Genomic DNA, 81,087 nt, shown 5'->3' on the forward strand with positions numbered 1-81,087 from the left:
CATCGATCCTCGGGCAGAGCAGATCTTCTAAACGAGGAGAAGTGTAAATCCCCACGTCAAAGTCTGATGAAACCCCTTTGGGGAAGTTCTCACACAGTCTGTCTGCGTGGGAACGCATACCGCGGCGCTCTGCGCCGCAACCCAGTCAGTAGCCTCCCTCTCCTGACGTCGCCTTCCCCCTGAACATCCGGTAGACGAAGACGAAGTACGCTCCGACAAGGCTCATCCCCGCGATCCACCAGGGGAGGCCGGTCGCGAGCGTGGAACCGTGTGCGGCAGCAGATTGGACGGTGAGCGTATCCCGGGGATCGATGGAGGAGGGGAGAAGAGCCGGATAGAGCCCGAATGCGGTGCTCGACAACATCGAGAAGATGAAGAGGGAAGAGCAGAAGAACGCCGCGCGATCCGAACCCCGGCGCAAGCAGATACGGTTCCCGGCGAGGCCAAGCAGCCCTCCGAGGGGGAAAATGATTCCCCATGGATGCAACATGTAATTATCCCAGATCCCCTGCCTGATCGAGGAGACGGCGACCAGAGCCGCGAGAGAGGTCGAGAGCATCAACCACCAGGCGGCGGAGGCGATCGAGCGGGAACGCTCACGGAGACCGCCTTCGCTCTTGATAGCCAGGAACGTCGCGCCGTGGACCGCCAGCGTGGAACAGGTGACCAACCCCATCAGGAGCGTGAACCAGTCGAGAATACCGGCGTCCGGGACGACTGTAAATGTCGTCCAGAGAGGTTCGAAGAAGTAGCCGTCCTTCCCCAGCGGGACCCCGCGCACGACGTTCCCCAGGGCGGCGCCGAGGAACAGCGCCAGAAGAAGGCTTGACACGGAGAAGACTGCGTCCCAGAACGACCTCCAGATGGGGTGATGGACCTGGTGCCGGAACTCGATCCCGAGACCCCGGAGCATCAGTAACCATAACACGATCATCAGGGGGAGATAAAATCCGCTGAAACTGGACGAGTAGAGAAGGGGAAACGCGAAAAACATCGTTCCCCCCGCCGCGATGAGCCAGACTTCGTTGCCGTCCCAGAGGGGTGCGATGGAGTTCAGGATGATCCGCCTCTCCTCCTCGCTCTTCGCGAGGATCAAGTGGAGGGATCCGGCTCCGAGATCGAACCCATCGAGCACGGCGTACATGCAAAGCATGAAGGTCAGGAGCGCAAACCAGAGGGTTTCCATCGGCACGATCCCTGTCAGTCCGCGCCCGTATGCCCGGCATGGCCGTCCGGGCCTTGATTAATGCGCTTGACGACCAGAAAGAGAAACAGGACGCCGATCACGAAATAGATCCCGAGAAATCCGAGGAGCGTGAACATCCCGTTGCCCGCAGAAACTGTCGGCGACGTTCCGTGAGCGGTTCGCAGGAGGCCGTAGACGAGCCAGGGTTGCCTGCCGAGCTCGGCGGTGAGCCATCCGGCTGTGTTCGCGATATACGGAAAGGGGAATCCGAGCATCAGAATCCAGAGGGCCCACCGGGAGGAGAACAATCGCCTTTTCCAGAGGAGCGCCGAGCAGAGGAGGAGGATGCCGATAAAGATCGTCCCAAGCCCCACCATGATATGATAGCTGTAATAGAGGAGGGGGATATTGTCGGGCCACTCCTCGCGCGGGAAGGCGTCGAGCCCCTTCACTTCGGCCGACCACCGGTAGTACGTCAAAAAGCTGAGCAGCTTCGGGATGTGGAGCGGGTTGTCGATCTTCATCTGTTGCATATCCGGCTGCCCGACGATCACAAGCTCCGCCCCCTGTTTCGTTTGAAACAACCCCTCCATCGCCGCAAGAGTCGGAGGTTGATAGAGAACGACATTCTTTCCCTGCCCGTCGCCCGTGGGGAAAAGGACGAGCAGAGCCGCCGTGAGGCCGGTGAGAACTCCCGTCCGCACAAATAGCTTTCCATACCCGGTGTCGCGCCCCGCGAGCAGATAATAGGATCCGACCGCCCCGACGACGAACGCCGCCGTCACCACCGAGCCCGCCATCGTATGCGCATACTGCCATCCGAGCCACGGGTTGGTGAGGAGCTCCGTCAGGCTCTCGAGCCGGAGATGGCCGTTCGGGAGAATGGAGTGCCCGACGGGATGCTGCATCCAGGCGTCTGTGGCGACGATGAAGAAGCCCGAGATCCACGACCCGATGAAAACGAGCAACGCGGTCGCAAAGTGCCCGGCCTGTCCCAGTCTCTTCTCGCCGAAGAGGAAAAGCCCCAGAAAGCTCGACTCCAGAAAAAACGAGAACACCCCCTCCATGGCGAGAGGCTGGCCGATGACTTCACCCGCATAGCTCGAGAATCTCGCCCAGTTCGTGCCGAACTGAAATTCCATCGGGATTCCGGTCACCACCCCCACGGCGAAGTTCACCGCGAAAATCTTCGCCCAGAATTGTGCTGCGCGGTTTGCCCGCTCGTCCTTCCTCCAGAGGGAAAGCCCCTTGAAAAGAACGATGATCAGGCTCAACCCCATCGTCAGCTGGGGAAACAGATAGTGGTAGGAGATTGTAAAGGCGAACTGGAGCCTGTCGACGATCAGAGCATCTTCCATCTTGCGCTCCCTCCTCTTGAGGTCGACAGATTGTCAGGGAATGTAATAACCGGAAACGCAGGTGAGGTCGAATCCGCCTCCGCTCACCTGAATCTGCCGTAGAGTATCGGGGAAGGGACCCCAGAGGGTCCCGGTAAAGGTCCCCTGAAGGCGCCGGGTCGTGCGGTTGTACGAGGAAAGGGTCACCGTTCCCGACCTGGGCACATAAATATCGTGAAAGGTGACGGAGTCTGAGAGCGCGAAATAGAGATAGGCCGCCTGTCCCGCTTGCTCGGCATTCGAAGGGGCGAAGGGGAAGTCGCCCGGATTCACCACGTTTGATGTTCCGTGGAGCGTCATCACGAGCCAGCGCTCGTTGAGTACTCCGCCGGCAAGATGATGGATATAGCCGGCCACCATCGCCCCGATCCTTCTCTGAAACACCATGGTGTCTCTCACGAACCCTCCGGCCCCCTGGCTGGAAGAATCGGTGGCGAATTGATCGCTCGGCTTGTACTTGCCGTTTACCGCGAATTCGCCTCCGCCTCCTTCGGCGCTGAAATTTAATGTGCCGGCACCGTAATGGCCGATGGCGCTCGTCGTGTCGGCCGGAGTCTCCGGCGGGACGTCCTTATCCGCGCATCCGGGATACAGGACTATGAAGAGAGCGAGCAAAGCAAGTATTCTCATCGCAGGAGAACCATTTTTTTCACGGCGGTGTTCGGTCCCGCCACAAGGCGGTACGTGTAGACCCCCGTGGGCAGGCTGACCGCGTCCCACACCACCTCATGGAATCCGGGCTCCATCCTCTCCTGCACAAGAGTGGCGACCTCTCTGCCGAGCAGGTCGTACACCTTGAGCGTCACAAGCCCGCCGGTTCCGCCCGATGCGGGATCCCCGGTCAAAGCCGGTATGGAAAACTCGATTCGAGTCGAAGGATTGAATGGGTTCGGCGAATTCTGAAAGAGCGAGAAGCTCGCCGGAAGCCCGCTCCCCTCCTGCAGAGGGACCGGTCTCAGCAGGACGGACGTCATGTTTGCGTTTTGGATCGTGACCAGTCCGGTATCTCCCGAGACGGTCGCGATGATCCCGCCCGATTCAGTCTCGAGCCTGTATTTCAATCGATCGGAATCGCGGAGAGACCATGTGACGGAGAGCGGAGAGCCGGTGGAATGAAGGAGGATTCTTCCGGGCCGGAATGGGAGCGCGGAGGAAGCGAAGAAATACGCATCGTGGTCGCCCTGAAATCTGGCGTCAAAGCAACCCTCCGGGGGAACCGGGGGGAGGGCGTGGTCGTCCGACACATCGGGGTTCACCCCCACCCTGAAATAGAGAGGTTGATCGTTCCCGTTCGAATCGGAAAAGGTGAGGGTGTTTAACGACTCGAAGCCTTTCGGATGGGGACTCACCCCGGAACCGGCAGTCGCGGCGCCGCTGTGCAAGATGAGATTCCCCGCCTGGGAGAGTTTTACCCAGTACCCCTGGCCGGGGGCAAGGACGCTCACCGTCCCGTAGGCGTGATAATATCCAAAAAAATGGGAGACGATCAGCCCGGGAGGATCCGTCGAAATAGCGGTCGTCACGAGGGAATCGCTTATCGTGCCGAACATATTCCATCCTGCCTGCAGGGCGAGCGTATCGTCGTGGCTCGGCGTTCCGGTCACCCAGAGAGTCTGAGGCGCCCGGAATTTGATCCAGTACGCCATGCCCGGACTCAGCGTGTCGAGCACGATATACGCGCCGGCGAACGCATAGGGCGGCGAGCTTGCCGTCGGATAGACATCCGCCGCCCGCGGGGCATCCGGCCGGAGCGGAAGAGAGAGGGTATTCCAGCCCTTTACGACGCCGCACGGAACTGCACCGGCGGCATAGTTTCCGAAGGAGCCGTCAAAGGAGGAAGAGGCGCCCGAAAGGGTGGCGCTATAGAACAGTGTCGGCGGGGCGGTCTGTGTCCACGACTGCCGGACCGTCTCGCTCAGAGTATAGGAGCCCAGCAGGAGGTTCTCGAACGTGAACGTGCCATCCGGAGACGATACGACAGAATCCGAAACCGGCCCCTGGATTCTTACTTTCCATCCTCCGAGTGTGGAATCGCCCGCGTCGTAACCGCCGTTGTTGTTCCGGTCGAAATAGACAATCCCCGTGATGGATCCGGAATGCAGGTTGAGCGTGTCGTCGATGATCGTTCCAAAGTCGCCGCAGGCCCACGTTCTCCCTGCACCGGGGGTGGAGAGGCCGAACAAGCTGTTCAGCGTCCGGCTATACTGGAGCCCCCAGTGCAAACCCGCATCGGAGGTATGGAGGATGGTCCCCTGGTCCCCGGCGATGAAAATCTCCGATGAAGTCACATGAGCGATCGAGAAGAGGGGGACATCGACCCCGCTCGGCTGCGTCTGCCAGGATGCCCCGGCATTGCTCGTGTGAAGGATGACGCCCGAGTCTCCCACGGCCCAGCCGTTATTTGGATCGGGGAAGGAACACCAGAACAGCGCGTGAATTGTGCCCGACGTCTGCGGAGTCCACGAGGTTCCGCCGTTCGTCGTCCGGAGGATGTACCCCTGCTCACCCACGGCCCAACCGTTCTGCGCGTTCGGAAACGAAACGCCGTAGAGGATATGCGGCACACCGTTAAACTGAACGCTCCATGAAGCCCCCGCATTCGTCGAGTTCAGGATCACGCCGGTCAGGCCGTTTGCCTCACCCCCGACGATCCAGCCCGCGGAGGGCGTGCCGAAGGTGATTCCGAAGAGGGAGTGCGTCACCCCGCTCGGCTCCGTCGTCCAGTTGGTTCCGTCGGACGTCCGGATGATCGTGCCGTTGTCTCCCACCGCCCAGCCATGGTCCGCGTCGATAAACTTCACTCCATAGCAGGAGACCGACGGAGCGGGAGAGACCTGTTGAGTCCAGGTCGAGCCGGCATCGGTGGTCCGAAGGATCAGCCCGGTCTGCCCGACGGCCACGCCCACGGCGGGGGTGGGGACATCGATCCAGTTCGCGCTGAGGCGGGACCCGATATCGACCGAGCTCCAGGCGGTCCCGCCGTTCGTCGATTGAATGATCTTGCCGACCTCTCCCACCGCCCAGAGAGTACCCCCGACGCGGGCGATTCCGCTGTAATCTTCGCCGTCCCCGATGACGACGGTCGACCACGACAGACCGCCGTTGATCGTCCGGAGCACCTTGCTTCCGTCGCCGACCATCCAGCCGACGAACGAGTTCTGCATGAGAATTTGATTCAGATTCTCGGCGTCTCCCGAGCTGACCGCCGGCCACGTCGCCCCCCCGTCGGTGGTCCTGTAGAGCTCGCCTCCGCTCCCCGCGATGAACCCCAGGAGGGAATCGACGAACGCAACCGTGAGATAGGAAGCGGAGATCCCGGAGCCGACCACTCTGGCGAGCCAGGTGAGGCCGCCGTCGGTCGTGTGATAGACCTTCCGGCTCGCGCCCACGGCCCAGCCCTGGGTGGAGTTGACGAAAGCGAGGGCGTTCAAAACGGTGTTTGGATTCGCGACCTGGTGCTGGACGCTCCATGTCGTTCCGCCGTCGCTCGTGTGCAGGATTACTTCGTTGTCTCCGGCGGCCCATCCGTTGAACGAGTCGCGGAAGAGAATGGCGTTAAGACCCCCCTGGATACCGCTCTCTTGTTCGATCCAGTCGTCCCCGCTGTCCGTGGTATGCAGGATGACGCCGTTATCTCCGGCAGCCCATCCTTCCTCGAGGCTGATCATCGAAATGGCAAGGATATTGTCGGTTCTTGCGAACTCCTGTTCGTACCAGCTCGCGCCGCCGTTGGTCGTGTGCACGATTGTTCCGTACTCCCCCACAGCCCAGCCGTTTGAGGCGTCGATGAACTGCACGTCGCGAAGGGAATTGCCCTGGGGAAGGGGGGACTGCCAGTTCCATTCCGCCTCGAGGGGAACTGCAGCGAGTAGGAGTATCCCTCCAAACGTCACACGGACCAGTGCCGCTGCTGTCATACGTTGGACTCTCGTACTTTAAGGCAAACGATATCGTGCGGGGGGATTTGTATTGTGTTTCCGTTAGAAGATACAATTTATTCCCGGATGTTTCAAGTTTAAAAAAGGGATATCGGGAATCATGAAACAATTTTAATGCGGAGATACGGGCCGGCCGCAATCTCAATAACAGAGCGCAAAATCGGAACTTTTTAAGCGCCTGACGGAATGATGATCCAGTCTGATCAGGGGCCCGCAGTTCTTATTTCATCAGGACCATTTTTTTCACGGCGGAGCGCGATCCCGCGGTGAGACGATAGAGGTAGATTCCGCTCGGAACACTTGAGGCGTTCCATACGGCCTCATAGACCCCGGGCTGCTTCTCCTCATCCACCAGTGTTGCGATTTCTCTCCCCAGGACATCATAGACTTTCAGTTGAACTCGTCCTGCGCTTCCCGCCCGGGCGGCCTGCTGAACTGAAGGTTGCCGGTCGTCCTGAGAGGGAACCGAGAATCTTACGCGGGTTGCAGGGTTGAACGGGTTCGGTGAATTCTGGGAAAGTGAAAATCCGATCGGAATACCGCCGTTACCCCGGTCAACGGCGGGCGTCAGCACGACAGCGGGGATTTGCCGGTTTCTCAAAATGAAAAGTCCGGTATCGGAGGAGATTGCCGCGAGGACCTCCCCCGATTCGGTCCGAAGTTCGTAGCGCATCCGGTTCTCATTCCTCCGGGACCAGTTGAAGCGAAGCGGAAGCGCATAGGAGCGAAGGCGGATCGTCCCTCTACCTGCCCGGACCTCGTCCGGGGAGAATAGGACCGCGTCGCTGTTGTCCGGAAATCTGGCGTCGAAGCAGTCGCCCGGGGGCAGGGGAGGGAGCGCGTGCTCGCCCGTCAACTTCAGATTCTCCCGGGTCGCGAAATAGAGCGTCTGGTGATTTCCGCGCGCGTCCGAGACTGTCATCCTGTTAAGGAGATTCGATCCGTCGTCCGGGAGGGCCCGAGATCCTGGGCCGGAGGCGGCGTCCCGCGGACCCGCCCGCAGCACGAGCGAACCCGTTTGCGAGAATTTTACCCAGTACCCCTGGCCGGGGACCAGGACATCGGTCGGCGCATACCCCTGGTTATACCCGAAGAAATGCGAAGCGATCAGGCCGGGCGGTTCGGTGATGACCCCCGCCGCCGAGACGGTATCGCTGACTGTACCGATCATGTTCCACCCCTGTTCGAGGCCGAGCGTGTCGTGGCGGTTGGACGTCCCGGAGAGCCAGAGAGTCTGCGGTCCGGGGAACTTTAGCCAATACGCCATTCCGGGGTTGATCGTATCCAGGAGATAATAGCTCCCCGCATAACCGAACGCGGGAGAGGTTGCAGTCGGATACACGGCCGTTTCCCGAGGGTCTTGAACCAGAAGAGGGAGAGAGAGGACGTTCCAGCCTCCGTTAACCTTGTACGGTGCCGCCCCCGCCGCAAAATTCCCGAACAGTCCGGTGAAGAAGGGCCCGTTTGCCGCGAGCGTGAAGCTGAAAGAGCCGGCAGGGGAGGTTTGCGTCCACGACTCTCTCACCGCTTCGCTCAGCGTGTATGATCCCAATGGAAGGTTTTCAAAAATAAATGTTCCATCCTGCCTCGTCAACGCCGAGTCTGGTACCGGTCCGTCGATTTTCACCTTCCATCCGCCCATCCCGGAATCCCCGGCGTTGTAGTTTCCGTCGTTATTGGCATCGAAGTAGACCATACCGTTGATGGTCCCGAGCGGCGAGTGCAACGAGTCCCGGACGACGGTCCCGTAATCTCCGCAGGCCCACACCGCACCCGTCCCGGGTGTGGCAACCCCGAACAGGCTATGGGCGGTGCGGCTGTACTCAGCCACCCAGTGAGCCCCCGCGTCGTACGTATGCAGGATCGTGCCCTCGTCGGCGGCGATGTACTCCTCGGACGAATTCACGTGCGCCATTGAATAGAGCGTAGTCGTAACTCCGCTCGCCTGGGCATGCCAGGACGATCCACCGTCGCTCGTATGCAGAATGACTCCCGAATCTCCCACCGCCCAGCCGTTTTTCGGGTCGGGGAAGGAACACCAGAAGAGTGCCGCCGCGGTCCCTGACGACTCCGTCGACCAGGTGGTTCCCCCGTTCGTCGTACGAAGTATGTATCCTTCTTCTCCCACGGCCCAACCGTTCTGAGCGTCGGGGAAGGAAACCCCATAGAGGATGCGCGGCACGCCGCTGTACTGTACGTTCCAGGAAGCCCCCGCATCGGTCGAGTGCAGAATCACGCCGGTGAAACCCGCGGCCTCGCCGCCGACGATCCATCCTGCCGAACCGGTTCCAAAGGTAACGCCGAACAGCGAATGGGGGACGCCGCTCTGCTGCGTCGCCCAGTTCACTCCGTCCGTCGTGCGGAAAATTGCTCCATTGTCGCCCACCGCCCAGCCGTGATCGGCGTCTGTGAATTTTACCCCGTAGCATGAAACCGAAGGGGACGGCGAGGTCTGTTCGGCCCAGGTGGAGCCTCCGTCGATTGTACGGAGAATCAGACCCGTTTGCCCGACGGCGACACCCACGGTCGGGGTCGGAGTATCGATCCAGTTCGCGCTCAAGCGGGACCCGGCATCGACCGAACTCCATGCAGTCCCGCCGTTGCTGGATTGGATGATCTTGCCGACCTCTCCCACCGCCCAGAGCATACCGCCCACGCGCGCGAGGCCGTTGTAATCCTCGCCGTCTCCGATCATGACCGTCGACCAGGAGAGGCCCCCGTTGATCGTGCGAAGCACTTTGCTCCCGTCGCCGACCATCCAGCCGACAAAGGAGTTCTGCATCAGGATTTGGTTGAGGTTTGAGGCGTCTCCGGAGCTTGCCGCCGGCCAGGTAAGCCCGCCGTCGGTAGTCCGGTACAATTCTCCGCCTGTCCCGGCGATGAAGCCGAGCGCCGAATCTATGAACGCGACGCTCAGGTACGAGGCGGTGACCCCTGAACCGACAGGTTTGAGAAGCCAGGTTGCCCCGCCGTCACTCGTGTGGTAGACTCTTCGACCCGCCCCAACAACCCATCCCTCGCTCGGGCTCACAAAAGCGAGAGCGTTCAGGACGCTGTTCGGATTAAAGACCTGGTGCCGGATGCTCCATGTCGCGCCTCCATCGGTGGTATGCAGGATTACCTCGTTATCGCCCGCGGCCCACCCGTTCAGGGGATCGCGGAAGAGAATGGAATTGAGCCCGCCCGAAACTCCGCTTGATTGCTCGAGCCAATCGTCGCCTCTATCAGTTGTGTGGAGGATCACACCGTTGTCGCCCGCGGCCCATCCCTCTGAGTCGGAGACCATGGAGATCGAGAGAATGTTGTCGGTCCTCGCGAACTCCTGCTCATACCAGCTCCCGCCGCCGTCCGTCGTGTGCAGGATGGTCCCGTATTCGCCGGCGGCCCATCCATGGGAGGCATCGATAAATTGCACGGACCGAAGCGAGTTACCCTGCGGACGGGGGGTCTGCCAGTTCCATTCGGCGGAAAGAGTCATTGCGGAAAATAGCATGCCTGCCATCACCGCGTTACGGATCAGAACCGTTGTCCTCATGTACGCATATTCAGAAGAATCCCGGGTATGGGTGCAGTCATGGAGGTGGAACCGATCCATACTCCACAATCTTAAAACTAATTTAGCGCTAATTCAAGCCATCCGCCGTGATTTGCGACAATCCGGGGTGCCGGAGCCATCCCTCCCGACGGGTGAGAAACCTTGATTATGTGTGGCAAAAAGAGTACTTTTTAGGCACATGCCGATACGACTCACTCATCCGGGAAACGGCCCAAGCCCGATTCTCGGGCACCTACGCCGCCTCACTCTCGCGCTCCTTTCCGTTCTCTTCCTCGCGGCAGTTTCTCCCGGTCAAACCCCCGCACCCAGGCGGATCCTGATCATCTTCGAAGGAAGCGATCTCCCCGCAAATCTGGGGAGGGGGGATGCGCGCGAGCTCGCGATGCTCCTCGGCCACTTCGACGTGAGCTATCAATTGAAGGGGATGGATTCTTACTCGGCGGGAGAACTCGACGGATTCGACCTCACGTTTTTCATCGGTTACAGCAAACACTACGATCCGCCGGACCGGTTCATGCGCGACGTCTACACGACGCACCGTCAGGTCGTCTGGATGAATACCGGGATGGACCGGTTCAACAAGCAGTTCGACCTGGAGCAGCGATTCGGGCTGAAGTTCGTCACCTTCGATACTTCGTCGAATTTCGACATCGTCCGCGCGGGGAAGCGGACCTTCACGAAGGGGGAGCCGAACCTTAACATCGTCGCCGTCGTCGGAGGGCATTCCACCGAGGTGCTCGCCACCGCCTATTCGCAATCCACGCGGCGGGAGGCGCCGTATATCGTCCGGTGCGGCAACTTTCTCTACATTGCGGACTCGCCCTTTGCCTCGGCGACGGAAACCGACCGCTATATTTATTTTGCCGACATGCTCCACGAGCTTCTCGGGGAAGACCACCCGGAGATACACCGCGCGCTCATCCGGATCGAGGATGTGGACGTCTTCGAAGACCCCGCACGCCTGCGCGACATCGCCGATCTTCTCGCATCCAAGCGTGTCCCCTTCCTTGTCGCGATCATCCCGTTCTTTGTCGATCCCGGAGCCGGAATGCGGGTCAGCCTCTCGGACAAGCCCGAGTTCGTGGACGCGATCCACTACATGGTCTCGCGGGGAGCGACCATCGTCCTGCACGGCGTCACGCACCAGTACGAAGGAGTGACGGCGGTCGATTTCGAATTCTGGGACGGGAGCATGGACCGCAAAATAAAAAATGACTCACGCGAAAACGTCGAGCGAAAGATGAAGATGGGACTCGACGAATGCTGGAAAAACGGAATCTACCCGCTCCTCTGGGAAACGCCCCACTATACCGCGTCCCAGCTCGATTACACCGTGTTCCCGGAGTATTTCAGCACCTGCATGGAACAGCGGATGGTGATCGACAACTCGGAGTACAGCATGTACTTTCCCTACATCATCGAGCACGACCTCTACGGCCAGAGGATCCTCCCTGAAAACCTGGGATACATTCCGCTCAACGACACGCAGGAGGTCGAAGAACAGGCGGTCCGGGACCTTCTGAGGGGCGCCGAGGCGCAGCTCGCGGTCCGGGATGGCTTCGCCTCGGCCTTCATTCACGCGTTCATCGATCCGAAGTACATCGAAGAGTACGTCGACGGGATCCTCGAGATGGGCTACACGTTCATGAATGTGACGAACGAGTCGAATGTTGTCCGGCTGAACGACAGGGTCATCGTCACCGGGGATGAAACGGTCAACCTCACGCTCCAGGACCAGTACGTCCGGGAGACCTGGCTCCGCGCCGACGGGAAGACCGACCACTGGGAAATATCACCGGACAGGGTCCACGGCCTGATTTCGAAAACCGTCCACGTGCCTCCCGGACAGATCTACCTCGCGGAACCGTCGGAATACCGGGAAACGGAGCCTACGTTTTTCGAGAAGCTGCAATCGAACGCGAAGGTGATGTGGAACGGGATGTTCGAACCCGAACAATCGTTCGCGGAGCCGCGCGTCGGGATTCTCTGGGATACGGCCCTGACGGGGAGCGCCCTCAACGACCAGTCGAGTTTTGCGGCCGCGTTTGGCTCGCTCGGGATCGAAGTCGACACGCTGGCGGGCGACAGCGTGGGCGACCTTGGCTCCTATAATCTTCTGATCGTCCCGTATCACGACGTTGACCGGCTTGCGAACCGCGACTACGACCGGATCGTCGATTTCGTCGAGAACGGAGGAAACGTGATCACCGACGGGAGGAACAGCCTCGCGGAGGAGCTCGGGATCAGGTTTGCGACGTCGTCCCTCAAGATCGAAAAAATGCGCGACCGGCTCTACCCGGAGGACGCGTTGATCCTCCCGGCGACCGAGATCATGACGCGTTTCGAAGTCGACCGCAACGACGAAATATTTTGCACGGATGACCGGACCGAAGCGCCCGTGGTGGTGGGGAGGGCCTACGGCAGGGGAAAATTTCTGTTCCTCGGGATGCGCTTCGACCCGAACAGCACCGGAGGGTATAGCCGGTTTCCGTATCTGCTGGAATATGTGCGCAAGTTCTTCCGGCTTCAGCCCATTCTGAGGAGGGACAACCTGGAGGTCTACTTCGACGACGGCTACCGGCATAACACCAGCATCGAAGACCTGGTCAAGCACTGGGTGGAGGCCGGCGTCCGGATCATTCACGTCGTGGGGTGGCATCAGTATCCGACCTGGACGTACAATTATGACCGGCTGATCCGGCTTTGCCACGCGAACGGGATCCTGGTCTATGCCTGGCTCGACCCTCCCCAGGTCTCCGAGAAGTTCTGGACGGAACACCCCGAGTGGCAGGAGCTCAACTATAAAGGCGAGGCGATCCGGCCCTCCTGGCGGTACCCGGTGGCGCTCACGAGCCCCGCGTGCCTGGCCGCCGTGAAAGGGATCTTCAAGGATTTCCTCGAGAAGTACGATTGGGACGGGGTGAATCTGGCCGAGCTTTACTTTGAGTCGGGGAACGGCCCCAGGGACCCGCGGCTCCTCACGCCGATGCACGCCTCAGCCCGGGAAGAATTCCGCCGGCTCGCGGGGTTCGATCCGGCGCTCCTGCTGGAACCCCTCTCCCCCTATTATTGGAAAAAAAATCCGGGCGCCTGGAAACTCTTCGAGAATTACCGGGTCGACGCCCTGGTCCGGTTTCATGAGGAGTTTTTGAAGACGATCCGCGAAGTCCAGGTGGACAAGCCGGATCTCGACGTCGTCGTGACGGCGATGGACAATCTCGGAAACCCGGAGCTTCGCACGAATCACGGCGTCGACGTGAGGCGGGTGGTCGCGTTGCAGCGCGGCTACAGGTTCACCCTCCAGGTGGAGGATCCTCAGACGGAATGGTCCAAAGATCCGAGGCGCTATACGCAAATGGCGGAGAGATACCGGACGGTCCTGGCGCCGGGCGCCGGGCTGATGCTGGACCTCAACATCCTCCAGTACCGCGATGAGAAAAAACCGACACCCCTCTTTCCCACGCTGGTTCAGACCGGCATCGAGAGCTACGAAATGGTCCATTCGGCCGCCCTCGGCGCGGACCGGGTGTCGATTTACTCCGAATCGAGCGTCAGGCCGCAGGACCTGCGCATGATGAGCTTTGCGTCTTCCGCGCGCGCGTCGCTTCGCCGCGATCCGGGCGGCGGGTGGAAGCTCGACACCCCGTTTCCGGTCGTGATGCAGCTTCCTCGCGATTATTCGGCCCTCCGGTCGACCGACGGCGACCGGATCGTTTCGGACAGGGGGATGTTTTTCATACCGGCCGGAAGCTATACGCTTGTCGGCGAAACTCACTCGGGAGATCCCTTTTCCACCGCCCCAACGGGCGGGCGGATGCTTTCCATCTCCGGGGAATTGATCCGCCTCGAGAACTCCAACCGGAGCGTTTCGTTCTCATATAACAGCGATTCCCGCTGCGCGGTCTCCTTCAGCCATAGACCCTTCGCCATGTTCCTCGACGGAAAGGAGATCGAGGCGAACCCCCTCTCCGGCTACAGGCGGTTCAGCGTACTGCTCCCGGGGGGGACGCATACGGTGATCGCCGTGCTTGAGACCACCGTGTCGTACGGGGTCGACATCACAAGCTTCTGGTCTTCCTGGCTGATTGTGGCGTTCGGCATGACGTCCGGAGCCGCTCTTCTCACGTTCTACACCGTCGTCAGGGTCTCCAGGCCGCCGGAACCAAGGGCGTAGATGGCGGAACATTCCCTTCTCGAACTCGACCTGAGCATCCTGTTCCTGCTTTCGGTCATCCTCATCTGGTTCATGATCGCCTACCAGCTTGTGCTCACGCTGGCGGGATTCTTCCATTACCGCCAATCGCTGCGCGAGCAAAGGGCGATCGACGCCCGCCGCTTCGATTTTCCCAGGGTGTCGGTCCTGATTCCGGCGCACAACGAGGAGAAGGTGATCGCCCGGACTCTGGATGCAATGTTACGGCTCGAATACCCTTCGGATCGCCTCGACATCCTCGTGATCAACGACGGATCCTCCGATGCGACCCGGGAAATCGTAAACCGGTACGCGGAGCGCGACGCGCGGGTGAGGTGCTACGACATCCCCCCGGGGGAAGGCGGGAAGGGAAAATCGCGTGCCCTGAATCTCGGACTGAGCCGGACGGACGCGGAGTATATCGCGATTTACGACGCGGACAACACCCCGCACCCCTCCGCGCTCAAGTACCTGATGGCGCAGCTCCTGCTCGACGACCGGCTGGGCGCCGTGCTGGGCAAGTTCAGAACCGTGAACAAGTCGAGAAATCTTCTCACCCGGTTCATCAACATCGAGACGCTGAGTTTCCAGTCGATGCTCCAGGCGGGCCGGTGGAAGCTCTTCAAGGTGGCGACGCTTCCCGGGACGAATTTTGTGATCCGGAGGAGCCTCCTCTCAAAACTCCGGGGGTGGGACGAGGAGGCGATGACGGAGGACTCCGAGATCAGCATCCGCGTCTATAAGGAAGGATTCAGAATCAAATACATCCCTTACTCGATCACCTACGAGCAGGAACCGGAAACATGGTCCGCCTGGATCAAGCAGCGGACCCGCTGGGTGCGGGGGAATAATTACGTCGCTTCAAAATTTCTCAAGGAAGTCCCGGCATTCAAAAACAAGTTTCTGGCGTTCGAGCTGCTCTATCTCCTTTCGCTCTACTACGTGTTCCTGGTCGCGATCGTGAGCTCGGACGTCCTCTTCCTGCTCGGGCTTTCAAACGTCGTGATGATCAGCCTTCCCGGGCCGTACACGGCGGTCTGGGTGGTCGCCATCGTTCTCTTTATTCTGGAAATCCTCCTCGCGCTCTCCTACGATCGCGAGGACACGGCGAAGAACATTCTTCTCACCTTTCTGATGTATTTCACCTACTGCCAGTTCTGGATCTACATCGTCGGGAAGGCCCTCTACCTCGACCTGGTCAAACGGGAGAAACGGACGTGGGCGAAGACCGTTCGCTTCGATCTCGCGCCCGAACCGCCGCCGGCGGCCTCCGCAAAATCCGCTCTCCCGCCGGCTCTCACCGGTTCCCACGAGGAGTGACGGGGCGCCATGAATGATTCCCGCCGGAGGTTGAAATCTCTCCTCGCGCCGGCTCTCATCGGTGCCGGGTATTTCCTGTTCTCCCTCGCAACCCTCTCCCGGCAGTACACCTTCGACGCGATCAGCTACCTGCTCGACGTTGAGCGGACGGATTTGAGCCTGCCCCTCCGGGCGGAACGGATCGCGTACAATTTCTTTCATTCCCAGCATCTCCTCTTCAGTTTCTTCGTCTATCTCTTCTACCACGCATGGACGCTTGCAGGCTATGCGGGTTCCGCGCTCCTTCCGGCGCAGATCCTGAATCTTCTCGAGGGCTCCGTCGGGCTCGCCCTTGTGTTCGCGATCCTTCGCGATATCACGGGCGACGTGACCCTCTCGGTGCTCTTCAGTTGCCTCCTTGGCTGTTCCTTCGCGTTCTGGGACAATACCGCCATGGTCTCCGACCACATGGCAAGCTGCCTGATGGCGCTCCTCTTGTTCCAGGCGCTGAGGAAGACTCCGATCGAAGGGGCCTCCCCGGCGAGAATCGGGTTTCTCGGATTCCTCAACGGCCTCGCGTTTCTCATGCACCAGGTGAACGGCCTTCTCGGAGTCATGTTTCTTGCCGCCCTCTGGAGCGGGGGGTTTCGTTTGAAGTCCCTCGGCATCTATCTCCTTGCCGCCCTGCTCACGGCAGGCGTGCCGTATCTTCTTGTCGGAGCTCTCCTTCTCGGGAACAGCTCGCCGCACGATTTCCTCTTCTGGAGTTTCTATTATGCGATGCCCGGCGTGATCGACGTCGCCGGCCATTACGGGACCGTGGGCGCAGGGAAGATTGTGGAACTCTTTTCCGGATTCGGGGCTTCCGTCGTCGGCGGCTTCTACTGGATGAACAGGGTCTTCGAGGTCCGCCCGCTCCAGAGGTACGGCGTCCCGCTCCTGGGTGGGCTGGGGGCGCTGCTCTTCGTCTTCATCGTGGTGAGATCGCGCCTGGGCAGGGGGGATCGGAAGGCGGGCCCGGATCACCGGAAGTCTCTCCAACTCGCCGCTTCATGGTTCGTTGCCTACGCCTTGCTTCTCTACTGGTGGTGGCCTTCCTACTACCAGCTCTGGGCGGTGCCGCTCTCCGCATTCGTCCTCTTCGCGGGGACCTGGCTCCATGTGAACGTCGGCGCGCCTCTGATCAGGCGGCGGGCGCTCGGAACCGCCCTCGCGGGGGTGGTGCTTCTCGTGGCGTCAGCCAATGCGCTCTCCGCCTTTTACCCGTCGCACCAGATCGGGAACAACGACTACTACATGACGACCCGGGAGATCGGCAGGCGTTCGAGCCCGGGGGACCTTGTCGTCGTGCCGGGAGACGATGAATACGAAATCTACATCCCTTTTTTCGCGCGGCGGAGCGCCGTTTCGTTGCACGCCTCGCTCGTGGAGCATCTCAACGCCCTCGACGAATCGTTCGAAGAGCTTGAGACCGCGATGAACGGAGCATGGGAGGGAGGCCACCGCGTGTTCATCGTCTCCGAGCTGCGGGACTCGGCGGTTGCATATAGAGACCTGTACGATTTACACCACCTTTCGAGCGAGGCGGTCTCGCGGAAGTTCCGGCGGTACGCCGTGCTCGACACCGTGACCGCCGGTACGCTCACGTTGTACAAGCTCCGGAATCCGGAGGAGGGAGAATGAACGCGCGACGCCTCTTCCTGTCCGTTGTCGTACCGATTTTCAACGAGCAGGAAGTGTTGCCCGAGCTGCAACGGCGCCTCTGCGCCGCACTCGAGGGAATGGGGGAGGATTTTGAAATCATCTATGTCGATGACGGAAGCGCCGACAACTCGTTTCCCTACCTTGCCGCCCTGCACGGATCGGATCCGCGCGTGCGCGTGATCAGTTTCTCGAGGAATTTCGGGCACCAGACGGCGATCTCCGCGGGAATCGAGTACGCCCGGGGCGACGGAGTGATCGTCATGGACGGAGACCTCCAGGATCCGCCGGAGGTTCTTCCCTCCCTGGTGGAAAAATGGAAGGAGGGTTTTCAGGTCGTCTACGGCGTGAGGACCCGGCGCAAGGAGAATGTGTTCAAACGGGGAGCCTATTCGCTTTTTTACAAGTTGCTCCACAAAATTTCCTACCTGGATATCCCGATCGATTCAGGCGACTTCGCGATCATGGACCGGTCGGTCGTGCAGATCCTCAAGATGATGCCCGAACGGAACCGGTTCGTCCGGGGCCTGCGCACCTGGATCGGATTCCGCCAGCTCGGCATACCCTACGAGAGGGAAGCGCGGGCGGCGGGAACGCCGAAATACACGTTCGCCAAGCTCCTCAGGCTCGCCTACGACGGGCTGGTCACCTTCTCGTACCATCCCCTGAAACTATCGACGAAGCTCGGGTTCCTCTTTTCGTTTCTCGCCATGGCCGGCGCGGTTTTCATCATTTTTCTGAAGGTGACGCGCGGGTTCATCCCGCAGGGGTGGGCGTCGACCATCGTCGTGCTTCTCTTCGTCAGCGCCCTCCAGTTTTTCATACTCGGAATCTTCGGGGAATATCTTGGAAGGGTGTTCGAGGAGGTGAAAGGGAGGCCGAAGTTTGTGGTGAGGGGAATGTTGGGTTTCGAGGAGCCGCCCCCGCCTCATTGACCGGCCCCGGGAGGTTGTCTGTAGAGTGTGACGATCATCCCCATATGCGCCTCTCCGGGAAAGCGGCGCTCGGCCCCCTTCGAGAAATGTCCGTCCATATACGTCCGGATCCCGTTCGGAACGTCGAGAGAAACATACACGAAGGCGGCGGCGGTATCGACCAGTTCCCCGAGGGGGTTGTCGAGGTAGGCCTCGTCGACCTGCCGGGCCGCTCCGTGATAATAGTAATTCAGAAGAGGGGCGAACGACCGGGGACGGATCAGGATCCCGGCCCCCGATCGGGCCAGGCTGTCGGCATAGACCGCCACGTCACGGACGTTCGATTTGGACCAGGAGTAATACCGGTACGATCCCATCGCGCCCGCCGCGAGCAGGAGAGCGGGAAGAAGGAGGACCCGGCCCCGGAAGATCCGGCTCGTCGAGAGTGCTCCGATCGCGACGCAAAAAAGCGGGAAGGCGATCACGGTATACCGGTACCAAAGGAATACTTCCGGTTTCACGTAGGAGATAAGATAGGGGATGAGCAGCGTGCCTCCCAGGCACGCCAGCATCACCCGCAGGTTGGTGCTTTCCGGGTTGCGAAACCACGAGACGGCCGCCGCGGCGACGAATGCGATCGCGGACGCGACGCCGGCGGTCCTCTCGACCGGCCCTCCGTCGAAGACGGAGGATGCCATCCTGAAATAGGTCCCCGAGTAGGCGCCCGCGAGCCAGAGGGGCTCCCTCCAGCCCGGCGATTCGACCCAAAACCATTCCGACGGTGAGCCGCCGCCGGACTGGTGCATGAGGGTCGGGACTTCGGGTAGATACAGAATCACGATGGCGATCCAGCTCAGGAGGAGCCCCTTGCTGGCCGCATAGAGGGAGCCCCGCTGCAGCCCCGCGTAGACCACATGCGAAGCCAGGACGAAGATCCCCCAGTGATGCGTATAAAGAAGCGCGAGAGAGCTGACCGCGTAGATGAGCCCTGAACCGGTATTGCGGGCGGTCAGGAGCTTCGGAAATGAGCAACAACTGGTCAGGGCGAGGCAGGCTGCCAGCGCGTAGGGCCGTCCTTCCTGCGAGTATGCGAGATGGAAGGGGGCCACCAGGCAAAGCGCTCCGGAGACGAGGCCTGCCGCCATACCGAACATCCCTGAGCACCACCAGAAGACAAGGCCGACTGTCAACGAACCGGCGGCGGCGGAGATCAGCCGCAACGCCCATGCGGACGGTCCGAATGCCGAAAGCGCAAAGTGGAGGAGGTAGAAAAAGAGAGGGGGATGATGATACTGCGCGGCCAGCGACGATTGTATCGCGGAAACGGGGGCCGTCGCGACCTCGAGCGAAAACATCTCGTCATTCCAGAGGGGCTGGTTCTCGAGGTGAAAAAACCGGAGCCCGGCTCCCGCCGCGACGAACGCGCATGCGATCAGGACGCGTCGCGACGCATCTCCCCCCATCAAAACTCGAATGAAATTCCGAGAAGGATCACGCTCTTGTCGAACGCATAGTAGGGCGCGTTGGAATCGTTCCGCACGTGGTGAAACTCTGCTTCGGGAGTCAGAACCTTCCCTGGTCCGAGGGAAATGGGGAGCGCGAGCGTGAGGTCGGTCTCATAGCGGCGGTCGTCCCGGTGGCTCGCGAGCGTGAGAGAATCCGCGAGGTCCATGGCGGGAGCTCCATAGCGCTTGCGCTGGTAGAGCTGCCTGGCGCTTAACCTGAGGCCGAGGGGAAGCCGCTGATTGAGCTGAAGCGAAAAGCCGTCCGCGGTGTACGCGAAGTGGTCGTCGAAGATTTCATCGTCGCCCGCGAAGAGCCCGGTTGCGCCCCGATCGCCCGGGGCTCCGCCCAATTGCGCCGGAAGAATGCGAGCCGCCGCCGAGGGCGCCCCATACCGGATGTAGCCGGCCGTCACCTCGGAGCCGCTGTCGATGGTCTGCTTCCAGGTCGCCGAGAGGGTAAACTGGTCCACCGAGGGAGTGGTGAAGACGAAGGTGCTTTCACGCACGCCGCCGTTTCCAAGCCCGAACCCCTTGCCGTGACCGGAGGAATTCCTGAAGCGGACGGTGTCGGTGAAGGTGGAAGACCCCGTGTAATTCTTGAACGCGTACGCGGGCGTCACGGCGATCCACGATCCCTTGAGGAGATCGGATCCGATCGTCAATCCGGCGATATGCTGCATGTTCGATATTGCGGAGACGTTCGGATAGACGTGAACCGAGAATACGTAGGACGGTCTGAGGCTGAACCGGGGCCCAACCGGCTGCCGGACCGACGCCAGCGCATCGACAGTCCAGTTGTCATGGACGATCGGGTTTCCGAAGGGGGTCGGAATGTCCCTGTCAAATTGGGAGCCCCCCATCACGTTGAAGAAGAGGTACCGGTCGGAGCTATCGGAGTGGACGGTCGGGCCCCCTCCGGGCGCCCTGGCGCCCGAGAGGAGCCGTAGAGAGTCTGTCGGCTCATCCGAGGAATCCGCCTCGGATTCTTCCTCTTCATCAGCGTTCTCGATATGATAGAGGGCGCTGAAGGAAAGGAGGTGGACATGATAGTTCCTTGCGGGGAGATCCCGGAAGAACTGGCCGGCGCCTTCATAGGAGGCGGTCAGCGACGCCTGATCGAAGTCCCAGTCCTGCGTCACCTGGAGCTGGGCCTGCGTGATCTGATCGGAAGTCGGGAGATAGATATCAAAAATGTTCTCGTCGTAGAGGCTCGAGGTCCCGACGGTGAAGGTCTGCCCCTGCGAGGAGAGAGGGAGCAGGACGGCGAAGACAAGAGGGGTGAGCAGGAGCCGGTGGACACGGGCCGCCATCTGTTTCAGAATTTAATGTTGTGGGGAATCAAATCGTTTCTTTTGCCGTTCCGCTCTGAATCGATGATACTCAATTCGGCGGAAAAAGGCAACAGTCTCCCAAGTACGTCTCGTTCCGCCGCTCTGCGGCGGAATGCATATTGGGACGCTCTGCGTCCCCTCATGGTTGCGGCGCAGAGCGCCGCGGTCTGCGTTCCCACGCAGAGCGTGGGAACGAGTCGGGAAGGTTCAACCTGCTCACGATTTGATTTCTATCCTAATTATTCTAAATTCATACTCTCCGTATCGGACGAAAGACCCGGTTTCTCCGGAATTATTCCATTAACCTTGAAGGACGAGAGTTGAACAAAGCAAGGAATGAGAGCGCTGCGCTCATCACGCGGCTCCACGCGCTCTCGCATAATCTCTGGTGGAGTTGGAATCCGCGTGCGCAGCAGATCTTCGAAGAACTCTCACCGCTTATCTGGGAATCGAGCAATCACAATCCTGTCGCTGTCCTGGCGCAGTTCTCCGACTCCGAGCTTTCCGCCCATCTCGGCGATCCCGATTTTCTGCGGCGCCTGACTCCGGTCCTGGGCAGTTTCGAGGAGTACATGAAGAAAAGCCCCCGCTGGGAGGGAGCGCCCCACCTTCCAAAAGGTCAACCCGCAATCGCCTATTTCTGCGCGGAATTCGGCATTCATGAGTGCCTTCCGTTCTATTCGGGGGGCCTCGGCGTGCTCGCCGGAGACCACGTCAAATCCTCCAGCGACCTCGGGCTTCCTCTGATCGGAGTAGGCCTGTTTTACCGACAAGGATATTTTCAGCAGCATATCGATCCGGGGGGGAACCAGCAGGAAAGCTATCCGACGACGGACCCCGCCGTGATCCCGGTGGAACTTGTCAGGGGAGAGGACGGCGAGCGTCTTCTTTCGAGCGTCACGATCGGGGCGAGCATCGTCCACTTCCAGGCCTGGAGTATCAGCGTGGGGAGATGCCTCGTCTATCTTCTCGACACGGATGTGCCCGAAAACCCCGAGCATTTCCGCGGTCTGACCGCGCTCGCGTACGGCGGCGACATGAACACGAGAATCCGGCAGGAAATCCTCCTCGGAATCGGAGGAGTCCGGCTCGTGCGGGTGCTCGGGCTTAAGCCTTCGATTTTTCACATGAACGAAGGGCATGCGGCGTTCCTCACACTGGAGCTCCTGCGGGAGGAACTCTCGAAGGGGAAGAGCAAGGAAAAAGCCGAGCTTGCGGTGAAGGATTTATGCATCTTCACGACCCATACGCCGGTGCCCGCGGGGCATGACCGATTTCCGGCGGACCTCGTCGAATTCACTCTCCGGCCCTACCTCGAAGGCATGAACATGACCGTGGCGGATCTCATGGAATACGGGAATGTGCCGAAGGCGGAGCATAAAAACGAGTTCACGATGACGATCCTCGGGCTGAGGCTTTCCCGGGCAGCGAACGCGGTGAGCAGGAAGCACACTGAGATCTCCCGGATCATGTGGAAGGACCTGACCCCGGGGAAGGATCCTTCGAAGGTGCCCATCGGATCGGTCACCAACGGCGTTCACGTCACCAGCTGGGCGGGCAAGACCTGCTGGGAATTCTGGGACAGGCACAACTCGCACAGATGGAAGGAGCATTTCAGCGACCCGAAATTCTGGCACCATGTGACGGATCCTGAGGTTGTCTCCGACGAGGAGCTATGGGCGCTCCGGTATTCGTTGCGCCGCGAGCTGATCGAATTCGTCCGGACGAGGGCCCGCCAGCAGCATGCGTTCGGCGGGGCGAGCGGGGAGGAAGCCGTCTACCGTCTCCTCTCTTTCGATGCGCTCACCCTCGGCTACGCGCGGCGTTTCGCGCCCTACAAGCGCGCGCCGTTGATTTTTTCGGACCTGTCGCGGTCCCTGCAGCTCTTCAACGACCTTAAACGCCCCGTGCAGATTATTTATGCGGGGAAGGCGCATCCCCGCGACGGGGAGGGGAAGGAGTTCCTCAGGAGAATCATCGAGGTCACGCGCGGCAATTCATTCTTCGGGAAGGTCATCTTCCTGGAGAATTACGACATGAACGTCGCCCGGCGCCTCGTCTCCGGATGCGACGTATGGCTGAACACGCCGCGCCGGCCGCTGGAGGCGAGCGGCACAAGCGGCCAGAAGATAGCGATCAACGGCGGGCTTCATCTGAGCATTCTCGACGGGTGGTGGGCTGAGGCGTACAACGGAAGGAACGGGTGGGCGATCGGCGGCTCGGCGGACGACCATGCCCCTCCGGAGGAGGTCGACCGGCGCGACGCCGAGTCGCTCTACGAGACCCTGACCAACGATGTCATTCCGCTTTTTTATGACCGCGACCGGAGTGGGATTCCGAGGAAGTGGATCGCCCGCATTCGAAACACGATGCGCTCGATCATACCGAAGTACAACACGGACCGGATGGTGGGGGAATACGCCGAAAGGATGTACTTCCCGCACCGGTAACCGCGACCTGAAGGTCGCGTGTAGCTTAACGCAGGCTAAAGCCTGCGCCTGCCAAGCCCGAAGGATCGGTAGGCGCGACCTTCAGGTCGCGTGCCCTTTGACGCAGCCTACCGCGCGCTAATGCGCATCTCGCCGAGAGTATCCTCACAACGGACCGTTAGAATTTTTCCCTTCCGGTCGTAAGACCAGCCTGTCTGCTCCCGCGAGGGTTTGGATCCTTTTAGTTTCGGAACGTCCACTCCGTCGACCGCTACCGATCCCGGCGGCGAAGCCACCGCGTGAAATTCGACCGCGAGCCTCCTGGGGGGAGGGCGGTAGGAACCCTCGGGAGCCGAAAGGACAAGCTCATGCAGAGCGCTGTCGGAGCGGGCGGCCATCGCCCTCAGGCAGTACTGCCCCGACTGGTAGTCGAAAGAGATCCCGTCGTCCTCGTACATCGTGCTGAGCGATGCCGGGGAGGGAAAGACCTGTAGCGTGAGCGGATCGACAGGCGCTTCGTCGGAGTACTGCACCGGCTGCTGCGCCGGGATGATCGACCCCGCTTTCACGAAGAGGGGGATCCTGTCGATCGGCGCTTCGACCCGCGCCATCCCGGGGCCGGCGTATCTCTCGCCGGTCCAATAATCATACCAGACACCGGAAGGAAGCCGCACGTCCCGTTTCGTCGCCCCGGGCCAGAGGACGGGAGCGACAAGGAACGCGTCTCCGAACAGGAAGTCCCGCTCATCCCACATCGTATTCTTGTCGCCCGGGTAGTCGAAGAAGAGAGGGCGCATCAGGGGGATTCCGGTTTTCGAAGCCTGGTAGAATTGCGAGTAAATATACGGGAGGAGTTTGTAGCGCAGCTCGATCGATTTCCTGTTGATCTTCTCGTAGGCATTGCCGTAGGACCATGGCTCCTGATCGGGGGTGCCTTTTTCGGTGTGCGTCCGCATGAGCGGAGTAAAGACTCCCAGCTGCAACCAGCGCGCGTAAAGCTCTCCACCCGGCGCGCCGACAAACCCCCCAATATCCGTTCCCACGAACGGCTGTCCGGAAATGCTAAGGTTCAGGCACATCGGCACCGCCAGTTCGAGATGTTCCCAGGAACTGATGTTGTCGCCTGTCCATGCCGCCGCATACCGGTGTCCCCCGGCATAGCTCGCCCTGGTGAGAACGAAGGGCCGCTCGTTGGGCCGGAGTTTGAGCAAACCCTCACGAGTCCCGCGCGCCATCTGCATTCCATAGACGTTGTGATTCTTCCTGTGATCGCTCGGGACGCCGTCGCCGTCATGGAGGACGCTGAGATCGAAGGTCTTGGTCGGGACGTCGAAGACGGCGGGTTCGTTCATGTCGTTCCAGAATCCCTTGATCCCTGTCTCGGCCAGCCCCTTATAAAGCGTCCCCCACCATTCGCGGGTCTTGCGGCTCGTGAAATCGGGAAAGACGCAGGTCCCGGGCCAGACCCTTCCGGTGAAATAGTTCCCACCGGGATATTTCACGAAGTGGTTTCCCCTGATTCCGTCGTCGTAAACAGGGTACCCCGCCTCCTGCTTGATTCCGGGGTCAATGATCGTGACGATCTTGAAACCGTCCTCGGCGAGGTCCCCTGCCATTTTTTTCGGATCCGGGAAACGGTTCGTGTCCCACGTAAAGCACCTGTATCCGTCCATGTAGTCGATGTCCAGGTAGATGACATCGCAGGGGATTTTCTTGCTCCGAAACGTCGATGCGATCTCCCTCACACGCGATTCGGGGTAATAGCTGTAGCGGCATTGCTGGTAGGCGATCGCCCATTTCGGCGGCAGAGGCATCGTGCCGGTGAGACGGGAAAACTTCCGGAGCACTTCGGCGGGTGTCGGACCGTAGATGAAGTAGTAGTTGAGCTCCCCGCCGAGGGCCCCGAACGAGTACTGGTCCGGGTTCTCCTTCCCCATGTTGAAGTAGGTGAAATAGGTGTTGTCGAAGAAGATTCCGTACGCCGTTCCGTTGCGGATTCCGTAAAAGAAGGGGATCGACTCGTAGAGCGGGTCCGTGTCCGCGTGATAAGCGGGGATGTCGGAATTCCACATCGACATCGATTTCCACTTCTTCCCGAGGGGGCCGGCTTTTTCGCCGAATCCGAAATAGGACTCATCTGCCGGCATTCTCTTCCAGCAAGCTTTCTCGTTCCCCGACCAGCCCATCCCCTTCGCCGGGTCGTCCTCATTGAGGAGGGTTCCCGCGGAATCGTAAAATGAAATGCGGCAGGGCGAGCGTTCCACCCGGACTTTCAGCCGGGAGGTGGCGAGTTCGACCGCGTGGGGGGTTTCCCTGAGCGTGAAACGGGAGTCGCCGGGATTCCGGTCGACCACGGACCATGAGCTGTCGGGGGAGAAGTTCCCGTCCGGCGACATTCGGATGCGAACGATATCGGGGGCGAGTACCGCGAGGAGGATTTTCGCAGGGTCCGCGGAAATCAGGAGCCCGTGCACCGCGGAGTCGACGCCGGTGACCGGGCCGATCGATCTCCACTGAGACCGGGCCGGCTGCGGGAGGACAAGGGGAGCCGTGGCCATTGCGATCAGGATCAGGCCGCGCTTACATCGCAATTCCCGACGCCTTCTCAAAGAAGTGAAGCTTTGAGGTATCGAAGTAAAGGTCGAACTCCTTGCCCGCCGCGGGCTGGATATCGGCGGGGATGCGCGCGACATGCTGCGCGGAGGAAGACCCCATCGTAAAATAAACGAAGATCTCATTCCCGAGCGGCTCGGTGACTTCAATCCGGACGGGGACCTTCACGCTCTCCGTGTTCTGGAGCTTCGCCGCGATGTGCTCGGGCCTGATTCCCAGCGTAAGTTCCTGCGCGCCTCCTTTAGAGAACCGCCCTGCGCCGGCCCCGGGAAGGCGAAGGGAGACGCCCCCCTCGGCCATCCGGAACGAACTTCCGCCTTCGCCCGTGAGCGACCCCTCGAAAAAGTTCATCGTGGGGCTCCCGATGAAGCCGGCCACAAAACGATTCGCGGGCTTGTTGTAGATGCCGAGCGGAGAATCGACCTGCTGAACGATCCCATCCTTCATCACGACGATCCGGTCTCCCATCGACATCGCTTCGATCTGATCGTGCGTCACGTAGATCATGGTTGTTTCGAGCCGGTGGTGAAGGCGGGAAATCTCGGTGCGCATCTGCACGCGCAGGTTCGCGTCGAGGTTGCTCAACGGCTCGTCGAAGAGGAACACCTTCGGTTGCCTGACGATCGCGCGGCCGAGGGCAACGCGTTGCCGCTGCCCGCCGGAGAGCGCCTTGGGTTTCCGGTCGAGCAGCTCGTGGATCCCCAGAATCTGCGCTGCATGGTTCACCCGTTCCTTGATATCCTCTTTCTGATACTTGCGCATTTTCAGTCCGAACGCGAGATTGTCGTAGACCGTCATGTGAGGGTAGAGCGCGTAGTTCTGGAAGACCATCGCGATGTCCCGGTCTTTCGGAGGAACGTCGTTCACGAGCCGGTCGTCGATATAAATGCTTCCTTCCGAAATCTCCTCGAGCCCTGCGATCATCCGGAGCGTGGTCGACTTGCCGCAACCGGAGGGGCCGACAAGAACGACAAATTCCTTGTCCGGCACGGAGAGATTGAAATCCTTGACGACGGGCGCGCCGCGGTCATACCGCTTGAAAACCTTTTCTAAGCGTACACTTCCCATGGGGCGGGGTGGCAATTGTGGGGGTGAAAATCTTCCGCCAATATACGGAGTCTCCGGGGCAATCTCAACCCCGGGGCGGAATCCGGCAGTGTCCCATTTTGTCATCCTGAGCGAAGCGAAGGATCTCGCAGAACGGAAAGATGAGATCCTTCGGTCGCTACGCTCCCTCAGGATGACATATTCGTTGAAAGCGAGTCACGAGCCCGAATCCGGTGAGCTCCGGATGGGTTTGAAATTCTGTACCTGAAAACGTACTTTGTCCGGAGTGACCCGCCATGTTGCCATATCGTTCCGAACGACAGTCCGGCTCGTCCTCGTCCAGGGTCTCTTTTTGGCTCCCCTTCACTCCGCCACCCCCGGGCCGACGCTGAATTTCCAACCCTACACGATGCGGGACGGACTCGCTTCGAACCTCGTCTCCGCCCTCTGCCAGGATTCACGCGGCCGGTTGTGGGTCGGCACGAAGTCGGGACTCTCGATGTACGACGGCTCCGGGTTCACGACCTACTCCACGTCCGACGGACTGCCCAACGACTGGGTGACTGCGATCTGCGAGCGCCCGGATAAGCCCGGAGCGCTGATCGCCGGCACGATCGCCGGCGGCGTGTGCGAATACGAGGACGGCGGCTTCAGGCGACTGACGCACGAAGGAAACGTGAATGCCGTCCACGCCGACGGATCGGCTTGCGTCTGGTTCATCATGAGCGATACGCTGTTCATGCTGAGACATGGTTCACTCCGCATCCTTGCTGTCTCTTCGGTCTCGCCCAACCGGGGTGACATCATCGAACTTTCGGATTCATCCGGCAGCCGGCAAATCGTCGCGGGCTTTGGCGACGAGCTCCTGTTCTTTTCCATGGATGGCGCCCGGCGTTTGTCCGTTCCTCTCCACGATTTCGGGGATATCTATGCCGTTGTGGGTTCGCCTTCTGACGGGACCCTCTGGTTGACGAGCGCCCAGGGAAAGATCTGCCGGGTCGACCTCGCGGGCCGGGTCCTCTGGACAGGATGGTTGCCGCAGCGCGAACCCGCTGCACTCGCCTGCGACCGGCTGGGCCGGATCTGGGTTCGAACCGTTGAAGGACTTCTGCCGATTCCCTCGGATGCGAGCCGGTTCCTCCCCGGCGCCAGACCGTTCCTGATCGAGGATCTGCGGCCGGGAGGATGGGTTGGTCCTGTGATGTTCGACAGGGAGGATAACCTCTGGGCCGGCACCTGGGCCCGCGGGATACTGAAGGTCTCCGACCGGAGAATCGTTCATGATCCGATCGATGGAGTTACCGGAGGATCCGCAGGCCTCGCCGGGGATGTCTGGATAACAACGGACTCAAGCGTCATTCGTCTTTCACAGGGAAAGGACGGTTCCTGGGATCGAACTCCCTTCGCGGTGAAGTCAGGTTTCCGTTGGGAAGGGGATCCCGTCACCGACGATCATGGCAGGCTCTGGATTGGGGGTCGAACTCAGGTTGGAGCCTGGTTCGTGGGTTTCCGCATAATCCGAGCACCCGGGGGCCCGGTGAGGCTCGCCGAATTCGCCCGGGTTCCCATCCAACGCTCAGCAACGGCGTGGTTTGTGGACCGAGATGATCATTGCTGGATGCCTGTCGGGGACACCGCGATCGAGATCACCGATGTCCCCTCGGGATCTCGTGCCGGCATGCTTGGGCCCAGGGACGGCCTCCCCCGTGCGGCGATCAAGGTCTTTTATCAGGATCACAAGGGCGATGTCTGGATCGGTCTTTGGACCAGGGGCCTGATACGGTACCGGGCGGCTTCACCGGAAGAAGGAGGCGAAAACCGGATCCGTCTCTTCACAACGCGCGATGGACTCCCTCACGAAGGCATCCGGGCCCTCCATGAGGATGCGGGAGGAAATATGTGGATCGGCACTCGCTACGGCGGACTCGCGCGGCTCGATCCGCAAGGGAACATCAAGAGTGTTTCGAGGAAGACCGGGCTGCGGAGCGACGTGGTCTGGAAGATCGCCAGCGACCGCCACGGCAGGATCTGGCTCGTGACGGATGCCGGAATCGAGTGCATCGAGTCGGCCACGTTGAAGCCGCTCCCCATTCAATACGCCCTGGCCGGGCAGAACCCTCTGGCGATCGGCATCCATCGGGGAGATTTCTTCTGGATGGCGACTCCGCAAGGGTTTTCGACATTCGAATTCAACCGGCCAAGGCTTTCTCCGCCTCCTCCGCTTGTCCACATCGCGTCGGTGCTCGTCAACAGCCGGCCGCGAAGCCCCGGCGAGCTCACCGATCTTGCCCACGACGAGAACCATTGCACCATCGGGTTCGCCGGACTGGGATTTGCCGACGAGCGAAACATGCGCTATCGGTACAGGCTGATCGGGCTCGACAACGCCTGGAGCGGGCCGGTCAGCCAACGGGCGATCACGTACGCAGCGCTCAATCCCGGCGAATATACGTTCGAGGTCGTCGCCATCTCTTCGGACGGCCTCGAGAGCATCGAACCCGCGGAGGCGCGCTTGCGGATTGCGTCCCCGTATTACCGTCAATGGTGGTTTATCGTCGCTTCGACCGTGCTCCTGGGCCTTGCCCTCTGGCGCGCCTACCGCTACCGCGTGGGGCGGCTGTTGGAGCTCGAGCGACTCCGGACGCGGATCGCCGGCGATTTGCACGATGAGGTCGGGACAAATCTCAGCGGAATCCTGGTCTCTACCCAGATTCTCGAACGGCGGCTGAACGCGGTGCTGCCGGACGCCGACAAAGAGCACATCCACGAGATCGGTGTTGTGGCCCGGTCGACGCAGGAGATGATGCGGGACATCGTCTGGATGCTCAACCCTTCCCATGACCGGTTCGGCGATCTCGTCCTGAAAATGAAGGACGTGGCCTCCGGCCTGCTCGGTGAGAGGGATTGCGAGTTCACCGTATCGCCCCAGGATTCACCGGACATCCTCAGCATCGATTTCAAGCGCAACGTCTTCCTCATCTACAAAGAAGCCTTGAACAACATCGTGAGGCACTCCTCCGCAACCCGGATCGTCGTCGAGATCATCCGCCGAAACGGGTCGTTTGTTCTGAAAGTGGCCGATAACGGTAAAGGCTTCGATACCGGCCCCGGCCGAAGCGGAAGCGGGTTGACCAGCATGCGTCGCCGCGCCGCGCAGCTCGGAGGTTCACTCATCGTGCGGAGCGCTTCCGGAGAGGGCACCACGGTCATCCTCGATGTAAAAAATGGCGCAAGAGCGTGATTGCGCATGGGCTTCATTACCCCGTATCTTGTGACGGCGGCGGCCCCGCAGGGATACCATTCTCTGAGTGACGGAGTGACAGACGATTTTCCCCTTGTATGGATCGTGGAGGACGAGAGCCGGTTCGGCCAGCGGCTCGCCGAGCTCATCAACATGAGCGACGCGTTCCGTTGCTCCGGCGTGTACCGGGACTGTGAATCCGCGCTCATCGCGCTGGGGAACGAAATCCCCCCGGATATTCTCCTCATGGATATCGGTCTTCCCGGTATGAGCGGACTCGAGGGCATCGCCAGGGTGAGGGAAATCACTCCCGCGACCCAGGTCGTCATTCTCACGGTGTTTGAGGACAGCGACACCATCGTCCAGTCACTCAGCGCCGGGGCGTCGGGATACCTTCTGAAAGGATCGGAGCTTGGGGCGATCATCGAATCACTCAAGTCGATCCTGGGAGGGGGCGCTCCGATCAGCCCGCAGGTCGCCAAGAAGATTCTCGGACTCTTTACCGATCATCGTTCACCTTCCGAAGCCTACAACCTCACCGCGCGGGAACGCGAGGTGCTCTCGTTCCTCGTCGACGGATTGACCAAGCAGCGCATCGCCGACCGCTTATTCGTCAGCTTTCACACCATCGACAAGCATCTACGCAATATCTACGGCAAACTGCAGGTCCGGAGCCGCACGGAGGCCGTAGCGAAAGCCCTCAAAGAACGTCTCCTGTAAAATACCGCAACTGCGTACTTACGCATCTCCCTCTTCCGCCGTATCTTCCTGATACAAGGGTGGATCACTGCTTTTGAGGGAATCTATATGAAAACTTGTTGCCTTATTCTTTTCGCGGGTTCTCTTTGTGGCGTTCTCGTCTGTCAGACCGCGACCGCTCAGATCCCGCGGACGCTCTCCTACCAGGGGGTGCTTGCCGATCAGTTCGGCAATCCGCGTCCGAACGGCTTTTACCCCTTTACGTTCCGGCTCTACATCGCCCCGGGCGGCGGCCCCATCGTCTGGGCGGAAGGGCAATCTCTCGAGGTAAAAAAAGGGCTTTTCACCGCGGTCCTCGGTTCTGTCACGCCTTTTCCCCCCGGGTTGAAGTTCAACCAGCAGTACTGGCTTGGCGTACAGGTGGCCTCCGAGGCCGAGATAACTCCCCGGACTCAACTCAGCTCGGTCGGGTCGAGCTTCGATGCCATCAGGGCGGATCTCGCCGACGCCGTCCCGGACAATTCGGTAACTGGAGCGAAGATCGCCGGCGGGCAGGTCGTGAAGAGCCTGAATTCACTCACGGATAACGTCGTCCTGGAAGGCGCAAACGGCGCTTCGGTGACGGCCAACGGAAGCACGATCACGATCACGGCCTCCGGAGGAGGCGGAGGCGGCATCGGTACGATTCAAAACACCGATAATACTCTCAGCATTACAAACCCTGCCGGGCCGACCACGACCATTAATCTGAAATCTCCCCTCGTCATTCCCGGGAACCTCGGGATCGGCGGCTCTCCCTCCTGGCCTTTCCATCTGAAGAAATCGGACAACACCGGTTCGGGAGTTCAGGCGCGCGTCACGAACACATCGACAAGCGGCACCTCCTACGCGGCATACTCGCTCGAAGCGAACAACGGCTCGGCGGTCATGCAGATGGCCTGCGACGGGTTGGGAACCGGTGTCCTCGGCACTCCGTGCGGATATCTCGGGACCTATACCAATCTGCCCGTCGGATTCGTCACCAACAATGCCGAGCGGATGCGGATTACGAACGATGGAAACATCGCGGTCGGGCTGACCGTCCCGATCGCAAGGCTCCATGTCCACGCGGCGGGTGCATACGGCATCATCGGCGAAGGCGTCGGCGCAAACGGAATGGGGGTCTGGGGAAAGAACGACGACCCGCAGTCATCGGGGGTGTACGGAACGTCAAACGGCGGATTCGGGATCTACGGCGCCGGCGGCCAGCGCGGGGTTTTCGGATATAGTCAGAATGGAACCGGGGTTCACGGCGATGCCGGACAGTACGGCGTATTCGGGCTTGCCTCCGGCAGCAATGGCGCCATCGGCGTCTGGGGCCAATCGACGGCGAACACGGGACTCGGGCGCGGAGTGTACGGCACGACGGCAAGTCCGGACGGAAACGGAGTCGTCGGTGAGAACTTCGCGACGAGCGGCGCCGGCCGTGGAGTATGGGGAAGGAGCAATAGTCCGGTTGGTGTGGGCGTATTCGGCGAAAACACCAATACCAACGGATGGGCAGCATACTTTGTCGGGAAGACCGCCACCAAGACGCTTCAAATCCTCGGGGGTTCCGACCTCGCCGAGCCCTTCGAGACCGAACAGCCGGTGGAATCAATCGAGCCGGGCATGGTCATGATCATCGACGAAGAGCATCCCGGGAAACTCAAACCGAGCGTGTCGTCGTACGACCCCAGAGTCGCAGGGATCGTGAGCGGCGCCGGCGGGATCGAGCCGGGGGTGACTCTTCGCCAGCAGGGGGTGATGGATGGCAGAACGGTGATCGCCCTCGCGGGGCGGGTCTACTGCAAGGCGGAAGCGCTTAACTCTCCCATCCGGCCCGGCGATTTCCTGACAACGTCGCCGATGCCGGGATGTGCCATGAAGGCGATCGACGGGACACGGGCCCACGGTTCGATCATCGGCAAGGCCATGACAGGATTGAGCGAAGGGACCGGCCTCGTCCTCGTTCTCGTCAGCCTGCAGTAGACTGGAGATGGCGATGAAACACTCGGTGATAATACTCGTGTTCATGCTGACCGGGCTTAAAGTCGCCCGGGCGCAGAAAGAGAACCCCGGAGAGGACATCGAAGGGCGGATGCATTACCGTTTCCAAATGAGAGCCAACGAGAACGGGGAAATTCCGTTGAATGCCCTCATGAAGGCCAGGCTAGAGCTTGACATGAAGCGGCGGCTCACGAAAGGTACGCCGCGGGAGGCCATGGACGCGGGGATCGGCGGTTGGGAATGGCTCGGCCCCGGGAACATCGGCGGAAGAATCCGGACGATCGTGTTTCATCCCAACAATCCGGCAACTGTCTTCATCGGCGCGGCATCCGGCGGAATCTGGAGATCCGATAATGGGGGCGGCTGGTGGTATCCACTTGCGGATTTCATGGCCAATCTGAATGTCACCTCCATCGTGATGGATCCGACAAACCCCTCGGTCATGTACGCTGCAACCGGGGAAGAAAATAATGGTGCGGGCGGACCTGGTGCAGAGCAAAATGTCCCCGGGGCGGGAATCTTCAAAAGTGTGGACGGCGGAGCATCGTGGACTCAACTGGAAAGTACCAGGATCCCCGGCTTTTCTTTTGTCGGTCGATTGACACACCATCCGTCGATCTCTAATACTCTCCTCGCAGCCGCAGGAGGCGGTGTCTACCGGACGACTGACGGCGGTGGCTCGTGGGCGAACGTCCTCTCGGGAGTCACGGCTTACCAGGTCAAGTACCACCCCACCAATCCGGCGCGGGTGCTTTGTGGGACACATACCGATTTCTACCTCTCGGCCGACGGCGGCGCGCTGTGGACACGGCAGACCACCGGAGCGGCGAACAAGCTTCCGGACGCTAACGTTCGGTGCGAAGGGGATTTCTCGATCACCGACAATGACATTTACGTGAACATGGTGGATCGCGATAGCGGAGAGGTATGGCGGTCAACCGACGCGGGAGTGACGTGGGGCTTGCGAAAATCGAAAATTCAGTTTGGCTTCCAGGGTGATTATAACAATGCCATGTGGGTGGATCCCACGAACTCCAGCATCATCCTCGCCGGAGGCCGGAACCTGCAGCGCAGCACGGACGGCGGTTCTACATTTACAAATATCGGCGGGGATGGAGAGCAGGTGCCCACCCGCGATGTTCACGCCGATATGCACACGATCGTGCAGCATCCTGATTATAACGGATCATCCAATCGAATCGTCTATGTCGGCTGTGATGGTGGCGTGTTCCGCGCCGCTGACATCCTGTCGGCAACCGTCTCCTCGGGATGGACGAATCTTGCTTCAAACCTGGGCATTACGCAGTTTTACGGGGGTGCCGTCGCGCTCGACGGCAGTTTGCTCGCAGGAGCGGCACAGGATAACGACCGCAGTCAAACCACGCCGGGTCGAGGCCCCCAGAACTGGTTCGGAGCCGGCGGTACGGCTCCAGGCGGGGACGGCACGGCGGTGGCGGTCGACTTTGCAAATGGAGCCAGGGTTTACGCGGAGGCAACATATGGTTCAATCGCCCGCAGCGACGACAGCGGCCACACCTACTTCCAAAAGAAGAACGGGCTCACAGAAACCAGCGCGCTGTTTGTGGCTCCGCTTGTGATGGATCCGAACAATTCCAGCACGTTGTATTGGGGCGGCGCGAGGCTCTGGAAGACCACAGACCGTGCCGAGAATTGGAGTCAGTTTCGCGGGACCGTCGTGACCTCGCCGAATTGCTCGGCGCTCGATGTGGCCAGAGGAAATCCAAACCTCATCTGGGCCGGTTACACCAACGGCCAGCTCTCCCGGACAACGGACGGCGGCGCAACCTGGACTGATTTCCCGGGCGGGGGGCGGCCCACAACAGTGATTACGTCGATTGCCATCAGCCCTTCGAGCAATCCGGTGGTCCTGGTGAGCTACGGGGGTTATATGAGTAATAGTGTGTGGCTGACAGAAGACGGCGGAAACACATGGTCTATGCGGTCCGGAACGGCTCCTGACGACCTACCCGCCATCCAGGTCAATACCGTCAGCATTCACCCGCTGAATTCAAACTGGATGTATGCAGGCACGGACCTCGGGGTTTTCGCCTCCGAAAACCGCGGTCTCAGCTGGAGCTTCACAGCGCTATACGGATGGAACGAGGGTCCGGCGAATGTCGAGGTGAGCCAGTTGTTCTGGCAAGGTTCCGATTATCTGATGGCCGCCACTTATGGCCGCGGGATGTTCCGGACGCGGATTCGCTTCGCGATCTACGTCGATCAGAGCAACCCTATCACCGGAGACGGGACGCTCGGAAACCCGTATAAGGCGATACAGGATGGGCTCAACGCACAGGGAAACGGGACAGACCTCTACATCAAGACGGGGGTCTACAATCAGGGCGGGATGATACTCAGCCGGCGGGGCTGGATTGTGGCATGGGGAGGAGCCGTTGAGATTCGATGATGCAGGGTCCGACCGCCGGAGCATGGGTGAAAACGGGTTGCCGCCCGGGGGCCGGCGCATGAGGCTCCTGCCGGCAACCTTGCTCGCGCTTGTCCTCGCTGCCGCCCCGGCGCATGGACAGGGGAGCAACCTCATCTGGTCGGGGTTTTCAACCGGCTATCAGGCAGGTCAGTCAGACAGCTCCGCCGTGGAGGGTCTGGCGGGACAAATGTTTGCGGGCCGCGCCGACAGTGGTGGCGTAAACCTGGGGAGCGGCTTTTTCTTCGGGTACACGGCAACAAGCCTCACCGTTTCGATTTCTCTTCCGGCCGGATGGAATCTGATTTCCGTGCCTCTCAGCGTCGGCAATTACGACAAGTCCATCCTTTATCCTACTGCGGCGAGCAGGGCGTTCGGATACGAGGGGTCGTATGTCGTCAAGAATACGCTGAGCGGCGGCGCGGGGTACTGGATCAGGTTCAGCGCCGCGGCGGACATTCTCTTTGAAGGGTTCACCCGCGTGACCGACACCGTCGCCGTCGCCAAAGGCTGGAACCTGATCGGATCGGTATCCCGGTCGATTCCGGTCGTCGCCGTTACTTCCGTTCCGCCGGGGATGGCCACTACCCCGTTCTTCGGATACGCGGGATCGTACCAGACGAGCTCCACCATCGAACCGGGGAAGGCGTATTGGGTCAAGGTCGAGGACGCCGGGCTGCTCGTCCTGTCGTCATCGGGTTCGCCCGGCGGTCCAGGCCGAATCAGGGTCATACAGACTCAGGAACGCCCGCCGATGCCTCCCCTCCCGGAAGACACGCCGAAACCGGCCTCATCGATTCCCAAAGAGTACTCGCTTCGGCAGAACTTTCCGAATCCGTTCAACCCGTCAACGAAGATGTCATTCGCCGTTGCTCGTTTGTCGTTGGTGACTTTGAGGGTGTACGATGTCCTCGGACAGGAGGTGGCGACTCTGGTGAACGAGGTGAAGGAGCCGGGAGAGTACCGTGTGGAGTGGGACGCGAGCAGAGCGGCGAGCGGCCTCTATTTCTGCCGGCTCGACGCAAAAGCGGACCGGGACGTGCGATCGGTATTCTCCAAAGTGATGAAGATGGTTTTGATTCGATAAGATCCGTGAATGGAGGGAGGTGCGCGAAACCTCTTTTCGGCATGAGAGGAGCCCCGTTCGGCAGTGAGCCGGCGGGGCTCGTCTTTTAGTGCCGCAAACTCATCGAATATGTCATCCTGAGGGAGCGTAGCGAACGAAGGATCTAGCCTTTCCGATCTGCGAGATCCTTCGCTTCGCTCAGGATGACAGAATAAGAGACTGCCACACGATTCGGTATCTTGACTTTCCATTAAATAATATATACTTTGACGCTAAATTTAAGCCGAGTCCACCATCTTACCTCCGGTGTACCATCACGCCCTGGCCATTTTAATGCTGCTGGCCTTGCCGTCGATTTCCGAAGCGAAGGGCGCTCGTCCGTCCTCCGCCGACGCGCCTGAATGGGCGAAGCGGGCGGTCTGGTATCAGATTTTTCCGGAGCGGTTCCGGAACGGCGACACGGCGAACGACCCGCGAGTGTCCGACATCCGCGGGAGCTGGCCGCACGACTCGATGGCGCGATGGTCGGTTTCACCCTGGACTTCCGACTGGTACCGGCTCCAGCCCTGGGAGGCCGCAGATACGAACGGATTTTACTACCACGCCCAGGCGCGCCGCTATGGCGGCGACCTGCAGGGCGTCATCGACAAGCTCGAGTACCTTTCCGGCCTCGGCGTCACCGCGCTCTACTTCAACCCCCTGTTCGAGTCTCCCTCGCTTCATAAGTACGACGCATCCATGTACCACCACATCGACAACAATTTCGGTCCCGACCCGGAGGGAGACCGGGCGCTCTGGGCGACGGAAAACCCGGCGGATCCGAAAACGTGGAAATGGTCGGCGGCGGACAAGTTGTTCCTGAAGCTGGTTCTCGAGGCGCACCGCCGGGGAATGAAGGTCGTCATCGACGGCGTCTTTAACCATGTGGGAATGACGTTCTGGGCGTTCGAGGATGTCAAACGGAACCAGGATCAGTCCGCGTTCAAAGACTGGTTCATCATCAAGCGGTGGGACGATCCGGCGACGCCGGAGAACGAATTCGACTACGGGGGGTGGTACGGGGTTCGGGAATTGCCCGAGCTCCGGAAGGTGGGAAAAAATCTGGCACCGGGGCCCCGGGCTCACATCCGCGCGATCGTGAGCCGGTGGATGGATCCCGACGGGAACGGCGACCCGTCCGATGGAGTCGACGGCTGGCGGCTCGACGCGGCGGACATGGTCGGTTTCGATTTTTGGAAGGACCTCCGGTCGTGGACCCGCGCGATCAACCCGGAATCGTATCTGGTGGGGGAGGTGTGGTGGGAGGACTGGAAAAATGACGTCATGTTCGACGCGGCTCCCTGGCTCCACGGCGACATGTTCGACGCGGTGATGAACTACCGTTGGGCGCGCGAGGCGTGCAGGTTCTTCGTCGACAGGAGGGACAAAATCTCCGTCTCCGAGTTCAACCGGCGGCTTGCCGGTCTGAGGGCCGATTACCCTTCGGAGGCGAACGGCGTCCTGATGAATCTCTTTGACAGCCATGACACCGACCGGCTTGAATCGAGAATCGTGAATCCCGATCTTCCCTACGATCATAACGTCGGCCTGCATGACAGCCGGACCTATGACCCCCGCAAACCCCGGGAGGATGAGCTTCAAATTCAAAAATTGATGGCGCTCTTTCAAATGTCGTACCTGGGGGCTCCCATGATCTATTACGGCGACGAGGTGGGAATGTGGGGTGGGGACGATCCCGACGACCGCAAGCCGATGCTCTGGGGCGACCTGGCATACGACGACGAAACGGGACATCCATTTGGGATTCCGAGGAGTGCCGACAAGAATGCCGTCAATCTTCCGCTTTTCGATTACTACAAAAAGCTGATCGCCATCAGGAAAGGGAGCGATGCCCTGATGGAGGGGGAGGTCGTGACTCTCCTCACGGACGATTCCAACGACGTCTTCGCGTTCATGCGGTCCGCCGGCGGGAAGCATGCCGTGGTCGTGGTCAACAACTCGGCCTCGAGGAGAAAAGCCAACATACCTCTCCCGGGGGATGCCCCGTCCGGAGATTGGGTCAATCTTCTTGATTCGACACGCACCTCGAACTCGAATGGCGAGATCGGCGTCGAGCTTGCGCCCAAAACGGGAGCGGTCCTTGAGCCCGTCCGCTAGTGGCCCACGCCCGGGCCATACCGGGGGCCTGGCTCCTCTTCGCATGCTCGCTCTCCGGCATCCTGCCGGCCCTTTTCACAGCGGGGTGCCGTGGGGAGGACCCGGACGTGGTCGCGGAAGTGGCCGGCCGTGCGATCTCTTCGGTAGAGTTCAGGACACGCTATGCGGCATACCTTTCGGGAACGTCGTCCCGTGACAATATTCTGCTCCGGAAAAAGATACTGGAAAACATGATCAACGAGGCGCTGATCTTTGACGATCTTCACCGGACCGGGATGGACGCCGACAGCGCTGCGGTGGCGAGAATGACGCAGGTCAGAAATGAGGCGCTCGTGATGGGATACGCCCGGCATATCAGCCTCGACACGATGGCGGTCACGGAGAAGGAGCTCGAGGATGAGTTCAGAAGGTCGAGGAGCAAGGTCAGGGCGCGCTATCTCTATGCGAAGACGGAGGATGAAGCATGGCGCCTGAAGGAGCGAGTGGAGCGTGGCGCCACCTTCGACTCGCTCGCCAGGGAGGTCTTCCAGGACCCGGGCCTGGCGAACAACGGCGGCGATCTCGGTTACTTCGGATGGGGCGAGATGGAGCCGGCGCTGGAGGAGGCGGCGTTTTCGCTTCCTGTCGGGGGCATCTCGGACCCGCTGAAGATGAAAATCGGTTTCGGGATTGTGAGAGTGGACGACAGGATTGAAGCTCCCCTTGCCTCGGAACAGGATTACGCCGCCGCGAAAGAGAAGCTCACGCAGTCGGTGCGGCGAAGAAAGGTGCTTTCCCTTCTCACCGGCGCGACACGGCAGATCGGGGAAGAGCTCTCTCCCCGGTTCAACGAGCCGGTCGTCATCGCGCTGTTCGGTCGGTTGCGTGCGGATTCCGGCGTCTCTCCCCCTGTGCGTTTGCCGGAAGTATCAGCACCCGCCGATACGCTCGCCGCGAGGCCCTTCATGACATTTACCGGCGGGTCATGGAACGCGGGAGAATTTCTGAGAAAATTGGCGGGAACCACGGAACGCGAACGAAAAAAAGTGAAGACGATCGAAGACCTGAAAACGGTCGCGACCGGTCTCGCCACCCGGGAGGTTCTGTTGGAACGGGCGGGCGCTGCCGGCCTCGCCGCCGATTCCGACGTGGTCCGCCAGGTGAGGCGGGTCGGCGATGAGTACTTTCTCCGCAGGTGGGCGTCGTCTGTTCAGGACACCGTCGGGAGCCGCGGTTGGGATGAGGCAGAGCTGATGCACTACTTCAAGGAACATGCGGACCAGTATGCGATCCCCCCGGAAGTCAATGTCGGGGAGATCCTCGTCCGGACGGAGGCGGAAGCGCGCTCCGTTTTCAGAGCGCTGAAGAAGGGCGCGAACTTTGCAGGGCTCGCCCGGACGAAATCGATCCGTCTCTGGGCGGCGAAGCGGGGAGGGGAACTGGGATTCGGGACCAAGTCCTCCTTCGGAATTCTCGGCGACAAGTTTTTCAATGCCGGCGAGGGGGATGTGGTCGGGCCGGAGCGCGTCGATCCGTATTACGGCGTTTTCAAAATTCTTGCGAAGCGGACCGGCAGGCCGATGACATTCTCCGAGGCCCGCGATGCCGTCATCAGAGGCCTCCTCTTTCTGAAAAAACAGGAGGCTTTTCAACAGGCAGTGGCCCGTCTTCGGACCAGGCCGGGCACGACAGTTCACGAACACGTGCTGGCCGATATTGTGATCAATTGAGGAACCAAGCGTAAGGACATTCCCCCATGAAACACTTCATTCCGATCATGCTTTTCCTCGTTGTACTGGCCCCATGCGGGGTGCTGGCGGGAACGACCGGCAAGATTGTCGGACACGTCAAGGACGCGCAGACGAAGGAGGCGCTCGCGGGGGTCAATGTGCTGGTCCAGGGAACCTCACTCGGAGCCGCGACCGACCTGGAGGGATACTACGCGATCCTCAACGTCCCTCCCGGGTCGCATACCATCATAGCTTCCGCGATAGGATACGCGAAGAAGACCGTGGCCGACCTCGCGGTTTCAGTCGATTTGACGAGCACGCTCGATCTTGAAATGAGCGCCACGGTGGTGGAGGTCTCCCCGGAGATCGTCATCACCGCAGAGCGTCCGGTTGTCCGGAAAGATTTGACTTCCTCGGAAGCCCACATCGACGCGGGCCAGATCCATACGCTCCCGGTTTCGGAGGTCTCGCAGGTCCTCGCCTTGCAGGCGGGCATTACGGTCGATCCGGGGGGAGGCATCCATATCCGGGGGGGGAGGACGAGCGAGGTGGCCTACTGGGTCGACGGCGTCTCCGTCTCCGATGTGTATGACGGGCACCAGGCGGTCCAGGTCGAGAACAACGCCGTCCAGGAGCTCCAGGTCATCAGCGGTACGTTTAATGCCGAGTACGGCCAGGCGATGTCGGGAATTATCAACATCGTGACGAAAGACGGGGGCTCGGAGTACCATGGGAACCTCTCGACCTACTCCGGTTCGTATGCCACGGGCGACGGGTGGAGGTATAACGGCGGCATTTTTTACGAGGATCCCGCGCTCTTCGCGGCGAACAGGGCGCCCAACGAACTCTTCTATAACCTGAACAGCATCAGGCCCTTCGACGACCGGGATATTGAGGGGAGCCTCAGCGGACCGGTTCCGGGGATTTCGCAGTTGACCTTCTACGCGTCGGGCCGGTACCTGAAGAGCAACGGATGGTTGTACGGCGACAGGGTTCTCAACCCCGACGGAACGCCGGCATTCGACCTGAACGGAAAGGTGGTGACCGGCTCGAACGGCGCGATCATCGGTTTTCGCCTGCCCGACAACCCGGTTTCGATGAACGACCGCGAGAGAATCTCCGGCCAGGGCAAATTGACGTACCAGCTCACCGGAACGATGAAGCTGAGCCTGAACGCGTTGGCGAGCAAGATCGACTACCGGGACTATTCGCAGGACTGGCAGATTGTCCCGGACGGAGATGTCCGGAAATACGACCGGGGCTATGAGGGTTCCGCCCTCTGGACCCACACGCTCAATTCCTCCTCCTTCTACACCATCAACCTCGCCTTTTTCCGGAAGGGGTTCAGGGAGTATCTCTATGAGAACCCGCTCGACCCGAGGTACATCGTCGACCCGAATCTGGCGAACAAGGGGTTGTACGAGTTCAACTCTGTCGGCACAAATCTCCACCACTTCCAGCGCGTGACCGAGACGCGCGACGCGAAGATAGACTATACGAGCCAGGTCAACCGTCTTCACGAGATCAAAATCGGCGCCGAAGGAAAGTTGCACCGTCTCTATCTTGAAGATTATAATGTCGCCCCCGCGTTCGACGCGAAGGGGAATTACATACCGGCGATTCCCTCTCCCACCAGCCCGCTCTACCAGGAATATACCGAGAAGCCGGTTGAATTCTCCGCCTACGTGCAGGACAAGCTGGAGTATGAACGGATGATCGTGAATCTGGGCGTCCGGTACGACTATTTCAATTCCAGAGGCCTGATACCCGCCGATCCGAACGACCCCAACATCTTCAACCCCGCGAAGCCCGAGCACCGCGTCGACCTCAACAATGACGGGGTGTTCAGCGACGCCGAGCAGGCCGATCCGTCGGTTCTTGCCCAGCGAATGACCTACTGGTACCGGAAGGCGGGGAAAAAGTCCAACGTCAGCCCGCGTTTTGGAATCTCGTACCCGATCACGGACAAAGGGATCATGCATTTTTCCTACGGGCACTTCCTCCAGATTCCGTCCTTCATCAACCTCTACCAAAACCCCGGCTACAAGGTGACCACGCAGCCCGGCGTCCAGGGGGTGTACGGCAACCCCGACCTCAACGCGCAAAAGACCGTCATGTACGAGATCGGACTGCAACAGCAACTCTCCGACGCGTTGAGCTTCGATGTGACCGCCTTCTACCGGGATGTGCGCGACTGGGTGACGACGAGCGCACAAATTCCGCTGCGCGATCCGGTCACCGCCACGACGTACTACACGATGTACGTGAACCGGGACTATGCCAACACCCGCGGCATCACCCTGACCCTGAACAAACGTCCCACCGATCTGCTCTCGCTGGTTTTCTCCTATACGTTCCAGATCGCGGAGGGCGTCAATTCGAACCCCGACGACGCTCAGGCCGCGCTGGTTGCGAACAGAGAACCGGCTGAGACGCTGACGCCCCTCGACTGGGATCAGACCCACACCGCCAACCTGACGATGGGGGTGGGCGGCCGTAACAATTGGGGCGTGTTTCTGCTCGGACGCTATGGGTCGGGGCTTCCCTACACGCCGGTCATCAATCAGGCGGAAGCGCGCGGGGTGGACGCCGCACGGGTCGTGCAATCGAACAGCAGGCGCCGTCCGGCGACCTACACGGTCGACCTGCGCGCGTTCAAAAACGTCGGGATCGGGCCGCTGAATCTGAGCCTTTTCCTGAAGGTGTTCAACCTCTTCGACCGGCGCAACGAAGTGACGGTCTACGGCCAGACCGGACGCGCCTCGGCGACGCCCGAGGCCCTCGGCGCGGAGAACATCACGGGAGCAGGCAGAATTAACCCCGTCGAGGCCTACCTGATCAGGCCTGATTACTACTCCGAACCCCGGGAGATACAGGTCGGCGCAGAACTCGAATTTTAGCAATGTGAAGAAAGGTCCCAGATGAGAACGTTTGTCCACTGTTTTTTGCTCTACATCGCCGCGACCCTCCTGGGAGTCGATCCTCTCCCGGCGCAAAACACTCCCAGCAAGGAGCGGGTCGATGCGAGTCTGCGGCGCAGGACCGAGATCGACGGCAACAATGTGCGGACCAGCGTCTTTAATTTCGTCTTCTCCGGCCGCACCGGGGCCGGACAGGGCGTTCCCTACGAATGGCCGAAGAATACCGGGCGTGATTACGTCGCGCTGGTCGCCCTGTTTTTCGGCGGTGAGGTGACCGATGACACGGGAAAGGTCGTCCACATCGTCGATCTGCCCGCCTTCCGCACGAACCAGGCGACCGGAGGAGACTGGAACATGAACCCGGTCCCCGGCTATTTCAATACGACGACGGGGAAGATTGCAAAAAGCGACGACTCGGCCACCTGGCCCTCTTTCTGGCCCGATAAATTGTCCGACCCGGGGGATCCGGGATGGCGGGGGAGCTGGAACGGCTATTTCGGGAAGAACCAGTTCAACGCTGACCAGGAGATGTACTACCGGGTCGGGGACGACAACTACGACCGCTACAAGTACACTCCCGACACGACCGATCCCACCCGGAAGGGGCTCGGCCTCGTCGTGGATGTCCGTGTGATGGAGTGGTCACAGGTTTCCGTTTCGGACGCGGTCTTCTTCATCCAGGAGGTGAAGAACGACGGGACGAAGGACATCAACAAGGCGGCGATGTCGATCTGGCTTGCCGATTTTGTGGGAGGCGACGGTGATTCCCAGGACGACACGCCCGATTTCGACCTGATCCTCGACATCGCATTTTCGCTCGACGCCGACGGCGTCAGCTCGAACCCGGCGTTCCAGGGGGTGTTCGTGGGGGCCGCGGCGACGCTCTATCTTGAAACCCCCGGCAACGCGGAAGACCGGATCGACAACGACGGCGACAGTCCGGAGAATCCCGAGACCGGCGGAGGCCCGCCGGTGACGGGTGCGATGCTCGACGGAGAAGTGCCCGGAGACGGGATCGACAACAACCACGACGGGCTGGTCGACGAAGATTCCACCTACATCGCGTTCGGGCATCAGGCTGCCGTGACCTTCGCGGACGGGATCGACAATAACGGAAACGGCGAGGCGCTGAGCCCCACGGTCACGCAGCAGATGATCGACGAAGCCGCCACGGATCAGTGGATCGATTCATCCCAGAATCCGCCCAAGGTCTATAATTGGCGGCGCTGGCCTCCGAACCCGGAGTCGGACCCTCTGGCCAGGGGTTCCGGCGGGAAGCCAATTTTCGGGCTCCTCGATGTCGGGCCCGAGGACCTTGGGAAAAAGTTCAGGGACAACATCGATAACGACGGAAACTCATACGGCACCCTGCCGGTCGTGACGCAGGGGATGGTCGATTCGGCGTCGGCCGATCCGTTTCACAGGTACCGGGTGCCCGGGACGAACGTCATCCTCTACGATGTGACGAGCGCCGATCTCGGCAGGAAATACCTGAACAAGGACCTCCTGCGGGACGTGGGCGTCGACGAGGGGATCGACGAGATGGTCGACGAGTCGAGGAACGACGGCATCGACAACGACGGCGATTGGAATCCGCTCACCGACGATGTGGGGCTCGATGGAGTGGCCGGCACGCACGACTTCGGAGAAGGGGACGGCAGGCCGACATCCGGGGTCGGGACCCCGTTCCCCGGCGAACCGAGCATCGACAAGACGGACATCAAGGAGGCCGACCAGATCGGATTGACGAACGTGCAGTATCTCTCGGCGGGTGCGATTAACTTCAGCACGACGCCCGACGCATTCTTCTGGGCGTCGTTCATGATCCCCGGAAGCTTCGTCAACCCGGCGTTGATCGGCAGCGGCGATTATGATCTCTTCGTCTCGTCGGGTCTCTTTCCCTTGAGGGCGGGTCAGATCGAACGCATCTCCTACGCTGTCGTTTTCGGAAATGCGGTTCGGGCCGGAAACCCCAATGTGACCGGCGCGAAGGCCGACGCGTTGCGGAAACGGAAATTCGCGCAGCTCGCATACCAGCAAAACTACAAGTTCGCGCAGGCCCCGCTCGAGCCGACTCTCACCGCCGTCCCGGGTGACCATCGGGTGACGCTCTACTGGGACAGCAAGGCGGAGGGCTCCTTCGACAGGTTCCTGGCGGGAATCCCCGGCGCGCCCCCGCACGACTTCGAGGGGTACCGCATCTACCGGGCGACCGATCCGGCGTTCGAGGACGCGAGGGTGATCACCGACGCCGAGGGAAATCCGGCGCCCTGGTTGAAGCCGATCGCCCAATTTGACCTGAAGGACGGGATCAAGGGGTACGATTCGATCGCGTTCAACGGGGTTCAATTTTTCCTCGGCGACGAAACGGGGATTCCCCACAACTGGACCGATACGTCCGTGCAGAACGGCCAAAAGTACTACTATGCGATCCGGGCGTATGACCAGGGGTATACTCCGCTTGAGATCATCCCGGCCGAGAGCAATCTGAAGATCAGCGTCGACAACGTGACGGGAAAGGTGACGGAACTCGGTTCTTCCGTGGCCATTGTGACTCCCAACGCGCCGGTCGGGGGCTATTTGCCCCCCAACGTCACCGCGCTGGAATTGATCGCAGGGAGCACCACGGGAAAAATCGGTTACCTGATCGTGGACCCCACGCGGATTCGCGATCATCACACCTACCACGTCACCTTCGAGGATACGGTCTCTCCCGGCGTCGGAACCGCTCCGGATACGTTCCGGACCAAGAATTTCACGCTCGCCGACGTGACGAATCCGAACGCCTTCGACACGCTGATCGACAGGAGCCGCGCGCTCGCAGACACGCTGGAACAGCCGTTGACCGACGGGTTCCGGCTCCTGCCCCGGAACGAAAAATTCTTCGGATTGAACAGATCGTTGTCGGGCTGGAGCAGAAACGGGATCTGGGACTATGATTTCAGGCAGTGGAAGGGAGGGCAGGTCGTGGGGCAGCAGCGGCCGACCGACTATAAGATCGTCTTCGGTCCGCCGGGCTTCGGGACATCCACCCAATTTACGATCATCCGGCCGGGGAACGTCACACCCCCCGCGCGGCCGGTCAATTTCAAAGTCTTCAACGTCAGCCAGAATAAGGAAATCGATTTCGCGTTTCTCGAACAGGATACGAGCGGCGGTCCGGGCGTTTTCAGCGCGCACCGGAACGTGCTCCTTCCGAACAAGACCGCGAGCGACATCATCGTGTTCCTGGAGCGGGACCTCCGCGACTCCCTGATCGTCACGTACGACGTGACGGCGATCTTCGATTCGGTCCGCGGCCGCCCGCAGAGCGGAGACACGCTGAACATCGTCCTCTCGAAGCTCTTCAGGTCCGGGGATGTGTTCGAATTCAAAACCACCGCCCAGACCGTCAGCGAGGCGAAAGCGAAGAGCGATCTTGACCGGATCAAAGTGGTCCCGAACCCCTACATCGCAGCCGCGACATGGGAGGAGCGCAACCCCTACTCAACGGGGCGCGGGCCGCGTTCGATCCATTTCAACCATCTCCCGCAGGAGTGCACGATCCGCATTTATACCGTCAGCGGCGAGCTGGTGGTGGCGATCCCCCACCATAGCACTCTCCTCGACGGATCCGCCGAATGGAACCTGCTCACACGCGACAACCTGAGCGCCGCCTATGGCGTCTATATCTATCATGTCGACGCGCCCGGGATCGGGGAGAAAGTGGGAAAGTTTGCGGTGATCAAATGAGCGCCAGCATGGACCGCACGGAGACAAACCGAACCGAAAAGGAGACCGGTGTGAAACGGAAGGAAAAGATTTTTCAGGGAGTAGCCTTGTTCCTCCTGGCCGCGTGTTCGATCGCAGCGTCGCAGGAAGTGACCAAGGTGGGGACCACGGGGGGAAAATTCCTGAGCATCCCGGTGGGCGCCCGCGCCGTCGGAATGGGCGGGGCATTCGTCGCGGTCGCGAATGACGCCTCGGCGATGTTTTGGAACCCGGCCGGGATGGCGCGCCTTTCGCAACCGGAGGCGCTCTTCACCCACTCCGGCTGGATCGCCGGCATGGCCTTCAATTACGGCGGGGTCGTGGTGCCGGTTTCCGGTCTTGGAACCGTCGGTATCAACTTCACCTCCCTGACGATGGCCGACATGGAGCGGACCACCGAAGAGCAGCCGGAGGGGACGGGGGAGACCTTTTCGGCCGGCAGTTTTGCCGTTGGGGCTTCCTATGCCCAGAATCTCACCGAATGGTTCTCGATCGGGGGATCGGTCAAGTATGTCAACGAGCACATCTGGAACACAAGCGCCACCGATATTGCGGTGGATGTCGGGACACTGTTTGTCACGCCGTTTTCGGGATTGAAATTCGGCGCGGGAATCTCGAATTTCGGCTCGAAGCTCCAGATGCACGGGGATGACCTGCTGGTCCTGAAGGATATCTCCCCGAACGCCGGAAACAATTCGAACGTGACGGCAAACCTCGGGACCGATAATTTCGACCTCCCGCTCGTCCTCCGGATCGGCCTCGCGTACGAACCGATCGTTTCCGAAGAGAGACACCTCACCATCGTTGTCGATGCAGTCCACCCGAACGATAATTCAGAGAGCATCAGTGTGGGGACCGAATTCACGGGAATTCAGAACATCCTTGCCCTCCGGGCCGGGTATATGGCCCTCGGTCAGCGTGACAGCGAGGAGCAGTATACGTTCGGAGGCGGTATTAAGTACAATATTGACAATACTTTAACCCTGAGATTCGATTACGCCTTCCAAAGGTTCGGTTTGCTCGAAAATGTGCATAAATTTGCACTTGGCATATTATTTTGATACTTTTCCCCGCAAATTAGGAGGGGTAGATCAGGAATCCTTGCTTTACTCAGTTTGTCAACAAATTAGTCCACCTCGTTCAATCCACAACCGGGAGTAGCGATAGATGAAGAATAGATTGTTACTGCGTGTTAGTACCGCGATCGGCATCGCGTTGCTCGCAATGTCCGTCGCGCAGGCAGGCGGTGTGAGTGTGACGTTTCAGGTGAGGATGAACATCAAGATGCTAGAGGGAACGTTTCAGCCCGGCTCGGGCGATATTGTGAGCGTGAACGGATCGTTTAACAACTGGACTTCCGCGGTCGACACATTGAAGGATCCCGACGGGGATAGCGTCTATAGCAAGACCGTTGCGCTTCCCTTGATCCTTGGAGACACCATCCAATATAAATTCTGGAAGACGTTGCGGGGGGGCATCGATTGGGAAGGCGGAAACAATCGCCTCCATGTGATAGCAACTTCGAACGATACTCTCTCGGTCGAGTATTTCGACTACGATTCGGTGTACACGCCTCCGGTCCCTGTGCCTGTCACCTTCCAGGTGAACATGAAGATCAAGATGCTCGAAGGGACGTTCCAGCCCGGCAGCGGCGACATTGTGCGGGTCGCAGGCAGTTTCAATGACTGGGGGAACTCCACCGACACACTCTCCGACCCTGACCACGATAGCGTCTACACGAAAACGGTCAACAATACCATCTTCGAGAACACGACCGTGCAATACAAGTTCCTGAAAACGCTGCGGGGCGGCCTCGATTGGGAGAGCGGCGACAACAGACAGTATAACGTTCCGCCGGGAGGGGGCACCGTGCCTGAGGCCTATTTCGACAACGACTCGGTCTATACGCCTCCGGTATCGGCGCCCGTCACCTTCCAGGTGAACATGAAGATCAAGATGCTCGAAGGAACGTTCCTGCCCGGCAGCGGCGACATTGTGCGGGTCGCCGGCAGTTTCAATAACTGGGGGAGTTCCACCGACACGCTCACCGACCCGAACCAGGACAGCATCTACACGAAAACGATAGCCGATAACGTTATCTTCGAGAATACGACCGTCCAGTACAAATTCCTGAAAACTCCGCGGGGCGGCCTCGATTGGGAAAGCGGTGACAACAGGCAATATAACGTTCCCACCGGCGGCGGGACCGTGCCGGTCGCTTATTTCGACTACGACTCAACCGTGAACCTTCAGGTGACCGCCAGCATCCTCTGGCAGGTCGACATGACGACCTATGAAGATCTGGGCTGGTTCCGGCCCGACCTCGGCGACACCATGCAGGTCCGGGGACCCTTCAACGGCTGGGGTGGATCGAAGATGGATCAGAGTTTCATCAACCCGGGCCTCTATCAGACGACCTACCCTGCCGACGGCTCGCCCTCTGCGGATATCGGCTTCAAGTATTTCATGCAATTCGATTCGGCGGAAGCTGCCATCCGTTTTCCGGGATATAGCAATGCGACCAGAGACGGCATGGCCTACGATCATCCCGCGACGAGAGGGGACGGGAACCGGCTTATCAATATCGGAAACGGCGGGGAGATCACAACAGACCTCGCCTACTTCAGCGACATCAATCCCAAAGGGGAGATCGCCGCGGGCGACACAGTGACGGTGACGGTCACGGCCAACATGGGTCCCGCGACGCACTACCTCACCCCGCTCGACCCGGCGACCGATACCGTACGATTGGTGTTCCAGGACGCGCTCTCGCGTGCTGCCCAGCAGAAGATCCAGGGGACCTTCCCCCAGACGCTCGACATGTCCCATTCGTCGCCGTCAGACACGATGTACACCGTGTCCTTCGATATCATCGGCCCGGCGCACTATAACCTGCAATACACTTACCGGTATGTGCAGCCCGGAGGATTTGTGGTGGATCAGGGTGGCGGATTGGGGAACCAGAATCTCTTCATCTCCCGGTTTATCCAGCCGCTCGCGTTCGGAAAGAATTCGAGAATATCGAAAATCGCCGGAACCGCCACGACCTGGCCGAGGAATTATTCCGCCCCGGTCGACGATTGGCAGAAAGCCACGCCGCTGGAGCATGAGACGCCCCCCTTCGACATCATCAACGGGGTGAGCCCTGATAAAGCTCCGGGGCGGCCTGTGGCTTACCGGCTGTTCCAGAACTATCCGAATCCGTTCAACCCTGCGACCCAGATCCGGTATGCTCTTCCGGAGCGCGCCCATGTTTCTCTCAGGGTGTACAACCTTCTGGGGCAGGAGATGGCGACGCTCGTCAATCAGGATCAACCGGCAGGGAATTACGTCTCGCTCTTCGAGGCGAATAAGCTTCCTTCAGGAGTCTATTTCTACAAACTGCAGGCTGGCAGGTTCCTGGATGTGAAGAAGGCGTTGCTCGTCCGGTAGGCATTCGCCCGGCCCCCCCCCCGCGAAGGGGGTCGCGGATGCAGAGCGTAGCGGCATTGGTTGGCGCGGTGGAAGCCCGGATCCCGGGCACTCACCGCGCCTTTTATTTTCCGCCCGCCGGGCGCTCGATCTGCGCCAGGAGTTTTGCCGCAGGGCCGTAGCGCGGATTCCCGGCGAGAATCGTTTTCAGCTCTTCGACCGCCCGGTCCTTCATTCCGTTCCGGGAATAGGCGATCGCCAGGGTCGTTCCCGACTCGGCGCGCTCCGCCGCAGACTGGCTGAGCCCCACCGCCTGCTCGAGCATCGGGATCGCCGAGTCCGGACGCTGTTCGTTGATGTCAATCGTCCCGAGCGCAAGAGAGGCGTACCGCGTGGGTTCGATCTCGAGCGACTTCCGGAGTATCCCGTACGCTTTTCCGTTTTGATTTGTCCTGAGATAGAGCTGCCCGACGATAAGGTATGCGGAAACGTTGTACGGAAGCTGGTTCATCAGCGCGCCGTATTCCCGCTCCGCCTCGCCGGTGTGGCCGGTCGATTCGTAGTACCGGGCCGCCGCCACGTGTCCTTGCTCCCACGTCGAGTTTCCCCCGGCGATCCCGTCGACGATGCGGTCGATCGCAGCTTTCCCATGGGGGGAAGAGGGTGCGAGGGAGGCTCCTGTAAAAGGCCAGGAGGATGTCAGGGACTCGATCCTCCGCGCCGCACACCGGAGGTCGAGGTCTGTCCCGGCCCAGTTTCGGAAGAGTTCCTCGTCGCCAAGCGTGTCCCGCTTCTCCCATTCCTCCCTCGAAGCCAGCATTCCTTCGTCCCGCATGGAGCGGGCGTACTCCTTGGCCATCAGGAAATAACCCCTGAGGTTGGGGTGAAGATGTTCGAGCATCAGGTTGTTTCCGAGGAGGGAGTCGGGTGATTGCCCGGTCAGCGACATCTCGATGTCTACGAAGCGCGCACTCCCATCCCTGCAGGCGCCGCGGATCGCCTCGTTAAAATCGCCGCTCGTTCTGAACCTCAATTCGTCATAGTCCCGCGCCTGAAGATATTCGCGCCGCGCTTCGGGCTTTCTGCCGAGTGTGTCGAGGCACCGCGCAATCTCATAGTGGACGTCTGCGTGAAGGGAGTCGATCCGGACCGCCCGCCGGAAGAAGGAGAGGGCCGAGTCGAATTCCCCCCGCTTGCGGAGGTCCCGGCCCGCGCGGATCGATTCATCCAACGCGGCCCGATCCGCGTCGCCGAGTTCATCCCGGCGTCCGGAAACGAACGGAGGGCGGTCCCGCAGGTTTGAAGCCTGGGAACTCAACAGGAGAGGGATCTTCTGCTCCGCGCACAGGGATGCGAGCTCCCGGAGATTTTCCCCGAAATTCGACAGGCACGCGCGATAGGATTTGCTGCCGTAGGCGATATACTGGTCGCGGGCGAGCCGTTCCATCATTGTGCCGCCCCGGTCGGGAACGATGCCGGCGGAAAAGAGCCTTGAGACCCATCTCACACCATTCCGGAGGAGGAGGAACGAGCGAACATGGATCAGCTTAAGATAAGCCCGGGTCAGCCAGCGCGCGCTGCCGGCAGATTCGTGGGAAGCGATGCCGAGGGCTCCATAGAATTCATTGTGTCCGTCATAAACGATCAGGAGATCCGGCTCGTAGGCGGGCAGTTCGCCTGCGATGTCGTTCACCGTGAAGCTGTTGGTCGCAGTCAACCCGAGGTTAATGACCTCGATCCGCCGTTCCGGGAAGAGCGCCCGGAGCCTGTCTCGCAGGAAGGTGGAAAAAGACCCGACATACCCGTAGGGATATCCCACCGTGGTCGATCCGCCCAAACAGAAGATGCGGAACGTATTGGCCGCCTTCGGGATTGTGAAGTAATCGGGAGAGGTGTTCGGGCTGAACTCTACATGGGAGAAATACCGGTCCTTTACGTCCGGATTCATCACCAGGTACGACCTCCCCCCGACCTGCTCAGAGGCGAAGAGAGAGAGATCGGGCCCGTAGTGGGTAAGGCGAAGCACGCCTTCGAGCGCGGCAAGGAGCAGGAAGGGGAGGAGAATGGTGACGGTGAGAAAGCCGGCCCTGGGCCGGCCGGTTGGCCGGCGGGAGAGCTCTTTCTTACGATGCTGTTGCAATCGGGGAGGCCTTCTTCAAGAGGACTATACTCTGCTAACTCGTGATTTCATTCAGAATATACGTGCTTGGTCCGATATTTCAAACACGGCAATCCCGGAAAACGCCGCTCTTGGTAGCCGCAGCCTTCAGGCTGCGGTCTCGTTTCCACGCGGAGCGTGGGAACGAGGAAAGAGGGCAATCCCGGAAAAACCCGCAAGCTGAAGCTTGCGGCTACCGATTCCTCTCCGGTCGTCTCTTGGTCGCGGTCACCGTTTCCTCTTCGGTCGTTTCTTGGTAGCCGCAGCCTTCAGGCTGCGGTCTCGTTTCCACGCGGAGCGTGGGAACGAGATGGGATCTCCCGAGTTGCATTTGCAACCCGTTTTTTCTACTTTAGGGCAAGAGGTTGTTGAGAGCACATTCTTGCCCGAACGACATGATGATCCCACCGGCTCCATCCCCTGCGAATCATAAACCTGCGTTCCCATATTTTGCCCTGCTCCCGATTCTGGCTACCCTTCTCGTCTCGGTTTCCGCACGGGCGTTAGCCCAGCCTGTCGTCCCGGACTGGGCGGAGGACGCGATCTGGTATCAGATTTTCCCTGAGCGGTTCGCCAACGGTGACACGTCCAACGACCCTCCCGGCGTCGAAAAGTGGGGAGGAAAGCCGGAGCCCCGTAATTTCTTCGGAGGGGACCTTCAGGGCATCATCGATCATCTCGATTACCTTCAGCGTTTGGGAGTGAACGCCCTCTATCTCAACCCGATTTTCGAGTCGCCCTCCAACCACAAGTATCACACCTCGGATTATCTCAAGATCGACCACAATTTCGGCGACGATGCCGTTTTCCAACGCCTGGTCGGGGAATGCCATAGAAGGGGCATGCACATCATTATCGACGGCGTGTTCAATCATACGGGCGTCCATTTCTTTGCATTCGAAGATATCAAGAAGAATGAAGCGAAATCCCCCTATCTCAAGTGGTATGACGTTCACAGCTTCCCCGTGGGTCCCCCCGAGAAGCCCAACTACGAGGCGTGGTGGGGCCTCGGTGACCTTCCGAAACTGATGACCGGCAATCCGGAGGTCCGGAAGTATCTGTTCGACGCAACGACGCATTGGATGAAAGCGGGCCTGGACGGATGGCGCCTCGACGTGCCGAATGAGATTCCCCACGAATTCTGGATCGAGTGGAGAAAGCTCGTGAAGGCCGAGAATCCGGAGGCCTATATCGTTGGCGAGATCTGGGATGATGCCACACCCTGGCTTCAGGGTGACCAGTTCGACGCGGTCATGAATTACCGGTTCCGGGGGGGCTGCGTCGGCTTTATCGCGCTGGGAAACCAGACCGCCACCCAGTTCGATTCAACCCTCACCGCCCAGCGCAACGCGTACCCGGGCCGGGTGGACTATGTTCTCCAAAACCTCATCGGCAGTCACGATACCGAGCGGTTCATGACGCTCAGCGGGGGGGATGCGGAGAAGGTGAAGCTGGCGGTCCTGGCCCAGATGACGTACGTCGGCGCTCCCATGATTTACTACGGCGACGAGATCGGCATGCAAGGGGGAAAAGACCCGGACTGCCGCCACACGATGGAGTGGGATTCGACGAAATGGAACCTCGATCTCTGGACGTGGTACCAGAAGCTCGTGAAGATCCGAAACGACCACCGTCTCTTCCGGCGCGGCTCCTACAAGACCGTCCTGGCGGATGACGCGGGCAAGCTGATCGGATATGCGCGCGAAGACGGGTCCGAGCGCGCGCTGGTATTCCTGAATAACGGTTCGCGCGACGCGAAGGCTCCTCTTACGGGGGTGCGGTTGCCTCCGGACGGCTGGAGGAATCTTCTGACAGGCACGAGGATCCCACCCGCCGACAGCGTCGTCGTCCCGGCCCGGTCGGGAGTTATCCTGTTCTCAAGCTCGGCCGAATGAATGAAGTGGATCGCCCTCCTGCTGGCAGGCGTCGTCACCCGGGCCATCTGCGCAGACAGCGTGGACGTGACCTTTCGTTTCAATATCGCGGGGTTTCCGGGCGGAATTTCCGTTCCGGGAGAGTTTAACGGATGGAACAACGCCGCCTGGCCGATGTCGTATCAGGGGGGAACGCTCTGGATCAGAAACGCACGGCTGGCGGTCGGCGGCAATCCTGCGCCGGGCGGGATCGCAGGCGCCTGGCAATACAAGTTCTACTATAACGGCGCCTCCCCGTGGCCCAGCGACCCCCTCAACCATCACGTCAACACGGCGGATAACGATAATTCCTTCCTCTACGTGAAGGATCCGACCATCTATCAGTTGCTCCCCAACCAGCGGTTGCCCCTCGTCACGACCTCCACGCCAACGGTCTCCGCCTATATTTTTCCAACAGTTGGGAGCGTCGTGGATACCTCGCTCCTCGCGCTCGAGATTGACGGCATCTCCTACCCGGGGCTCGGCCAGTTCTATAATTTCGGCACCAGGCAGTTTACATTTATTCCGCCCCCCTTGCCGAACGGAAGCCATCTCCTGATCCTGACCGCCGGAGCGAACGCCGACACGGTGACATTCGAGACGCAGGGAGGGTTTGTGAGGCTTCTCAACCAGTCGCCCTTCTCGACGCTGAAACCGGCATGGACGCTGAACGGTTTGGTGGGCGACGTCTCGGACACCTCGATCCTCATCGTAAGGAATTCCACGGACACATTCGCGGTCGCCGCCGCGGGCGGAGCGTTCACATTCGCCGCCCCTCTCGCCGAAGGGACGAATACCTTTGTCGCCCTGGCAGATTCGGCCGGAATCTCCAAAGCTTCCTACCCGGTTCAGATCCAGAGGATTGTCAACCATTCCCCCCTCGCGGCGATCACCTTCGACACGAGCCTGGGGCAGGTGCGCCTCAAGGCAACGTCGAGCAGCGATCCCGATTCAGGCGAGTCGGGCCAGCTCTCCTACCTCTGGAGCGCGGATCCCGCCAACCCGTCGGCGACTCCGGGAGTGGATGGGTCTGTTTCTTCCATCATCGGGATACCCCCGCCGGCTCTCCCGGGGGAATACTATTTCAATCTCATCGCCGCCGACCCCGGGGGAAACCGCGATACGACGCGCAATTATTTTACGATCGACCCGTCGGGCGCGATGACCGTTCCGAGCCTCGCGAGCAATCCCGCGTGGGTGAAGCAGGGGCGGCTCTACGAGTTCTTCTTCAAGTCCGCGACCCCCCAGGGGACCATCAACGCCGCCCTGCCGAAGCTCGACTTCATCGCGAGCATGGGGTACAACATCATCTGGGTCATGCCGGTGATGGACAATGCGTTTCCGATCAACAACGGCCCGGGGCCGGGGTACGACATCATCGATTTTTACAAGGTCGCTCCCGAGTACGGCACGAATGCCGATTTCAAGAATTTTGTCGATCATGCGCACCAGCTCGGCCTGAAAGTCATCCTTGACGTGACGCCGAATCACACGAGCACGCATCACCCTTTTGTCTCGAGCGTACGGTCCTTTCGGCAGAATTCGCCCTACTGGGGATTCTACCAGCACCAGCTCATCACCAACCCGAATTACCATCCCTACATCTCCGAAAGCCTCACCCCCGATTCGGTTTTCGTCTATTACAGCGCCTTCGGAGGAGAGATTTTGAATTACAACTGGACTGATATCGACGCCCGGAGTTATATGATCGGCGTCTACCGGTGGTGGGTCAGGGAAATGGGGCTCGACGGGTACCGCCTCGACGTCTACTGGGGACCCACGTTCCGGTCGAACAACGGGAACGGCGGAGAGAATGAAATGGGACACCCGCTGCGGGTCGCGCTGAAACACATCAAGCCGGACATCCTGCTCCTCGGCGAGGATAATGCGACGGGTGTCGGGACCGAGACGAAGTTCGGGGACCGGGGGGGAGGCCTCGACGCGGCCTACGACTGGAACCTCTTCCACAACGGGATTCAATTCCTCTATACGCCGTCTCCGCAGACAGGCTCGTTAAACAACTATCTTTTGAACTTCGGAGGCTCATCGATGGGCTTTCTGCCGGGCCCCAACGCTTACTTCATGCGCTTTTTGGAGAATCATGACGAGGAGAGGATCATCTGGCAATACCAGAGCGCGCCGAAAACCATGCCGGTTTCGACGACCGTGCTCCTCTCCGTGGGGTTACCGCTCGTCTATTCGGGAGAGGAAGTCGGCTGGGGCGCGGGCATTCCGGATTACGACCAGCGCAGGCGGGGAGTGATCGACTGGAACAGCGCAGCCCGCACGCTTCTGCTGCCGCACTATCAGAAACTTGCCCAGATCAGGAAGCAATTTCCGCCCTTCTGGTCGCAACGCCAGATCAACCTTCCGACCGGCGACTCCCGCCTCCTTGCGTACACCCGTCCGCTCAACGACCTGAACGGGATCATCCTCGCCAACTTCGACTCGAGCGCCCATACGGTCTCCGTGTCGCTCTCGGGCTCCGGGTCGCCAAATGTCGATTTCACCGGCGGGGTTCAGAACGGTTTGGCGTATCACGCAAGCGATCTCTACAACGATACCGTCTACACGGTGGTATTCGCTTCGGGTAGCGCGTCGCTTTCTGTCGCCCTGCCGCCCTTCGGATCATCAGTGCTGGTGCTGGCCGAGAGCACCTATTCGCTGGCGCTTCCCGCGGTGCTGGGAGTGAAGGATCCTCTCTCCGTACTCCCCTCGAAGTTCTCGCTTGCGCAGAATTATCCGAACCCCTTCAACCCCGCGACCACGATCGAATATACCGTCGCCAGAGGCGGGCCCGTCTCGCTCAAAGTCTATGATCTCCTCGGCAGGAACGTGGCGACGTTGTTCGAGGGTTTCCGCCAGCCGGGGCGCTATAGCGCCACCTGGGACGCGTCGCGGTCGGGGGAGGCGGGGAGCGGCATCTACTTCTACAGATTCTCGACAGGATGGTTCCAGGATGTCCGGAAAATGCTGTTAATCCGGTAGAAGTAGAGCCGCCTGTCCGAAATGCCGCTCCAACACCTCACGAACATCCGGAAACGACTGAACTCCGCGAGCCGGAAGGCAGCCGTAAAAGGGAGCTATGCCATCCCGTCGCTCTGGTCGCTATCGAATTCGCCGAACCCGGCGAACCCGGCGAAATCGGGGGGCGGTACTCTTCAAGTCGACCCCTTTGAATTTTTTGACGAAGCGCTCGGACGGATCGAAAGGGAACCCCGGTCCCCGATCGCCGGCTCTCCACGGGGAGAGTGGTCGCGGGATGCCGTAATCTATAATATGTTTGTCCGGAGCACCTGCGCGTTCGATCATGATCAGAACGGAAAGCTCGATCTCCCCTCGAACTCCTCCGGTTGGAAGGAGACCGGCACATTCCTGAAAGCCATCGCCCTTCTCCCTTATGTGAAATCACTCGGTGCAAACGTCGTCCACCTGCTGCCGATCACATCGATCGGTTCCGACGGGAACAAAGGGACGCTCGGCTCCCCCTATGCGATCAAGAATCCCTACGAGCTCGACCGTAATCTTGGCGAGCCGAATCTTGGCCTCGGGCCGGAGGAGGAATTCAAGGCGTTCGTGGAAGCCGCCCACCATCTCGGAATCCGGGTCGTCGTCGAATTCGTCTTCCGGACCTCTGCAAAGGACGGCGACTGGGTGAAGGAGCATCCGGAGTGGTTCTACTGGATCAAGGCGGAGGTAAGGGACCGGCCCCCGGGGTCGGCGGACGAGTCCGCATACGGCCCCCCGCTCTTTACGAAAGAAGAGATGGGGGAGATTCTGAAGGCAGTCGAGGAGGAGAGGTTCGGGTCACTTCCGCCTCCCCACAAGGAGTTCCTTGAGCTGTTCACAATACCGCCGGCCAAATCTTCCATCAAGCTGAAGGGGGGGAGGTATCTGGGCGTGCTCCCGGAGCACGCGACCGTCCGCATTCCGGGAGCATTCGCCGACTGGCCCCCGGACGACGGGCAGCCCCCCTGGGGCGATGTCACGTTCCTCAAGATGTACGAGCATCCGGATTTTAACTACATCGCTTACAACACCATCCGCATGTACGATTCCAGGCTGGCAAGCGAAGAGAATATCAATAAGCCGCTCTGGAAGAAGGTAGCCGATATCATTCCCTATTACCAGCAGAATTTTGGGATCGACGGCGTCATGATCGATATGGGGCACGCCCTCCCAATGCAACTCAAGAAGGAGATGATAAGCAGGGCCCGTGCAATCGATCCTGATTTTGCCTTTTGGGATGAGAACTTCTCTGTCGATGCGAAAAGTGTGGAGGAGGGGTATAGCGCGGTGATCGGATACGTCTGGAGCGATTTGCATCACCCCGATAAGTTAATAAGCCTGTTGAGGCGGTTCGCGCTCGAGGGTTATCCGATTCCCTTTTTCGCCACTCCCGAAAGCCATAATACACCGAGGGCGGCCATGAGGGAGGGTGGAATGGCTTATTCCAGGTTTGCATGGGCAATTTCCAACTTTATTCCCGCCATTCCTTTTATCCACTCAGGGTTCGAGCTTGGTGAAAAATTCCCTGTCAATACGGGGCTCGATTTCACCAGCAAGGATCTGAAAAATTACCCATCTGCCTCGCTCCCACTTTTTAGCCAATTCGCCTACGATTGGACGAGCCGGGACGAAATGACGGACTGGGTCAGGAGAGTCTCGGCTATAAGGGCCAAGTACCGCGATCTTGTCGTGGACCATTCTCCCGGATCCTTTAGGTATGTGGACACCGATAACTCCTCTATTGTTTGTTTCTTACGCCATTCACCTCAAGTTAAGCATCAGCTTTGTGTGGCAGCCAATCCGGACATGCGCCTGTCTCAGCCCTTTTCACTGACATTGCCTCCCGGCAGCCCGGCACCGATCGACCTCTTGTCCGGCGAGATGCTGATCCACCGTGACGGGTCTCTGAAGGCCAATCTGGAACCCGGACAGGTCATACTGGTGGAATTATGAGGCTTTCTGGCATACTGAGCGGGTTGATCCTTTTCCTGGGACTTTCCTGCGCGATGAGGGAGGATCCGAACCGGATCGTCATCTGGCACCAGATGCGAGTAGACGAGCGGCTGATTCTCGAAGATCAGATACGGCAATTCATGACGCTTCACCCGGACATCCGCGTGGAGGCCATCTATAAGGAAACAGAGGAACTGAGGTCTGGATTTATCATCGCGGCGATCGCGGGGCAGGGACCCGATCTCGTCTACGGACCCTCGGATCAGGTCGGCCCGTTTCAAGTGATGGATATTATCAGGCCTCTGGAGCCGCTCTTCGATACTACCTTGCTTCAGGCATTCAATCCGAAGGGGTTGACCTGGTATAAAGGCCATTTATACCAGGTCGCCGACAAGCTCGGGAACCACCTCACACTGGTCTATAACAAGAGGCTTGTCAAAGAACCGCCCCGGACCGACGAGGAGTTGATAGCGCTGGGGAGGAAATTGACTCTCGACACGGACGGGGACGGTAAGATTGATCAATATGCGCTCACCTGGAATTATACGGAGCCTTTTTTCTTTATCCCGTTCATGACGGGGTTCGGCGGCTGGATCATGGACGACCAGGGGAATCCGGCGCTTGATAACCCCGGAACAATCGGGGGGTTGCAATTCATCAAGGAGTTGCGCGACACCTACCGGATTATCCCGCCTGAGGCCGACTACAATATCGCCGACGCTCTTTTCAAGGACGGGAAGGCGGCGATGATCGTCAACGGCGACTGGTCGTGGTCCGGCTACCGCAAGGCAGGCATCGATATCGGTGTCGCGCCGCTCCCGAGAATCACCCGGACCGGGCTCTGGTGCGCGCCGATGGTCTCCCCGAAGGGATATTCCATCAACTCAAACGTCCCCCCGGAGAAGGTTCCGTTGGTGGCCCAATTCCTTCGCTTTATACTCGGTCCGGAGAATCAACTGCAAACTGCGAAGGCCCTGGAGACGATGCCCACCTGGAAAGCCCTCTACACCGACCCGTTTATCAGAGACGACGAGATCCTCATTAATTCCGAGAGGCAGATAGAGCTCGGCAGGCCGATGCCGGTGGTCCCTGAGCTCCGGGCGATCTGGGACGCGATGCGTCCGAGCTATCAGGCGGTGCTCGGCGGGGCAAAGACTCCCGAACAGGCGGCGCGCGACATGCAGCGCCTCGCCCTTCAAAAGATCGCGGAAATGAATGAATAACCGCCGCCGGAAAATATTCATTGCCGTCTTCGTCGTCCCCGCCTTCCTCATCCTGGTGGGCGCGGTGTTCTACCCGTTCATTTACAATGTGGTGATCTCGTTCTCGAACATGAACCTCCGCCACATCAAGGACTGGCGCTTCGAGGGGTTGAACCAGTACGCGAAGGTCTTTACGGAGCCCACCGAGCCGAATTTCTATGGCGTGTTCGTCAAGACGATCATCTGGACGGCCGTGAACATCGTGTTCCATGTCGTGATCGGGGTTTCGCTCGCGCTTTTGCTCAACCAGAAAATACGGGGGCGGTCGGTTTACCGCACACTCCTCATCCTGCCCTGGGCGATTCCCCAGTATATCGTCGCTCTGACGTGGCGCGGGATGTTCAATTATGAGTACGGGTCGATCAATCTCATCATCACGAAGTACCTGCACCTGCCGGCCGTGGAGTGGCTGAAGAGCCCGACGGAAGCATTCCTGGCTTGCATCCTCACCAATGTCTGGCTCGGATTTCCGTTCATGATGGTGGTGGCCCTCGGCGCGCTCCAGAGCATCCCGCACGAACTCTATGAGGCCGCTGCGATCGACGGAGCTACGTGGTTTCACCGGCTGAAAAGCGTCACGTTGCCGCTCATCCGTCCGGTCATGATACCTGCGATCACCCTCGGGATCGTCTGGACCTTCAATAACCTCAATATCGTGTGGCTCGTGAGCAATAGCGGCGAGCCCTCGGACAAGACCCATATCCTTGTTTCGTTCGTCTATAAGGCGGCATTCAATCTCTACCGGTACGGATATGCGGCGGCGCTCTCGATGATCATATTCGTCATCCTTCTGATCTTCAGCCTGACGTTCCTGCGGCGCTCGAAAGCCACGGAAGGGGCCTACTGAAAATGGCCTCCGCCGCAGGGAGAAAGAAACTGGCTGGGAGGGTGTTGACCCATCTCGTCCTCATTCTCTTCGTCGCGATCGCGGTCTATCCCGTGCTTCAGATCGTCGCGGTTTCGCTCCGCCCGGCCGACAAGCTTCTTTCGACGTCCTTGGAGATCATCCCTGCCGGCGCTTCGCTCAAGTGGTACGCCGCGCTCTTCACCGAACAACCCTTCCTAAGGTGGGTCTTGAACAGCACCATCGTCGCCCTGGCTGTCACGTTGACCGGAGTCTGCCTCGCGTCGATGGCGGGCTACGCCTTCTCGCGATTCACGTTCGCCGGCAAGAAGGCGGGGATGCTGGCGCTCCTTCTTACACAGATGTTCCCCGCGACGATGCTTCTTCTCCCGCTTTACATCATGCTGATTTATCTGAAACTCATCAACACCTACCTCGGTCTGATCATCACCTACACGGCGACGGCGCTGCCCTTTTGTATCTGGACGATGAAGGGGTACTATGACACCATCCCCTCGAGCCTGGAGGAGGCCGCCCGGATCGACGGGTGTACGCAGTCGGGGGCGTTCCTGAGGGTGATCCTGCCGCTCGCGGCCCCGGCCCTCGTGATCACCGGGCTCTTTTCGTTCATGACCGCGTGGGCCGAGTACCTTGTCGCGGCGCAGATCCTCCAGGACAGCGCCCTCTGGACGCTGCCCCTCGGCCTCAAGTCGTTCGAATCGAACATGTCGACCGAATGGGGCCTCTACGGAGCCGCATCGCTCATCGTGATGACGCCGGTGGTTATTCTCTTTCTGGTGCTTAGCAAGTGGCTGGTCTCTGGCCTGACGCTCGGGAGCGTCAAAGGGTGACGGAGGAGGCCTGCCTACGGGGAGGGAAAAAAGTGGATGAGTATCCTGTCGAGCTTGTTCCTCCAGTTTGTCCAGTTGTGGCCCTCGTGATACTCTTCATAAACCACCCGGGCCCCCTTCGAACTTAAAAGCCGGTTGACCAAAAGGGCCTCGGCGCGGGTGTCATGGATCGTGCCGGTTTGTATGTAAAAGTCTCCGCGCGCCCGGTCTGTCTCCTTGAGAAGCCTGATCACCGCTGAATCCGCCTGCAGATAGGCGGGTGACTGCGAGGCGCTCTTTGTGATAAAACTGCCGCGCCGCAGGACCGCATAGGTCGAGATCAGCCCCCCCATCGAGGCACCGAGGATCAGACGGTTCGCCGGGTCTGTCGACACCCGGTATTTGTCCCGGATGACGGGGGAGACCTCCTTCTCGAGGAAATCGAGAAAGGGATCGCTCGCGGCGTAATCCGTCATCCTCTTATTGCTCGAGGGATCCCGGGGATCGGTCCTGGGATCGATAAACACCGCGACGACCGGCCGGATCCTTTTCGACAAGATCAACCGGTCGAGGATCCTGTCCATTCCGGCAAGCGAAAGGTACTCACCTCCATCCGTCACGTAGATTGTGGGGAGACCCTTCTCGGGGGACGCGCCCGGCGGGGTGTACACATAGATCGGATAGGTTCTGTGCAGGTAGCTGCTTCCGAGGGAGAGGGTATCGAGAGGTCTCCGCTCCGACGTCCAGAGGATCGGCGGGGAGCCATACCCGGGCATGAGCAGCTCCGAGTTTTCTCCGAACCCTCCCTGCGCCTTGCGGGGATTCCCCGGGTCGAGCATCCACACGCTGTCAACCCAGAGCTTATATTCCACCCGGCCGTCGACGGGAATGGTGTCTTCCCGCACAAATAGATCGGTCCCCCCGATGCGCATCATCGGGGACGCCGAGGGATTCCATCCGTTGAAGTCACCCGGCACCGCAACGAGCCTTGCCGGCCCGCGGAAGTAGAAGCGCACAAGTGAATCCTCAACGAGGGGAGGAGGGTGGCTGGAAAGGTACCGGTCGATCACCCGGGCCCGTTCGAGCGAGTCGGGTGATGCGGCGATCTGCTTGAGGAGTTCCGAATAAGACTGGGAATGGAGGTTTGCCTGGAACGCAAGGAGGAACAGGATCAAGCATCGGGCAAGTCTGACCGGATAGACCGGAACCATCGGCGCTTCCCGTGGGAGAGCTAAAAAAGGGAATAGATGAACGGGGCGAGTGCGGAGCCTTCCGTGAGCACGATGACCAGGCTCAGGAAAACGAGGATCACCACGATCGGACCGAGCCACCATTTTTTCCTCGTTCTCATGAAGGCCCACAACTCGGAGAAAATAGAGAGTCGCGAGGCGAGATTATGGGTGAATTTCATAGTCCGGGCGGCCGTTGAGGGATAATACCGAGTTTCGGTGAGAGTTGCAAACCCTCTCTTGTCATCCCAAGCGAAGAATCCCGCTGCAAGATTCTTCGTCGCTTCGCTCCTCAGAATGACATACCTAATCGAGTTGCAATATGCCCGACAATTGCGCTTCGCGATCGGTACTCTTCATCCGCTCTTTGTCGATGAGGAACGGGCCGAGGGCAAGGTAATCCATCTCCGTGGCCATGAAGCACCGGAAGGCGTCATCCGGGGTGCAGACGATCGGCTCTCCCCGCACGTTGAACGAGGTGTTGATGATCACCGGGCACCCCGTCTCTTTGTCGAACTGCGCGATCAAATCATAAAACAACTCGTGATCCTGCCTTGTCAACGTCTGGAGGCGCGCAGAGCCGTCGACATGAGTGACGGCCGGGATGACCGCTTGCTTCTCCGGCCGCACCTGCGCCGTGAAGAGCATATACGGGCTCGGATGATCGGACTCGAAGTACTCCGGCATCCGGTCCTCCAGCACCACGGGGGCGAACGGACGGAAACTTTCCCTGTATTTGATCTTGAGGTTCACCCGTTGCCAATTCTCCGGGTTTCTGGCGTCCGCGATGATGCTGCGGCTCCCGAGCGCCCGCGGGCCGAATTCCATTCGGCCCTGGAACCATCCGACCACTTTTTGTTCCGCCAGAAGCCGGCTCGCGCGGCGCAGAAGCTCCGATCGCTCCAGGCGTTCAAATTCGATCCCGCGTTCGACGAGAAACCGCTCGATTTCTTCGGGGGAAAATGAGGGGCCGAGGAACGCGTTCTTCCAGAGATACTCACGCTTGTTCCCGAGCACGGTGTTATAGATATAGAAAGCGACACCGACCGCACCTCCGGCATCTCCCGCCGCAGGCTGAATGAAGATGTCCTTAAAAGGGAGCTGCCCGCGAATCTTGCTGTTCGAAACGCAGTTGAGAGCCACTCCTCCTGCCATGCAGAGGTAGTCCATCCCTGTTTGTTTGTGAACATGCCGCGCGAGACGGAGGACGACCTCATCGGTGATTTGCTGGAGGCTCGCGGCGACGTCCTTGTGAAACTGCGAAAGCGGAGACTCGGGGGACCGACGGGGTTGTCCGAAGAGCCGTTCGAACCGGCCGCCGGTCATCGTGAGCTTCCGGTCATAGACGAAGTAGTCCATGTTCAACCGGAAACTGCCGTCCTCCTTGAGGTCGATCAGGTTCTCGAAGATGAGGTCGCGATAGACCGGGTTCCCGTAGGGCGCGAGACCCATGACTTTGTATTCTGCGCTGTTGACCCTGAATCCGAGGTAGTAGGTGAACGCCGAATAGAGGAGGCCGAGGGAGTGTGGAAAATGGATCGATTCCATCAGAGTGATCCCGTTATCGCGGCCGATCCCGTAGGTCGTGGTTTCCCATTCACCGACGCCGTCCATCGTCAGGATCGCGGCTTCCTTAAAAGGAGAGACAAGAAAGGCGCTCGCGGCGTGCGAAACATGGTGTTCCGCGAAAAGGACCGGGCCCCCGTACTCGAGCTCCTTTCTGATCATGTGCGGTACCCACATCTTTTCCTTGATCCAGACGGGCATCGCCATAATGAACGAGGGAAAACCGACCGGCCATGTCGCGAGGCAAGTCTGCAGGATACGGTCGAATTTATCGAGAGGTTTATCATAGAACCCGACATAGTCGACCTGCGCCGCCGTGATTCCCCCTTCCCGGAGGCAGTACTCGATCGCACGGGAGGGGAAGCCCGCATCGTGTTTTCGGCGTGTAAAGCGCTCCTCCTGTGCGGCCGCGACCAGCCGGCCGTCGCGGATCAGCGCGGCCGCGGAGTCGTGGTAGTAGCACGATATGCCGAGAATGTTCACTGTCGGGCTCTTCTAGAACTGATGCTTCGCGCGTTCGAGGGAATCATCCGTCCGTTCCTTCTTGATCCAGTAGGTGGAGCCCGTGTGATACTTCCGGGAAAGCAGGTCCTTCCCGAGCAAACGGAGAACCAGTGCGCCGACGGCGAACAGCGTGAAGTAGACGACCGTAAGGATCACCCGGGTGTTTACCCACCCAAGCGCGGCGGCGAAGGCCATCCACCATCGTTTGAGGGTGGCAAAAACATTCCTGATGGGGCTGTTCGCGGGAGGCATCGAAGGTCAGGGAAGTTGGGCGAGAATTCTCTTCGCGTCGGCATTCTGGGGGTCGAGACGGAGGGCGGACTGCAGGTTTTCCCTGGCCTTTTCCATCTTGCCGATCCGGCCGTACGAGACACCGAGGTAAAAATAAGCAATCGCAGCAGCTTTCGCCTCCACCTTTTCGGAGCCGCTTTCCCGGGCAGCAATCACCCCTTCAAATTCGTCGATAGACTTTTGAGTCTTTCCCTGGTCGAAGTAGAGCATGCCGAGCCGGGCGCGGACAAACGGAGACGCCTGAAGCGCCAGCGCCCGGTGGTAGGTTTCCTCCGCGAGCGAATCGTTTTTCATCGCCCGGTAAACGTCCCCGGTGAGCATCACGGGATAATAATAACCGGGGAGGACCTTCGACACGGCGTAGTATTCGCGCACGGCTTGCCGGGTATCCCCGCTCTCGCGATACCACTCCGCAAGCGCATAATGCGCATCCGACCATCCGATCTGTTTCAGGACATATTGCTGCGCGAGCTCTTGAACCCTCGTACCGGGGTGATACGATTCCTTCGGCTCCCCGGGTTGCTTGAACGGCCACCGGTTCGTGAGGCGGAAAACCTTGCAGCGCGCCACCTCGAGTTCGAAGGGCGTCACGCCCGAACGTTCCTTGTACTCTTCATCCGGGAGATCCCGGCTCCATTGCCATTCGGCCCTGGGGGCAGGAAGATCGTTGTCCGAGAGCGACTTCAAAATGCATTTTGCGAGCAGAACATAGCCCTCGAAGTTCGGGTGAAGATGCTCGAGCATGAGGTTGTCTCCGACGGTCCCGCCCGGCGAATTGTCGTCGAAGGCCCTGTCCACGTCGGCCAGGCTCGCATGCCGCTCCCGGCAGACCGAACGGATCGTGTCGTTGAACTCTGTGGCCGCGCGAAACCGCAACCCGTCATAGTCCCTTGCCCTCCGGTATTCCGCTTTTGCCTCCGGCGTTCCGGCGCCGAGGCACCGGGCGAGGTCGAAATGGGCGGAGGCCCGGACTGAATCGACGGCGATCGCATTCAGAAAATTCCCGGCCGCCGCGGGCGTGTCGCTTCGCTCCAGGGAGGAATGCCCCGCTTCCTCAAAGTGCTTCCAGGCCGTTTGGAGGGAATCGCCCGTCATCTCCGAGAACAAGGACATAAACGGTTTCTGATCCCGGATATTGCTCGTGAGCGTACAGAGAACGACGGGGATGCCGTGATCCGAAGCGAGGGAGGTGATGTCGCGCAGGTTCTCTCCGAAATTACAAAGGGCGCGGTTGTATTCCCCGTCATGGTAGCGGATAGCCCTGTTGCCCACCATTGCTTCCATCAGGTCTGAATCCGCGCGGGAGGGAGGATGCGTTACCAGCTTCCGCAGCGAGGTGATTCCGTCCCGCAGTAACAGGAATACTTTGCTCTTCAGAAGCTTCATGTAGAGTTTGATCGGCCCGCGCCATCTTCCGAGGTATTCCGTGGAACCCACCCCCATGGCGCCGTAGAATTCGTTATGGCCGGCATAAATGACGAACGCGTCAGGCCGGTACTCCGTCAACTCGTCCACAAAATCGAGCACCGCATAGCTGTTCACCGCGGAGAGGCCGCCGTTGATCACCTCGATGTTGTACTTCGGAAGGAGTTGCCGCAGCCGGTCCTGGAGCAGCCGGGGAGCCGTCGCGTTATAGTCGAACGGAAATCCCTGCATCGTCGACTCACCGAGCATGAAAATCCGCTTCGTGTTCGGCCGCTTCTCAATTTCGAACAGATCGTCGGAGGGTTCCGGAATTGCCACCCCCTCCTGAAGAAAATAGCGGCGGGCGATCCGGGGGTTGAGCGTATACCACTCTTTCCCCATGACACGGGTTTTGACCACGAGATCGAGCGTTCCCCCGTAATCGATCCTCCTCAGCAAAAGCTCCGTTCCGGCGAGAAGGAGGAGGGGGGTAAGAAGCATGACGATCCAGAATGCCTTCTTGTTCCGGGGGAGGTCGGCCTTTTTCCCGCCTTTCGTCGCGTGAGGCGTCATTGAGGAACAAAGGGTTGCAATTCCCGAATACACACGCGATAATATAGGGAAATTCCATGTGAATCGACAAGGGGACGGAACTCAGCCGGCACTCGCGGAACCCGGCGTGCCCGCGGCCCAGCGCCCGGTGAGGGTGTCGCGATAGAGGAAGTCCTGCTTGGGCGCCTCTGCTTCGGTGAGAAAGCGCATTTCCCGGCGGCGTTTTTTCGGCTTTGCCGTCTGATAGTGTTCCGCGAGCTTCTCGAGATCGTATCCGAACGGAGAGAAGAGGGTTTCCACCGCCTTCAGGAAGAGTTCGGTATATTTCTCGATATCATATCCGTCCCAGTGCTGGTAGGTCAGAAGGCTTTTTGCCTTTTGAGGGTCCCGCTTCCCCGATTGATCGATGATGATGAACTCGATCATTTCACCGGCCTGAGCATTGATGCCGAATTGAGCAAGCTCCCGGACGACCATCGCGCTGAGGTTGTTGTTGGCGTATTCCCCCGCTTCTTTCTGGATCCTTCTGCGGACGACGAGTTCCATCGGATCGACGCGTCCCGCGCGAAGCTCCTGAAGGTAAAATCCCGCCTCCTGAAGGAGCGCGGGGACGCGCGTCCGCACGTCTTCAATCGTCACGGCTTCCGAAAGGAGCTCCAGAAGCGTCGCCTGCATCTTTTTGATATAGACGGGGGTGTCTTTCCTCCGCGCCTCGATGCCCCGGATCTTGATTTCGCCGTGATCGTACCACCCGACGTACTTCCCCGCCGTGGGAATTCCGGGATCGACTTTCGAGCTGGGGAAGAGGATCCAGTTGTAGATTCCTTCCAGCGAGATATCGACGCCGACGCTCTTTTTGATCTCCGCGCACAACCGACGGTACTCTTCGTGCGTGGCCCCCGCTTTCTTCAGCCAGAGGCAATCGATGATCGCGTGCACGAGATGGTACCCGGCGGCTTCGGCAATCTCCTTGGCGGCGAGGAGCGCCTCGCGGGAGAACGCGTTCACCGATTCGTGCGCCTCAATCCTTCCGAACCGCGCATTCTTGTACCCCAGATACCCGAAACAGGTGACGAGCATCCATTTCAGCGCATTCTGCCTTCTGTCGTATTTCTGATATTCCGGATGGGTCTTCGCCGCTTTCTTGCGCGCCTTGTAGTAGGCCCGTTTTTCCAGGACCGGTTTTAAGGTGGCCGGGACGATCCCGCGCCGTTTTTCGCAGATCGTGTACCCGAGCTCGGGCACGACGCGGTTCCGGCAGCAGGAACAATTGATGGTCTCCGGGCTGATGTTGTGCATTTCCATGAGGCTCGGGTACATGCTGGCGAAGTCGAGCTCCGCGACGTTTTCATGGTACCCGAGCTCCGGCATGAAGACCAGCCCGCCCCTGTCGCTCAAGAGCAGCTCATCCGCGGTTTTGAAATCCTCCCCCTCCTTTTTTTCGGCCGGGATGAGAATATTGTTCCGGTAGGCATAGCTCATCTGCATGCTCGCCAGGCCCGTCCCGATCGCGGCACGGGATTGTTTCTGCATGGGGAGCTGCGTCAACCTCGCGAGCTCGACGACCCCTTCGATATCCGATTCTCCCATGATAAAGCTGTTTTCCGCGTCCATGTGCCAGCGGCCCGCAAGCATGAACGCCGCATCCCGGTGGACGACCTGCCCGTAGGTCCAGTAACTGCGCTCCTTGGTCGTGAAATATCCCTGCGAGCTGTCCCTGTTGAGAAGGAGGGGGATCCGGTACCGGGAGGAGGCCCGCAGGAGCGTGGGAAAAAGCGTCGCGTCGCCCCAGGAGGAAATGAGAATGTCGGGGTCGTACTGGTAGAGATGCCAGTTGAACGTTTGAAGGACGTCGGCCGGATCTTCCTGCTCAAGGCTGTAGGTCGCGCCGCCGTAACTGATTTCGAGCTTTAATGTCCTGAAGAACTTTGTCGAGAATTCGGCATTCCCGTTGCTGAGCGTCATCGTCCTCAGGTCGGGCACCTGATAGGAACAGGCGTCGAACGAATCCTCGAGGACGATCCGTTCCAGCGTTTCCCGGCCGGAGACGACGAATGTGCAGCGCGCGAGGGGGAAGACCTGCCTGTCGTACAGGTACATCTGTGCGACCGGAATGTTGCTGTTGTAGAACACAAAGTGCGGAAAGAATTTCTGCAACGACCAGACGCACGCGTTGAACTCGAGGGGGTCCTGCACGGTGACGGCGGTGACAGGCCGCTCTTCGCCGCTGAACAACTCCGTCTTCTTCGCGGTCCCGATCGTGACGGGGAGATTCAGCTTCCGGACGAGCGCGGGAAGCCTCTGCCGGTCGTTCGCCCCCAGGTGGAGGTAAAACTCCGGATGAAACGGATCAATATAATGATACGCCGCCCCTTCGTCGTCGATGATCCATACCATCATCCCGTTGCGGACGGGGTAGACGTCGAAGAACCATCCGTGAATCGTACGGGTCACTCCAATGCCTTGATTTCCCTCTGTTCCAGTTGCCTGATTTTTTTGTACTGTTCGAGCAGCATGCTCATGAGGATCGTTTCCAGCGGCACCTCATTGGCAAGAAACGCGCCGGCGGCGAGGTGCAGTTTCGGCGCTCTCCACATCTCGTCAAAGAGAAGCTGGTCTTCTTTTCTCAGCGCCCGCCGGAATTTGCCCCATGTTTCTCTGTTCCGATCGATAACGAGAGTGAAGGTGTCATTATTTCGCCCCATGGCAGGGGCCTCCTTTCTTCGTCCGTAACCGCGTTGGAATCGCGGTGCTGAAACCCGTTCTGTTCCAGGCGGAAGACGACGTCGGCAGAATGATGAATCAGGTGAAAGAGCTCTTCTTTCCCGGGCGGAACGTTGCCCGCTTCCATATCCGCAATCAGGACGTGGACGTTTGCCGCCGTCAGGTCCCTGAGCGTGCGCACGATCCGCTGCAGGCTTTGCAGGCATTCCCGCGGTTTCACCTGTTCATCGTAATAGGTGTCCAGCAACCCGAGAATAATCACGAGAGGGCAGGGGGTGCGGGCGAGAAAACGGGGAAGCTTTATCGTGACGGCGGCTTCCATCTGGAATGCCGTAAACGACCGCGTCAGGTGCGTCCTCTGCAACAGCGACTTCGGAGAAAGCCCGAGCAGCGCGGCGATCCTGGAAAGAGTGTAGCTGTTAAACTTCATCGCCCCGTCCACGACGGCGAGAGGGTGCTTCACGGCGCTGCCGATCAGAAGGCTCACCGTGTACACGAGCGAATGGCCGTAGAGCAGGTGAATGGCCGCCGGCCGGCGCTGCACGTGGCTGAGCGCGGCATCGAATCCCGGGAGAAATTGCGGTTCGATCGTATGTAAATGAGAGTTCAACGGAGGCGGAGTGTTGCCGTCATGATACGACAAATTTGTCTGATTGTCAAGTAGAAAGTGATAAAAATGTCGTATTTCGGGGAGCGCTCCCGCCCTTGATTTTGGCCGGCTGAACAGTTACATTTGCCGAGACCCGCACAGGCATGGGAGAAACAATGCAGATCAAAAAGATCATCGAGAAGGACGCCGCGCAATTGCTCTTCAGCGGCGACATTCTGGGGGAAGCGGATGGCGCGGCCGTGCGGAGCACGATCTACAACCTCGCGGCGGCGGATGTCAAGCGTGTGGTCATCGACCTGGGCGACGTGCGCCATATCAACAGCGCCGGTCTCGGCTCATTGGTCGCGGGGCTCATCACGATCCGAAAATCGGGCGGCGATATCCGCCTGGCCCGCGTTCACGACCATGTGCAGGAAGTATTGGTCGTCACCCGGCTCGTCCAGATCTTTGACACGCACGACACCGTCAAGGAGGCTCTCAGCGCATTCGGTGAGGCCGGAAGCGCGCAGCCGCGCCGGTAGCGCCGTTTTTCATTCCGATTCATCAACATTCCTCCGGAGGAGCGCATGAACACCCGTCAGCTTCCGATCCCCCACGCCAGGGCGTGTTGCATTGTTTCGATGTTGTTTCTCGGGATCTTCATCGCCCGGAGCCAGTCCCCGGACGAATCGATGAGCAGGCAGTTCAAACTGTTCGGGGGTTTGAGTTTTCCGATGGGGGATTTCGGGGTTTCGCCCTCGCCGAAGGCGGGTCTGGCCGAAACGGGTTTCACGCTCGGCGCCGAAGTCTGCTCGGAGGTGGCTCAACAGTTCGAGCTCGGCGTCGGGGCGGCGTACACTCACCATAGCGTCGACATCTCGCAGTTTCAGACGCAGTTTCCCGGCGTCACGTTCAGCGCCGGATCGTGGACCCTCTTCTGGTTCATGGGTGTTGTGGGGTTCAATACGCCCGTTTCCCCGAGCGTGAGCATCTATGGTCACGGAAATATCGGATTGCTCCTCGCCGCATCCCCCGACATCACGGCTTTCTCCGGGGGCAACTCGGCCACCGTCGCATCTTCAACCGGCAACTCCCTCGGCTACGGCCTGAGTGCTGGAGTCCAATTCGACCACAGGTTCGACGCAGGATTCCGTTATTTGACAGGCGAGCCGGGCTTCACCGTGGCCGGAATGTCGGCCAAACAGTCGATTTCAGTCATTCATTTGACGTTTGGGTATATCTTCCACTAGGCGTCAATCGCCCCCCGTACCGCTCCTAAGAGCCCTCCAGGGATCGGAATTCCTGGCTTCCTGACTCCTCCTACTTTTATTTGATCCTAAGTTATTGTATGTTATGCTATTGGGGTTCAAGGGATCGAACCGTGAAACGCTTATGTTTTATTGAATGAAAGGAGATTGACAGAGACTTCTTACTCTAGAACAGATTCAATCTGCATACGTGCGGGGTTGGCTAGCATCAACGTACCGGCGTGTAACCGTGACCAGAAAAGCATGTCCCCGGTAGTTTAGAAAGGTTTCGCCCAGAAACCGGCACCAGCCCGTCCGCTGCGCGTGAGCCGGAGCGGTCTAATCAGGCCGTGACGTGATACGATTCCGACCACATTCTCAAGAGAGAAGCCATGCGCAAACTGCGGATAGGCATTGTCGACCTTGTTACAAATTCTCCCACCCGAGCACTCTTCGCGCGCGTCATGAATGCCAACCTGGCGAGCATCATGCCCCAGGTCCTTGCAGTTTGGTGTGAACAGGAGGGGCACGACGTCAAGTTCGTCTGCTATACCGGGTTTGAAGACCTGGTAGAGGAACTCCCGGCCGGCGTCGACATCGTGTTCATCGGCGCATTCACCCAGTCCGCGCAATTGGCCTATGCCCTGAGCAAGCGGTTCCGGAAGAACGGAGCGCTGACGGTTCTCGGGGGCCCCCACGCCCGTTGCTATCCCCAGGATGCGCAGAAGTACTTCGATTACGTGCTCGGGTTCACCGACAAGAACGTTTTGTGCGATGTTCTCCAGGATTGCTCTCCGCACCGCCCGGTCGGCCTCCGGATCGACGCGAAGCAGCAACCCGCATCTCTCCCGGGAGTTCGCGAACGCTGGAAGTTCATCCAACCCACGCTCGATAAGTCGCCTCTTGTGAAGATCGTCCCGATGCTCGGTTCGTTGGGTTGCCCTTATACGTGCAGCTTCTGCATCGACGCGGCAGTGCCATACCAGCCGCTTGATTTTCAAGTGCTCAAGGAAGATCTGAAGTTTCTTCTGCGGACGATGAAGCGCCCCCGCGTCGCGTGGCACGACCCGAACTTCGGCGTGCGCTTCGACGAGTACATGGATGCCATCGAGGAGGCGGCGCCTCCGGGCAGCATCGACTTCATTGCGGAGAGCAGCCTCTCCCTGCTGGGTGAGCCCAACCTCAAGAGGCTCAAACACAACGGTTTCAAGGCCATGCTTCCCGGTATCGAGTCGTGGTACGGCCTCGGGAATAAGTCGAAGACGGGGGAGAGGCAGGGGATGGACAAAGTCCTGCAGGTCTCGGATCATATCAACATGATCCTGAGGTACATCCCGTACGTGCAGGCGAATTTCGTTCTGGGCCTCGATTCCGATCAGGGGTCCGAGCCGTTCGAACTCACGAAGAAATTCGTCGATCTGTCCCCGGGCGCTTTTCCGGGATACTCGCTTCTCTCCGCATTCGGGCAGGCGGCGGCGCTGAACCTCGGGTACCAGCGCGAGAACCTTGTCCTGCCGTTCCCGTTTCACTTCCTGGATAACAATCAGGCGATGAACGTGAAGCCGAAGAACTATTCGTGGCCCGAATTTTACGACTACATCATCGACCTGACCAAGTACACGTTCTCCTGGCGTTCGATCTACAATCGCCATCGGGCGACGGGCGACCTGATTCCGAAGTGGATGAATTTCGTGAGGGCAATTTCCTCGGAGGGTTTCGGAAGGATCAGTTACCACACGGAAATCCGGCGGCGTCTCGACACCGATCTGCCCCTGCGGCGGTTTTTTGAGGCGGAGACTGCCGAGGTCCCCGAATTCTACACCGACCGCGTCCGCACGCAACTGGGGCCGATGTGGGATTGGCTGCCGAAGGGGGCGATGGACCACGACCCGAACGCGTATCTCAAGGCAGAGGAGGAACGCCTGCACCGCCCGGCGAACGGCACTGCGGCAAGATTCATCGTGGAACCCCGCCTGACCCCCACGATCGTCTGAGCGCCGCCGCCGGCTACTTCAAGTCGAAGGCGGCCCTTACGGTAAAGGTCAATGTATCCTTGACGGGCACCAGCAACAACGACGGCCGTTCGACGTTAAAGGCCGTCAGACTGATCGGAAACCCGCCCTCCACGACCAGCTTGTCCGGCGTCCACGTCGAGGTTCCCTCCATGACAATCGGCCTCGTGATCCCATGAAACGTGAGCTTACCAGCAATGGTGAGGCTGTCCTTCTGCTGCCAAATGGAGTCGCTCGTGAAGGACACGGAGGGGTAGGTAAGGGCGTCGATCACCTCCATGGCATGTGAATCCCGGTTGGAATTGCCGCTGTCGAATGTGGTCACATCTACCTGAGCCGCAGCATGCCTGATCGCCTTTGCCGTTGCCTCGACCTCCAAGACATAGACAGCATCCTTGCTCACGGCGTTGATCGTATGAAGCGGGTGGACAAGCTGATACGTGATGGAGGATTGCTCTTTGATCAGGATGGCGTGACGATTCTGGGCCCGGGAGAGGGCCGATAGAGAAATAAGGCAGCAAAAGGCGAGAGGTCGGAAGATGTTCAAGGCAGTCGCTTTTGATTTAGAAGAAGAGGACGATCATCGATACCGCGAACGTCCCCGTCGTAATGTAGGCAGAAACCTGATGGATCCTGGCCTGATCCTGGTACGAACTGGTCCGCCTGCTAATCGCTGCGCCGAGGATCGGTGTGACCACCATCCCGACAAAATGGACCCATGCGAGCGTCTTATGGATCGTCGTAGTGCTCACTTCGTTCCTCCGGATAAGAGGGGGTGGAGAGAGCACGGCGAGAAGCGCTGTTACTGAATACGATCCGATCGTCGATGCGACGAACGCTTGATGGGCCCCGCGAAACTGGTCCCGGCCGTCGATGATCTGCTGTCCGGTGTACGCTGCGCCCAGCATCAGGCCTAACGTCAGAAATCCTCCCACCTGATGCGCCGTCAGCATGGTTCGCCTGAGGCCGATCTCGCTCTTTCTCGTTTCGGGTGACAGGGGGGAGGCGATCCCGATTTTCCTGAACAATCCGCTTTCTCCCCAGAGCCCGTGTTCCATGAAACTGATGTTCTCGGGCAGGAGCCTGGCTTGCACAGGATGGAATGCTGTATCGGCCTTCCCGGAATCGTTCGGCAACGAGGACGCCGGGCAGGCCTGGGTTTGGAGCAGGGGCTCGGGTCGACCGGATGCTCCTCCGGTATCGAATGTGTGGCCGGGGTAATTGGAGGTCATGTCAATGCCGGAATTCCCATCAAGCAAATACTCCTGGGCATGAATGATGCCGCCGGTCGCAACCGTGAAGAGACAGAGGATTAACAATCGGTTCACGATCTACTCAACATGCCTCGTGCTCATTGCGTTCCGGCGCGCGCGCCGGTAGTGCCGCAGTTTCACCTTCTCTCGTCATCCCGGCATGTTTTGGGTCGGGATCTCTAAATAAGAGTTGATAGATGCTGACCGGGAGCATGTCAGCATGACGAGGTGGAGAGACGTTCAACCAGATTGAGACACCACCCGGTTGACACTCCCGCTGGTTTTCGTTACTTTGAACGCAAGCTGATCCTTGGGGGGGATGACATTCCGGAAGTGCCTTTCCACCGATGGTTCCCCGGTCACAATTCCGACAAGCAAAAGGAAAACATACGATGCATCATTGGCGCTTGCACGAAATGAAACAGTTCATTCTTTTTTTCAGTATTGCGATGTTCGTGTGTGGTTGTTCGAGTTCACGGGCCGTCCGCCCAACGGAGTACGGAATCTTGAATGAAGATCTATCGGGACAGCTGGTGGAACTTGAAATCCAGGGAGCGCGCATCCCTGCCAAAAACGTCACATTATCCCGCGATTCGATCTCGTGGGTCGATCCGCGCACGGATCGTGCCACCCGGGCGAGCATCCATGGGCTCAACAAAATTGTTAAGAAGAACCATCCCCTCGGAGCTCTGGAAGGCCTGGGGCTGGGCGTTGCCATCGGCGGCGGGGTAGGGGCCCTCGTCGGCAGCGCTCTGAACATTCGCAGCACCGCTGAGAGCGGGAGCCAGACCGCGGGCTTTGGGGCCCTTGTCGGACTCGTACTTGGGGGCGGCGCGGGCGCCATTATCGGTTCGGTTTCCGGCTTCGCTGGGGGCCACAGCACGAACTATGAATTCCCGGTCGATCAAGTAAGCGACTCCACCCGGAATGTGAAATGAGTGTCGCTTCTTGCGGACAGCGAGTATCGGAACTGAGTGAGTTTCATTGCCTTATCGATCCGCGACCTGAAGGTCTCGGCTACCGATGCCTCGGGCTTGGTAGCCGCAGCCTTTAGGCTGCGGGTGTTCGGTTCCACACTTGAAATTCAGCCACTACGTGAGTATGCCCCGACTGGAAACGGTTGGGGTTTTTTTGTATATTCGGTGGAACACTCATTCTGTTCACCACAATTTCGCGCGAGCCCGTAGCTCAGGGGTAGAGCATCTGCCTTTTAAGCAGAGGGCCGTTGGTTCGAGACCAACCGGGCTGTGTAATTTCCGCACTTCTATTCTCACTGGTTGCCCTTTTGGTTGCCGCTCACCTCAGGAAAGTGAGGTGAGTTATGTTTCTCTCCAAACGCTCCAACGGCGTTTACTATCTGTGGTATACCGACGACCTCGGGAAGAAGCACAAGGTCACCACAGGCGAAAGACTCAAATCAGGGGCTCTGAATTTCCTCCAGCAATTCCGGCAGCAGCAAGCTGAATCAGCGAAGAGGTGGAACCACAAGCTACTCTCCGAGTTTATTCAAGATTTCCTCCCCTATGCTGAGGGAAACTATTCCCATCGCACGGTTATCATCTATAAAGCCGTCTTGAAGCGATTGCAGGCGTTTGCGGGTGACTGCCGGGTCGTTTCCATCAGTCCACAGCATATTGATACCTTCAAGACTGAAAGACTTCGGCAGGTCTCCCCGGTTAGCGTCAATATTGAACTTCGAACGCTGAGGGCCGCCTTCAACACTGCGGTCAGGTGGAACATCATCGGGGCGAATCCGCTCAGCAAGATGCAGTTGGTGACCGTACCGGAACAATCACCATCTTTTTTCACGAAAACTGATTTTCAGAAGCTCATATCAGTTATCAGAGAAAAATGGTTGAGAGAGATGGTAATGCTCGCCGCATTCACTGGGATGAGAAAGGGCGAGATAGTAAACCTGTCCTGGGACACTATTGACATGCAACGCAAGCTCATCCACATCCAAACTAGTCCAACCTTTAGGACGAAGCAGGGCAAGCGGCGTACTATTCCTTTGAGTGACGTTGCGTTTCTTCTGCTGCAAGCACAGCACGGTAAAAGCACAAGTGAGTATGTTTTCACGTCGAACGATGCGAGGATTTCAGAGAGCTGGGTGTCCCATAGGTTCAAATACTACGTGCGCGAGGCGCGACTGACCAACGCTAAGCTCCATTTCCACAGCCTCCGGCATACGTTTGCAAGCTGGCTGGTCCAGGATGGTGTCTCGCTGTATGAGGTGCAGAAACTACTTGGACACAGCAACATTGCCGTCACGCAAGTCTATTCACACCTACAACCAGAAACCCTGCATTCAACGGTGAACAAAATCTCGATTTCCTTTAACTGAATCGTTTGATTCTCTACCTGATTTCACCTACATTCGATATTATCATATTTGAGACTTCAATCGTGCCTGACTGTCCCAAAGCTAGAGAATACGCGGAACGCCTGCGGTCCTCCGGAAAACTGAGTAAAGTTTTTCACGATTCAATTCAGAACGATTCTCCAGAGTTACGATATATCGAATTCTTCCTTACACACCTCATTGATACGACCGGGGGTCGTGAGAAGGCTATCGAGGCGCTTGAACAAATCCCGGACAACCAGTACGTCGATATGGCACATCATCATTGGCGGTCGTTCATGAGTGAACTAACTGCGTACTGGTTGCTGGAGGGTCAGTTCGGATGGTCCATCGACGGTTTTGACATTTCCTCCCCAAAAAGAATAAGGAAGAACTCAGTCTGTGACGCGTGTTGCACGTCGGGCAAAAAGACTCACTTTGTCGAAGTCAAATCAGCTCACGACTGGACGAGGTTTCATGCACCTCAATCAATTGTAACGCTCTGCAAGAACGACCCGCGTTTTTCGTACGTGATTTGGGTGAGCAGGCCGAGATTCAAGGCGAGCGATGAGTTCCTAAAGCATGTAGAGTTAGAGTTGATTAACGGAAAGAAATACCTTGAATCTATAGACTATGATGCGTCCTACGATATCCACTCGGACGATAATCGTTATCCTCACGACCTAACAATAACTATCGATAAGAGAAGAAACGATTCTGCACCAACAGTCAGCTTCATCTTTCCTCCGAAAGATGACGCAGATTTTCCAACGTGGATGGAGAATAGAGTGGCGGAAGCTACAGATAAGGGAGCATCCCTTCTCATGCTTAATTATATATTTTGGATGGAGGTCGGAGATAACCCAGACCTGAAGGAATTGCTGACGCGACGTCTCGGAAATCTGAGAGGTAATAAACCATTCCTCCGTCTGGAGCTCGACAATCCCGGGAGTGTGGAAGAGGTTGTAGTTTTCTTGCCATCCGGGGAATTCGCCACCATCGAAATAGTTCCAGCTGTGACAGTAACCTAACCTGAGGGAGAACTTATCCGTCATCGGAACTACAGATTTGTAGATGGAGTAGGGAGGAAGTGAAACTGTCGCTGAAAAGAATCCCGCCTGCCGGGTCTGAGATTCTAACGGCGCTTGACGAGTCGTATCTGAACGTACTCATGTAATAAATCCTATGTCAAAAGAGCGAAAACAAAAAGTTTCGTTTATTGCGGAAAAAAAGGTACCGAAGCCTGTCAAAGTCGAGTTTTATACCAACGACGGTAAGCGAGTGTCATTTCAGGGGCACAAGCAAGTAAAAAAACCTGTCAAAGTTGAATTCTATGTCAAAAAAGAAAAGAAAAAATAGGTTCTTCTACATCGACACCAATGTAGCTATAGACTTTGCGACAAATCGGGACATTCAAACAGTCACGGTATTAGAGATGATTCGAGGGCGAGGTTGGAAGTGCGTGAGTTCCACTTTCTTGGCGATGGAGATGGCGGATTACAAACAGGATTACGTTTTCATCGCAAAAGAACTCAATAAGCAACGAGACCCGACCGATATCCTGCGTTCGAGGGGGAATAAGAACCTAGGTAACGCTGCGTTTCAAGAGATTGAAGAGTGGTTCAAGGAATTCACTCAACGGTTTAAGAACCTCACCATGTATGATTTCATCCATGACGCCAACGGATGGACCTTGGCGCGAGATATCAGTTTCAGTTCGAACATCTCAGCTCCAGATGTGCTGCATCTGACGTCAGCCATCCTAGGTTCCAAAGCCGGGTATTGCGATACACTAATTACAAAGGATGGCACATTTCAGAAGGAGGCAGAAAAAATTCTCACCCAACTGAAATTACGGACTAAGCTTAGAGTCATGAGTCCGAGTGAGGTTAGGCGAATTTTTTTTCCCAAAATGTTTTAAATGAACCCGTAAATGCTCACTGGTTGGGAGTAAATCATGCGAAGAATCACCCTCTCCACAAATGACCCGCTCGATATCCCACGACTAAGGGGAGAGATTCCACCAGAAGGAGTGACGATTGAGTTTCCCCCGTCTCGCGCATTCAAGGCGTGGTTTCCGGAGGATGTGGCCCAGTTTTTTCTCGTGATTGATGCAGGTGTTGCGGCGGCTTTAATCGCTCAGTATATCATGCGACATCTCAAAGAGAGCGAATCCACGACCATCACAATTGAAAGCAAGGAAGTATCGCTTGAGGAGGGTGAGATTGTCCGCGTCCTTCACGAAGTCATCACGGTAGAAAAAAAGCAATAACCAGACTATCATTGAAGATTTTAGACGGTTTGTCTCGGCATCATAAAAGGTTCTCATTTCAGAACCACCCCTAAAGACCACGCTACCACCCTACGATTAATAGGGTTGATAACTACGGTGGTATTCGTTACCTTATGACCCGATGAGCGACTCAAAGAAAAAGAAAGGTGGACTAACCTTCATAGACCTGTTCGCGGGTATTGGGGGTATACGACTCGCTTTTGAAGCAGCTGGCGGTCGGTGCATTTTCTCGTCGGAGTGGGACAAGTACGCTCAGGTCACCTATGAAGCCAATTTCGGTGAAACTCCATTCGGCGACATCAGGAGAATTCCGTCATCCGATATTCCCGAACACGACATCCTCGCGGCGGGGTTCCCCTGTCAGCCGTTCTCGATTTCTGGAGTCTCAAAAAAAAATGCGTTGGGAAAACCGCACGGCTTCGATGACCCGAAACAGGGGAATCTGTTTTTTGAAATCAGTAGGATTCTGTCCGACAAGAGACCAAGAGCCTTTCTTCTAGAAAATGTAAAGAACCTCAAGTCACACGACAACGGTCGGACTTTTAAGGTAATCATCGAAACCCTTCGTAGTGAACTG

At 59.1% G+C, this 81,087-nt stretch carries 51 protein-coding genes and 1 tRNA gene; 32 read left to right on the forward strand and 20 right to left on the reverse strand.

Features of this window, described 5'->3' with window-relative positions:
• Positions 1 to 145: 145 nt before the first annotated feature.
• From cydB to VI215_00680, 5 genes are all read right to left on the reverse strand, one after another.
• Positions 146 to 1,186 (reverse strand): cytochrome d ubiquinol oxidase subunit II, encoded by a 1,041-nt coding sequence (cydB, locus tag VI215_00660; GenBank protein HEY6190816.1) that lies wholly within the window; start codon positions 1,184 to 1,186, stop codon positions 146 to 148.
• 14 nt (positions 1,187 to 1,200) lie between these two features.
• Positions 1,201 to 2,544: a cytochrome ubiquinol oxidase subunit I gene (locus tag VI215_00665; GenBank protein HEY6190817.1), complete on the reverse strand. Its 1,344-nt coding sequence runs from the start codon at positions 2,542 to 2,544 to the stop codon at positions 1,201 to 1,203.
• A 33-nt stretch (positions 2,545 to 2,577) separates the two neighbouring features.
• Entirely contained in the window at positions 2,578 to 3,213 is a 636-nt protein-coding gene (locus VI215_00670; GenBank protein HEY6190818.1) for a hypothetical protein, read from the reverse strand.
• Entirely contained in the window at positions 3,210 to 6,500 is a 3,291-nt protein-coding gene (locus VI215_00675; GenBank protein ID HEY6190819.1) for a YCF48-related protein, read from the reverse strand. The genes VI215_00670 and VI215_00675 overlap by 4 nt, the downstream gene beginning before the upstream one ends.
• A 241-nt stretch (positions 6,501 to 6,741) precedes the next feature.
• Positions 6,742 to 10,014 (reverse strand): YCF48-related protein, encoded by a 3,273-nt coding sequence (locus VI215_00680; GenBank protein HEY6190820.1) that lies wholly within the window; start codon positions 10,012 to 10,014, stop codon positions 6,742 to 6,744.
• Positions 10,015 to 10,255: 241 nt separating this feature from the next.
• Here VI215_00680 and VI215_00685 point away from each other — a divergent pair, with 241 nt between their 5' ends.
• Genes VI215_00685 through VI215_00700 form a run of 4 tightly spaced genes read left to right on the forward strand, consistent with a single transcriptional unit; the run spans position 10,256 to position 18,204 of the window.
• A complete protein-coding gene (locus VI215_00685; protein HEY6190821.1) occupies positions 10,256 to 14,251 on the forward strand; it encodes a DUF2334 domain-containing protein in 3,996 nt (1,331 codons plus the stop codon).
• Positions 14,252 to 15,589, forward strand: a complete 1,338-nt coding sequence (locus tag VI215_00690; GenBank protein ID HEY6190822.1) for a glycosyltransferase — start codon at positions 14,252 to 14,254, stop codon at positions 15,587 to 15,589.
• A 9-nt stretch (positions 15,590 to 15,598) separates the two neighbouring features.
• Positions 15,599 to 17,251 (forward strand): hypothetical protein, encoded by a 1,653-nt coding sequence (locus tag VI215_00695; GenBank protein HEY6190823.1) that lies wholly within the window; start codon positions 15,599 to 15,601, stop codon positions 17,249 to 17,251.
• Positions 17,248 to 18,204 carry a glycosyltransferase family 2 protein gene (locus VI215_00700; GenBank protein ID HEY6190824.1) on the forward strand — a complete coding sequence of 319 codons (957 nt, stop codon included), beginning with the start codon at positions 17,248 to 17,250 and terminating at the stop codon, positions 18,202 to 18,204. The genes VI215_00695 and VI215_00700 overlap by 4 nt, the downstream gene beginning before the upstream one ends.
• On the opposite strand, the gene VI215_00705 is transcribed toward VI215_00700, so the two are convergent.
• Both VI215_00705 and VI215_00710 read right to left on the reverse strand, forming a co-directional pair.
• Positions 18,198 to 19,646, reverse strand: coding sequence for a glycosyltransferase family 39 protein (locus tag VI215_00705; protein ID HEY6190825.1), 1,449 nt, complete (start codon positions 19,644 to 19,646; stop codon positions 18,198 to 18,200). The genes VI215_00700 and VI215_00705 overlap by 7 nt on opposite strands.
• Positions 19,646 to 20,998 carry a hypothetical protein gene (locus VI215_00710; GenBank protein HEY6190826.1) on the reverse strand — a complete coding sequence of 451 codons (1,353 nt, stop codon included), beginning with the start codon at positions 20,996 to 20,998 and terminating at the stop codon, positions 19,646 to 19,648. The genes VI215_00705 and VI215_00710 overlap by 1 nt, the downstream gene beginning before the upstream one ends.
• Before the next feature lie 341 nt (positions 20,999 to 21,339).
• Between VI215_00710 and glgP the strand changes: the two genes are divergently transcribed.
• Positions 21,340 to 23,469 carry an alpha-glucan family phosphorylase gene (gene glgP, locus VI215_00715; protein ID HEY6190827.1) on the forward strand — a complete coding sequence of 710 codons (2,130 nt, stop codon included), beginning with the start codon at positions 21,340 to 21,342 and terminating at the stop codon, positions 23,467 to 23,469.
• A gap of 107 nt (positions 23,470 to 23,576) precedes the next feature.
• Here glgP and VI215_00720 read toward each other — a convergent pair whose 3' ends face one another.
• A complete protein-coding gene (locus tag VI215_00720) occupies positions 23,577 to 26,039 on the reverse strand; it encodes a glycoside hydrolase family 31 protein (GenBank protein ID HEY6190828.1) in 2,463 nt (820 codons plus the stop codon).
• Entirely contained in the window at positions 26,029 to 27,129 is a 1,101-nt protein-coding gene (gene ugpC, locus VI215_00725; protein HEY6190829.1) for a sn-glycerol-3-phosphate ABC transporter ATP-binding protein UgpC, read from the reverse strand. The genes VI215_00720 and ugpC overlap by 11 nt, the downstream gene beginning before the upstream one ends.
• A 265-nt stretch (positions 27,130 to 27,394) precedes the next feature.
• On the opposite strand from ugpC, the gene VI215_00730 reads away from it, so the two are divergent.
• The 11 genes from VI215_00730 (at position 27,395) to VI215_00780 (ending at position 50,557) form a co-directional block, all read left to right on the forward strand.
• Positions 27,395 to 30,349: a two-component regulator propeller domain-containing protein gene (locus VI215_00730; protein ID HEY6190830.1), complete on the forward strand. Its 2,955-nt coding sequence runs from the start codon at positions 27,395 to 27,397 to the stop codon at positions 30,347 to 30,349.
• A 6-nt stretch (positions 30,350 to 30,355) separates the two neighbouring features.
• Positions 30,356 to 31,069 (forward strand): response regulator transcription factor, encoded by a 714-nt coding sequence (locus tag VI215_00735; protein HEY6190831.1) that lies wholly within the window; start codon positions 30,356 to 30,358, stop codon positions 31,067 to 31,069.
• 87 nt (positions 31,070 to 31,156) lie between these two features.
• Entirely contained in the window at positions 31,157 to 33,058 is a 1,902-nt protein-coding gene (locus VI215_00740) for a hypothetical protein (GenBank protein ID HEY6190832.1), read from the forward strand.
• Between the two features lie 13 nt (positions 33,059 to 33,071).
• Positions 33,072 to 35,504, forward strand: coding sequence for a hypothetical protein (locus VI215_00745; protein HEY6190833.1), 2,433 nt, complete (start codon positions 33,072 to 33,074; stop codon positions 35,502 to 35,504).
• Positions 35,491 to 36,609, forward strand: a complete 1,119-nt coding sequence (locus tag VI215_00750) for a hypothetical protein (GenBank protein HEY6190834.1) — start codon at positions 35,491 to 35,493, stop codon at positions 36,607 to 36,609. Before VI215_00745 ends, VI215_00750 begins: the two co-directional genes overlap by 14 nt.
• Before the next feature lie 312 nt (positions 36,610 to 36,921).
• Entirely contained in the window at positions 36,922 to 38,745 is a 1,824-nt protein-coding gene (locus tag VI215_00755) for a glycoside hydrolase family 13 protein (GenBank protein HEY6190835.1), read from the forward strand.
• On the forward strand, positions 38,745 to 40,454 hold the full coding sequence (locus VI215_00760; protein HEY6190836.1) for a peptidylprolyl isomerase: 1,710 nt from the start codon (positions 38,745 to 38,747) through the stop codon (positions 40,452 to 40,454). Before VI215_00755 ends, VI215_00760 begins: the two co-directional genes overlap by 1 nt.
• Positions 40,455 to 40,480: 26 nt before the next feature.
• Complete coding sequence (locus VI215_00765) at positions 40,481 to 43,354, forward strand: TonB-dependent receptor (GenBank protein HEY6190837.1); 2,874 nt, start codon at positions 40,481 to 40,483, stop codon at positions 43,352 to 43,354.
• A 21-nt stretch (positions 43,355 to 43,375) separates the two neighbouring features.
• Entirely contained in the window at positions 43,376 to 47,107 is a 3,732-nt protein-coding gene (locus VI215_00770; GenBank protein ID HEY6190838.1) for a hypothetical protein, read from the forward strand.
• 50 nt (positions 47,108 to 47,157) lie between these two features.
• The gene (locus VI215_00775; GenBank protein ID HEY6190839.1) at positions 47,158 to 48,186 is read left to right on the forward strand and encodes a PorV/PorQ family protein; all 1,029 of its coding nucleotides are present in this window, start codon (positions 47,158 to 47,160) and stop codon (positions 48,184 to 48,186) included.
• Between the two features lie 106 nt (positions 48,187 to 48,292).
• On the forward strand, positions 48,293 to 50,557 hold the full coding sequence (locus VI215_00780) for a T9SS type A sorting domain-containing protein (GenBank protein HEY6190840.1): 2,265 nt from the start codon (positions 48,293 to 48,295) through the stop codon (positions 50,555 to 50,557).
• A gap of 103 nt (positions 50,558 to 50,660) precedes the next feature.
• On the opposite strand, the gene VI215_00785 is transcribed toward VI215_00780, so the two are convergent.
• Positions 50,661 to 52,676, reverse strand: coding sequence for a tetratricopeptide repeat protein (locus VI215_00785; GenBank protein HEY6190841.1), 2,016 nt, complete (start codon positions 52,674 to 52,676; stop codon positions 50,661 to 50,663).
• 413 nt (positions 52,677 to 53,089) lie between these two features.
• On the opposite strand from VI215_00785, the gene VI215_00790 reads away from it, so the two are divergent.
• The 6 genes from VI215_00790 to VI215_00815 are packed head-to-tail and all read left to right on the forward strand — an operon-like array spanning position 53,090 to position 62,526.
• Positions 53,090 to 54,589 (forward strand): glycoside hydrolase family 13 protein, encoded by a 1,500-nt coding sequence (locus VI215_00790; GenBank protein HEY6190842.1) that lies wholly within the window; start codon positions 53,090 to 53,092, stop codon positions 54,587 to 54,589.
• A complete protein-coding gene (locus VI215_00795) occupies positions 54,590 to 57,595 on the forward strand; it encodes an alpha-amylase family glycosyl hydrolase (GenBank protein ID HEY6190843.1) in 3,006 nt (1,001 codons plus the stop codon).
• A gap of 21 nt (positions 57,596 to 57,616) precedes the next feature.
• Entirely contained in the window at positions 57,617 to 59,569 is a 1,953-nt protein-coding gene (locus VI215_00800; GenBank protein HEY6190844.1) for an alpha-amylase family glycosyl hydrolase, read from the forward strand.
• Positions 59,566 to 60,792, forward strand: a complete 1,227-nt coding sequence (locus VI215_00805) for an extracellular solute-binding protein (GenBank protein HEY6190845.1) — start codon at positions 59,566 to 59,568, stop codon at positions 60,790 to 60,792. Before VI215_00800 ends, VI215_00805 begins: the two co-directional genes overlap by 4 nt.
• Positions 60,785 to 61,678 (forward strand): sugar ABC transporter permease, encoded by an 894-nt coding sequence (locus VI215_00810; GenBank protein ID HEY6190846.1) that lies wholly within the window; start codon positions 60,785 to 60,787, stop codon positions 61,676 to 61,678. Before VI215_00805 ends, VI215_00810 begins: the two co-directional genes overlap by 8 nt.
• 2 nt (positions 61,679 to 61,680) lie before the next feature.
• Complete coding sequence (locus tag VI215_00815) at positions 61,681 to 62,526, forward strand: sugar ABC transporter permease (protein HEY6190847.1); 846 nt, start codon at positions 61,681 to 61,683, stop codon at positions 62,524 to 62,526.
• A gap of 14 nt (positions 62,527 to 62,540) precedes the next feature.
• Here VI215_00815 and VI215_00820 read toward each other — a convergent pair whose 3' ends face one another.
• The 8 genes from VI215_00820 to VI215_00855 all read right to left on the reverse strand — a co-directional run bounded on the left by VI215_00820 (position 62,541) and on the right by VI215_00855 (position 71,385).
• Positions 62,541 to 63,716 carry an alpha/beta hydrolase-fold protein gene (locus VI215_00820; protein ID HEY6190848.1) on the reverse strand — a complete coding sequence of 392 codons (1,176 nt, stop codon included), beginning with the start codon at positions 63,714 to 63,716 and terminating at the stop codon, positions 62,541 to 62,543.
• Positions 63,717 to 63,736: 20 nt separating this feature from the next.
• Positions 63,737 to 63,916 (reverse strand): DUF5989 family protein, encoded by a 180-nt coding sequence (locus VI215_00825; GenBank protein HEY6190849.1) that lies wholly within the window; start codon positions 63,914 to 63,916, stop codon positions 63,737 to 63,739.
• Between the two features lie 124 nt (positions 63,917 to 64,040).
• A complete protein-coding gene (locus tag VI215_00830) occupies positions 64,041 to 65,783 on the reverse strand; it encodes a carbamoyltransferase (GenBank protein ID HEY6190850.1) in 1,743 nt (580 codons plus the stop codon).
• Positions 65,784 to 65,795: 12 nt separating this feature from the next.
• Positions 65,796 to 66,056 (reverse strand): SxtJ family membrane protein, encoded by a 261-nt coding sequence (locus VI215_00835; GenBank protein ID HEY6190851.1) that lies wholly within the window; start codon positions 66,054 to 66,056, stop codon positions 65,796 to 65,798.
• A gap of 6 nt (positions 66,057 to 66,062) precedes the next feature.
• The gene (locus VI215_00840; GenBank protein ID HEY6190852.1) at positions 66,063 to 68,072 is read right to left on the reverse strand and encodes a tetratricopeptide repeat protein; all 2,010 of its coding nucleotides are present in this window, start codon (positions 68,070 to 68,072) and stop codon (positions 66,063 to 66,065) included.
• A gap of 81 nt (positions 68,073 to 68,153) precedes the next feature.
• A complete protein-coding gene (locus tag VI215_00845) occupies positions 68,154 to 70,505 on the reverse strand; it encodes a DNA polymerase domain-containing protein (GenBank protein ID HEY6190853.1) in 2,352 nt (783 codons plus the stop codon).
• Complete coding sequence (locus VI215_00850; protein HEY6190854.1) at positions 70,502 to 70,648, reverse strand: hypothetical protein; 147 nt, start codon at positions 70,646 to 70,648, stop codon at positions 70,502 to 70,504. Before VI215_00850 ends, VI215_00845 begins: the two co-directional genes overlap by 4 nt.
• A gap of 29 nt (positions 70,649 to 70,677) precedes the next feature.
• The gene (locus VI215_00855) at positions 70,678 to 71,385 is read right to left on the reverse strand and encodes a hypothetical protein (GenBank protein HEY6190855.1); all 708 of its coding nucleotides are present in this window, start codon (positions 71,383 to 71,385) and stop codon (positions 70,678 to 70,680) included.
• 155 nt (positions 71,386 to 71,540) lie between these two features.
• Here VI215_00855 and VI215_00860 point away from each other — a divergent pair, with 155 nt between their 5' ends.
• The 3 genes from VI215_00860 to VI215_00870 all read left to right on the forward strand — a co-directional run bounded on the left by VI215_00860 (position 71,541) and on the right by VI215_00870 (position 74,605).
• The gene (locus VI215_00860; GenBank protein HEY6190856.1) at positions 71,541 to 71,906 is read left to right on the forward strand and encodes an STAS domain-containing protein; all 366 of its coding nucleotides are present in this window, start codon (positions 71,541 to 71,543) and stop codon (positions 71,904 to 71,906) included.
• 45 nt (positions 71,907 to 71,951) lie between these two features.
• Positions 71,952 to 72,614 carry a hypothetical protein gene (locus VI215_00865; GenBank protein HEY6190857.1) on the forward strand — a complete coding sequence of 221 codons (663 nt, stop codon included), beginning with the start codon at positions 71,952 to 71,954 and terminating at the stop codon, positions 72,612 to 72,614.
• Positions 72,615 to 73,003: 389 nt separating this feature from the next.
• Positions 73,004 to 74,605 (forward strand): radical SAM protein, encoded by a 1,602-nt coding sequence (locus tag VI215_00870; GenBank protein HEY6190858.1) that lies wholly within the window; start codon positions 73,004 to 73,006, stop codon positions 74,603 to 74,605.
• Between the two features lie 13 nt (positions 74,606 to 74,618).
• Here VI215_00870 and VI215_00875 read toward each other — a convergent pair whose 3' ends face one another.
• On the reverse strand, positions 74,619 to 75,170 hold the full coding sequence (locus tag VI215_00875; GenBank protein HEY6190859.1) for a YceI family protein: 552 nt from the start codon (positions 75,168 to 75,170) through the stop codon (positions 74,619 to 74,621).
• 16 nt (positions 75,171 to 75,186) lie between these two features.
• Positions 75,187 to 75,951 (reverse strand): hypothetical protein, encoded by a 765-nt coding sequence (locus tag VI215_00880; GenBank protein ID HEY6190860.1) that lies wholly within the window; start codon positions 75,949 to 75,951, stop codon positions 75,187 to 75,189.
• A 431-nt stretch (positions 75,952 to 76,382) separates the two neighbouring features.
• Here VI215_00880 and VI215_00885 point away from each other — a divergent pair, with 431 nt between their 5' ends.
• The 7 genes from VI215_00885 to dcm form a co-directional block, all read left to right on the forward strand.
• Complete coding sequence (locus VI215_00885; GenBank protein ID HEY6190861.1) at positions 76,383 to 76,814, forward strand: hypothetical protein; 432 nt, start codon at positions 76,383 to 76,385, stop codon at positions 76,812 to 76,814.
• A 239-nt stretch (positions 76,815 to 77,053) separates the two neighbouring features.
• Positions 77,054 to 77,125, forward strand: a tRNA-Lys gene (locus VI215_00890).
• 72 nt (positions 77,126 to 77,197) lie between these two features.
• Positions 77,198 to 78,220, forward strand: a complete 1,023-nt coding sequence (locus VI215_00895) for a tyrosine-type recombinase/integrase (protein HEY6190862.1) — start codon at positions 77,198 to 77,200, stop codon at positions 78,218 to 78,220.
• Positions 78,221 to 78,282: 62 nt separating this feature from the next.
• Complete coding sequence (locus VI215_00900; GenBank protein ID HEY6190863.1) at positions 78,283 to 79,248, forward strand: hypothetical protein; 966 nt, start codon at positions 78,283 to 78,285, stop codon at positions 79,246 to 79,248.
• Positions 79,249 to 79,550: 302 nt separating this feature from the next.
• Positions 79,551 to 80,138 carry a hypothetical protein gene (locus VI215_00905; protein ID HEY6190864.1) on the forward strand — a complete coding sequence of 196 codons (588 nt, stop codon included), beginning with the start codon at positions 79,551 to 79,553 and terminating at the stop codon, positions 80,136 to 80,138.
• Positions 80,139 to 80,174: 36 nt separating this feature from the next.
• On the forward strand, positions 80,175 to 80,489 hold the full coding sequence (locus tag VI215_00910) for a hypothetical protein (protein ID HEY6190865.1): 315 nt from the start codon (positions 80,175 to 80,177) through the stop codon (positions 80,487 to 80,489).
• A 142-nt stretch (positions 80,490 to 80,631) separates the two neighbouring features.
• On the forward strand, positions 80,632 to 81,087 hold a 456-nt coding region (gene dcm / locus VI215_00915; GenBank protein ID HEY6190866.1), incomplete at its 3' end, for a DNA (cytosine-5-)-methyltransferase.

The organism is Bacteroidota bacterium (genome assembly GCA_036522515.1).
GTDB lineage: Bacteria > Bacteroidota > Ignavibacteria > UBA10030 > SZUA-254 > VBOC01.

Coding starts and splice junctions, on each gene's coding strand:
- VI215_00825 (HEY6190849.1), bottom strand. CDS start 63,916: ATGAAATTCACCCATAATCTCGCCTCGCGACTCTCTATTTTCTCCGAG.
- VI215_00745 (HEY6190833.1), top strand. CDS start 33,072: ATGAAACACTCGGTGATAATACTCGTGTTCATGCTGACCGGGCTTAAA.
- VI215_00835 (HEY6190851.1), bottom strand. CDS start 66,056: ATGCCTCCCGCGAACAGCCCCATCAGGAATGTTTTTGCCACCCTCAAA.
- VI215_00680 (HEY6190820.1), bottom strand. CDS start 10,014: ATGCTATTTTCCGCAATGACTCTTTCCGCCGAATGGAACTGGCAGACC.
- VI215_00705 (HEY6190825.1), bottom strand. CDS start 19,646: ATGGGGGGAGATGCGTCGCGACGCGTCCTGATCGCATGCGCGTTCGTC.
- VI215_00710 (HEY6190826.1), bottom strand. CDS start 20,998: ATGGCGGCCCGTGTCCACCGGCTCCTGCTCACCCCTCTTGTCTTCGCC.
- cydB (HEY6190816.1), bottom strand. CDS start 1,186: ATGGAAACCCTCTGGTTTGCGCTCCTGACCTTCATGCTTTGCATGTAC.
- VI215_00795 (HEY6190843.1), top strand. CDS start 54,590: ATGAAGTGGATCGCCCTCCTGCTGGCAGGCGTCGTCACCCGGGCCATC.
- VI215_00810 (HEY6190846.1), top strand. CDS start 60,785: ATGAATAACCGCCGCCGGAAAATATTCATTGCCGTCTTCGTCGTCCCC.
- VI215_00790 (HEY6190842.1), top strand. CDS start 53,090: ATGATGATCCCACCGGCTCCATCCCCTGCGAATCATAAACCTGCGTTC.
- VI215_00905 (HEY6190864.1), top strand. CDS start 79,551: ATGTCAAAAAAGAAAAGAAAAAATAGGTTCTTCTACATCGACACCAAT.
- VI215_00755 (HEY6190835.1), top strand. CDS start 36,922: ATGCTGCTGGCCTTGCCGTCGATTTCCGAAGCGAAGGGCGCTCGTCCG.
- VI215_00675 (HEY6190819.1), bottom strand. CDS start 6,500: ATGACAGCAGCGGCACTGGTCCGTGTGACGTTTGGAGGGATACTCCTA.
- VI215_00850 (HEY6190854.1), bottom strand. CDS start 70,648: ATGTGGAGAGCGCCGAAACTGCACCTCGCCGCCGGCGCGTTTCTTGCC.
- VI215_00840 (HEY6190852.1), bottom strand. CDS start 68,072: ATGACGCCTCACGCGACGAAAGGCGGGAAAAAGGCCGACCTCCCCCGG.
- VI215_00665 (HEY6190817.1), bottom strand. CDS start 2,544: ATGGAAGATGCTCTGATCGTCGACAGGCTCCAGTTCGCCTTTACAATC.
- VI215_00740 (HEY6190832.1), top strand. CDS start 31,157: ATGAAAACTTGTTGCCTTATTCTTTTCGCGGGTTCTCTTTGTGGCGTT.
- VI215_00780 (HEY6190840.1), top strand. CDS start 48,293: ATGAAGAATAGATTGTTACTGCGTGTTAGTACCGCGATCGGCATCGCG.
- VI215_00895 (HEY6190862.1), top strand. CDS start 77,198: ATGTTTCTCTCCAAACGCTCCAACGGCGTTTACTATCTGTGGTATACC.
- VI215_00685 (HEY6190821.1), top strand. CDS start 10,256: ATGCCGATACGACTCACTCATCCGGGAAACGGCCCAAGCCCGATTCTC.
- VI215_00735 (HEY6190831.1), top strand. CDS start 30,356: ATGGGCTTCATTACCCCGTATCTTGTGACGGCGGCGGCCCCGCAGGGA.
- VI215_00700 (HEY6190824.1), top strand. CDS start 17,248: ATGAACGCGCGACGCCTCTTCCTGTCCGTTGTCGTACCGATTTTCAAC.
- VI215_00860 (HEY6190856.1), top strand. CDS start 71,541: ATGCAGATCAAAAAGATCATCGAGAAGGACGCCGCGCAATTGCTCTTC.
- VI215_00670 (HEY6190818.1), bottom strand. CDS start 3,213: ATGAGAATACTTGCTTTGCTCGCTCTCTTCATAGTCCTGTATCCCGGA.
- VI215_00865 (HEY6190857.1), top strand. CDS start 71,952: ATGAACACCCGTCAGCTTCCGATCCCCCACGCCAGGGCGTGTTGCATT.
- VI215_00695 (HEY6190823.1), top strand. CDS start 15,599: ATGAATGATTCCCGCCGGAGGTTGAAATCTCTCCTCGCGCCGGCTCTC.
- VI215_00800 (HEY6190844.1), top strand. CDS start 57,617: ATGCCGCTCCAACACCTCACGAACATCCGGAAACGACTGAACTCCGCG.
- VI215_00815 (HEY6190847.1), top strand. CDS start 61,681: ATGGCCTCCGCCGCAGGGAGAAAGAAACTGGCTGGGAGGGTGTTGACC.
- ugpC (HEY6190829.1), bottom strand. CDS start 27,129: ATGGGAAGTGTACGCTTAGAAAAGGTTTTCAAGCGGTATGACCGCGGC.
- VI215_00820 (HEY6190848.1), bottom strand. CDS start 63,716: ATGGTTCCGGTCTATCCGGTCAGACTTGCCCGATGCTTGATCCTGTTC.
- VI215_00910 (HEY6190865.1), top strand. CDS start 80,175: ATGCGAAGAATCACCCTCTCCACAAATGACCCGCTCGATATCCCACGA.
- VI215_00870 (HEY6190858.1), top strand. CDS start 73,004: ATGCGCAAACTGCGGATAGGCATTGTCGACCTTGTTACAAATTCTCCC.
- VI215_00765 (HEY6190837.1), top strand. CDS start 40,481: ATGAAACACTTCATTCCGATCATGCTTTTCCTCGTTGTACTGGCCCCA.
- VI215_00805 (HEY6190845.1), top strand. CDS start 59,566: ATGAGGCTTTCTGGCATACTGAGCGGGTTGATCCTTTTCCTGGGACTT.
- VI215_00690 (HEY6190822.1), top strand. CDS start 14,252: ATGGCGGAACATTCCCTTCTCGAACTCGACCTGAGCATCCTGTTCCTG.
- VI215_00770 (HEY6190838.1), top strand. CDS start 43,376: ATGAGAACGTTTGTCCACTGTTTTTTGCTCTACATCGCCGCGACCCTC.